At 68.4% G+C, this 83,090-nt stretch carries 70 protein-coding genes and 6 pseudogenes; 47 read left to right on the top strand and 29 right to left on the bottom strand.

The features are described from left to right. A pseudogene (locus ACFPIH_RS24295) lies at positions 1-408 on the top strand (transposase); the annotation flags it as partial. Here the strand turns inward: ACFPIH_RS24295 and ACFPIH_RS24290 are convergent. Both ACFPIH_RS24290 and ACFPIH_RS24285 read right to left on the bottom strand, forming a co-directional pair. Further along, entirely contained in the window at positions 380-667 is a 288-nt protein-coding gene (locus ACFPIH_RS24290; RefSeq protein WP_381174723.1) for an SRPBCC family protein, read from the bottom strand. The pseudogene ACFPIH_RS24295 and the gene ACFPIH_RS24290 sit on opposite strands and share 29 nt — an antisense overlap. Before the next feature lie 92 nt (positions 668-759). Beyond that, positions 760-1,257: a winged helix-turn-helix transcriptional regulator gene (locus ACFPIH_RS24285; RefSeq protein ID WP_381174725.1), complete on the bottom strand. Its 498-nt coding sequence runs from the start codon at positions 1,255-1,257 to the stop codon at positions 760-762. 106 nt (positions 1,258-1,363) lie between these two features. On the opposite strand from ACFPIH_RS24285, the gene ACFPIH_RS24280 reads away from it, so the two are divergent. Continuing rightward, positions 1,364-2,260, top strand: coding sequence for a short-chain dehydrogenase/reductase (locus ACFPIH_RS24280; protein WP_381174727.1), 897 nt, complete (start codon positions 1,364-1,366; stop codon positions 2,258-2,260). Between the two features lie 34 nt (positions 2,261-2,294). On the opposite strand, the gene ACFPIH_RS24275 is transcribed toward ACFPIH_RS24280, so the two are convergent. Then, a complete protein-coding gene (locus ACFPIH_RS24275) occupies positions 2,295-2,978 on the bottom strand; it encodes a TetR/AcrR family transcriptional regulator (RefSeq protein ID WP_381174729.1) in 684 nt (227 codons plus the stop codon). 261 nt (positions 2,979-3,239) lie between these two features. Here ACFPIH_RS24275 and ACFPIH_RS24270 point away from each other — a divergent pair, with 261 nt between their 5' ends. From ACFPIH_RS24270 to ACFPIH_RS24245, 6 genes and pseudogenes are all read left to right on the top strand, one after another. Then, entirely contained in the window at positions 3,240-4,208 is a 969-nt protein-coding gene (locus tag ACFPIH_RS24270) for an enoyl-CoA hydratase/isomerase family protein (RefSeq protein ID WP_381174731.1), read from the top strand. A gap of 7 nt (positions 4,209-4,215) precedes the next feature. Beyond that, positions 4,216-5,139: an alpha/beta hydrolase gene (locus tag ACFPIH_RS24265; RefSeq protein WP_381174733.1), complete on the top strand. Its 924-nt coding sequence runs from the start codon at positions 4,216-4,218 to the stop codon at positions 5,137-5,139. Positions 5,140-5,175: 36 nt separating this feature from the next. Next, the gene (locus tag ACFPIH_RS24260) at positions 5,176-6,651 is read left to right on the top strand and encodes a class I adenylate-forming enzyme family protein (protein ID WP_381174735.1); all 1,476 of its coding nucleotides are present in this window, start codon (positions 5,176-5,178) and stop codon (positions 6,649-6,651) included. Between the two features lie 170 nt (positions 6,652-6,821). Further along, positions 6,822-7,733 carry a DUF6192 family protein gene (locus ACFPIH_RS24255; protein WP_381174737.1) on the top strand — a complete coding sequence of 304 codons (912 nt, stop codon included), beginning with the start codon at positions 6,822-6,824 and terminating at the stop codon, positions 7,731-7,733. 60 nt (positions 7,734-7,793) lie between these two features. Next, positions 7,794-8,144 (top strand): RacP protein, encoded by a 351-nt coding sequence (locus ACFPIH_RS24250; RefSeq protein ID WP_381174739.1) that lies wholly within the window; start codon positions 7,794-7,796, stop codon positions 8,142-8,144. 41 nt (positions 8,145-8,185) lie between these two features. After that, positions 8,186-9,022, top strand: a pseudogene (locus ACFPIH_RS24245) (IS5 family transposase); the annotation flags it as partial. A gap of 31 nt (positions 9,023-9,053) precedes the next feature. Here the strand turns inward: ACFPIH_RS24245 and ACFPIH_RS24240 are convergent. The 8 genes and pseudogenes from ACFPIH_RS24240 to ACFPIH_RS24205 form a co-directional block, all read right to left on the bottom strand. Beyond that, a pseudogene (locus ACFPIH_RS24240) lies at positions 9,054-9,239 on the bottom strand (transposase); the annotation flags it as partial. A 117-nt stretch (positions 9,240-9,356) separates the two neighbouring features. Continuing rightward, on the bottom strand, positions 9,357-10,358 hold the full coding sequence (locus ACFPIH_RS24235) for a helix-turn-helix transcriptional regulator (RefSeq protein ID WP_381174741.1): 1,002 nt from the start codon (positions 10,356-10,358) through the stop codon (positions 9,357-9,359). Between the two features lie 58 nt (positions 10,359-10,416). After that, a complete protein-coding gene (locus tag ACFPIH_RS24230) occupies positions 10,417-14,085 on the bottom strand; it encodes a S8 family serine peptidase (protein ID WP_381174743.1) in 3,669 nt (1,222 codons plus the stop codon). 227 nt (positions 14,086-14,312) lie between these two features. Further along, positions 14,313-15,251: an RNA-guided endonuclease InsQ/TnpB family protein gene (locus tag ACFPIH_RS24225; RefSeq protein ID WP_381174745.1), complete on the bottom strand. Its 939-nt coding sequence runs from the start codon at positions 15,249-15,251 to the stop codon at positions 14,313-14,315. After that, the gene (locus tag ACFPIH_RS24220; RefSeq protein WP_381174747.1) at positions 15,248-15,589 is read right to left on the bottom strand and encodes a helix-turn-helix domain-containing protein; all 342 of its coding nucleotides are present in this window, start codon (positions 15,587-15,589) and stop codon (positions 15,248-15,250) included. The genes ACFPIH_RS24225 and ACFPIH_RS24220 overlap by 4 nt, the downstream gene beginning before the upstream one ends. A 408-nt stretch (positions 15,590-15,997) precedes the next feature. Next, positions 15,998-17,059 carry an alpha/beta fold hydrolase gene (locus ACFPIH_RS24215; RefSeq protein ID WP_381174749.1) on the bottom strand — a complete coding sequence of 354 codons (1,062 nt, stop codon included), beginning with the start codon at positions 17,057-17,059 and terminating at the stop codon, positions 15,998-16,000. Between the two features lie 135 nt (positions 17,060-17,194). Beyond that, complete coding sequence (locus ACFPIH_RS24210; RefSeq protein ID WP_381174751.1) at positions 17,195-17,725, bottom strand: 2,4'-dihydroxyacetophenone dioxygenase family protein; 531 nt, start codon at positions 17,723-17,725, stop codon at positions 17,195-17,197. A 97-nt stretch (positions 17,726-17,822) separates the two neighbouring features. After that, complete coding sequence (locus tag ACFPIH_RS24205; protein ID WP_381174753.1) at positions 17,823-18,905, bottom strand: zinc-binding dehydrogenase; 1,083 nt, start codon at positions 18,903-18,905, stop codon at positions 17,823-17,825. A gap of 199 nt (positions 18,906-19,104) precedes the next feature. Between ACFPIH_RS24205 and ACFPIH_RS24200 the strand changes: the two genes are divergently transcribed. The 8 genes and pseudogenes from ACFPIH_RS24200 (at position 19,105) to ACFPIH_RS24165 (ending at position 26,511) form a co-directional block, all read left to right on the top strand. Continuing rightward, positions 19,105-20,127, top strand: coding sequence for an AraC family transcriptional regulator (locus tag ACFPIH_RS24200; protein ID WP_381174755.1), 1,023 nt, complete (start codon positions 19,105-19,107; stop codon positions 20,125-20,127). A 101-nt stretch (positions 20,128-20,228) separates the two neighbouring features. Then, on the top strand, positions 20,229-20,723 hold the full coding sequence (locus tag ACFPIH_RS24195) for a winged helix-turn-helix transcriptional regulator (RefSeq protein WP_381174757.1): 495 nt from the start codon (positions 20,229-20,231) through the stop codon (positions 20,721-20,723). Between the two features lie 681 nt (positions 20,724-21,404). Next, positions 21,405-22,190 carry an alpha/beta fold hydrolase gene (locus ACFPIH_RS24190; protein ID WP_381174759.1) on the top strand — a complete coding sequence of 262 codons (786 nt, stop codon included), beginning with the start codon at positions 21,405-21,407 and terminating at the stop codon, positions 22,188-22,190. Positions 22,191-22,415: 225 nt separating this feature from the next. Next, on the top strand, positions 22,416-23,951 hold the full coding sequence (locus tag ACFPIH_RS24185) for a flavin-containing monooxygenase (protein ID WP_381174761.1): 1,536 nt from the start codon (positions 22,416-22,418) through the stop codon (positions 23,949-23,951). Next, positions 23,948-24,619, top strand: coding sequence for an alpha/beta fold hydrolase (locus ACFPIH_RS24180; protein ID WP_381174763.1), 672 nt, complete (start codon positions 23,948-23,950; stop codon positions 24,617-24,619). Before ACFPIH_RS24185 ends, ACFPIH_RS24180 begins: the two co-directional genes overlap by 4 nt. After that, positions 24,568-24,678 (top strand): annotated as a pseudogene (locus ACFPIH_RS24175) (hypothetical protein); the annotation flags it as partial. The gene ACFPIH_RS24180 and the pseudogene ACFPIH_RS24175, both read left to right, overlap by 52 nt. A gap of 45 nt (positions 24,679-24,723) precedes the next feature. Beyond that, complete coding sequence (locus ACFPIH_RS24170) at positions 24,724-24,873, top strand: hypothetical protein (protein ID WP_381174765.1); 150 nt, start codon at positions 24,724-24,726, stop codon at positions 24,871-24,873. Positions 24,874-24,900: 27 nt separating this feature from the next. Further along, positions 24,901-26,511, top strand: coding sequence for a 4-coumarate--CoA ligase family protein (locus ACFPIH_RS24165; protein WP_381174767.1), 1,611 nt, complete (start codon positions 24,901-24,903; stop codon positions 26,509-26,511). Positions 26,512-26,604: 93 nt separating this feature from the next. On the opposite strand, the gene ACFPIH_RS24160 is transcribed toward ACFPIH_RS24165, so the two are convergent. After that, positions 26,605-27,501: a TIGR03620 family F420-dependent LLM class oxidoreductase gene (locus tag ACFPIH_RS24160; protein WP_381174769.1), complete on the bottom strand. Its 897-nt coding sequence runs from the start codon at positions 27,499-27,501 to the stop codon at positions 26,605-26,607. Between the two features lie 90 nt (positions 27,502-27,591). On the opposite strand from ACFPIH_RS24160, the gene ACFPIH_RS24155 reads away from it, so the two are divergent. From ACFPIH_RS24155 to ACFPIH_RS24135, 5 genes are all read left to right on the top strand, one after another. Next, complete coding sequence (locus ACFPIH_RS24155; RefSeq protein ID WP_381174771.1) at positions 27,592-28,173, top strand: TetR/AcrR family transcriptional regulator; 582 nt, start codon at positions 27,592-27,594, stop codon at positions 28,171-28,173. Between the two features lie 109 nt (positions 28,174-28,282). After that, on the top strand, positions 28,283-29,299 hold the full coding sequence (locus tag ACFPIH_RS24150) for an NADP-dependent oxidoreductase (RefSeq protein WP_381174773.1): 1,017 nt from the start codon (positions 28,283-28,285) through the stop codon (positions 29,297-29,299). A gap of 189 nt (positions 29,300-29,488) precedes the next feature. Continuing rightward, positions 29,489-30,187, top strand: coding sequence for an SDR family oxidoreductase (locus tag ACFPIH_RS24145; RefSeq protein WP_381174775.1), 699 nt, complete (start codon positions 29,489-29,491; stop codon positions 30,185-30,187). A gap of 132 nt (positions 30,188-30,319) precedes the next feature. Beyond that, on the top strand, positions 30,320-31,753 hold the full coding sequence (locus ACFPIH_RS24140; RefSeq protein ID WP_381174777.1) for a DHA2 family efflux MFS transporter permease subunit: 1,434 nt from the start codon (positions 30,320-30,322) through the stop codon (positions 31,751-31,753). A gap of 157 nt (positions 31,754-31,910) precedes the next feature. Further along, entirely contained in the window at positions 31,911-32,687 is a 777-nt protein-coding gene (locus tag ACFPIH_RS24135) for an MBL fold metallo-hydrolase (RefSeq protein WP_381174779.1), read from the top strand. Between the two features lie 135 nt (positions 32,688-32,822). Here the strand turns inward: ACFPIH_RS24135 and ACFPIH_RS24130 are convergent, their stop codons facing one another. Beyond that, positions 32,823-33,695, bottom strand: coding sequence for an alpha/beta fold hydrolase (locus ACFPIH_RS24130; RefSeq protein ID WP_381174781.1), 873 nt, complete (start codon positions 33,693-33,695; stop codon positions 32,823-32,825). Positions 33,696-33,759: 64 nt separating this feature from the next. Between ACFPIH_RS24130 and ACFPIH_RS24125 the strand changes: the two genes are divergently transcribed. Further along, on the top strand, positions 33,760-34,365 hold the full coding sequence (locus tag ACFPIH_RS24125; protein WP_381174783.1) for a CGNR zinc finger domain-containing protein: 606 nt from the start codon (positions 33,760-33,762) through the stop codon (positions 34,363-34,365). A 35-nt stretch (positions 34,366-34,400) separates the two neighbouring features. Here ACFPIH_RS24125 and ACFPIH_RS24120 read toward each other — a convergent pair whose 3' ends face one another. Further along, on the bottom strand, positions 34,401-34,874 hold the full coding sequence (locus tag ACFPIH_RS24120; RefSeq protein WP_381175148.1) for a winged helix-turn-helix transcriptional regulator: 474 nt from the start codon (positions 34,872-34,874) through the stop codon (positions 34,401-34,403). A 196-nt stretch (positions 34,875-35,070) separates the two neighbouring features. Here ACFPIH_RS24120 and ACFPIH_RS24115 point away from each other — a divergent pair, with 196 nt between their 5' ends. Further along, complete coding sequence (locus tag ACFPIH_RS24115) at positions 35,071-36,084, top strand: NADP-dependent oxidoreductase (RefSeq protein ID WP_381174785.1); 1,014 nt, start codon at positions 35,071-35,073, stop codon at positions 36,082-36,084. Between the two features lie 84 nt (positions 36,085-36,168). Here ACFPIH_RS24115 and ACFPIH_RS24110 read toward each other — a convergent pair whose 3' ends face one another. Next, on the bottom strand, positions 36,169-37,179 hold the full coding sequence (locus ACFPIH_RS24110; RefSeq protein ID WP_381174787.1) for an enoyl-CoA hydratase/isomerase family protein: 1,011 nt from the start codon (positions 37,177-37,179) through the stop codon (positions 36,169-36,171). Between the two features lie 60 nt (positions 37,180-37,239). Then, positions 37,240-38,400: an iron-containing alcohol dehydrogenase gene (locus ACFPIH_RS24105; protein ID WP_381174789.1), complete on the bottom strand. Its 1,161-nt coding sequence runs from the start codon at positions 38,398-38,400 to the stop codon at positions 37,240-37,242. 127 nt (positions 38,401-38,527) lie between these two features. On the opposite strand from ACFPIH_RS24105, the gene ACFPIH_RS24100 reads away from it, so the two are divergent. The 5 genes from ACFPIH_RS24100 (at position 38,528) to ACFPIH_RS24080 (ending at position 47,148) form a co-directional block, all read left to right on the top strand. After that, the gene (locus tag ACFPIH_RS24100) at positions 38,528-39,490 is read left to right on the top strand and encodes a LysR family transcriptional regulator (protein ID WP_381174792.1); all 963 of its coding nucleotides are present in this window, start codon (positions 38,528-38,530) and stop codon (positions 39,488-39,490) included. A gap of 1,080 nt (positions 39,491-40,570) precedes the next feature. Beyond that, positions 40,571-41,482 (top strand): alpha/beta hydrolase, encoded by a 912-nt coding sequence (locus tag ACFPIH_RS24095; RefSeq protein ID WP_381174794.1) that lies wholly within the window; start codon positions 40,571-40,573, stop codon positions 41,480-41,482. A 183-nt stretch (positions 41,483-41,665) separates the two neighbouring features. Further along, positions 41,666-43,555, top strand: coding sequence for a propionyl-CoA synthetase (locus tag ACFPIH_RS24090; RefSeq protein ID WP_381174796.1), 1,890 nt, complete (start codon positions 41,666-41,668; stop codon positions 43,553-43,555). Positions 43,556-43,649: 94 nt separating this feature from the next. Next, positions 43,650-45,842: an ATP-binding SpoIIE family protein phosphatase gene (locus tag ACFPIH_RS24085; protein WP_381174798.1), complete on the top strand. Its 2,193-nt coding sequence runs from the start codon at positions 43,650-43,652 to the stop codon at positions 45,840-45,842. 238 nt (positions 45,843-46,080) lie between these two features. Next, the gene (locus tag ACFPIH_RS24080) at positions 46,081-47,148 is read left to right on the top strand and encodes an alkene reductase (protein ID WP_381174800.1); all 1,068 of its coding nucleotides are present in this window, start codon (positions 46,081-46,083) and stop codon (positions 47,146-47,148) included. A gap of 201 nt (positions 47,149-47,349) precedes the next feature. Here the strand turns inward: ACFPIH_RS24080 and ACFPIH_RS24075 are convergent, their stop codons facing one another. Next, positions 47,350-47,850 carry a PaaI family thioesterase gene (locus ACFPIH_RS24075; protein WP_381174802.1) on the bottom strand — a complete coding sequence of 167 codons (501 nt, stop codon included), beginning with the start codon at positions 47,848-47,850 and terminating at the stop codon, positions 47,350-47,352. 92 nt (positions 47,851-47,942) lie between these two features. Between ACFPIH_RS24075 and ACFPIH_RS24070 the strand changes: the two genes are divergently transcribed. Together ACFPIH_RS24070 and ACFPIH_RS24065 are read left to right on the top strand one after the other, a co-directional pair. Next, a complete protein-coding gene (locus ACFPIH_RS24070) occupies positions 47,943-48,410 on the top strand; it encodes a winged helix-turn-helix transcriptional regulator (protein ID WP_381174804.1) in 468 nt (155 codons plus the stop codon). Positions 48,411-48,543: 133 nt separating this feature from the next. Beyond that, complete coding sequence (locus ACFPIH_RS24065; RefSeq protein WP_381174806.1) at positions 48,544-49,116, top strand: TetR/AcrR family transcriptional regulator; 573 nt, start codon at positions 48,544-48,546, stop codon at positions 49,114-49,116. A 191-nt stretch (positions 49,117-49,307) separates the two neighbouring features. Here the strand turns inward: ACFPIH_RS24065 and ACFPIH_RS24060 are convergent, their stop codons facing one another. From ACFPIH_RS24060 to ACFPIH_RS24050, 3 genes are all read right to left on the bottom strand, one after another. After that, positions 49,308-50,180 carry an alpha/beta fold hydrolase gene (locus tag ACFPIH_RS24060; RefSeq protein ID WP_381174808.1) on the bottom strand — a complete coding sequence of 291 codons (873 nt, stop codon included), beginning with the start codon at positions 50,178-50,180 and terminating at the stop codon, positions 49,308-49,310. 312 nt (positions 50,181-50,492) lie between these two features. Beyond that, positions 50,493-51,923 (bottom strand): family 43 glycosylhydrolase, encoded by a 1,431-nt coding sequence (locus tag ACFPIH_RS24055; RefSeq protein WP_381174810.1) that lies wholly within the window; start codon positions 51,921-51,923, stop codon positions 50,493-50,495. A 269-nt stretch (positions 51,924-52,192) separates the two neighbouring features. Continuing rightward, positions 52,193-54,193 (bottom strand): RICIN domain-containing protein, encoded by a 2,001-nt coding sequence (locus ACFPIH_RS24050; RefSeq protein ID WP_381174812.1) that lies wholly within the window; start codon positions 54,191-54,193, stop codon positions 52,193-52,195. A 561-nt stretch (positions 54,194-54,754) separates the two neighbouring features. Between ACFPIH_RS24050 and ACFPIH_RS24045 the strand changes: the two genes are divergently transcribed. The 5 genes from ACFPIH_RS24045 to ACFPIH_RS24025 all read left to right on the top strand — a co-directional run bounded on the left by ACFPIH_RS24045 (position 54,755) and on the right by ACFPIH_RS24025 (position 61,696). Further along, positions 54,755-55,753, top strand: coding sequence for a LacI family DNA-binding transcriptional regulator (locus tag ACFPIH_RS24045; RefSeq protein WP_381174814.1), 999 nt, complete (start codon positions 54,755-54,757; stop codon positions 55,751-55,753). 188 nt (positions 55,754-55,941) lie between these two features. Next, positions 55,942-57,240, top strand: coding sequence for an ABC transporter substrate-binding protein (locus ACFPIH_RS24040; RefSeq protein ID WP_381174816.1), 1,299 nt, complete (start codon positions 55,942-55,944; stop codon positions 57,238-57,240). A 53-nt stretch (positions 57,241-57,293) separates the two neighbouring features. Beyond that, positions 57,294-58,178 carry a carbohydrate ABC transporter permease gene (locus ACFPIH_RS24035; protein ID WP_381174818.1) on the top strand — a complete coding sequence of 295 codons (885 nt, stop codon included), beginning with the start codon at positions 57,294-57,296 and terminating at the stop codon, positions 58,176-58,178. Between the two features lie 6 nt (positions 58,179-58,184). Then, positions 58,185-59,081, top strand: a complete 897-nt coding sequence (locus tag ACFPIH_RS24030) for a carbohydrate ABC transporter permease (protein WP_381174820.1) — start codon at positions 58,185-58,187, stop codon at positions 59,079-59,081. After that, positions 59,078-61,696: a family 78 glycoside hydrolase catalytic domain gene (locus ACFPIH_RS24025; protein ID WP_381174822.1), complete on the top strand. Its 2,619-nt coding sequence runs from the start codon at positions 59,078-59,080 to the stop codon at positions 61,694-61,696. Before ACFPIH_RS24030 ends, ACFPIH_RS24025 begins: the two co-directional genes overlap by 4 nt. A gap of 275 nt (positions 61,697-61,971) precedes the next feature. On the opposite strand, the gene ACFPIH_RS24020 is transcribed toward ACFPIH_RS24025, so the two are convergent. Continuing rightward, the gene (locus tag ACFPIH_RS24020; protein ID WP_381174824.1) at positions 61,972-62,823 is read right to left on the bottom strand and encodes an alpha/beta fold hydrolase; all 852 of its coding nucleotides are present in this window, start codon (positions 62,821-62,823) and stop codon (positions 61,972-61,974) included. Positions 62,824-63,414: 591 nt separating this feature from the next. Here ACFPIH_RS24020 and ACFPIH_RS24015 point away from each other — a divergent pair. From ACFPIH_RS24015 to ACFPIH_RS24005, 3 genes are all read left to right on the top strand, one after another. Further along, positions 63,415-64,017, top strand: a complete 603-nt coding sequence (locus ACFPIH_RS24015) for a TetR family transcriptional regulator (RefSeq protein ID WP_381174826.1) — start codon at positions 63,415-63,417, stop codon at positions 64,015-64,017. 233 nt (positions 64,018-64,250) lie between these two features. Beyond that, entirely contained in the window at positions 64,251-65,255 is a 1,005-nt protein-coding gene (locus tag ACFPIH_RS24010; RefSeq protein WP_381174828.1) for an NADP-dependent oxidoreductase, read from the top strand. A gap of 103 nt (positions 65,256-65,358) precedes the next feature. Next, complete coding sequence (locus ACFPIH_RS24005; RefSeq protein WP_381174830.1) at positions 65,359-66,228, top strand: alpha/beta fold hydrolase; 870 nt, start codon at positions 65,359-65,361, stop codon at positions 66,226-66,228. Between the two features lie 828 nt (positions 66,229-67,056). Here ACFPIH_RS24005 and ACFPIH_RS24000 read toward each other — a convergent pair. Further along, on the bottom strand, positions 67,057-67,896 hold the full coding sequence (locus ACFPIH_RS24000) for an alpha/beta fold hydrolase (protein WP_381174834.1): 840 nt from the start codon (positions 67,894-67,896) through the stop codon (positions 67,057-67,059). A 130-nt stretch (positions 67,897-68,026) separates the two neighbouring features. Between ACFPIH_RS24000 and ACFPIH_RS23995 the strand changes: the two genes are divergently transcribed. Then, on the top strand, positions 68,027-68,635 hold the full coding sequence (locus ACFPIH_RS23995) for a TetR/AcrR family transcriptional regulator (protein ID WP_381174837.1): 609 nt from the start codon (positions 68,027-68,029) through the stop codon (positions 68,633-68,635). Between the two features lie 117 nt (positions 68,636-68,752). On the opposite strand, the pseudogene ACFPIH_RS23990 reads toward ACFPIH_RS23995, so the two are convergent. Further along, positions 68,753-68,920: pseudogene (locus ACFPIH_RS23990) on the bottom strand (IS5/IS1182 family transposase); the annotation flags it as partial. 144 nt (positions 68,921-69,064) lie between these two features. Here ACFPIH_RS23990 and ACFPIH_RS23985 point away from each other — a divergent pair. Beyond that, a complete protein-coding gene (locus ACFPIH_RS23985) occupies positions 69,065-69,760 on the top strand; it encodes a haloacid dehalogenase type II (protein ID WP_381174839.1) in 696 nt (231 codons plus the stop codon). 688 nt (positions 69,761-70,448) lie between these two features. Here the strand turns inward: ACFPIH_RS23985 and ACFPIH_RS23980 are convergent. Further along, complete coding sequence (locus ACFPIH_RS23980) at positions 70,449-71,978, bottom strand: glycosyltransferase family 39 protein (protein WP_381174841.1); 1,530 nt, start codon at positions 71,976-71,978, stop codon at positions 70,449-70,451. Between the two features lie 128 nt (positions 71,979-72,106). On the opposite strand from ACFPIH_RS23980, the gene ACFPIH_RS23975 reads away from it, so the two are divergent. Together ACFPIH_RS23975 and ACFPIH_RS23970 are read left to right on the top strand one after the other, a co-directional pair. Continuing rightward, positions 72,107-72,787: a response regulator transcription factor gene (locus tag ACFPIH_RS23975; RefSeq protein WP_381174843.1), complete on the top strand. Its 681-nt coding sequence runs from the start codon at positions 72,107-72,109 to the stop codon at positions 72,785-72,787. Beyond that, complete coding sequence (locus ACFPIH_RS23970) at positions 72,774-74,243, top strand: sensor histidine kinase (RefSeq protein ID WP_381174845.1); 1,470 nt, start codon at positions 72,774-72,776, stop codon at positions 74,241-74,243. Before ACFPIH_RS23975 ends, ACFPIH_RS23970 begins: the two co-directional genes overlap by 14 nt. Before the next feature lie 1,236 nt (positions 74,244-75,479). On the opposite strand, the gene ACFPIH_RS23965 is transcribed toward ACFPIH_RS23970, so the two are convergent. Further along, complete coding sequence (locus ACFPIH_RS23965) at positions 75,480-75,998, bottom strand: hypothetical protein (RefSeq protein WP_381174847.1); 519 nt, start codon at positions 75,996-75,998, stop codon at positions 75,480-75,482. Positions 75,999-76,211: 213 nt separating this feature from the next. Here ACFPIH_RS23965 and ACFPIH_RS23960 point away from each other — a divergent pair, with 213 nt between their 5' ends. After that, positions 76,212-76,343, top strand: a complete 132-nt coding sequence (locus ACFPIH_RS23960; RefSeq protein ID WP_381174849.1) for a DUF6193 family natural product biosynthesis protein — start codon at positions 76,212-76,214, stop codon at positions 76,341-76,343. Positions 76,344-76,634: 291 nt separating this feature from the next. Here the strand turns inward: ACFPIH_RS23960 and ACFPIH_RS23955 are convergent. Next, a pseudogene (locus tag ACFPIH_RS23955) lies at positions 76,635-76,928 on the bottom strand (PAS domain-containing protein); the annotation flags it as partial. 259 nt (positions 76,929-77,187) lie between these two features. Between ACFPIH_RS23955 and ACFPIH_RS23950 the strand changes: the two are divergent. Further along, positions 77,188-78,027 (top strand): class I SAM-dependent methyltransferase, encoded by an 840-nt coding sequence (locus tag ACFPIH_RS23950; RefSeq protein WP_381175150.1) that lies wholly within the window; start codon positions 77,188-77,190, stop codon positions 78,025-78,027. Between the two features lie 143 nt (positions 78,028-78,170). Then, complete coding sequence (locus ACFPIH_RS23945) at positions 78,171-78,884, top strand: transposase family protein (RefSeq protein ID WP_381174851.1); 714 nt, start codon at positions 78,171-78,173, stop codon at positions 78,882-78,884. 47 nt (positions 78,885-78,931) lie between these two features. Here the strand turns inward: ACFPIH_RS23945 and ACFPIH_RS23940 are convergent, their stop codons facing one another. Beyond that, positions 78,932-79,285 carry an antibiotic biosynthesis monooxygenase family protein gene (locus tag ACFPIH_RS23940; protein ID WP_381174853.1) on the bottom strand — a complete coding sequence of 118 codons (354 nt, stop codon included), beginning with the start codon at positions 79,283-79,285 and terminating at the stop codon, positions 78,932-78,934. A gap of 266 nt (positions 79,286-79,551) precedes the next feature. After that, on the bottom strand, positions 79,552-79,941 hold the full coding sequence (locus tag ACFPIH_RS23935) for a RidA family protein (protein ID WP_381174855.1): 390 nt from the start codon (positions 79,939-79,941) through the stop codon (positions 79,552-79,554). Positions 79,942-80,013: 72 nt separating this feature from the next. On the opposite strand from ACFPIH_RS23935, the gene ACFPIH_RS23930 reads away from it, so the two are divergent. Continuing rightward, a complete protein-coding gene (locus ACFPIH_RS23930) occupies positions 80,014-80,922 on the top strand; it encodes a LysR family transcriptional regulator (RefSeq protein ID WP_381174857.1) in 909 nt (302 codons plus the stop codon). Between the two features lie 247 nt (positions 80,923-81,169). Here the strand turns inward: ACFPIH_RS23930 and ACFPIH_RS23925 are convergent, their stop codons facing one another. Beyond that, positions 81,170-82,078: a LysR family transcriptional regulator gene (locus tag ACFPIH_RS23925; RefSeq protein ID WP_381174859.1), complete on the bottom strand. Its 909-nt coding sequence runs from the start codon at positions 82,076-82,078 to the stop codon at positions 81,170-81,172. 241 nt (positions 82,079-82,319) lie between these two features. On the opposite strand from ACFPIH_RS23925, the gene ACFPIH_RS23920 reads away from it, so the two are divergent. Beyond that, positions 82,320-83,069, top strand: coding sequence for an SDR family NAD(P)-dependent oxidoreductase (locus ACFPIH_RS23920; protein WP_381174862.1), 750 nt, complete (start codon positions 82,320-82,322; stop codon positions 83,067-83,069). The last annotated feature ends 21 nt before the right edge of the window (positions 83,070-83,090 follow it).

The raw sequence follows: 83,090 nt of genomic DNA, 5'->3' as shown, positions 1-83,090 counted from the left end.
CTCGACGACCGCGCCGAGATCATCGAGTCCCTTCCCGGCATGGGCCCGATCCTGGGCGCCGAGTTCGTCGCCGTTGTCGGAGACCTTTCTGGATACCGGGACGCCGGCCGCCTGGCCTCGCACGCGGACCTGGCCCCGGTACCCCGCGACTCCGGCCGCCGCACCGGCAACAACCACCGGCCCAAACGCTACAACCGCCGCCTGCGCTGACTGTTCTACATGTCCGCGCAGTCCGCGATGATGCGACCAGGACCGTCCCGGGACTACTACCTCAAGAAGCGAGCCGAGGGGCTGCTCCATACCCAGGCGCTACTCGCGCTGGCCCGCCGCCGGGTCGATGTGCTCTGGGCGATGCCGCGCGACAAGAGGCTGTTCACCTCTACCCCGCCGGTCCCGCAGACGGCTTGACACGCTCATTGAGATTCCACTCCCCCAAGGACTCACGCCTGCTCCGACTGACGAATCGGGCTCCCACAGCAGGGCCGCTCCTGCCATCCAGCCATTCGACCGAGTCCAGCTCGGGACTCAGGCGCGGCATCAGCTCGGTGTCGGACACCACCGTCCACACCTGTGCCGGTGGGGCGGCGATCCAGGTGTGAACCTCGACCGTCGACTTGTCCGCATAGCGCGCCCGTCCACTCCATGATCCGGTGGCGTCCCTGCCCATACCGAAAACCCATATACGAGCAACTGACCAGTAAAGTTGCGTAGAGAGACTTACTCGTCAAGGGCGAGCGCGGGTACCGCCGAACTACTGAGTCAGCCCGCGAAACGCTCCCGCGCATCCGGCCGTTCGGCCAGCTGCGGTGGATAGCCGGGGCCCATCCGGGGACGGGCGTTGCCCGCGGTCATGGGCTCACCGCAGGTGGCGCACACCACCTCGGCACGGGTCTCCTGACCACACACATCGTGGTGCATGGCCACCGGCGGGCCCGCTTCACCGGCCAGCCAACGGTCCCTCCAGCGATTCATCACCAGCAGCACGCCCTGGAAGTCGCGGCCCTTCTCGGTGAGCACGCAGTCGTACCGAACCGGCTCCGTCTGGTACGGCCGCCTCTCCAGCAGCCCCTCCTCCATCAGCCGACGCAGCCGGTCCGTGAGCGTATTGCGGGCGACCCCCAGCGACTCCTGGAACGCGTCGAATCGCCGGATCCCGTAGAACGCCTCGCGCAGCACCAAGGGCGTCCACCAGTCCCCCAGCAGGTCCATGGTCCGTGCGATCGAGCAGGGCCACTGCGCAAGGGATGTCCGCCTCATGACAGCCAGCATCGGTTCGTCCGGTCGTGAGACCCAGCAGGTGAACTGAGCAGCGGCCGGTGCGCGGTCTCTTGTGCTCCATCAATAACGAAGTTATGTTGCCGCCATGAAACGTGACCTGCTGGGCAGAAAACTGGTTGTCACCGGAGCGGCACGCGGCATCGGCGAGCAGGTGGCCCGCCTGGCCGCCGCCCGAGGGGCTCGTGTGACCGTGATCGGGCTGGAGCCCGATCGCTTGCGCGCCCTCGCCGATGACCTGGGTCCCGCCGCTTCGTGGCGTGAGGCCGATGTGCGCGACGGCGCCGCCCTACGGTCGGCGATCGACGAGGCCGCCGAGGTCATGGGCGGCATCGACCTCGTCGTCGCCAATGCCGGGGTCGTGGCGTACGGGACGGTGCGGCAGACGGACGAGGCGTCGTTCGAGCGGGTCCTGGACATCAACCTGAACGGCGTGTTCCGCACCCTCAAGTACGCGACACCCCATCTGGAGCGCAGCCGGGGTCACGTGCTGGTCGTGGCCTCGGCGCTGTCGTTCATGCCGCTGGCCGCGATGGCCTCGTACGGCGCGAGCAAGGCGGCGGCCGAGCTGCTCGCCCTGACCTACCGCCAGGAGGTGGCACACCTCGGGGTCACGGTCGGCCTTGTACACCCCTCCTGGATCGACACGGACCTCGTCCGGGGCGCCGAGGCGGATCTCCCCTCGTTCCAGGGCCTGCGCGGGCGGCTGCCCTATCCGGGCAATGTCACCACGAGCGCCGACCGGGCGGCTGCCGCGATCGTCGACGGGCTCGTGCGCCGACGCAGCCGCGTGTACGTGCCGCGCGCGGTCGTCGTGGCCAACTGGGCCAAGGCGGCGCTGAATTCACCGCTGGCCTGGCCGTGGGCGAGGCGTTTCGCGGCCCGGGCGGTTCCGTCCCTCGAACGGGAGGTCGCAGCGCTGGGGAGGCATGACCAACTCACGCCGGGTACCGATGCCCCTGCTGCGGGGACCAGGTCGTCCTAGCCGCACACGTTGCAGCGCCCGACCGCCCGACTTCTCACTGACCTTGGACGATCGAGTCGTACAGGCGCGCGCCGGCTTCGTGCGAGGCCTCGGCACGTTCCCGCTTGTCACCCAGCCCGACAGAGAAGTTCACGCCCATCGGCAGGAGCACCTGCACCACGGCGTCGTCGAACTCGACGAAATGCTCGGCCAGTTCAAGGGTGATGTAACCGTGCACGAGACTCCACAACTGGGCGGCAATCACTTCGGGTTCCTGCCGCTCGACCCTGCCGGAGTGCACGAGCCGCTCGCACGCTGCAGTGACATGAGCGTGGGCTTCCCGGAAGGCCGGGGAATGCCCGCTCAGGCGAAGGTCCGCATCCGACAGAGGCCGGTACGTCGCCCGAGTGGACAGTCCGAACATCAGGTCGTAGAGGTGAGGGTTCTCGCGGGCCAGCCGACGGCAGGTCAAGGCCATGGCAAAGAGGTCCGCGATCGGGTCCTCCGTCACCGGTACCCGGGCGAACGCTCTGCCGAGTTCCTTGAACCCATGGTCGGCAACAGCGCTCATCAGCTCGGGGATCCCACCGAAGTGGCTGTAGACCACCATCGTCGACAGGCGGCTCGCGGAGGCCACCGTGCGCGCCTTCACAGCCGACGGCCCCTGCTCGGCCAGCAGACCGATGGCCGCCCGCACAAGCCGTTCCGGTACGTCGTCAAGCCTCGCCCGCCCTGCCATGTCTCGCACGCCTCCACCGTTGACACACCTGAAATAACTTGGTTATGTAATTCTTCACGGCAATAGTACACATCGCACGTGACGTGCCGTCTCGGATTCACGCGTCCGTCCTTGAACACGTCATCACGCGCCGGTCCAGTCTCCTGCCGCCAGTGCGGACACAGCCCGCTGGGGCGAACCCGACCCCATCGCCGTGACACGCATCCGCCACTGTCCCCACGCACTTTCCACCCCCATGAACCCAGCACGGGAGCAGAATTCATGCCGTACAAAGACAAGGGCCATCTGGAGATCGAGGATCTCGGAGCCGTCCTGGTCGTCCGGGTCGACGGCGGCCCGCACCAGGTGTTCGGCCTCGATATCGCCGATCAACTGGACAGGCTGGTGGCCCGAGTCGACCGCGATCCGAGTATCCGTGCCGTCGTCTTCACCGGGGCGCATCCCGAGCGGTTCGTCAGCCATGCGGCGGTCGGGTGGCTGCAGGAAGAGGGCGCCGCGAGCCCGACGGTCGGCCGACGTGGTGCTGCCGCCGTCGTACGCATGGCGAAGCACGTGGACCGGTTGCGCTTTCTCGGGCGCGTGATGCGCAGGACCCCGATGCGGGGAGCCCTCCAGCTGGAGCGGCTGCACACAACCTTCCTGCGGATGAACGCCAGCGGTGTCCTCTTCGTCGCCGCCCTCAACGGTTCGGCTCTCGGCCTCGGCGCCGAGTTCGCCTGGGCGTGCGATCTCCGGGTCATGGCCGATGGGGACCACTTCATCGGTCAGCCGGAAATCCTCCTCGGCATCATCCCGGGTGGCGGCGGCACCCAGCGACTGACCCGCCTGATCGGCACCCACCGGTCCCTGGCCGCGATCCTCGAAGGCAAGCCGTTCACACCTGCGGAGGCGCTCGCCAACGGGGCGGTCGACAAGGTCGTACCGCAGCACAAGGTGCTCGATCAGGCGATCGAACTCGCGGCGCACTTCGGCAAGCGGTCGAAGGGGTCGGTCGCAGCCGCCAAGCGGTCGGTGTACTTCGGCGGCTCGATGTCCCTGGAAGACGGCCTGCACGTCGAACGCGCCGAGTTCTTCACCAGAGTCATGTCGAAGGAGGGCCAGGAACTGATGCTCGACTACATGGCGGCGACAGACGCCACCGGCGAGCTCCCGCTCTACAGGCTGCACACGTACGCGCAAGCGCTCGTATTGGGCAGCGTGCCCGGCCGCCGCTCGACGAACGGACGGTGAGACGACGATGACCACTCCACAGCCCTTCGTCCGTCGTGACATCACCTTCCCCTCCGGCGACAGCAGATGTGCCGGATGGCTCTACCTCCCCACGGGTGTCACCTCCCCGCCCGTCGTCGTCCTCGGGCACGGGCTGGGCGCCACCCGAGAGATGCGCCTGGACGCCTTCGCCGAGCGTTTCGCACAGGCCGGCATAGCCGCCCTGGCCTTCACGTACCGGCACTTCGGCGACAGCGGCGGCCACCCTCGCCAGCTTCTGTCGATCAAGCGTCAGCTCGCCGACTGGGACGCCGCCCTCGCCCACGTCAAGGCCCGCCATGACGTCGACCGCTCCCGTGTCGCGGTGTGGGGCAGCTCCTTCGGCGGCGGTCACGCCATCACCGTCGCCTCGCGCCATCCCGAACTGCGCGCGGCCGTGGCCCAGTGCCCGTTCACCGACGGTCTGGCCTCCGCGCTTGCGCTCGGCCCGCTCGCCTCACTCAGGATGACTCCCGTGCTCGCCCGGGACCTGGCGGCCAGAGTGCGCGGCAGGGCGCCCGTGATGGTTCCCATCGCCGCCGCCCCCGGTTCGCCGGCCCTCATGAACGCTCCGGACGCCCTGCCCGGTTACCAGGCACTGCAGCCGGCCGGGACGACGTTCCGCAACGAGGTGGCGGCACGGGTGATCCCGACCATCGCCGGCTACCGACCCGGGCGCGCGGCGAAGAAGGTCACCATGCCGATCCTCTTCTGCGTCAGCGAAACCGACTCGGTCACGCCTCCCGCCCAGACCCTCCGGTACGCGAGCACCGCGCCCCGGGGAGAGACCAAGAGGTACGACGCCGGTCACTTCGACTTCTACACCGGCGAGACCTTCGAGGAACTGGTACGTGACCAGACCGAGTTCCTCGTCCGCCAGCTGGACCCGGCGCCCGCCGCGTCGACTCCCTGACCGGATCGCATCACACCGAGACAGGTACGCCTCACCATGAATTTCGCTTCTCTGCCCGACCGCCGCGCCGAGCTCGACCCCCATGGGGCCGCGGTCTTTGACGGGCACCAGTCCCTCACCAACGTGCAGTTGCTGAGCCGGGTCCGCATGGCAGCGCGTCAGCTGCACGACCTCGGGATCGGCACCGGTGACGTCGTCGCCCTCAAGCTGACGAACCGCGTCGAGTTCGTACTCCTGCTGTTCGCCGCCTGGCGGCTCGGCGCCACCATCACACCGGTCAACCCGAGCATGACCGACGTCGAAGTGGTCCGACAGCTCCAGGACTCCGGTGCGCGCCTGCTGGTGGTCGAGGACGGTGCGGCCGTCGTGGCGCACGGTGTTGCCGTACTCGGCGTCGGCGAACTGTACGAAGGAGATGTGGAGCCGGATCAGGCACCGCTGTTGGACCCGTCCGCGCTGGCCCTGCTCATCTACACCAGCGGTACGACCGGGGTGCCCAAGGGGGTGATGCTCGACCACGCCAACATCGACGCCATGGTGGAGATGGGGCGCCAGGCGTTGGAGGTCGGGCCTGCCGACCGGTGCCTGCTGATCCTGCCACTCTTCCACGTCAACGGAATCGTGGTCAGCGTGCTCATGCCGCTGCTCGTGGGCGCGAGCGTCGTGATCGCGGGCCGGTTCGACCCCCGCACCTTCTTCGACCTCGTCGAGCAGGAGCGCCCCACCTTCTTCAGCGCGGTGCCGACGATCTACAGCATGCTCGCGGCACTCCCGGACCACGTCCGGCCCGACACATCATCGCTGCGGTTCGGAGTCTGCGGAGCCGCGCCCGCCTCCGCGGAGCTGCTGACCCGGTTCGAGGCCCGGTACGGGTTCCCGCTCATCGAGGGGTACGGCCTGTCCGAAGGGACCTGCGGCTCCACCATCAACCCCGTCGCAGGCCCTCGACGCGCCGGAACCGTGGGGCTTCCCTTCCCCGGCCAGGAGATCCGGATCGTCGACGCCGACGGCGGCGAGGTGGCACTGGGCAGCGACGGTGAGGTCGTCGTACGGGGGGCCAATGTCATGCGGGGCTATCTGGGCCGTCCGGACGAAACGGCCAAGGTCATCGTCAACGGCGGCTGGTTGCGCACGGGCGACGTGGGCCACCTCGACGCCGACGGCTATCTGACCCTGGTCGGGCGCTCGAAAGACATGATCATCCGTGGCGGGGAGAACATCTACCCCAAGGAGATCGAGGACGTGCTCGCAGGCGACCCGTCGGTGCTCGAAGCCGCGGTGATCGGCGTAGCCGACGAGAAGTGGGGAGAGGTGGTGGTCGCCTACGTCCAGCCTCGGCCGGGGTCGACCGTCGATTCCGAGGCGCTGAAAGCCCTCTGCGCGCGCAGCCTCACCGGCTACAAGCGCCCGACCGCGTTCTTCGTGGTGGAAGCCATCCCGAAGAACGCGGTCGGCAAGATCGACAAAACCTCGTTGCGTGCCGGCTACGCCGCCCACTCGGCCCGGTCCTGATCAACTTGACATCCTCCTCCTCTTAAGAACCCGTCTTTGAACATGCTTGTACGCAACAGTGTTGGCTGTGGGTTGCCATGGGTCGTGCGGCAGGATGCTGCGGGCAGAGGCCGGGGCTTGTCACCGGCGGAGGGAGTGCCGGCGTCCCGTGCTGAGGGGTGGTGGGCGCCATGCCCACGAGCACGAAGGTCGGGAGCGTTTCCCGGGCGCGGTACGAGGAGATCATCGCCGAGGACCGGAAGCTCGTCGAGGTCGATACGAAGATCCAGTTCAGAATCGGTGACCATGCTTTGGAGATCGAGCCGATGCGGCCGCACGGCGGCTCATCACCGGCGACCGGTGAAGAACTGCTCGGGGTGCAGGAGACCTTGGAGTTGTACGCCGAGGACATCGGCGTCCCCTACAACCAGGTCCGCCTCAACCGGCAGACGGCCAGCAAGTGGCCCGCCGAGTACCGGATCGCTGGCGTCTCCTTCGAGATCCACCGGATCCTGGAGAAGCTCGACGATCGCTTCGACCGGATCCAGAACCCGCCGCAGCATCCGCGGGACGGAGTGCCACGGTGGACGCAGGACGCCGCGAAGCGCCAGGTCGGGTGGCGGGTCGACAATCCGCAGACCCCGCAGGAAAAGGTCGAGGCGATCCACGACCTCGCGGTTGACGACCAGGTCGCCGCACGCGTGGCCACCGACTGCCTGCGTCACCCCAGCGTCGCCTTCCAAGCCGCCGGAGATGACACCGCCAGGCATCTGTTCAACAAGGCACAGACAGACCGGTGGCACCAGGCCGACGAGGCCGAACCGGTTCCCGAGCGGCCGGAGAACCGGGTCGCGCCGTTGGTCCGGCAGCTCGACCGGACGATCGACTTCCTGGACCTGATCGGTGCCTGCCACAAGTTCGTGGCCGCGACCGGCCGCCTGGTGCCGCAGATGCGCGGACGCCGCTTGTCCGAGGACGAGCGGGAGGTGATCCACAGGAACGTCGACCGTGTCCGGGCGACCTGCGAGTGGATTGTGACCGCTGTCGACAGCGGGCATCTGGACATGGATGAGGAGCTGGCCAAGCTGCTGCGGGGCGAGTAGCCGTGCCGATCGCGGCGCAAGGGTGATGCCGCCCGCGAGTACGCCGAGGCCCTCTGGCGGGTGCTGTTGTCGGCCCGTCCCGCGGGCCTGCACATGCCGCAGCTGATGCGGGCCACCGAACTGACCCGCAGCCAGGTCCGCTCCGGGCTCGCGATGCTGCGCGACGTCATCGCCAAGAAGGGCTGGCCGCCCCTCATCTACACGCGCGCCGACGGCTACCAGTTCACCGCCGACGGTGACGTCCTGCAGGCCTACGAGGTGGGAGTGATCCGCGAAAAGCTGACCGAGATCCGCAGGCTGATCACGGGCACGGTCACCCCGCACGCCGCACTCGCCCCCGAGGACAAGTGGGTCCGCCACATGGCTGCCCAACTCAACTCTGTCGAGTCCACCCTCGACCTGATCGCCTGATCCCCGCCTCCGTGGGGGATCAGGCACCAAGGGAGCACGGGATGCGCCGACGTCCCTCGGACACCAGCATCGAGGAGTGGGCCTTGCTGGAGCCTCTACTGCCCGCGCCCGCATGCCAGTTGTCCTCGGGAGGCCACCCGGAGAAGTGGCCTCGCCGCGCGATCGTGGACGCCGTTCGGTATGTGGTGGATACGGGCTGCAAGTGGCGGGCCCTGCCCGCAGACTTCCCGCCCTTCCAGACGGTCTTCGGGTTCTTCAGCCGGTGGCGGGCGGCCGGCATCTTCAACCTCATCCGTGACCAGCTCCGGCGCCGGGTCCGCCGCGCCATGGGGACCTCCCCGCATCCCGTGGCCGCGGTGATCGATTCGCAGTCCGTCAAGGTCGCCGCCACCGTCCCGAGAACCACTTCCGGATACGACGCGGGCAAAAAGCTTCCGGGCCGCAAGAGACACATCGTCGTCGGCACGAAAGGGCTGCTGCTGTTCGTCATGGTGACGCCGGCCAGCACACACGACGCAGTCGCGGCCAAGGAAGTCCTCCTCCGGCTGCGTCTCATGCACCCGCAGATCGCCGTCGTCTGGGCCGATTCCATCTATGCGGGAACGCTGGTCGACTGGGCCAAGTCCTTCCTCAACCTGACAATCAAGACCGTGAGCAGGCCCAAAGGGGCGAAAGGCTTCGTTCTTCTGCCGCGAAGGTGGGTAGTCGAGCGGAGCCTGGCGTGGTGGCTTCACGCCCGCAGGAATGTACGCGACTACGAAACCCTCCCCGAGCACTCCGAAGCAATGCTCGCCCTCGCGGCAATCACGCTCATGACCCGCCGACTCACCCGGCAGCCCATCCACCCCAGCGCCGCAGCACCCCGGCCGGCAGCAACCGTCCTGGCCGCGTGACCTTCAAGACCGTGTCCTATGTGGTGAGGCGGACGAGGCGCTTGTAGCAGCAGATAGCCGCGGCGAGCCCGAGAAATGCCCGGTAGTTGCGGGGATGACGCTCGTAGCGGGGGCTGAGTCTGCGGTAGCCGGACAGCCACGACATCGTCTTCTCAATCACCCACCTGCGACGGCCCAATCGTTCGCTGGACTCGATGCCCTTTGCGGGGGAATCCTGTGGCCGGGGCGTGCCAATGCACCCTTCGGCCACGCAGTTCATGGAGTGGGGGCCGCGCTCCCGGCCAGGGCGCGGCCCGTCGCCTCAAAGGGTCCGCAACGGCTACACCCAGCCGCGTTGAGAAGCCCGCATCCCCAGCTGGAACCGGCTCGCCGCCCCCAGCCGCTCCTGCAGCTCGCTCACCCGCCGCCGCAGGGTCCGCAGACTCACCCCCAGATGGCGAGCCACCGCCTCGTCTCTCATTCCGGCCGCCAGCAGCCGGGTCAACGTCTTCTCGCTTTCGGAGAGTTCACTGTCGTCGGCCGCTTGGCCCAGTGGAGTCGCCTGCTGCCAGGCCAGCTCGAAGAGCTTCTGCAGGGCCTCGGTCACCGCCGAGTGCCACACGACGACGGCAGAGTAGCCGCCGGCCGAGGAGGCGGTCAGCGGCAGCAGCGCCCGGCATCCGTCGACCACCAGCAGCTTGAGCGGAACGGTCGGCAACACCCGGGCCTGCTCGCCGAGTTCGACCATTCTCAAGGCGCGGGACAGGACCTTCGGATCCTCCAGGCCGGTCGCCGCGTAGATCCCGCGAGAGACGATCCCGCGGCTGAGCAGATCGGCCTGGAGATCCACCTGTGGAGCAGGCGGGGCGAGATACAGCGGTGTGTCGAAAAGGCACACCTCGTGCTCCGCGCGCCCGTACATCTCCTCCAGGCATGCTGCGATGGCGCCCTCGCCGGAGGCCACCTCGACCAGCTGGGACGGCTCCTCGCGCAGCAGCCCCGCCTCGTACGCGGTCGCCATCTCCTCGGCGGTGGTGGCCAGCAGTTCGGACTCCGTCTCGCGTCGCCGGATCAGCGCGCGGATCGCCACCCGGGGGTCGACCGCCCGTAATCCGCCCATGGAGTCCGATGGTTGCAGGAGCCCGAGCGCGAGCAGTCGGTTGCAGGACTCGAGGACCCGGGCCGGGGAGGCACCGGTCAGCAGCGCCCAGCCGGACGCGCCGGCGTCGGGCTGGTTGAGGATGGCCTGGTACAGCAGCTCGTCGAACGCGGAGACCCCCACCGCGGCCCAGGGGCTCGCGGCAGGGGTCTCCCTTGCCGTGTCGTATGCCGTGTTCACCATGGACCGGCACGGTAGACGATCTTTGTTAAGAATTTTCGCAATGTTTGGCGGCGGTCGTCTACTTCAGGCCGAACGCCCGTACGACCGTCTGGTCGACCGTGTTGCCGTCCCGGTCGGAGGCCCGTACGCGCAGCGACCCGAACCCGGCGCCCTTCTTCGGGTGCTTGAGCTCCGCCTTGCCGTTCTTGACCTTCACTTCCTTCCAGGAGGTGCCGTCGTCGTACGAGACCCAGGCCTTCAGGGAACTGGCGGTGACGCCGCCCGACTGGTTCCGGAGGGAGAGGCCGAGTTTCGACGTGTGCCCGGCCTCAGCACTGTTGAGGAGGTTGAGCCCGGCCACGTCGTAGTCGACCGAGAGCAGCCCGAGCGCCGTCTGCTGGTCCGTGTGCGCCGAGGCGAAGGACCACTCGGTGTGGGTGCCGGTGGAGTACGACGCCCAGTCGGCCGTGCGCTGTGCGTCGACCACGAGGCGGTACGAGGACTTCGCCGCCGGGACGGTGAAGGTGCCGTAGCCGCCGAGCGCGGTGTCGCCGACCAACTGCCCGTCCGCGTACAACTTGCCCTTCGCGGTGTCCAGGACGTTGTCCACCGATCCGTAGTGGCCCGGTGCGGAATCGCTCAACTCCGGGATCCGGAAGGAGAGTTTGTCACCGGTGCGCTGGGAGAGGCCGTACTGCTGAGCGGTCGCCGGGCGGACGACCTGGCCCAGCCAGTCCTCGGCGGGCTGTTTGCCCGCCTTGTCGAAGGTCCGCACGACACCCCACTGGGGCTGGGTCGCCTTCCAGTTGGGATAGACGGCGTGCCAGATCCGGGTGTCGGAGACGTTGTAGTACTCGGTGCGCTCCGTGCCGAGCTGCACGTTGTTGGTGGTCGCGATGTCGGCCCCCTGCCAGGGGCGGTACCGGTACACGGCGTCCTTGCCGACATCACCGACCCGGGCCCCGTGGTAACGAACCGTCTGCTTCACCGTGTTGGAGCTGTTCAGGTTGTACGTCTGGTTGGCCGAGACTGCCCCCACCTGCGGGAACATCACGCTGTACACGTACGGACTGACCGGAGTGCCGGTCAGCTTCAGCTTGACCTTCTTCCCGCTCTTCAGCAGGGCGCCGAGCTTCGCGCCGTCCTCGCCGGTGGCGAGCATCAGCGGGATGGTCATGCTCTGCACGGAGCCGAGCCAGTACCCGGGCGTCTCCTGGTAGGCGAGGACGTAACCGGCCCCGGCCGCCGTCGCGTTGGTCAGTGCCTCGTCCGCCCTCTTACCGGCGCCCACGTGGACGACCGCCACCTTGCCCTTGACGTCGAGTCCCTCGAAGTCGGCCGCGGTTCCGGCGCCCGCGTCCACCGCCCGCACCGTGTGATCACCGCTGACCTTCACGGGGAGGCCGCTGTACGTCTGCGCGTAGTCGAGGGGCAGAGCGTACTTCTCCGGGCCGGTGACGCTCGCCGTCAGCTCCTTGGCGTACAGCCGGAACTTCGAGGAGAACTCGAACACGCCCTGGGTGACCTTCTCGGTGGGCGCCACATAGACGTGGTCGGTCCACCAGCCCTGGCTGTAGGTCACCCCCAGGCCAGTGCCCGGGCCTTCCCGGTGCCAGGTGGTGGTGAAGCCCCGGAACTCGGAGTCCTCCTTGGTCTTCGGCTTGATCTCGACCGCCTTGCGGGCGTCGAGGACGACCTCGGTGTCCTTGTCGACCTCGATCTCCGGATCACCGACGATCGAGGTGTCGACCTCCAGTCCGGCCGCGTCCCGCTTGGAGATCCAGGACGCCGTGGAATACGTACCGGCCGGCACCTTGAAGGTGTAGCCGCTGCCGATGAACCCGTAGGTGTCCGCGTACGCGCCGTTCAGCTCCTGCAGCATGAAGAGCGACGCGGACGTGGACGGCTTGCCGTCGCGGCCCAGCAGCGACACCTTCAGGTCGTAGGTCTTCGGCAGCTTCTCGAAGCCGATGGCGGTGGTGACGAGGACACCGTCGGCGCTCGCGGTGATGTGGCCCGTGTACCGGCCCGTCGCCTCCTTGGCCGGGTCGACCGTGACCGCGACGGTGGCGGTGCCCTTCGCCGGGACGGTGACCGCGTCCGCGTTCAGTGCGGCGTCGCGAAGTGACGAGGACACCTTCAACTCCACCGCTTTGTCCGTGGTGTTGGTGTACGTGATGTCCTTGGTGGCGACCTCGGTGTCGGCCTCCTCGTACTTGCCGAAGCTCAGTGCCGGGGTCGCGAAGACGCCCTGATTGACGGCCCGTACGGCGTCGACGCGGCCGTCGCCCTGCTGGAAGACGTCGGCGTCCGGCATGGTCTTCGCCGTGGTCGCCAGCGCCTGCTTGATCTGCTGGCCCGTCCAGTCGGGGTGGGCCTGGGCGACCAGCGCCGCGGCGCCCGCGACATGCGGGGTCGCCATCGACGTACCGCTCGCCGTCGAGTAGTAGTCGTCGACCGGCGTACTGCCGGCCATGGTGGTGCCGGCGGCGCGGGCCGCGGTGATGGCCACCCCCGGCGCAGTGATCTCCGGCTTGACCGCGGAGTCGCCGACGCGTGGACCCCGGCTGGAGAACGAGGCCAGTTTGTCGGACTTGTCGACGGCGCCGACCGTCAGCGCCGAGTCGGCGATGCCCGGGGTGCCCACGGTCTGCTCGGCCGGACCGGAGTTGCCCGCCGCGATCACGAAGAGAGTGCCGGTGGACTCGGACAGCTCGTCGACGGTCTCGCTCAGGATGTCGGAGGGCCCGGTCGCCGTACCGCCCAGCGACATCGACACGATCTTCGCCCCGGAGTGGGCCGCCCAGTCCATGCCCGCGATGATCCACGAGTCCTGGCCGTGGCCGGTGTTGTCGAGCACCTTGCCGACGAACAGATCAGCGCCCGGCGCGACGCCCTTGCGCTTGCCGTCCGAGGCCGCGCCGGAGCCGACGATCGTGGACGCTACATGGGTGCCGTGGCCGTGACCGTCCTGCACCGTCTCGCCCGGCACGAAGCTCTGCGTCTCGGCGAGCTTCCCCGCCAGATCCGGGTGCCCGGTGTCCACGCCGGTGTCCAGGACCGCGACGTCGACGCCCTGGCCGTCGTAGCCCGACTTCCACACCTCGGGTGCGCCGATCTGCGGCACGCTGACGTCGAGGGACGCCTGCACCTTGCCGTCGAGCCAGATCTTGTCGATGCCCTCGCCGAGCTGCTTCGCGGCCTTCGTGGTGGGTGCGGTGCCGAGCGCGGGAGCGATGTCGGCCCAGAACGAGGTCGACTTCTTCGCGCTCAGCGCGGCCCCGTCGATCGCGGGCAGCTTGAGCGTCCGGCGTGCGCCCTCGGGGGTCGCGCTGCCGCTCTTGTACGTCGCGATCACCGGGGTGGTGCCGGTCTTCGAGTCCGCGTACCCCTGCTTCACCAGCTGGGTGACGTTGAACAGGGCCGGGTCGAGACGGCCCGCCTTCACCAGCGGGATCGCGTCCGAGGGTAAGACGCTGACCTCGCCGTCGCGCTCGGTGGACAGGAAGGTGGCGGTCTCACGGCCCTTGCCGCGCTCGATGTCGACGGCGGACTTGCCGTCGGGCCCGGTGGTGACCGAAACCGTGTCGCCCGTGATGAGGGTGACGGTCTGGGTGTCGGTGTGTGGTGCCCGCGTGGTGCCCGGCTGGGTGAGCGGGGACGCGGGACCGGCCGCCGCGGGCGTGACCGCCCCGGCGAGCAGCCCGGCCGCTCCTGCCACGGCCCAAAGGGCGTGGAGTCTTCGCATGTGTGGAGGTCCTCCCCTGAACGCTGAAACGCCTCCGCCCTCGTGGAGCGGAAGCCAGTACTCAGAGTGAGTGCCGCGCGCAAAGCGACTCAAGGGATTGCTGTGGCCAGGGAGTGCCAATGCCTTTCTCGGCCACGAGGGTTGACGGGCGGACAGGGCCTCGTGGCGAGCAGCCGCACCCCAAAGTCACTCGCCTGACAGTGCGATCGGGGGTTCAAAGACGGGTTCTAAAAGAGAAGGATTCCAACCCGGGTGGGTTGGGGTTCACGGGTGCTCGAACGGCTGGTGGCCGTTGTCACCCCTCCGGCACCGGCTGTTCGCCGGGGGCGGGGGATCCCGCCCTGTCCTGCCGCGACGTTGGATGCTGCGTTGGTGTCCGCGTTGCAGGTGAAGCCACAGGAGGAGCACACGAACTCGGCTTGGCTCTTGCGCGAGTTCTTGTCGATCCATCCGCAGGCACTGCACCGCAGAGACGTGTACGGGGCCGGGACGTCCTCGACTCGGCCAGGGGCTTTGTGTTCGGTGCGTTGCCGGAGCAGGCCCCAGCCCTGGGCGAGGATGCCCCGGTTCAGCCCCGCCTTCTGCGCCACGTTCCGGCCGGGCTGCTCCACGGTTCCCTTCGCGGAGCGGGTCATGTTCCTGATGTTCAGCTTCTCGAACCGGATCAGGTCGTAGGTGCGGGCGAGCAGGGTGCTGGTCTTCTCGCACCAGTCCTTGCGGCGATTAGCCTCGCGGGCCCTGAGCCGGGCGACGGCCGCGTACCCGGCCGCCTTCTGCTCGCTGCCCTTGGGGGCGCGGGCGGCGCGCCGCTGGTGTTTGCGGACCTGGGCGCGTTCCCGGACGGTGAGCTGCGGGCAGTTCAGTTTCCGCCCGTCGGAGAGGGCGGCGGTGATGGTGACGCCCCGGTCGATGCCGATGACCTCACCCGTGCCGGGCGCGGGGACCGGCCCGGGGACGACGGCGAACGCGGCATGCCACTGCCCGTTGCGGAAGGTGACGCGGAACGTCTTCGCGTCGGGCAGCTTCGCGCCCTTGCCGCCGGTGCTGAGGCGGAAGCGGACCCAGCCGCAGCCGGGCACCTTCACCTGCGCCCACCGCCGGTTGAGCTTGCGCACCACGACCGAGCGGCCCATGACCTGTCTGCCGGTCTTCGCGTTCAGCTTCACCGAGCCGTCGCCGTGGTACTCGGGGAGGCGGTCGGTACGAACTTCCTGCGCCAGGTCGGCTCACCGAACCCGGACGTGAAACGTGCCTGCTTGGCCTTCGCGAAGTCCTTGAGGGCCTGCTGCTGCACGTCCGCGTTCCCGGCCGCCAGCCACTCATTGGCGCGCCGGGCCTCGGTGAGCTGACGGCACTGCTCGACAAACCCCGGCGCGGACCTGCGGCCCTTCCGCCAGTGCGCGTGCTGCTCGACGGCGAGGTTCCAGACGTACCTCGCGTGCGCGCAGTGCAGCAGCATCTGCCGCACCTGCCCGCCCGTCGGATACAACCGAAACCGCGCCATACCGCGAACGTAGACCACACGTTCCACGGCCGCGCACAACATCGATCACCATCACCCATGCGAGTGACCACCCCGCTGACCGCCGACCGCCAGCCACCGGTCCGAGGACCCTCGACTCCCCGTCACCACCACCCATCCGTGGCCACCCTCCGCGTCCCGGACGAGAACGCCGGATCGCCCTAACTGCGATCCGGTTACCCCTGCCCTGAAGGACCGGGCACCCTGCCGGAAGCCAGGTGGACGTCGGTTCCCGCAACTCAAGAGGTACGGGCAAAGGTATGTGTGAGCACCTCCCCGTTTGCCGAGGGGGGTTGTACGTCTGAGGGTTGGGCGGCAACGACCCTCACCGCCGCCGCCCAGCCCGGTCAGTGTGCTCGTTCCCGGGTCAGAGACCGTCGTGGTAGCGCATCAGAGACCGCTGAGGAAGCCGAGGAGCTCCCTGTTGACCGCCTCGGGCTGCTCCTGCTGGATCCAGTGCCCGCAGTTGGCCAGGATCACCGATCCTCGCAGGTCGTGTACCTTCTCCCCTATCCGGGCGATCGCCTCCTGGCTCCAGATCGTCGTCACGTCCCGGTCGCCCCCGATGAAGAGTGCGGGCACGGTCACCGGACTGTCCTGGTATTCCCCGAGGACCTCCCAGTTCAGATCGAGGGTCCGGTAGTAGTTCAGCGGGCCGGTCAGTCCGGTGTGCTCCAGCTCGGCGACGAGGAAGTCGACCTCGTCCTGGTCGATCCAGTGGGGCAGTTTCTCCGGCAGTTCCAGTCTCGCGCCGAACTTCTCCGTCCGCGGCACGCACATGGCGCCCCGGACGAACTCCCGGAGAAAGTCCGGCGGGAGTGACGTGAGGTCGGCACCGGCGAGCTCGGGCGGCAGGGGACGGTCCGCGGACAGACTGTAGAGGCCGCTGATGACCCACGACCGCACGTCCTCTTCGATCTCCTGTTCCGCAACGCCGCCGGGGAGTGCGAAGTACTCCTGGTAGAACAGCATGTCGGGGCCCGCCAGCTCGCGGTAGACCTCGCTCGGCCGCCGCTCGCCGAAGGGGTTGCCCGGCAGCCCCGACTGGCCTCGGCCGCCGAACGGCACGCTCAGCGCCACGACCCCGCGGAAGACGTCGGGCCGGGTCCACGCCGAGGCCCACGCCACCGGAGCCCCGTAGTCATGGCCGACGATCACGGCGCTCGACTCGCCCAGTGCCTCGACCACGCCGACGCAGTCCGCGACCGACTCGGTGATCCGGTACGCGGCCACGTCGGCGGGCTTGGACGAGCGGCCGTATCCCCGCACGTCCATCGCCACGGCGCGATAGCCGGCGTCGGACAGCGCGTCCATCTGGTGCCGCCACGAGTGCCAGGACTCGGGGAAACCATGGACCATCAGGACGATCGGGCCGGACGTACCGGCGATCCGCAGGTGGATGCGCTGTCCGTTGACCCGGACGGTGCGCTCTTCCCATTCGGAGAGGGGCATTGGCGGCCTCCATGTCGCTCTTGTGTACAGAAACGTTTCTTCGGGGCGGCGCGGTCCCGTCGCGCCGCCCCGAACGAGGGCGGTGCGGACATCGGTTCGCCGCTTCGGCCCGATGCCCGCACCGCCGGTCCTTGGTTACGCGTCGCTGAACTTCGCCGTGCCACCCGTCAGGTACCTGATGGCACCGAGACCCTGCGCCCGTGCACAGTCCTCGGTCAGCTTCTGGACGGTGACGGCGTCGAGGACCGAGTGGAACTGACCCTCGTCGGTGAAGCCGACATTGGCGCCGTACACGATGAACAGCACGACCGTGGGCTCGGTGGTCGTCTCCGGGACGGCGAAGGTGTGGACCGAGGAGGCCGGCTCGTAGAGGTACGACCCGGCGGTCTGCGGCTGGTCCGGGTACTCCTTGTAGATCCACTCCCCCTTCAGGGTGTAACCGTGCACCGGACCGGTGTGGAGGTGGATGGGCAGCTCCACACCCGGGGCGAAGGTGCCGATGATCACCCAGACCCCGACCTCGGGGTCGAGGAACAGCGGCTGGAAGTCGATCCCGGGGCCCAGGGAGTCCTTCAGGACGGGGATCTCGTTCACGTGGACCGTGAGCAGCTCGGTCTGCGGGAGCGAGACGACAGGGACCTTGTTCGCGGTCAGTTCGGCGGTCATGACGGGTGCCTGCTTTCTCATGATTGCCGCGGCCCGCCGAGGCGGGTCCCGTCGCGTGCAGCGGGCGGGAAGGCGGCTCGACTCGGATCGGATCAGGTCACGGAAGGACGATGATCTTGGCGTCCTTCTCGGGGTCGGCCAGCCTCGCGAAGGCCTCGGGCACGTCGTCGAGTGCGACGCGGCTGGTGATGAACGCCTCGACCTGCAGCTCCCCGGAGGCGATGTGGCCCAGGGCCTGGGCGAACTCCTCGGGCGTGTAGGAGATGCAGAAGGCCAGGTCGATCTCCTTCATGATCGCGAAGCTCGGGTAGAAGGAGTCCTGCACCATGCACAGGCCCGCGACGACGACCTTCGAGCAGGGCGCGGCCCCGGCCAGGATCTGCTGGATGATGCCGGGGACACCGACGCACTCGAAGACGACGGAGGGTCGGAGGCCCGCGCCGGGGAACATCGGGGTCTGCCGGCCCCACTTCGTCGCGTCGGAGGAGGCGGCGACCTCCTGCCAGGACTCGTAGGGCGACGTCTCGCGCGGGTCGACCACGACGTCGGCGCCGAGGGCGGTGGCCATCGCCCTGCGCGAGGGCGAGAAGTCCGACGCGACGATCGGGCCGATGCCCCGCATCTTCAGAACCGCGATCACCGCGAGCCCGATGGGGCCGCAGCCGATCACGAGCGGCACGTCGTCGGGCCCCAGACCGCCGCGGTTGACGGCGTGCAGGGCGACCGCGAGCGGTTCCGCGAGCGTCGCGATGTCGTCGGGGACGTGGTCGGGCACCGGCACGAGCAGGTCCTCCGACAGCAGCATGTACTCGGCGTACGCACCCGGGGTGCCTGGTCCCCCGAAGCCGAGGGTGACGGGTTCCGGCCTCAGGAGGAACGGCACCGAGACGACGCGGCTGCCGGGGGCGAGCGTCTCGCGGCAGCCGGGACCGTACTCGACGATCTCGGCGCAGAACTCGTGGCCGAGGACGACCGGTTCGTCCAGCTTGAACAGCTCTACTCCCGCTGCCTCCTTGGCGCTGTCCAGCAGCTGGGCGCCATGGGTGACACAGTGCAGGTCACTGCCGCAGATTCCCGCCGCGAGGACCTTGACGAGGGCCTCTCCGGGGCCGGGCTGCGGGAGCGGCGCCTCGACCACCTCGAGTCCGCTGTTGATCATGACGACTGCCTTCATCGACATGAGATGCTCCTCGCGCCGGCGTCGCAGCGACCGCTGGCGACGAGGGTTTGTCCTGCATGAACGTGGTTTTGCATGGCTCTGTCTGCTTCCTCGAAGACGGAGATCGTCACGCTGGCGAGGTGACGCCGATGAGGATGCTGGCACCGAGCGAGGTTCCGGAACTTGTCCTGATGCGACTATTAGTTGACACTTGGCGACTGTGACCGACCTGATCCGTGGTCTCGCGCTCCTCAATGTCGCCGAGCTGGTGTCCGGTCTCGGCGGCGATCCCGACGCCCTCATGCGCTCCCACGGCGTCGATCCTGGGGCCGCCGGTGACTACGACACGTTTCTCCCCTACTCCTCCGTGGCCGCCGTGATCGGGGACGCGGCCCAGGAGCTCGACTGCCCCGATTTCGGGATGCGGCTGGCCCGCAGGCAGGGCATCCAGATGCTGGGTCCCGTCGCGGTCATCATCCGCAACGCGGAAACCGTGGCGGCGGCGATCGACGGGGTCTCCCGGTGCCTGCACCACCTGGCGCCCCCCGACTCCACCGAGTTGATCCGCGAGCCGCACGCGGCGATTTTCACGTTCTCGACGAACCTGCGACGACTCGCTCATCGCGACCAGATGGTCGAGAAGGGCCTCGGCATCGCGATGGACGCCTTCCGGCTGATGCTCGGGGAGAGCTTCGTTCCGCTCCGGGTCGAACTGCAGCACCGCCGCATAGCGCCCATGGCGAGCTATCGCGAGATGTTCGGGTGCCCCATCGAGTTCGAGCGGGAGGTGAACTCCATACACCTGCCCCCTCACTCGTTGAACCAGTCGATCCGCGGCCGGGACGCGGCGGCACTGGCCCTGGCCGAGAACTACCTCGCCGGCCTGCGGCCCGACCTGGCGGTCGCCGATCACGTGCGCGGCATGACCCAGCGGCTTCTGGTCGTCAACCACGCCGACCTGGTCGCGGTCGCGAGGGCGATGTCCCTGCACCCGCGGGTGCTCCAGCGCAAGCTCGCCGAGTCGGGCACGTCCTTCGAGGAGATCCTCGACGACGTGCGGCGCGACATGGCATGGGACCTCTCCGCCACCGGCATACAGATCTCCCAGATCGCGACCATGCTCGGCTACTCCGAGACCAGCAGCTACACGCGAGCCTGCCGGCGGTGGTACGGAGAATCGCCCAGACAACTGCGCGCACGCCGGCGAGGCGTGCCGGGGTCCGCGCACGCCCGGCCGTCTTGAGTGCCGGGCGGCTGATCGCCCTGCTGCGGGCTGCGGAGACGATCAGCTCGGCCGGTGACTCACAGCGTCGGGTGCCGATGCCTCATCCGTAGACTTCCATCATGGAACGGAAGAGCTTTCAGGACATGAGCTGCCCGGTCGCGCTGGCGCTGGAACGGGTCGGCGAGTGGTGGAGCATCCTCATCCTGCGCGACGCGACACATGGCATCACCCGGTTCGACGGGTTCCAGAAGAGCCTGGGCATCTCACCGAACTCCCTGACCCGCCGACTCGGCGCGCTCGTCGAGGCCGGCCTCCTCGAGCGCCGCCGCTACAGCGAACGCCCTCCGCGGGACGAGTACGTCCTGACCGAGGCGGGACACGCATTCCAGCCGGTGCTCACCGCCCTGTACGTCTTCGGCACCAAGCACTTCCCGCCAAAGGCGCCGAACGTTCGCCTGGTGGACAAGGAGTCAGGCGCCGATGTCGATCCGCTGCTGATCGACCGGACGACCGGTCACCCCATCGATGAGGAGCACACCACGTTCCTGCCGGGTCCGTCCGCGGACGAACGGCTCCGTGCCGTACTCGAGCGGAGGAACGAGCAGGTCTCGTGAGCCCACGGTGACCACCATCACGACAACCAGTTACTTGCATGATGGTAGTGACTCTCCTAGTGTGAGCCCCCGAGCCCGCAAACGAGCGTGAGCACGTGGGCGGCCCGCTCGGATCAGATGGCCGAGCACCGCTCCACTCGCCGCCGCCAAGGCGGGGGCAGTCACACGACGAGGTGTGCCATGAGCGCTTCAGCAAGCGGCCGAGCCGTCCGACAACACCGCGCAGCGATCACGGCGAGCCGCCGGAGTGATCGATTACGGCTCGACCGGAGGCTCTCGGTGATCAGCGCCATGCGCCGACTCGGAACCACTCGGGCAGCCGTATGCCCGCGCCCCTCCTCCCGGGCACGCCGGACAACGCGCCGATCCCGATCGAGCGGGCGGGCGTGAGACACCTCGCTCTCCCGCAGTAGCCGGCGGGACCGATACCGGTGCTGCTGCGGCGCCTTGCCTCTGAGCATTCAACTACTCGACAACAGACAGTCGTTGAACGCCTCCGGCGAGAACACCATCTGCCTTTCGCCCGGACCACCGGTCGTGGAGTTCCCCCGCTCTCCTGACATGGCAGGTCAGCCTCGTGGACTGCCGTGCCCGTCAGCGGTCCCCCTGTCCTGGGCTTCCGCGCCACCAAGTCCGATCCGCAACACCTCCTGGGAATCATCAGCCGACCGGAGAGATCCTGTGCCTGCCGTATTCGTTCACGGCGTCCCGGACACCTACCACGTATGGGACGACGTCCTTGCCCACCTGACGCGAACCGATGTCCGCGCACTCGCACTGCCCGGCTTCGGGTGCCCCGTGCCGGAAGGCTTCACCTCCACCAAGGAGGAGTACGTCGACTGGATCATCGCCCGGCTGGAGGGACTCGGCAGCCCGGTCGACCTCGTGGGCCATGACTGGGGCTGCGCCCTCACCGCCCGCGTCGCCTCGCTGCGTCCCGACCTGGTGAGGACCTGGGCCGGCGGCGACGCATCGGTCAGCGGTGCGGTCGAGTGGCACGACCTCGGGAAGATCTGGCAGACCCCCGAGGTCGGAGAGCAGTGGATGGCCGAGTTCGACGCGTCGGAGTTGAGCAGGCTGCTGCAGGCCAGCGGCGTGCCCGCCCATCGCGCCGACCAGACCGCGAGCCGGCTGGACGCCACGATGAAGGAGAGCATCCTTCGCCTCTACCGCTCTGCTGCCCACGTCGGGGCGGAGTGGGAGATCGGTCTGGCGGACCTCACGAGCCCTTCCCTCGTGTTCTGGGGCACCGCCGACCAGTTCGAGCCGGTGGAGCGCGCCGACATTCTCGCAAAGAGCGTCAGGGCCACGAACGTTGTCCGGCTGGACAGCGGTCACTGGGGACCGGTCCAACGCCCGCGAGAACTCGCCGACGCCCTGACACAGCACTGGGAAAGCGTCCGGGCCCAGCCATCACGTACGACGCCCTCTCCCACTGGGCGAGGGAGAACGACGACGTGCAGGTGAGCGCCAACGCCGGCTGCATCAGGAAGAACTTCCTCGACCGCGGACGGCTGGAACTGGGAGACCGGCAAGGGTTACTACGACTACCCCGACCCGGCCTACCGGCATCCCGGCTTCCTCGACGTCCCGACATCTCGCTCGACCCGGACCTCGTGTCCTGATCTCGCCTCGGTGACCACGGCCCTTCCCGGCTCGTCACGAACACCCCACGAAACGAAGGGAACTGACATGAGCGCAGCCGCCGAGGTGGCACGGAGACTCGACTACGTCGACGTGCTGATCGTCGGAGCCGGCATCTCCGGCATCGACCTGGGTCATCACCTGAAGACGAAGCAGCCCGGCCGGACCTTCGCCATCGTCGACGGACGCGACGCGATCGGCGGGACCTGGGACCTGTTCCGCTACCCCGGCATCCGGTCCGACGCCGACATGCAGAGCTTCGGCTTCGGGTTCAAGCCGTGGACCAAGGACAACGCCATCGCCGACGCCCACGAGATCCTCGACTACCTGCACGAGGCGATCTCCGACGACGGCCTCGACCGGCACCTGCACCTCGGGCACAAGGTGCTCCGCGCGGACTTCTCGTCCGACAAGGCGCGCTGGACCGTCACACTCGAGCGCACCGGCGACGGCGAGCAGTTCGACGTCACCTGCGGCGTGCTGTTCTCCGCTGCGGGCTACTACGACTACGCCGGCGGATACACCCCCCATTTCGAGGGGCGCGAGGACTTCCGCGGCCCGATCGTCCACCCGCAGCAGTGGCCGGAGGATCTCGACTACGCCGGCAAGAAGGTCGTCGTCATCGGCAGCGGCGCGACCGCCGTGACGCTCCTGCCGTCGATGGCCGGGAAGGCGGGTCACGTCACGATGCTGCAGCGCTCACCGTCGTACGTGCTGCCGGTCCCGCGCCAGGACCCGATCGCCAACACCCTGCGCCGGCTGCTGCCGGAGACGGTCGCGTGGCGGGTCTCACGACGGATCAACATCAACCGCCAGCGCCTGATCCTGGCTCTCAGCCGACGTTACCCGAAGCAGATGCGCCGTCTGATCCGCAAGTTCAACGCCGGTGCGCTTCCCGCGGGTTACGCGGTCGACACCCACTTCAACCCCCGCTACAACCCATGGGACCAGCGGTTGTGCGTGGTCCCGGACTCCGACCTGTTCAAGGCCATCTCCAGCGGTGCGGCATCCGTGGTCACCGATCGCATCGTGCGGTTCACCGGACACGGGATCCTGCTCGAGTCGGGTACCGAACTCGACGCCGACATCATCGTCACGGCCACCGGACTGAACATGCTGCCCTTCGGCGGGATCGCGCTGCACGTCGACGGGCAGGCCGTCGATCTCCACGACCATTTCATCTACAAGTCCATGATGGTCAGCGGCGTGCCCAACTTCGCGTTCGCGCTCGGTTACACCACCAACGCGTGGACGCTCAAGGTCGATCTGGTCTCCGATCACCTGTGCCGGCTGCTCGCCCACATGGACCGCCACGGCTACGCCACCGTCACCCCGGTCGCCGACGACCCGTCGCTCACCGGACGACCGTTCCTCGACATGGACACGGCATACGTCAACCGTGCCATGCACCTGTTCCCGCAGCAGGGCTCCCACGGCCCGTGGACGGTGAGCCAGAACTACGCGCTCGATCGTGCCCGCCTGGGCGGCCCGGTGGAGGACCCCGCTCTGAAGTTCACCGCCACCGTGGTGGGCCCGGCCACGGCACCGGGCGCGACGGCGACGCCTGAGGAAGCGGCTGCATGAGCACGCCCGCCCTCATCTCCGTCAACGGTCGACGCACCCGAGTCCGTATCGAGGGGGACCCGGCCGACCCGCCCCTGCTGCTGTTGCACGGCATCGGCCGCAGTCTCGAGGACTGGGCCCCGCAGTACCCACGCCTTGCCCAGGGACACCGGTTGATCGCCCTCGACCTCCCGGGCTTCGGGTTCTCCGCCCGCTCCCCCGAGCCCACCACACTGGAGGTGCTGGCACGTGGGGTGATCGAGACTCTCGACGCCCTCGGCGAGCAGCGGCCGCTGCATGTCCTCGGCAACTCGCTCGGTAGCGCGGTCGCGCAGCAGTTGCTCGTCCTCGACCCGGAACGGGTGGCCGGCCTGGTGCTGGTCAACAGTGCCGGCTTCGGCTCCGAGGTCGCGCTCCCGCTGCGGCTGCTTGCCGCCCCCGTTCTCGGCCGTCTGGTCACTCGTCGCACCACCCGCGCCGGCGCGAGGATGGCCGAACGCCTGTCCTTCGCCGACCCGGGACTGGCCACCACGGTGCGGATCGACCACGCCCTGGCCGTCGCCCGCCAACCCGACCCGCGCGCCGTACTGCTCGAGGCCGTCCGTGAACTCGCCACCCCACGCGGCACCAAGCCCCGCTGGCGCGCCGAGTTGACCGCGGCGGTCGCGAAGGACCCCGTCCCACCCTGATCATCTGGGGCGACCGTGACCGTGTCCTGCCCGCTCGTCACCTCGAATCCGCCCGTCGGCTCCTCCCCCACGCCGAGACCCATCTGTTCACCGGGATCGGTCACATGCCGCAGATCGAATGCCCCGACGAGTTCGCCACCCGCGTCCTGGCGTTTCTCGCCGACGCGCAAGGCGCCGACCAACCCGGCCCGGCACATCCCTCGTCGGCGCCGGCTCATCGCACCGTCACGCACGACGCGGCGACCACCCTCTGATCGCTGCACCAGTAATGGAGACCCTTCATGTTCGCCAGCCCGTTCCCCGACGTTGACATCCCCGAAGCTAGCGTCTTCGACTTCCTCTTCACAGACGTCGATCAGGCGGATCTGGATCATGTCGCGCTCATCGACACCGCCGGTGGCGCGCACACCACGTACCGGGAACTGATCGAGCGGGTGAACGCGACGGCCGGCGCGCTGGCCGCTCGCGGGATCGGCGTCGGCGACGTGGTGGGCCTCCTGGCGCCGAACTCGTCCCTGTTCGCCGTGGCCTTCCACGGCATTCTGCGGTCCGGTGCCACCGCGACCACCATCAACGCGTTGTTCACCGCCCATGACATCGCCAAGCAGCTCACCGACGCGAACGCGACGATGCTGATCACTGTCAGCGCGTTGCTGCCGCAGGCGCAGGAGGCGGCCCGGACGGTCGGGATCACGGCGGAGAACCTGATCGTCCTGGATGGCGACGGCGTTGCCGCCACCGGACACCCGAACGCCGACGACCTGCTCGCCCAGGGCGCCCCGGCACCGCAGGTCGACTTCGATCCCGCCACCCACCTGGCGGTGCTGCCCTACAGCTCCGGAACCACCGGCAACCCCAAGGGCGTCATGCTCACCCACCGGAACCTGGTGGCCAACATGGCGCAGATCCGGCCGCTGCTCGCGATGAGATCCGACGACAAGATCCTCGCGGTACTGCCCTTCTTCCACATCTACGGCATGACCGTGCTGCTCAACGCCGCGTTGCAGGCGCGGGCGACACTGGTCGTCATGCCCCGCTTCGATCTGACCGACTTCCTGGGCACCATCCAGAACCACCGGATCACCTACGGCTTCATCGCGCCTCCGGTCGCGGTGGCGCTGGCCAAGCATCCACTGGTCGACCAGTACGACATGTCATCGCTGCGTGTCATCCTGTCCGGCGCCGCACCGTTGGACGCCGAACTCGGAATCGCCGTGGCCAAGCGGTTGACCGTGCGGGTGCTCCAGGGCTTCGGCATGAGCGAACTGAGCCCGGTCAGCCACTGCATGCCCGCGGACGGCGGTCAGGAACACTTCGGTGAGGCCGCGCCGCTCAGCTCCTGCGGATGGCCCGTCCCCAACACCACGAACAAGATCGTCGATCCCGCCACGGGCAAGGAGATCGCCTACCCCACACAAGGTCTGAGCGAGCCGGGCGAGTTGTGGGTCAAGGGACCGAACGTGATGACCGGCTATCTCGGCAACGAGGAGGCGACCACGGCCACGATCGACTCCGACGGGTTCCTGCACACCGGCGACCTCGCCCAGGTCGACGACGCCGGCCGGGTGTTCATCGTCGACCGGCTCAAGGAACTGATCAAGTACAAGGGCTACCAGGTCCCGCCCGCCGAACTCGAGGCCCTGCTGCTGACCCACCCGGCCGTCACCGACACCGCGGTCATCGGGGTCACCGACGACGACGGTGAGGAGATCCCCAAGGCCTTCGTCGTGCGCCGGCCCGGCACCGACCTCACCGCGGACGAGGTCATCGAGTTCGTCGCGCGTCAGGTCGCCCCGTACAAGAAGGTCCGGCGCGTCGAGTTCATCGATGTCATCCCCAAGTCCGCATCGGGCAAGATCCTCCGCAAGGACCTCCGCTCCCCGACCGCGTGACACACGCTGTGCGGCTTGGCTTCATCGGCAGGCCACCCCGGTCACGGGCGCCGCGACCCTTCATGGGCGCGGCGCCCTGCACAAACTACGAGGTCAGGCGTTGCCGCCCGGAGGCAGGAGTGCCTCGCCGAGCATGCGCCAGTACGGCATTGCGGACTCGCCCGGCTCGATCCCGATCACCTGCACCGCGACATGATCGGCTCCGGCCGCGACATGAGCATGGAGCTTCTCGACGATGGTGTCCAGGTCGCCCCAGAACACCAGGTCGTCGACGATGCGGTCGCTGCCGGCGGCGATCTCCTCCTCCGAGTAGCCGAGGCGACGGAACTTCGCAACGTTGTAAGGGGAGTTCAGGTAGATGTGCAGATGTTCGCGCGCGATCGCGCGGGCCTTGTCGGGGTCGGACTCGAACAGCACCGCGTGCTCGACGCCCAGGAACGCGTCCGGCCCGAGGATCTCGCGTGCCTGCGCTGTGTGCGCCACGTTGACGTGATAAGTCTGCGCGCCGGCCGTGCGTTCGCCGGCCAGCTCAAGCATTTTGGGCCCGTACGCGGCCATGATGCGGCGCATCGGAGCCTTCGGCAGGGGGTTGGGCGTCTGCGTCTGGAGTGCGTCCATCTCGTCGAGGTAGGCGGTCATGGCCGCCAGGGGCTTGGTGCCCGGCCCCTGCCCGCCGCCGAATCCCAGACCGAGCACGTGCCGGTCGGGGTAGGCGTCGGCCAGCAGGAGGCCGGCGCCGTACGCCCACCGGGCTCCACGTGACCAGATCTGTGCGATGCCGTTGATGACGCGCATCTGCTCGGTACAGGAGAGCAGATAGCCGGCGTGCGTGAACGCGTCGCGCCCGAGGAGCTCGGGAATCCACAACGCCCGCCAGCCCTGCTCCTCGAGCTCCCGAACCGACTCGCGTATCCGCGCCGCCGGCTGGACCTCGAAGTCGAAGGTGTAGACCCCGAACGTCCCGAGATCCAGGCCATCAATGCTTCCCATCGAACATCTCCTCGTAGTCAGCCGCTGGATAGACAGACAAGTCTGTCCATAATCTTGCAGTAGACAGACCTGTCTGTTAACTTACACCTCATGACCACCTCGCCCAAGCGACTCCCGGCCCGGGACCGCATTCTCGACACCGCCTGCGAGCTGTTCTACGCCCACGGCATCCACGCCGTCGGGGTGGACCGGCTGATCGCCGAGTCGGGAGTCGCCAAGGCCACGCTGTACAAGCAGTTCCCCAGCAAGGACGACGTGGTCGCCGCCTACCTGCGGCGGATGGACGACAGCTGGCGGCGCCAGCTGCGATCAGCGGCACTCGCGGCCGGGGACGACCCACGCGAGCAGCTCTTCGGCCTCTTCGTCGCACTGGAGTACGCGGCGCGAGAGGGCACGCTGGGCTGTGCGTTCATCAACGCGGTGGCGGAGTACGCCCCCGGCAGCAGCGCGCACACCATCACCGCCGAGCACAAGCGCGCCGTCCGCGAATGGGTGCGCGACCTGGCCGCCGCAGCCGGCGCGGCAGACCCGGAGACGCTCGCATTCCAGCTCACGCTTCTCATCGACGGCACGCTGGCGGCGACACGCGTCGAACGGGCCGACGCCGCCGCCGAGGCCGCCAAGCGGGCAGCACGCGACCTCCTCGACGCGGCCTGCCCGGAGTCCGGCTGAGCCCACATCGCGACCGCGGCGAACAGACTCTTCCGTTCAGTCCAGTAGACAGACCTTTCTGTTCACCAGAAATCCGAGCACACCTCCCCACCGAAGGGACTTGATCAACATGTCCGAGCAGAACCTGCCCACCACGGCACACGCATGGCACCTGGACTCGCGCCCGGCAGGCCGGCCGGCGACGTCCGACCTCTCGCTGCGCGAGGTGGAACTCCCCACGCCCGGCCCGGGGCAGCTCCTGGTCACCAACGAGTACCTCTCGGTCGACCCCTACATGCGCGGCCGGATGAGCGACAAGAAGTCCTACATCGAGCCCTACGAGGTGGGCGCACCGCTGGACGGCCCCGCGGTCGGCCGCGTCCTGGCGTCCAACGCCGAGGGCTTCGCGCCCGGCGACCACGTGGTGCACTTCCTCGGCTGGCGCGACCACGCGGTCCTCGACGCGGCGACCGCCCAGAAGGTGGACCCGAATCTCGCGCCGCTCCCCGCCTACCTGGGCGTGCTCGGCGTCACCGGCCTCACCGCGTACATCGGCCTTGAGCGGTTCGCGAAGATCAAGGAGGGCGACACGGTCTTCGTCTCCGGCGCAGCGGGCGCGGTTGGCAGCATCGCCGGCCAGATCGCCAAGCTGAAGGGTGCCGGTCTGGTGATCGGCAGCGCGGGCTCGGCCGAGAAGGTCAAGCTGCTGGTCGAGGAGTACGGCTACGACGCGGCGTTCAACTACAAGAACGGGCCGGTTGCCGAGCAGCTGGCCAAGGCGGCGCCGGAAGGCATCGACGTCTTCTTCGACAACGTCGGGGGCGAGCACCTGGAGGCGGCGATCGGCGCACTCAAGCTGCACGCGCGGATCGTCCTGTGCGGGATGGTCTCCCAGTACAACGGCGAGGAGGTCGTGGGGCCGCGCAACCTGTGGAACCTGTCCGTGACACGTTCGGACATCCTGTCGTTCATGGTGAGCGAGGAGCTGGACCTCCAGCCCGACTTCGTCCGCGAGGTCGGCGGCTGGCTCGCCACGGGCAAGCTCCACTACCGCGAGACCGTACGGGAGGGCCTCGACAACACCTTCGACGCCTTCCTGGCGATGATGCGGGGCGAGAACGTCGGAAAGATGATCGTCAAGCTCTGAGTCCAGCCTTCGACGGACCGCGACAGGGGCCTGCCGCGTGCGCAGCAGGCCCTTGTCGTGTTGGCGGGCACGGTCGGCGCGCCAGGGGCGCGGGGGCACACCCTCTCCACGCAGAGCGCTTGCGATCACCGACTCCACCTATTTAGAATTACGGTCATACTCCAATGACCCACTTCACCGGGAACATCCATGGACCTCTCCACCAGCACCGTCCTTGTCACCGGAGCCAACCGGGGCTTCGGCCGGGCCCTCGCCGCCGAACTGCTCGGCCGCGGCGCCACCGTCTACGCCGGCGCCCGCAACCCCGACCACGTCGACCTGCCGGGCGTCAAGCCGATCGCGCTCGACATCACCGACCCCGCCTCCGTGGCAGCCGCCGCCGAGGCCACCGGCGATGTGACGGTCCTGGTCAACAACGCGGGGTCCTCCAGCGGCGCCGACCTGCTCAATGCCGACCTGGACGACATCCGCCTGGAGATGGACACCCACTACTTCGGCACCCTCTCGGTGGCCCGCGCCTTCGCACCCCAGATCGCAGCCAACGGCGGCGGGACGATCCTGAACATCCTGTCCGGCCTGTCCTGGGTCAGCTTCCCGGAGCTCGGCGCCTACTGCGCCGCCAAGTCCGCGGAATGGTCGCTCACCAACACCCTGCGCGTGCAGCTCGCCGACCAGGGCATCCGGGTGGCCGGGCTGCACGTCGGCTACATGGACACCGACATGGTCCGGGACGTCGACGCGGCCAAGTCCGACCCGGCCGACATCGCCCGGATCGCCGTGGACGGCATCGCCGCCGGCGCCTACGAGATCCTCGCCGACAACGCCGCCCGCCAGGCACAGGCCGCGCTGTCCGGCGGTGTCTCCGTGCTCTACCCGCAGCTCCCCTGAGGCTCAGCCGCCCAGGAATCCGTGCCGGGCCCGTGGAGAGCGGTCCGGTCCTCGGTAGCGCAGGCCGCATCGTCGCGCCCCGGCCTCCACATCCACTGATCAATCGCCCAGTACGTCTGCCAAGGGAACGTCATGAAAGAGCACCGCAAGCAAGCGGCCCGGGGCGGCAGCGCCGTCTGGGCCGTGGTCATCACCAGCATGGCCGGGTTCATCACCGCGCTCGACAACCTGATCGTCACCACCGCCCTCCCCTCCATCCGCGAGGACCTCGGCGGCGGCCTCGAAGACCTCGAATGGACGGTGAGCGCCTACACCCTCACCTTCGCGGTCCTGCTCATGTTCGGCGCCTCCCTCGGCGACCGCTTCGGCCGCCGGAGACTCTTCGCCATCGGGCTCGCGCTCTTCACCGCCGCCTCGGCCGCGGCCGCGCTCGCCCCCGGCATGGGTGAACTGATCGCCGCCCGCGCCGCGCAGGGCGTCGGCGCCGCGATCGTCACGCCGCTGACCCTCACCCTGCTGGCCGCGGCCGTGCCCGCCGAACGGCGCGGCGTGGCCTTCGGCATCTGGGGCGCGGCCAGCGGCATAGCCGTCGCCACTGGACCGCTCATCGGCGGCACACTCACCGAGCACCTCTCCTGGCAGTGGATCTTCTGGGTGAACGTCCCGATCGGCCTGGCACTGATCCCCCTCGCCCTGCTGCGGCTGGACGAAAGTCACGGCCCGAACCCGAGCCTCGACCTGGTCGGAACAGTCCTGGCCAGCGGCGGCCTCTTCGGCATCGTCTACGCCCTGGTGCGCGGCAACGCCGACGGCTGGACCAGCACCCCGGTCCTGACCGGCTTCATCGCGGGCGCCGTCCTCCTCGTCGGGTTCGTCCTCTACGAACTGCGCGCCAAACACCCGATGCTGCCGATGCGCCTCTTCCGCCACCGCTCCTTCAGCGCCATCAACGCCGCCAGTCTGCTGATGTTCCTGGGGATGTTCGGGGCGATCTTCCTGCTCAGCCAGTACCTCCAGACCGTCGGCGGCTACTCACCCATGGAAGCCGGCGTGCGGATGCTGCCCTGGACCGCTATGCCCATGATCGCCGGACCGCTGGCCGGGGCACTGTCCGACCGCATCGGCGGCGCTCCCGTCGTCACCGTGGGCATGGCCCTCAACGCCGTCGGCCTCGGCCTGTGGGCACTGGCCGTCGAGCCGCAGGTGTCGTACACCGCTCTGCTGCCGGCGCTGATCGTCTGCGGAATCGGCATGGGCATGTTCTTCGCCCCCAGCGCCAACCTCGTCATGAGCACCGTCCGCCCACAGGAGCAGGGCATCGCCTCCGGCGCCAACAACGCCATCCGTGAGGTCGGCGGCGCCGTCGGTGTCGCGTCGCTGGCGGCGGTCTTCTCCGCCCAGGGCGGCTACGGTTCCGCCTCGCTGTTCGTGGACGGGCTGAGGCCCGCGCTCTGGGTCGGAGCCGGTGCGGTCGCCCTGGCCGCGGCCCTGGCGTTGCTGATGCCCCGGCAGCGCAAGGCCGATGAATCGGCCGACCTCGCCGGCGAAATCCCGGCCGCCGTCTGATCCCCGCGCCAGATTTCGAGGTTCGGAGCGGCTTATCGGTGGCGGTCCTACCAATCCCGCCCACTGAGTCCCGGACATCGCCAACGCCGCAGCGGTGATCGGCATGCCTCGGCCTACCGCACCCATTCACCGACGGACGACCAGAAGGAGTAGAGCGATGAGAGGCACAGTCACCATCATCGACAAGGGCAACGTGCGGGTGCACAGCTACACGGCTCCCGACACCGCTCTGAACGTAACCACCCAGCTGATCGAGACCCCGAGCCGGCTCATCGCGGTGGACGGCCAGGTCACGGTCGCGGACGCCGACGAGGTCGTCGAATACGCCAAGGGGCTCGGCAAGCCGCTGGACCGGCTCATCATCACCCACGCGCACCCGGACCACTACCAGGGCGCGCACCGCTTCGACGCACCCATTCACGCGTTGGCGGTCACGCGTGACGAGATGGCGGCGCGGGGCGACCTCAAGGACCCGACCGGCATCCCGGTCCCGGCAGCTGAGACGGCCCCCACCGATCTGATCACCCCGGGCACCGAGGTCATCGACGGTGTTCCTTTCGTCTTCGAAGCCGTCTCCGGCGGTGAGACCACCGAACAGCTGCTGATCCGGCTGCCCGAGCACGGCGTGCTGGTGGCGCAGGACCTCGTCTACCACCACACTCATGTGTTCGTCGGGAACAACGACGTCGCCCGCTGGCTGGACATCCTCCAGGCGCTCAGCGACCCGGCTTACGACACGGTCCTGCCCGGACACGGGCTGCCCGCGGGACCGGACGTTTTCGCCGAGATGGCCGAGTACCTGCAGGCCGCGCAAGAGCTCCTCGGCGACGACGGCCAGGCCTACAAGCAGGCCATCATCGAGCGCTTCCCCTCCTACGGAAGTCCTTTCGTGATCGACATCGGCAACTACTACCTGTTCGGCACCCCCTTCTAGACCGGCGCAGATCGCGGGCCGTGGGCGGGTTGCCGAGGAGTGCCGCAGCGCGGCAGTCCTCGGCAACCCGCCGTCCTCCCTGACGGCAGCTCGGCCGGTGGCACTCGTGATGGACGAGCCGAGCCGGCCGCACTGTCACCGGTTCGTCGCGGCGGCCAGGAAGTCGCGCAGATGCGCCAGCATCACCTCTGGGCGCTCCTCCGGGATGAAGTGGCCGCATTCCGGGATCTCGGCACCGGTGACGTCATCCGCGTACTCGCGCCAGATCTCCAGCGACGGTAGGCGGGAGGGCAGCCCCACGGAACCCCACAGCGCCAGTACCGGCATGCTGAGGCGGCGGCCTTCGGCGGCGTCCAGATCGTCAAGGGCGACGTCCTGCTCCATGGCCCGGTAGTCGTCGAAACTCGCACGCAACGCGCCTGGGCGGGAGAACGCGCGGACGTAGGTGTCGACCGCTTCGGGGGTCAGTCCGTGGCGGTTGTAGGTCCACCGCTCGAAGAAGTACTCGAGATACCCGCGGATGTCGGGTCCCACGAGGCGTTCGGGCAGATCGGGCTGCATCTGGAACAGCCAGTGCCAGTACCCGGAGGCGAGTGAGGCGTCCAGGCGGCGGAACATCTCCCGGGTGGGCACGATGTCGAGTACGGCCAGCCGCTCCACCTGCTCCGGGCGGTCCAGCGCCCAGCGGTGCCCCACCCGGGCGCCGCGGTCGTGACCCACGACCGCGGCCTTCTCGAAGCCGAGCGCCTCGACGAGGCCGGCCATGTCGGCGGCCATCCGCCGCTTGTCGTACCCGGTCGTGGGCTTGTCGCTCAGGCCGTACCCGCGCAGGTCGGGAGCTACGACGGTGAAGTCTGCGGCGAGATCCGCCAGCACCGGCCGCCAGCAGTCGGAGGTCTGCGGCCAGCCGTGGAGGAGGACCAGCAGGGGGCCGGATCCCGCTCGGACGTAGTGCAGACGGACCCCGTCCACCGCCGTCACTCCGGTCGTCACTGTCGGCTGTCCCATGGATGCGCCTCCTCGGCATGAACTAACCGCCTTAGACGGTTAAGCTAACGTGCAGAATGGAGGCGTGGCAACGGACGACATGTGGATCTGGGATGGCGGGCGGGCGTGCCTGGACTTCACCAACACCCTCCGCGACCGGTGGCGGCCCACGCCGGAGGAGACTCTCCGTAATTCGGGCGACCTGGTCCGCTGGCTTCGCGAGGCCGGCCTGCTCGCGCCGGATACCTCGAAGCCCGCCGATACCGCCGTCCTGACGTCGGGCCGAAGACTGCGCGAGACGGTCGACCGGGCCATACTCGCAGTCGCCGACGGCCGACTGCCCTCATCCGGAGACATCACGCTGCTCAACCAATCGGCAGCGGAGGCCCCCCGACCGGCCCCGCAGATCGCCATCACGGACGGATACCTGGGGGCCGCCGGCACCACGAGCCTCGCCACCGATCCCACAGCCGCGCTCGCACTCGTCGCCCAGGACGCCATCGAGCTGCTCCTGTCCGCCGAGATCCGGCGCGTACGCGTCTGCGGCTCGGACACCTGCGCCCTGCGCTTCCTGGACCGCTCCCCCGCCCACAACCGCCGCTGGTGCTCCATGTCCCGCTGCGGCAACCGCACCAAGGTCCGCCTCCACCAGGCCCGCACCCGACGGAGTGAGCACACCCCGGCAGACTGAGCCCACCACGAAGTCCTGGCGCAACAGCGCTCAGCTCACTCGGCGGGCCTCATACGAAAGGCGGGGCCGGGGATGCTCTCGATGTCTTCCGTCTGCACGGCGTGGCCCTGTTCACAGCGGATCTGGGCGTCGACGTGCGCGCCGCATCCACGGTGCCGCGTGAGCATGGCCGGGCCCTCGGGGTCGGCGCGGTAGCGGTCACCCCACTGCAGGAGTCCCATCACGGCAGGGACCAGATCCATGCCCATGGGCGTGATCACGTACTTCGGCCGACTCCGCGAGCCAGGCTCCTTGTAGGTCTCGGTGGCCAGGATCCCCTCCTCGACGAGCATCTTCAGCCGCGCCGCGAGAAGGTTGCGAGGACAGCCGAGGACGCGTTCGAAGTCGCTGAAACGGGACGAGCCGTACCAGACCTCGCGCAGGATCAGGATCGTCCACTTCTCACCCACGACCTCAAGAGTCCGGGCGATCGAGCAGTTCGACGTGTCCCGGTCGAGACGGGCGTCCATACCGGCGGCCTGAAGAGTTTCGGTCCTCGCATCCATGAGGGTGATTCTAACCTCTCCTGAGTTTACTTTCCTATACTCAGACAGTAGCGTCGTGGCCAGCAGATCCACCCGGCCGCACACGAGAAACGGGCGTGCAGGGGCCTGCCCCAGGAATCACATCGACCACCGAGACACCCACGCAGAAAGGGCGGCCGGCATGAAGGCATTCGTCGTCGAGAAGTACGGCAAGGACGGCGTGCGCGCCGCAGAGGTACCCGAGCCCACCGTCGGGGACCGTGACGTCCTGGTCAAAGTGAGCGCCGCCAGCATCAACCCGCTGGACAAGATGGTCCGCAACGGGGAGTTCAAGCAGCTCCTGAAGTACAAGGCTCCGTTCGTGCTGGGCCACGACGTGGCCGGCGTCGTGACCCGGGTCGGCTCCGCCGTACGCGGCATCGAAGTCGGCGACGAGGTCTACGCCCGTCCGCGCGACCTGCGGGTGGGAGGCTTCGCGGAGTTCATCGCGATCGACGTGGACGATGTCGCGCCCAAGCCCGCCTCACTCACCCTCCAAGAGGCAGCCGCGGTCCCGCTGGTGGCCCTGGCCGCCTGGCAGATTCTCGTCGACCGCGCCCGCGTGAAGCCGGGGCAGAAGGTGCTCATCCACGCCGGTGCCGGTGGCCTCGGATCGACGGTCATCCAGCTCGCCAAGCACCTCGGCGCCACCGTGGCGACGACCACGGACACCAAGACCGAGGAGCTGGTCAGGAGCCTCGGCGCCGACGTCGTCGTCGACTACACCAAGGAGGACTTCTCCACGGTGCTGTCCGGCTACGACCTGGTGCTGGACTCCCTGGGCGGGGCGAATCTCGAGAAGTCGCTGACCGTGCTGAAGCCCGGCGGCCTGGCCATCAGTGTCGTCGGCCCGCCGGACGCCGGCTTCGCCAAGCAGCTCGGCGCCCCCTCCTTCCTGGGCCTGGTCATGAACACGCTCAGCCGCAAGATCCGCAGGCAGGCCAAGGCGCTGGGCGTGCGCTACCAGTTCTTCTTCATGCAGGCCAACGGCTCCCAACTGCGCAAGCTCGGCGCCCTCTACGACAGCGGGAAGCTCCGCCCTGTCATCGACAGCACCTTCCCGTTCGACCGGACACTCGAGGCGATGGCACACGTCGAGCAGGGCCGCACCAAGGCCGGCAAGGTCGTGGTCTCGATGGTGCCCGACAACGGCTGAACCTGTGCCGGTCACAGACCCTTGCGTCCGGCACGGTCACCAGCCCCTTGCGTGAGGCGATGTCCTGCTCACCGGCGGACATGCTCAGGCCGGCGGTGTCCGTCCGTCGAGCGACGCACGTTGCCAGTGGGGAGTGCGGTCCTTGTCGACCAGGGCCGCACGGACGCCCTCCAGGAAGTCCGGCGTGCGGATGGTCGTGCGTGTGAGGGCGAGTTCGGCGGCCAGGCACTCGCGCAACGTGCGCTGCCTGCCCTGGGCCAGCAGGGCATGAGTGATCTCCAGGCTCTGCGGCGAGGCGGACTCCAGGGCGGCCGACGCGGCTTGCGCCCAGGGGGTGCCGAGGTGGCGCAGGCGTTTGTCGATCTCGCCGAGGCTCGGCGCGCCGAACGCCCGGTCCACGTCTGCGCGTACCTCCGCCAGCGTGCTCTCCGCCACCGGGGAACGGCCGGCGAGGCGGTTCAGGACGACGTCCACCGGGTCATCGGGGTTGTCGGCCAGGGCGTCCCCGACCGCGTCGAGCCCGTCCGCGGGGACGAAGTGCGTGGCCAGCCCCGTGTACAGGGCGTCGGCCGCGTCGAGCCGGTGCCCCGTCAGTCCCAGGTACATGCCGATCGCGCCGGGCAGCCTCGGCAGGAAGTAGCTGGCTCCGACGTCCGGGAAGAATCCGATCCCGGTCTCGGGCATCGCCAGCACCGCGCGTTCGGTGACGACGCGGAAGCTGCCGTGAATGGACAGACCGAGACCGCCGCCCATGCACACGCCGTCGATGAGCGACACGACTGGCACGGGATACTCGGCGATCCGGGCGTTGAGCCGGTACTCGGAGGCGAAGAACCGCTCACTGGCCTCGGCATCCCCGGCGAGGCTGTGTTCGCGGATCGTGCGGATGTCTCCGCCGGCGCAGAACGCCTTCGTGCTGGTGCTGGCGAGCACCACCGCGGACAGCGGTGTGTGCTCCCACGCGGCGAGCACACGGTCGATGGCGGCGACCATGCCTGTCGTCAGGGCGTTGAGCGCCTTGGGCCGGTTCAGCAGGATACGGCCGACGCCGCGGTGCACGTCGGCGAGAACCTCGATCGCAGCGGTATCAGTCATGGGCCGTCATCTCGTGCTCCGCGCCTTTCGTGGCCATCACGGTTGCTCACTCGCAGGATGTCAGGCGTAGATCCGCGCGTAGAGATCCTGGATCTCGTCCACGGTGGGTACGACGGGGTTGTTGGCGGGCGATCCGGACGCGAGCGCCTGCTCGGCCATGAGGGGTGACAGGCGGAACCACTCGTCCTTGTCGATGCCGTGGGCTCGGGGGGTGGGCACCTCAAGATCCTGGCACAGGGCGCGGAGCGCCTCCACGAACCTACCGGCGGCCACGGCGTCGCTGTCGCCGTCGGTGGCGGCTCCGAGGGCGCGGGCGCAGTCGGCGTACCGGCTCTCGGCGGCGGGCACGGAGAACGCTGTCACCGCGGGGAAGAGCATCGCGTTCGACAGACCGTGGGCGACGTGGAAGTGAGCGCCGATCGGGCGGCTCATGCCGTGCACGAGCGCCACGCTGGAGTTGGAGAAGGCGATGCCGGCCTGGGTCGCGGCGAGCATCATCGCCTCGCGGGCCTCGAGGTCTGCCCCGTCGGCGTAGACGCGGCGGAGGTGGTGGCCGATGGTCCGGATCGCGTTCAGGGCGAGGCCGTCGCAGAACGGATTGGCCTTGCGGCTCACGTAGGCCTCGACGGCATGGGTGAGCGCGTCGACGCCGGTGTCGGCGGTCAGCCGGGCCGGCATCGACAGCGTCAGTTCGAAGTCGACGACGGCGGCGACCGGCAGGAACGCCGGCCCCGAGCAGAGCATCTTCTCGTCGGTGGCGCTGTCGGTGATGATGGTGAACTGGGTGGCCTCCGAGCCGCTGCCCGCGGTCGTCGGGACCGCGATCACCGGAAGCGCGGGGCCGAGGTTGGTGTGCGGGGCCTTGTAGTCCCGCATCCGGCCGCCCTGGACGCCCAGCAGGCCGAGGGCCTTGGCGGTGTCCACCGGGCTGCCGCCGCCGAACCCGATCACCGAGTCCGCCCCGTGTTCCCGCAGCGCGGTCAGTCCCGCGCCGAGCGAGTCGGTCGTCGGGTCCGGAACGGTGCCGGCGAACAGCTGCGGCTGCAGTCCGGCGTTCCTCAGCGTCGCCATCAGGCGTTCCGCCGCACCGGTCCCGGCGAGGAACGCGTCCGTCACCAGCAGGGGGCGGCGCAGGCCCAGCCCTGCGACGACGTCGCCCAGTTCGCCGACGGCACCGCCGCCGACACGCAGGATCCGCGGGAGGGAAAGGCTGGCAACCATGGCGGCCCTTTCAGCAAGAACGGCGGGGCATCTCGCGCCCACTGCCCCGACTGTGCGGCCCGCACCGTGTGCAGACAACCACCAATGACGCACACCCGCTGTGCACAAATGCAGATACGGTCGGGCCGTGCACCCCCGCTCCCCGGACGAGAGCCCCGCCCCGCAGCCGGCCGGCTCCCCTCGCCCCGTCGATCCGCGCAAACTCCGCGCGGACGATCTGCGCTACCTGCTCGCGGTGTCCCGCACCGGGCGTCTGGTGACAGCAGCCGACGCACTGGGCGTGGACCACACCACCGTGTCACGCCGAATCGCCGCGCTGGAAAAGCGCCTCGGCCTGCGCCTCATCGAGCGCGGCACGGAAGGGTGGACACTGACGGACATCGGACGAGCCGTCTCGGAGAACGCCCGCGCCATCGAGGAGGCCATCGACCGCGTCGTCGACACCGTGGAGGGCCAGGACTCGCCGTCCCTGCACGGTACGGTGCGCGTCAGCGCGCCCGACGGCTTCGGCACCGCCTTCGCCACCCCCGCCCTCGTACGGGTGCGCCGCCGGCACCCCCGGCTCCAGGTCGAACTCATCACCGCGACACGGCAGCTCGCCCTGCGCCCGTCCGGTTTCGATCTCGCTCTCGTCATCGGCACTCCCGCCAGCAGCCGTCTGGTGACCGAGCACCTCACCGACTACTCGCTGGGGCTCTACGCCTGTGACGACTACCTCACCCGGTACGGCCGGCCGGAGACGGTGGCCGAGCTGCGCGAGCACCCGCTCATCTTCTACATCGAGTCGTTGCTGCAGGTCGGCGACCTCGACATCGAACGCCACCTTCCCGGCATGACCCCGGCCTTCTCCTCGACGAACATCTTCGCCCAGCTCGAAGCCACCCAGCAGGGAGCAGGCATCGGCGTCCTGCCTGCCTTCCTGACCCAGCGGACACAACTGCGCCGACTACTCGCCGACGAGATCGACATCCGGCTCCCCATCACCCTGGCCGTCCGCCGCGAGGCCGTGGCGCACCCCGCCGTAGGCGCCGTCTGGACCGCTCTGCGGCATGAGGTCGCCGAACGGGCCGCCGAGCTGCTCCCGGAATGAACTCCAAGGAGTTTCCGGTGCCGTGAATGCCCGCCGATCTCACGCTCCTGTCCGGCGGGTCGAGACCCGCGCGCACCAGTTGGCCCTCCTCTGGACGCAAGGCGTAGCGTCCGTCAGCCTTCTGCGCTCACAGATTGTTGACAGGCCATCACAGAGTCCGTGATCCTCTTGGTCGCAATACGGCGCATCACGGCGACGGCGGATTGAGCATGCGCGCTCTCGCGAGGTCCAGTTGAGGCTTCGGGGGCTGCGCCCAGCCTTTCGTCCGCGTTCATTCGCCAGGCCCCCGACACAGCACCCGCTCTGCATCATCCTCACGGTCTTCTCGCCCATCGTCTCGGGAACCGAGTTCGCACTGTGGCCGGAAGCGAGTTTCAACTGGTATCCGTTCCAGACTCCAGGACTGGTTTCCGTGCCTGCGGCATTCGTCCTCGGGTGGCTCGGCAGCATCAGCTCGCCCGAAGGTTCCGAGCTCGAGTTCCGTCACATGCAATACCGGATCCTGACGGGAAGGACAGCCGAACCTCAGGCCGCTGATCCCCGACGGTAGGCGTCCTGAGCCACCGGCCGCTTTGCGAGTGGACCGGCGGGGCCTGGTGTCGCCGTCGGCACGGGAGGCGATGCCCTCCCCCGTCTCCTCTCGCCGGCGCGTACCGCCGGGGGCGGCCTGCGGCGTCGAAAGGCGCAAGTGCACCCGCGGCAGCCGATGCCGCGTTCGACCATCCGGAGGGGGATGGCCGAGCTTGCGGGCGGACCGGCCGGCGAGGCGGCCGGTGCGGCCCCTTCGATGCAGACCCACCAGATGCAGCCCCCGCAAGCGCTCCACAACGCGCCGTACCAGACCTCGCGAGGATCCGGGGCCTCCACCGAGGGCCCGGGCGATCGGGCGGTTCGACGTGCCCGGATCGGGACTGGGTCCATGCCGATGCCCTCCCAAGGGCCTCCTCACATCCATGGGGGTGATTCCAACCTCACCTGAGTTTACTTTCTTATACTCAGCCGGTAGCGTCATGACCAGCACATCGACCCGGCTGCCGCGGGGGAACCCCGCACGGCACCCGTCTGAGAAGGAGCGCCATCATGGGAGTCAGCAAGGAAGCACACGAGTTCGCGGAGTTCCTCGCGAGCGTGAGCGCGAAGTCGTCGACGCCCGGCCTCGACCTGGCCGTCATCCGCGACATCGTCGACTCCAACCACAAGGCGTCGACCGAGCCGGAAGGCGTCACCTACGCCGAAGTCGACGCGAACGGCGTCCCCGCCCTATGGGCCATCCCCGAGGGCGCCGACCCCGACCGGGCGCTGCTCCACTTCCACTTCGGCGGATCGGTCACCGCCTCGATGCACTCCGACCGCAAGGCCGCGGGCCACATCGCGAAGGCGGCCGGAGCCCGCTCCCTCGTCGTGGACTTCCGCCTGGCGCCCGAACACCCCTACCCCGCCCAGCTCGACGACGCCGAGACCGCCTACCGCTGGCTGCTCTCGCAGGGCTACCAGCCCCAGAACATCGGCAGCACCGGCCACTCGATCGGCGGCACCCTCGCGGTGATGCTGCCGCTGCGTCTCCTCGCCAAGGGCGAGGCCACCCCGGGTGCCATCGTCAGCGTCTCCCCGTGGACCGACCTCACTCTCCAGAACCCGGCGGTCGACGAGAACGAAGAGAACGACAAGATGCTCAGCCGGGGCACACTGGAGCTCTTCCGGGGAGCCTGGCTGCAGGACCCCGCCGTGGACTTCACCGCCCCCGAGATCAGCATCGCGAACGCCGACCTGACCGGCCTGCCGCCCACGACCGTCCACTACGGCGAGTACGAGACCCTCGCCGACGACGGCGCTCAGCTCGGACGGCGCCTCGCGGACTTCAAGGTCACCACCGAGGTCCACCCGCTGCCCGAGGGGCAGCACTCGTTCGTCCTGGGCGCGGGGCGGGTACCCGAGGTGGACCGGGCGATCCAGCAGATGGGTCAGTGGCTCCGCAAGCACCTCGGCGCGTGAACAGAGGCTGCGCCTGACAGCCGGGCCTGTCGGCCGGACGGCCCCACCACCGCGATGCCGGTGACTGGACCACCGGTCTCCGGCATCCCGCTCGACCAGGGCGGGCGACATGCGGTACTTGTGTCCGGCACCGTTCCGTACGCCGCAACACCCCCGTCCCTCGATGCCACAAAGGAGTGCGCGATGGGAATCTACGAGGATGTCTTCCGCGCCAGTACCGAAGACCCGGAGAGCTTCTGGCTGAAGGCGGCGGAGGCCATCGACTGGGATGTCCCTCCGCGACGCGCCCTGGACTCCTCGGGCGCGCCCTTCTACCGCTGGTTCCCCGACGGGCGGCTCAACGTCTGTTTCAACGCGCTCGACCGGCACGTCGAAGCCGGCCGCGGCGAACAGCATGCGCTCGTCTACGACTCACCCGTGACCGACACCCGGCGCACCTACACCTACACGCAGTTGAGGGACGAGGTGGCGGCCTTCGCCGGAGCGCTCGCTCAGCTCGGCGTGGGGCATGGCGACCGTGTGGTGATCTACATGCCGATGGTTCCCGAGGCCGCGATCGCGATGCTGGCCTGTGCGCGCATCGGCGCGGTCCACTCGGTCGTCTTCGGCGGGTTCGCCCCGCGCGAACTCGCCCTCCGCATCGATGACGCGGCACCCAAGGTGGTCGTCTCCGCCTCCTGCGGCATCGAGGGCAAGCGGGTCATCGCGTACAAGCCGCTGCTGGACCGGGCGATCGAACTCGCCGTCCACAAGCCGGAGAAGAGCGTGATCCTGCAACGTCCTCAGGAACGTGCGGAGTTGGGGCCCGACGATCTCGACTGGGGCGACCTGGTCGCCGCCGCGCCCGCGGCCGAGTGCGTTCCCGTCCCCGCCACCGATCCCCTCTACATCCTCTACACGTCCGGAACGACCGGAAAGCCCAAGGGAGTCGTGCGTGACTGCGGCGGCTACGCGGTCGCCCTGCACTGGTCGATGGACGCCGTCTACGACGTGGGTCCGGGCGAGACGATGTTCACCGGCTCGGACGTCGGCTGGGTCGTAGGGCACTCGTACATCGTCTACGCACCCCTGCTGGCCGGCGCCACGACGGTCCTGTACGAGGGCAAGCCGGTCGGCACCCCCGACGCGGGCCAGTTCTGGCGCGTCGCCGCCGAGTACCGGGCCAAGACCATGTTCACGGCACCCACCGCCTTCCGGGCCATCCGCAAGGAGGACCCGAAGGGAACGCTCACCGCGGACTACGACCTGACCGGCCTGCGCCATCTCTTCCTGGCCGGTGAGCGCCTCGACCCCGAGACCTATCACTGGGCGAGTGCCCTGCTGGGCATCCCGGTGATCGACCACTGGTGGCAGACCGAGACCGGCTGGCCCATCGTCGCCAACCCCGTGGGCATCGAGGCCGCCCCCCTCAAGCCCGGGTCCCCCACCCGCCCGCTGCCCGGCTGGGACGTCCGTGTCCTCGACGCCTCGGGCGAGCCGGTGCCCGCGGGCGAAGACGGTGCGATCGTCGTGAAGCTCCCCCTGCCGCCCGGCGCACTCCCCACCCTCTGGCAGGACGACGACCGCTACGTCGCCTCCTACCTCTCCGCCTACGACGGCTACTACCTCACCGGTGACAGCGGCCACATCGACGACGACGGCTATGTCTTCGTCATGGGCCGCACCGACGACGTCATCAACGTCGCCGGACACCGGCTGTCCACCGGCAGCATGGAAGAGGCCCTGGCCGCCCACCCCGACGTCGCCGAGTGCGCCGTCATCGGCGTCGCCGACGCCCTGAAGGGACAGGTGCCGCGCGGCTTCGTCGTCCTGAAAGCCGGCACCGACCGCGAACCCAAAGAGGTCGAGGCCGAACTCGTCCAGCTCGTACGCGAGCGTATCGGCGCCGTCGCCTCCCTCAAGGACGTCACGGTCGTGGCTGCCCTGCCCAAGACCCGCTCGGGAAAGATCCTGCGCAAGACGATGCGCGGCATCGCCGACGGACACGACGAACCCATCCCCTCCACGGTGGACGACCCCGGCGTCATCGAATCTCTGCGCCCCGTCCTCCGCCGCGCCGGTCACACCCCGTGATCGGCTGCCGCACCCCTGGCCGACGGTGGGTGAGCGCGGCCACCGGACTCCGCGCGGCACGGTCCGCCGGCCGGGGTGGGCGTACCTTGTGATTATGGGTACCGACACCCATGTCTTCCTCAGCGATCTCGCTCGGGGCCTCGCACCCCGAGCGGATCAATTGGCCGACGTGGTGCTGCAACACCTGCTCGGCGAGCTTCCCGAGGTGTGGAAGTACGAGGACATCGCCGCCCAGGCGCCAGTAGGGTTGTCCGAACACGTCGCCGCCAGTCTGGATTTCCTCGAGCGCGGCCTTGATATGACCGAGGCCAGGACGCCACCTGGCGCCATTGAGTTCGCTTGCCTACTCGCTGAGCACGGGGTGCCGATCAGTCAGCTCCTCCGCGTCAATCGGCTCGTCCACGCGAGTCTGCTTGATCAGTTCTATGCGGAAATAGCCCGGACCGCCGGGTCCCAGGAGCTGATCAACGCGGCGACGGTCACGCTGAGCGGGATGGCCTTCGAGTACGTCGATCGCACGTCGGAACAGACTGTCGCTGCTTACCAGAGGGCACGCGACCGCTGGCTGCAGCGGCGGCTGCTCGTGATCAACGAGGCCGGGACACGGATCGGGACCACCTTGGACACCACCCGCACCGCGCAGGAACTGGCGGACGTCGGTGCCGACCACCTCGCCGACCTCGTCACCGTCGACCTCCTGTCCTCCGCCCTCCAGGAGGAGGGGACGTACCCGGTGGACGGTCCTGCGACGCTCCGCCGCATCGCCCAGGCGGTCTCGGACGGCTGTCCGGACCCGGCAGTCGGCACAGGGCAGACACATACCTACCCGGACGGCTCGGAGCCGGCTCATGTACTGGCCACCGGACAGCCCCTCCGGCTCCGTATCACCGCCGATGACATCCCCACTTGGCTGGCGATGTCGGCGGACCACGAGCTCGCCCTACGCACCATGGGGCTCCGCTCCATGCTCCTGGTCCCGCTGTGGGCCCGCGGGAGCCCGCTGGGAATCGCACAGTTCGCTCGTGGTCACACGGCGGATCCCTTCGACGACGACGAACTGCTGCTGGCCCAGGAGATCGCGTCCCGAGCAGCGGTGAACATCGACAACGCCCGGCGCTACACCCAGGAGCGTTCCACCGCGCTCGCCCTCCAGCGCAGCCTGCTGCCACAAGCCGTGCCGGAGGAGTCCGCCGTCGAGACGGCATCGCGCTACCTGCCCAGCGGATCGCGAGCGGGTGTGGGAGGCGACTGGTTCGACGTGATACCGCTCTCCGGAGCCCGCGTAGCTCTCGTCGTGGGCGACGTGATCGGGCACGGCCTCCATGCCGCGGCCACCATGGGCCGGCTGCGGACGGCCGTGCGCACACTGGCGGACATCGACCTGACACCCGACGAACTGCTGACCCACCTTGACGACGTGGTCATCCGCCTGCAGCGCGAGGAGGAACGGGCCACGGACGAGATCAGCGCCACCTGCCTGTACGCGGTCTACGACCCTGTCTCCCGCACGTGCTCCCTGGCCAGCGCCGGGCACCTTCCGCCGGCCGTCGTGACTCCCCCGACCGCTGACGACGATGCCTCCGCATCCGGCGCGGTCGACTTTCCGGAGCTGCCGACCGGCCCGCCCCTGGGCCTGGGCGGACTCCCTTTCGAAACCGCCCAGGTCGAACTGCCACCGGGCAGTCGGCTGGTGCTGTTCACCGACGGCCTCGTCCAAAGCCGCTCTCGTGACGTGGAGACGGCCCTCGCACTGCTGCGCGACGTCCTCGCCCGAGCACCGGCGTCGCTCGAGGAGACCTGCGACGAACTGCTCTCCACACTGCTGCCCAGCCGCCCCGCAGACGACGTCGCCCTCTTGGTGGCACAAACCGGAGCTCTTGACGCCGATCACGTCGCCACCTGGGACCTCCCCAGCGACCCGGCAGTCGTTTCCAAGGCCCGCGTCCACGCATCCGATCAGCTGGCCGCCTGGGGTCTGGAAGAACTGGCCTTCACCACCGAACTCGTGGTCAGCGAACTGGTGACGAACGCCATCCGCTACGGCAAGAGCCCCATCCAACTGCGGATGATCCTTCAATCCGCCCTGACGTGCGAAGTGTCCGACGCCAGCAGCACCGCCCCGCACCTGCGCCGCGCCCGGGTCTTCGACGAGGGCGGCCGCGGCCTGCTCCTCGTCGCCCAGCTCACCGAACACTGGGGCACTCGGCACAACCGTGAGGGCAAGGTCATCTGGGCGGAGCAGGCGCTCCCAGCCTGCCTCGCCGACGTCTCATCCGCTGTGGCCTGAGGTTCAAGCGGGAGATACGCCGCAGAACTCCCCACCCCCCGGGGACCGCACTTGCGCCGGCCCTCCAAGCCACATAATATTATGGTCGTAATTCTATTGGGCGCGCCGACGACAGCTCAGCCTGCAGGGGCACGGGCTGCGCCATCGGGCCCGAAGCAGAAGAGCCCGGTGACCCCGTTCACCTGGTGTCCGCCCCCGCGCCTCTGCGATCCACCACCCACCATCCGAGGAATCACCCATGCTCAACGCCCTGTGGAACCCGACCGCCGCCGGAGAGATCCCCCTGCCCCACCGGCTGGCCATGGCCCCCCTGACCCGCAGCCGGGCCACCCCGGACGGCGTACCGACCGAGCTGAACGCCGAGTACTACGCCCAGCGCGCCTCGCACGCGCTCATCATCACCGAGGGCACCCAGCCCTCCGCCGACGGCCAGGGCTACCCGGTGACCCCGGGCATCTACACCGAGGAACACATCGCGGGCTGGCGCCAGGTCACCGACGCCGTACACAAGGCCGACGGGCGCATCGTCATCCAGCTGATGCACGTCGGGCGGATCTCCCACCCGGACAACACCCCCCACCACCGGCAGCCGGTGGCTCCCTCCGCGATCAAGCCGGCCGGCCAGACGTTCACCGCGTCCGGGCTCCAGGAGATGCCGGTGCCGCGCGAGCTTTCCACGGAAGAGGTCGCCGCGACGGTCGACGACTTCCGGCGCGCCGCCGCGGCCGCCATCGCGGCCGGCGCCGACGGCGTCGAGATACACGGGGCCAACGGGTACCTGGTCAACCAGTTCCTCTTCCCCAGCACCAACCAGCGCACGGATCAGTACGGGGGCTCCCTCGACAACCGCATCCGTTTCGCGGTCGAGGTCGCCACGGCCGTGGCCGACGAGATCGGCGCCGGCCGGACCGGCATCCGGATCTCTCCCGGCAACCCCTTCCAGATCAACGACCTCGCGGAGAGCGACCCGCACGAGCTCTACCCGCACCTCCTGCGCGCCCTCGCCCCCCTCGACCTCGCCTACCTGCACATCGGCCACGGCGGCGACGAGGAACTCCTCTTCACCCTCCGCAAGCTGTGGCCGACCACGCTGATCCTCAACCGGGGCGGCGCCGACATCGCCACCCGCGCCAAGGACGTCGAAGACGGCCTGGCCGACGTCGTCACCGTCGGCACCATGGCCCTCGCCAACCCCGACCTCGTCGAGCGCGTACGCTCCGGCGCCCCCCTGAACACCCCCGACCCCGCCACCTTCTACGGCGGCGGCGCGGCCGGCTACACCGACTACCCCACCCACGCCGCCTGACGAAGAGCGGCCCGGTGCCCGAGGGAACCACCACCCTCGGGCGCCTCGACACAGCTGCGGCGCACGACGGCCGGCGACCCGAGGAGTATCGGGCCGCCACCGACATGCGCCGCAGCTGTTTCACCCCGCGTCCCGGCGTTCTGCGCCGAGGTCGAGGGAGTCCGGCATCGCCGCACCGACATCACCGGTCCCCGCCGATGCTCACCTTTGAGCGGGAGGCACCGGGAAGAGCATGCAGCTACTGGTGGCGTGGGCGAGCAGGCGGTCCGTCGCGTCGACCAACTGAGCCTGGGCCAGGGCGGTTTGACGGCCCTTGCTGACCACCGTGCCGATGGCGCGCACCGTACCCGTGTCCACGGTGATCCGCCGCAGGAACTTCACCGTCAGGTCGAGCGAGGTGTAGGCCGTGCCCTGCGGGAGGGTGGACTGGACGGCGCACCCCGCCGCCGAGTCGAGCAGGGTGGCGAAGATGCCGCCGTGCACGCTGCCGATCGGGTTGTAGTGCTCCTCACCCGGCGTCAGGGAGAAGACCGCTCTGCCGGGCTCCACCTCGTCCAGGGTGAAGTCGACGGTGTAGTTGATGGGCGGTCCCGGCAGTCGCCCCGCCTGCAGCTCGCGCAGGAAGTCGATGCCGGCCATGCGTCGGGCGGCTTCCGCCAGGAGCGCGGGATCTTCCCATTGATACGTACGTGTTCGTCCCACGACCGGCGCCTTCCCATCTGACTTTTGCAAGTGAAGCTAGCTGCGGGCTCACCTGACTGTCAATGACGAAGCCAGACCCTTACGATGGCGGAATGGAGTGGCTTGAGGCGAGCACGGAGAACTGCCCCGTCCAGCGCACGCTCGACGTGGTCGGAGAGAAATGGACCTTGCTGATCCTGCGTGACGCCGTCAACGGAGTCCGCCGCTTCGACGACTTCCACCGCCACATCGGCCTGTCGGAAGCCGTCCTCAGCGACCGCCTGCGCAAGCTGACCGCGGCCGGCATCCTGAAGACCGTCCCGTACCAGGAACCCGGCAGCCGACCCCGCAACGAGTACCGCCTTACCCGCAAGGGCTGGGACCTGTGGCCCGTCCTGATGGCGCTCAGCCAGTGGGGCGAGACGTACACCCTCGGCACCGAGGGTCCCGTACTGGACATCCGCCACACCGACTGCGACGCCCCGGTCCGCGTCGTCGTCGAGTGCTCCGCGGACCACTCCCCCCTCACCCCCGGCAACGTCACCGCCCGACTTGGACCTGGGGCTCGCCTCCGGACCTGAGCCATCGCTCCCGGCCCGTACGATCACCGACCAGCGGCCGAATTCACCTGCCGATCGTAATATTACATATGTCAGGTCATGGATTAGTCTTGAGTGCGAGGCAACTGCCTTACGGAGCGAATGGAGGAAGCTCGTGGTGCGCTACGCCAAGGAGCACAAGCAGGTGACGCGGCAACGCATCATCGAGAAGGCCGGCCACCGGTTCAAGCAGGACGGCATCGACGGCTCGGGCATCTCCACGCTGATGTCGGACGCAGGGCTCACCAACGGAGCCTTCTACGCCCACTTCGCCTCCAAGGACGACCTCGTCGCCCATGTCGTGGCCGAAGAACTGCACACGCAGGTCGCGGCGTACGACACTCTGCGGTCCGGCCGCCCGGGACTCGAGGACCTCATCCGCGAATACCTGTCCCCCGAGCACCGGGACCACCCCGGCCTCGGATGCCCCTCCGCCGCCCTGCTCGACGAGATCGGCCGCTGCGAGGACGGGACCAAGCAGGCCTACACCGACGGCGCGCGGGCCATCCTGGACGAGATCGCCGCCCGCCTGACACCCGAGGATCCGAAGTCCGCCCGCAGCAAGGCCATCGGGCTCTTCACCATGATGGTGGGGACGCTGCAACTGTCCCGCGCCCTGTCCGACCGCAAGTTCGCCGACGAGGTCCTTGAGCAGGGAATCGGAAACGCCCTCGCATTCATGAGGTGAGGGGAAGGCCTACGGCCGCCCACGGACTCGCAGGAAGGCTTCTCTGCGAAACCCGTTCTTGCGTCGAGCAGGCCTTCACCGGACTCAAGGACTCAGAAACTCCGAACGGGCACCTCGCGCCGCTCGCCCAAAGGGCGTCACGGCTCTGAGGCAACGCCCTCGGCCCAGGCGACGACTGCACTTCACGCCTACTACCGCTCGAGGAACTCGAGAGCCGTCTCCACGAACTGCCGGTGGAACTGGAAGACGCCACCGTGGCCGGCGTCGGGGTAGATCACCAACTCGGCGTTCGGCAGTCGCCGCGCCAGGTCGGCCGAGTTCTTCGACGGAACCATCCTGTCGCTGTCACCGTTCGCGACGAGCACGGGCTGCTGAATGACGGAGAGATCGTGGGGCTTCTCGAGGCCCCAGCGGTGAATGGCCTTGAGCTGGTTGCTGTACGCGATGGGGGACATGGTCTTGTCCCGGTCGGCGGTGCGCTCCTTCAGGCGGGCCAGGAACTCCTTGCCGGCCCGACGCCCATTGGCGGTGCGGGTGAAGAAGAGGAACTGCTTCGGGTCCTGGAAGGTGAGCAGGGCCCGGGCGGTGTCGAGATGGGACAACACCGTCACGTTCTTGATGCCCTCGCCACCCGCGGGACCGGTACCGCTGAGGATCAGCTTGCGCACGAGCTGCGGATCGGTCTGCACGATCACCTGGGCGACCATGCCGCCCATCGAGAAGCCGTGGATGTCGACGCGCTCCAGTCCCAGCGCCCGGATGAACGTGACGGCGTCCTTCGCCATCTCCTGGATGGTGCGCGGGGTCGAACCGGTGGAAGCGCCCACACCCCTGTTGTCGAACGTGATGACCCGGCGCTTGGCGGCGATGCCGTCGACGACCCGGGGGTCCCAGTTGTCGAGGACCCCGTAGAGGTGGTTGAGAAAGACCACCGGGACGCCGGAGCGGGGACCCAGCTCGCGGTAGGCGAACGTCACTCCCCCGGCGGTGATGGTGCGGGTCGGCGCGTTCTTGTACGACGTCACCACGTCGCCTCGTACTTCCTGCGAGTCACTCACGGTCATGCCTTTCGGAATGGGGTTTCCGCGCCGACGCCGCCCCCTCCTCTTCGGTTGGGGAGGGCACAGAGCAGTTACCCGCGTCTCCCGACTGCGGCTGCAGCTGCGGGGTCGACGTCAAAGGCGTGGGCATCGGAACCCTGAGCGGTCGAGCCCCTCAGCATCACGTCGACGATTAAAGTATGACCGTAATTCCATGGAGTGGCAAGCCGCCGGCTCGACCGTCTGGACCGTCATACCCGCCTGTCCAGCGCCTGCGGCCCTGAACAGGCGGGTACGGTAGCGGTCTCCTGTCACAGGAACACGCTGCCCGGCATGTCAGACGACAAGCCACTGCTGGTTGTACCCGGTGTTGCAGGTCGACTGGTCCAAGGCCGCCCCGTTGGCGGTCGACCCCCCGGCGACCTCGAGGCACTTGCCGCTGTTGACGTTGGTGAAGGTCACGTAGCCGCCGATCACCGCCGTCTTCGTCCACAGTTGCTGTGCGGCTCCGGTGCACGTCGACTGGACGGCTACCGCGCCGTCGGCGGTGGAGGCGCCGGAGATCTGGAGGCACTTGCCGCTGTTGACGTTGACCAGCTCGTAGTTGGAGCCGACGGCCGTCGACACCCACTGCTGGTTGGCCCCGGAGTTGCAGTTCCCCGCGTTCACGGCCGCGCCGTCCGCCGTGCTCAGGAACCAGACGTCCGCGCACTTGGCGCTGTTGCGGTTCAGCAGGTGGTTGTTCGCAGCCCCCAGGGGGCCGGCGAGGACGGGCCAGCCGCCGGAGAAGGTGACCTGGCGGATGTCGAGGGTCTCCTGCCCGGAGTTGTTCCCGTCGTAGTAGTGGTAGGCGAGGAACTTCGACGAGCCGTCGTCGTAGGCGTCCGCACCGCCCGCGGCCACCCTCGGGTAGGCACCGGTGAGGACGCTGGTCCCGCCGCCGGAGGCCATGTCGGTGCCGTTCTGGTCGAGGTACGGTCCCGTGATGCTGGTGGACCGGCCGACCACGGTGTAGTAGGTGCTGTTGACCCCGTTGCAGCAGTTCCCCTTGGAGCCGAAGAGGTAGTAGTAGCCGCCGTTGAGGATGATCGTCGGGTTCTCGATGCCGACGGCGATGTGCCAGAGGTTGTTGTCGGTGGTGGACAGCTTGCCCGTGGCCTGGTCCAGGACGTGCATGTAGGTGCCGCTGCCGGTCCAGGAACCCCAGGAGATGTACAGCCGGCCGTCCGGACCCCAGTCGACGTTGGGGTCGATCGGGTAGTTGACGTCCGTGACCAGGCCCTGGTCGGTCCACGGGCCTTCGATGTTCGTGGCCGTGGCCAGACCCATCACCGCGTAGTTCGTGCCCCAGAGCGAGCCGGCGTAGTACAGGTGGTACGTACCGTTGAAGTACTTGATGTCGGGGGCCCAGATGTTCGGCGGGGTCGAGCCGAGCTTGGTGGTGATCCAGGACGGTGTCGAATCCCAGACGTTGCCGATCTTGGTCCAGCCGGTGGCCGCGGTGCTGTCGCACGTCCTGCGCTCGGTGATGGAACCGCTCGGGTTGAGCGAGTCGTGCTCGAACCCGGTGGAGAACCCGTAGTAGCAGTTGCCGACCTTGATGACCGAGGGGTCGTGCATACGGATGTCACCGCCGAGAGCCTGCGCCGGACCGGCAGCGGCCAGACCGAGGAAGACCATGAGGGCGGCCACGATCGCGGCGAGGGCGGGAGGGACACGCCGTCTGCGGATTCCGGCGCGTGGACCTCCGGTGCGATGGCTGGTCATGCGAACTCCTTTGTGTCGCTGATGTGCGGGTGCGACCGAGTGGCCGACGGTCGGCAGTCGGTCGGCTACTCGGGGGTCCGCCGCCCGGTACGGTCCCGCCTACGGCCCAGTCCTCGGGAGACGGGCCGAGAACGGAGGCGGCTGGTACGGAGACCGCAAACGGGACCGGAGGATGTGTGCCTGCCGGCTCGCGTGAGCAGCGGAGATCATCGGTGGGCGGCTCCGCCCCGGGACGCCGTGGCCGACTGCCCGCCTGTGGAACGGCGAGGCTAGTTGATCTTGGTGATCGTCCAGCGCTGTGCGGATGCGGTCGAGACGGACTCCTGGTCCAGCAGGGCTCCGTCGCCGGTCGACGCGCCGACCACCGACAGGGCCAGTCCGCCGGCACGGTTGACCACCTGGTACTTACCGTCGCCGGTGTCGGTAAGAGACCACTGCTGGGACGTTCCGCCGGATGCCGGCTTCTGGACGACCGCGCTGCCGCTGGCGGTGGCTCCCGCCGAGTCGAGGAGGTCGCCCGAGAACGTGTTCGTGATCGTGTAGTAGGAGCCGGTCCGTGTGAAGGTCCAGTACTGATCCGGATGGTTCACATCGCGGTACTGGTCGGCCTGCGTTCCGTCACCGCTTCCGATCACCTCCGCGTACTTTCCGCTGCTGGCGTTGGCCATCACGAACTGACCGCTGGTGAAGTCGGGCGCCGCCGTCTGGATGAGGTTCCACCGCTGGTTCGCCGAGGACGCGAGCGGGGCCTGCGTGGCCTGCTCCAGCAGCTGCGTCTGGCCGTTCGCGTCGGTGGCCATGGTCAGGGCCAGGTCACTGCGCCGGTTGACGAAGGTGTATCCGCCGGCCGGTGCCGGCTGGACCGACCAGTCCTGCTCCGCACCGCCCGTCGACGTCCACTGGATGGCACCCGTTCCGGAGGACAGCGAGCCGCCCGGGATGGCGAGGTACTTCTGGCTGAAGGTGTTGTAGATGCGGTAGTACCCGTTGCTCTGCAGCTGGAACTGCCAGTTGTGGTCGGCGGTCCCGTTGTCGGCGGCCTGGACGACCTGGGATCCGGAGTTGGAGTTGGGGACGCCCAGGACGTCGTTGCTGAGCTCGTTCTGGATCTTGTACCCGGCCCCCGTCGAAATACCGCCGCCGTAGTCGTCGACGCCGTAGGTGACCTTGTTGGTGCCGTTGGTGGTCAGTACGCCGCCGCGGGTGACCAGAAGGCTCTTGCCGTCGGCGAGCGGGAGCAGGCCGCGGCTGTAGCCCGAGACGGTGTTGGAGAACATGCGCACCCAGGTCGCGCCGTTGTCCGTGCTCTTGTACAGCTGCTGGTCGCTGTACGCCTGCACGACGATCGTGCCGTTGGGGCCGCCGGTCGGCAGCCAGGTGACATACGGATTGGCCTTGGGCTGGATACCGTCCGTGGTGACGAGCTGTACGCCGGTGACCGAGCCGAAGTTCTCGGGGTTGTCTGCGATCTTGTAGTAGATCGGGCAGCCCGAGATCGGCGCGTTGCAGTACTCGTAGGTGAGGATGTACTTCCCGTTGCCGAGGCGGGCGACGATCGCCATACCGGGTCGGGCGTTGTAGTCCGAGTAGGTGACGTCGTCGACCTCGGAGGACCAGTTGACGCCGTCGGTCGTGGTGAAGTGGGCGAGCTTCTGTCCGTGCGCGGGGTCCCGCTGGTCCGAGATCCAGGCGATCAGCTTGTTGTTCGCCACCATGAAGTACGGCTCCCACACGGGGGTGTGGCCGTTGGAGGCCACGGCGTCTCCGCCGGTGGCGATGGAGCTGACGAAGGACCAGGTGACGCCGTGGTCGGTGCTGGCGTACATGTCGATCTTGGTCTTGGAGTTGTCGGTGGGGATGGAGTCGCCCGCCGCGATGATCGTCCCTGCCGGGAACGAGCCGATGGCCTGTGGCAGTTCGTAGAGCACGGGTTCGAGCTGGATGCTGTTCCAGGAGTTGGCCTGGTCGTTGATCGTGGAGATCTGTGTCCAGGTGTGCCCCGAGTCGGTGCTGCGGTACACCGGCATGCCGCTGCCCGAGTACTGCTCGAAGGACGCAAGGAGCGTGCCGTTGGCGTCGGTGCTGTGCTCCAGCCGGATGGCGTGCGCGTAGAGCGACCCGTAGGAGGGTGCTCCGCTCGGCGGCTGCCACATGACGCCGCCGGTGTAGGTGACGGCACGGGCGGACACAACCGGTGCCGTGAAGGGCACCAGGGCGGCCACCGCGCCGATGGCGGCGGCCTTCGCCCATGATCGTCTGTTCCTGTGCATGGATTCGTGACTCCCTCGACAGTGAGAGAAGGGCAGGGAACACAGCGCGGGCATGAGCTCGCTACGTGCTCCGACGCAGAAGGGCAGCACCGATCCGGTCGGGCCACGGCCTGGCGGCGCGACACCGGAAACGTCATCGCTGGGTGGGGGCGCAAGTGATGGAGGACGAGATTGATGCGCTTCAATCTTTTGGCGATGCGAGGCTGACACCCTCCGCGCCGCCCGTCAAGAGTCCGCGCACTCATCGCGCAGGCCGAGCCCTCGCACCGGGTCACGCCCCCTTGGAGGGCCAGCCGGACGGTGGATGGCCTCGGGAGCGTGCGGCGACTCGCGTGCGCTCCGGAGGTGAAGCACCGTGACCTCGGCATCTGCGCCACCAACAGTTACCTGGAAGAGCGGGGCCCCAAGTAGATGTTGGAGCGCTTCAAAGGAAGCGTGTACTCTACGCCTGTCCACACCGGCCTGGCCCCGTCGATTCGTGTCCAGGCCGATCGAGACCGGAAGTCGAGGAGCGTCGTGGCAGCCGCAGGTCCACGGGCAAACGGGCACGCCGGTCCGAGCATGCAGGACGTCGCGAAGGCGGCGGGCGTCTCGCTCGGCACGGTGTCCAACGTCCTGAACCATCCGGCCAAGGTCAGCCCGGTGACGGCGCAGCGCGTGCGCGAAGCCATCGCCCGGCTGGGTTTCGTGCGCAACGACGCGGCCCGGTCGCTGGCGTCCGGCTCGAACGACAGCGTCGGGATGGTCCTCGCGGACATCGAGAACTCGCTGTTCATCGACATGGCCCACGGCGCACAGGAGGCGGCCCGCGCGGCCGGCCTCAACCTGCTGCTCGCGAACACGACGTGTGACATGGGGCTCCAGGACGACTACCTGGACGTCTTCGACCAGGCCAGGGTGACCGGCATGCTGCTGGCCCCGATGGAGGACTCCAGCGCCGGCATCGCCAGGATGCGCTCGCACGGACGCCAGATCGTGCTCCTGAACTTCTCACCGAAACCGGGCACGTGCTGCTCGGTGCTGGTCAACAACGAGCACGTGGGGTATCTCGCGGCACGCCACCTCATCGACACCGGACGCACCAGGCTGGCGTACGTGGTCGCGCACGACGACTACCAGCCCGTGCGTGAACGGCGCAGGGGGGTACGCGCGGCGGTCGAGGAGGCCGGCGCCCGCGTGACGCTGGAGGAGATCGACAGCGTCGGCCTGACCACGGCGCACGGCCACCTGGTCGGGAGGGATCTCGCCGGGCGGAAGCCCGGTGACCTGCCCGACGGCCTCGTCGTCGTCGCCGACGAACTGGCCAACGGCATCATCCACGAACTGCACACCGTGGCCGGCATCGGTGTACCCGACCAGGTCGCGGTCGTCGGGTGCGAGAACAACCGTACGGCCGGTTCCGCGGCGGTGCCCCTGACCGCGGTGGACCTGCCCGGGCGGGCCATGGGACGGGAAGCGATGCGGCTACTGATGGACGAGGTGGCCTCGGGCGAGCGGCATCGCCATGCCACCGTCGTGCTCGAGCCGGAGCTGATCATCCGCTCCAGCGCGCCGCGTTGAGCACGGAGCCCGCACGCGTCTCCCCCTGACGGGCTCTGCTCTCCTGGCGTACCCGATTCCTCTTGCTGTGCACACATTGCGGTTCAGAAATATCGACGAATCATCCTTGACATGGCCGTGTAGCGGCGCATAGGTTCCGGGCAACATTGAAGCGCTTCAATGCGCTGTGCACCGCGAGGAGCAACCCCGTGCACCACACCCCCAAGCCCCGCAGCCTCGTCATCCTGGCGACCGCCACCACCGCCGGCCTTCTGCTGAGCGGATGCGGCGGCACGAACGCGGCGAGCGGCGGCGCCAAGGACTACTCCCTCACCATCAACGACGACAACCACATCGTGCAGCAGGAGCTCAAGACCCTGAGCACCGGCGCGTGCAAGACGCAGAACGCAGCGCTGCCGCTGAAGATCCAGACGCTGCCGATCAGCAACGTCGACCAGAAGGTGCAGCTGCTCGCCGGGCAGGACGCGCTGCCCGTGCAGTTCGCGGCGGGAGGCACTCCGGAGCTGACCAAGACGCTCGACAAGGCCGGCAAGGTCCTCGACCTCGAGAAGACGCTCAAGGACCTCGGGGTGTGGGACGACATCCAGCCGGCCGCGGTCAAGACGGTGCAGAACCTGTACGGCAAGTTCAACGTGATGCCCTACCAGTTCAACATCGAGGGCATCTGGTACAACAAGCAGCTTCTCGCCGCCCACCACATCGCCGTCCCGACGACGTACGACGAACTGGTCGCGGCCGCGGCGAAGCTGAAGGGCGCGGGGGTGACCCCCTTCTCCGCGGCGGGCAAGGAGGGCTGGCCCCTCACCCGTCTCGTCAGCGGCTACCTCTACCGGGAGCTGGGCCCGGACGCCCTGCAGGCCGTCGCGGACGGCAAGGCGAAGCTGACCGACCCCGCGTACGTCAAGGCCGCGCAGGCCATCGCCGACCTGGGCAAGGCCGGCTACTTCGGCAAGGGCGTCGGATCGATCGACTACGACACCGGGGTACAGCAGTTCCTCACCGGCAAGGCCGCGATGTTCTACATGGGCAGCTGGGCGCTGGGCGACTTCAACGACAAGACCAAGAACAAGGTCGGCGCGGACAACATCGGTTTCATGCCGTTCCCGACCGTGTCCGGAGGCAAGGGGTCCGCGGACCAGATCCCGGCCAACGTCGGCCTCCCGGTCGCCGTCTCCGCGAAGTCGTACGACTCCAAGGTCGGCGACTGGCTCTCCTGCACCGCGAAGAACTACGGCGCCGCCTCGCTGAAGGACCAGGGCACGATCTCCGGGTTCAAGCCCAAGGGCGACACCGGCACGCTGCCGCCGCTCACGCAGCAGGTGCAGGACACCATCTCCAAGACCACGACCAGCACCCTGTGGTTCGAGGCGCTGTTCAACACGAAGGCGACCGAGACCAGCCAGACGAACGCCGCGCCGCTGGTCACCGGGTCCCTCTCCGCGCAGGACTTCATGAAGAAGATCCAGGCGGATCTGGACAACGGCTGACCCGTCCGCCGCCACCCGCGAACCGTTCCCAACCCCTTCTCGAAAGAGCCGACATGCGTTCAGTTCTGGGCGACCGCCGCGCCCTCGCCATCCTGTTGGGGCCGGCGCTCCTCGTGTACACACTGGTGATGCTGGTGCCGATGGGCTGGTCCCTGGGGTACACCTTCTTCAAGGGCAACGTCATCGAGGGCTTCTCCTTCGACGGGTTCGGCAACTTCGAGAAGCTGTGGCACGATCCGCAGGCGCATTCGGCGCTGTGGTTCACCTTCAAGTACGGGGTCGTCGTCAGCGTCGGGCAGGTGCTCTGCGGGTACCTGCTCGCCCTGCTCTACGTGTTCGTGCTGCGCAAGTCGTCCGCGCTCATCCGCACGCTGGTGTTCTTCCCGGTGATCCTTCCGACGGTTGCCGTGGCCCTGATGTTCCAGAAGCTCTTCGCTGTCGCGCCGCAGAACGGCCTGGCCAACACCGCCATCGAAGCGCTGGGCATCCACCACAGCGACTGGTTCGCCAGCGGCGGCGGAGCCTTCCTCGTCCTGGTCGTGATGGACGTGTGGCGCTCGATGGGCTTCTACGGCGTGCTCATCTACGCGGGGCTGCTCGACATCCCCGAGGAGACGATCGAGTCGGCGCGGATGGACGGCGCCACGGGATGGCGGCTGATCCGGCACATCGTCCTGCCGCTGTCCTGGCCGGTGGTGTTGTCGTCGGCCGTGTTCAGCATCAACGGCACGCTCAAGGTGTTCGACTCGGTCCTGGCCCTGACCAACGGCGGGCCGGGCAGCGACACCACGCCCCTGACGCTGTACATGTTCCGCACCGCGTTCTCCTACGGCGACTACGGCTACGGCAGCACCATCGCGTCGCTGCTCACCGTCGTCTGCCTGGGCGTCTCCCTCATCATCTTCCGTTTCTCGCGACGCGACCCGACCAAGGGCTGACCTCCCATGACCGACACCCTGACGGCACCGCCGCGGAAACTCCTCACCCACCCACCGACGGCCGCACTCCGGACGAGCCGGCAAGCCCGGCGTCTGGTACGGAACGCACTCGTCGCCCTGCTGCTGGTGATCGAGGTGGCGCCGCTGCTGTGGCTGCTGCTGAGCTCCTTCAAGACCCAGTCCGAGTTCGTCAACGACCCCGCCTGGTCGCTTCCCAAGAGCTGGGGCTTGCACAACTACGCCGAGGCGTGGACGACCGGGCACGTCGCCCTGTACATCCGCAACAGCCTCCTGGCCACCGTGCCCTCGCTCGCCCTCATCATCCTGCTCGGCGTCGCGGCGGGCTTCGCCCTCGAGGTGATGGTCTGGCGCGGACGCCACCAGGTCCTGCTCGTCTTCCTCGTCGGCATCATGGTGCCCAGCCAGATGATCCTGCTGCCGCTGTTCCGGGTGTACTTCCAGACCGGGCTCTCCGGAACCCTGGCACCGCTGATCATCACCTACACCGCCGCCGGTCTCCCGCTGACCGTCTTCATGATGGCCACTTTCTTCCGCTCGATCCCGCGCGAGGTGTTCGAGGCGGCCACGCTCGACGGGGCAAGCATCCTCACGGCTTTCTGGCGGATCGCCTTCCCCATGGTCCGCAACGCCGTCTTCACCGTGGGGCTGGTGCAGTTCTTCTTCATCTGGAACGACCTGCTCATCTCACTGACTTTCACCACGAACGACGACCTGCGCACCATCCAAGTGGGGCTGCTCAACTTCACCGGCCAGTACGGGGAGACGGCCTATGGACCGCTGTTCGCCGCGATCAGCATCAACGTGGTCGGCGCCCTGGTGCTGTACCTGCTGATCAACCAGCGCATCATCAAGGGCCTGACCGCCGGGGCGGTGAAGGGATGAGCCACCAGCCGATACCAGTGGTGGCCGCGCCGACCGCGGAACATCACCGGGAGCCGTTCGGCATCGGTGAGCCGGCGCCCCGGATCTCCTGGAAGACGACCGCACCGCCCGGCTGGACGCAGCAGGCGTACCAGATCGAGATCACGCGGGCCGACGGGACGCACCGCACCGACTGGGTGGCCTCCGCGGACTCCGTGCTCGTCGACTGGCCGCTCACCAGGCCACTTGAATCGCGGGAACACGCCGGGATACGCGTCCGGGTCCGCGGCGCCGACAGCACGGCCGGCGACTGGAGCCCGGCCCTGCGCCTGGAAACGGGACTGCTCGAGCCGGCGGACTGGACATCGCACGCGATCTCGCCGCAGTGGCCGGACACCGACCGGCGCCCACCGTTGCTGCGCAGGGAGTTCCCCGTCGGCGCGGAAGTGGAGCGCGCACGCCTGTACGTCACCGCCCACGGGCTGTACGAGATCGAGATCAACGGCCGGCGGGTCGGCGACCACGCCCTCGCGCCCGGCTGGACCAGCTACGACCACCGGCTGCGCTACCAGACCCACGACGTCACGGAACACCTGCGCGCCGGCGACAACACCATCGGTGCATGGCTGGCGGACGGCTGGTACCGCGGACGTCTGGGCTTCAACGGCGGCCACTCCGACCTCTACGGCGACCGCCTCGCCCTCATCGCCCAACTCGAGATCGTCCACCGCGACGGAAAGCGCACCACCATCGGCACCGACACCTCCTGGCGAGCCGCCCACGGGCCGATCGTCTCCTCCGGCCTGCTCGACGGCGAGACCCACGACGCCCGTGACGAACGGCCAGGCTGGTCCACTCCCGGATTCGACGACAGCGACTGGTCACCGGTCGACATCGTCACACGCGATCCGGCGACGCTGGTCGCCCCCACCGGGCCACCGGTGCGCTGCACCGAGGAGATCACCCCAGTCCGGGTGACCGCCCTCGACGCCGACCGTCTTCTGGTGGACTTGGGACAGAACCTCGTCGGCAGAATCCGGATCACCGTGACCGGCCCGGCCGGACACACGGTCGTCATCCGGCACGCCGAGGTGCTCCAGGACGGAGAGCTGTGCGTCCGCCCCCTGCGCGACGCCATCTCCACCGACCGGTACGTCCTGCGCGGCGAGGGCCGCGAGACCTGGGAACCGCGCTTCACCCTCCACGGCTTCCGCTACGCCGAGATCACCGGCTGGCGCGGCGGCGACCCCCACCGCGACATCACCGCCCGCGTCCACCACACCGACATGGCCAGGACCGGCTGGTTCGAGTGCTCCAACGAGCAGGTGAACCGGCTGCACGAGAACGTGGTGTGGAGCCTGCGCGGCAACTTCGTCGACCTGCCCACCGACTGCCCGCAGCGAGACGAGCGGCTCGGCTGGACCGGCGACATCCAGGTCTTCGCGCCCACCGCCGCCTTCCTCTACGACTGCCACGGCATGCTCGCGTCCTGGCTGCGCGACGTCGCCGTCGAGCAGCACGACGACGGCACCGTGCCCTGGTACGTCCCCGCCATCCCCGGCGGCCCGCAGTGGACGCCGGCCCGACCCGGCGCCGGCTGGGGCGACGTCGTGACGCTGACCCCGTGGGCGCTCTACCAGGGCTCCGGCGACACCGGACTGCTGGCCGCCCAGTACGACAGCGCACGCCGCTGGGTCGACCTCATCACCGAACTCGCGGACCCCTCGGGTTTGTGGAACCACGGCTACCAGCTCGGGGACTGGCTCGACCCGTCTGCACCCCCGGAGGATCCGGGAGCAGGCCGCACCGACCGCCACCTCATCGCCACCGCCTACTACGCCTGGTCGGCACGGCACACGGCGTTGATCGCGGGCGTCCTCGGGCTCGACGAGGACCGTCGCCACTACGAGAAGCTCGCACACCGGGTGCGCCAGGCTTTTCTCGACGCCTACGTGCTGCCTTCCGGCCTGATGACCAGCGACACCCAGACCGCCTACGCCGTCGCCCTCCAGTTCGACCTGCTTCCCGACCCGACTGCCCGGACCATCGCGGGAGACCGCCTGGCCGAACTGGTCGCCGCAGGCGGGCACACCATCCAGACCGGCTTCATCGGCACACCGCTCCTGGCACCCGCGCTGAGCGCCACCCACCACGTCGACACCGCCTACACCCTGCTCCTCCAACAGGAGTGCCCCTCCTGGCTGTACGCCCTGAAGCACGACGCCACCACCATCTGGGAACGCTGGGACAGCATGCTGCCCGACGGCACCGTCAACCCGGGCGAGATGACCTCCTTCAACCACTACGCCCTCGGCGCTATCGCCCAGTGGCTGCACACCACGGTCGCCGGACTGACCTCTGTCTCACCCGGTTACCGCGACATCGTCTTCCGCCCACGACCGGGCGGCGGCATCAGCTGGGCGGGCGCGGCCCACGAGTCGCCGTACGGTCGCGTGGCGATCCGCTGGGAGCTGCACGCCTCGGGAATCGAGGTGCACACGACGGTGCCCACCGGGGCAACAGCGCGGATCGAGTGGCCCGATGGCGGCGTGACCACCCTCGCGACCGGCACGACGACGACATGGCGACCAGAGCGCCCCACCGGACAGCCGACATCGCCCAACGGTCATCACTGAACGGGGCAGCGCACGGCCGCAGCATCTGTGCTCGCGGACCTGGTGATCGCCGCTCTCGGGGCTGCCGTCGACCCGAGCAGGCCGTCCACTCCTCATAGTGCCTTCGACCAGCACGTATCAATCAGAAGAGGGGCTTGATCTCAGACAGCACAGCGTCGCACGACTGCGTGGCACGGGAGCTGACGCGGGTGAACTGGGTGCTGGTGGACCGCCTGGCCAAGCCGGCCCCACCGCCGCCCCCGCATGGTTCGGGGCCGGTGGTGGGGCCGGTGCGGTCAGGCGGCGAGGAAGTCGGTCACCTGCTTGGTGAAGGCCCTGGCGTGCTGGAAAAGGAAGGCGTGGCCGGCACCGGTGTAAAGGACGAGGGTGGCGTCGGCGAGGTGCTGGACCGCGACGTAGGAGTTGTGGGCGGGGATCATCACGTCGTGCAGGCCGTTGGCGTAGAGCACGGGCTGCTTGATGGCCTCCAGTTCCGCCACCACCTCGTCGAAGGGTGCCGCCAGCAGGGTGGCCGCCGCGGTGAGCATGCCCTGGGCGGCCGTCTCGGAGACCGCGGGGCCGCCGGCGGCGAGCCGGGTGGAGACGTGGTCGAAGTGCTCGCGGCCGGCGGCGCGGGCACTCTCCGTCTCGGGGTAGAAGAGGTAGAGCATGTCCTCCAGGTCGGCATCGGGCTTGGCCATGATGCCCAGGACCTTCTCGCTGAAGGGCGGTGCGTCGGGCACCCAGCCGGCCGGTCCGCTGCCCGCCACGACGAGCTTGCGCACCAGCTCGGGGCGGCGCACGGCCACCCGCTGGGCGACGATCCCGCCGAGGGACCAGCCGAGGAGGTCGGCCTGTGCGAGGCCGAGGGCGTCGATGAACTCGACGGCGCCCTGGGCGAATCCTTCGAGGGAGTCGCGCGGCTCGCCGTCGGTGTAGCCGACGCCGACGTTGTCGAACACGATCACGTCGTGGTCGGCGGCCAGGTAGTCCAGGAACTCCGGGTCCCACCAGTCGATGGTCCCGCGGAAGCGGTTCAGCAGGACCAGCGGGACGCCGCCCTGCCGACCCATCCGCCGGTAGGTGAACGTCGCGGAGGGGCCCTCCACGGTGAGGTTCTCGGCCTTGTCTGCCAGATACGTGCTCATGATGCCCTTCTCCTGTTGACGGGTGTGCGCGACATCTCACGGGTCCGCCCGCGCGGCACACCGAAAACGTGCTGGATGGCGGGACGGAGTTCCCTTCGCCGGCACCCGATGTACTGAGCCGGCTTGTCGACCAGGCCATGGATCCGCCCGAACGGGTCGATCACCCGCTCGACCACGTCGGTGACCTAGGCGCCCCCGGTTGCATAGAGCTCGCCCGAGGTGGATCAGCCGCCGCGACGGGTGACATCCAGGTCTTCCGGCCCATTTCGATCACCCCGGATCCGCCTCGCCAAGCGCAAGGGGGTACCTCCGGAGCAGAGATCAGATTACGCTCATAATACTATGAACAGGAGGCGGTGGGCTGCAAGCAGGCCCTCGCGGCCGACCACACTCCGCGGCACACCCCGACCGACCCCGAGCCGACAGCGAGACGCCCCGTGACGAGGGGGCGCGAGGCCGCCCGACACGACGCCTCGCCGCGGGCCGGACAGGCACCGACATCCCGGGATCATTAAATTACGTTCACCATACAATGCAATGAGGGAGACCGTCGAGAACGAGCGACCCCTCCGAGGAACGAAGGAGCGTGCGGTGCGATACGGGACAGAGCACAAGCAGGCGACCAGGCAGCGGATCATCGAGGCGGCCGGGCGCCGGTTCAAGCGGGACGGCATCGACGGCTCGGGCATCTCGGCGCTCATGAAGGACGCAGGGCTGACCAACGGCGCCTTCTACACCCACTTCACATCGAAGGACGACCTCGTGGCCACCGCGGTCGCCGACCAGCTACAGGCACAGAACGCGAACATCGTCGCCCAGGCGGCACCCGGCCGCGCCGGACTCGAGCAGATCGTGCGGTGGTACCTGTCCGCCCAGCACCGCGACAGCTCCGACGACGGCTGCCCCTCCGCCGCCCTGCTCGACGAAATCCGGCGCTGCAAAGACCCCACCAAGCAGGCATACACCGACGGCGTACTCGTCGTCATCGACGGCATCGCCGCCCGCCTGGCACCCGACGATCCGCCCTCCGTCCGCACCAAGGCACTCAGCGCCTACGCCATGATGGCCGGGACCCTGCAACTCTCCCGAGCCCTCGCCGACAGCCGTCTCGCCGACGAACTCCTCGAACAGGGCATCCACAACGCCCTCGCACTGCTGGGCATCGAGCACGAGCGCGCCAGGACCTCCGCCTGAGGCACCCGCAGCACGCGCGCGTCCGCACCGCAGGCCGCCCGGCTGCACCTGGGCGTCACGCCGCGGCAGCCCCGGGAGCAGCGGACCCACTTGCGGTCCGTCGACCCACCACATAACATTACGATCATAATTTAAAAAACCCGGCATATCGGCACGAGTCTCTGCCCAATAGCCGGGGAAGCCCGGGATCAACAGCACCCCCGTCCGCCTGCGGACGAGACATGGAGACGACGATGAGGGCCTTCACGGTCGAGCGCTACGGCGACAAGACCGGCGTGCACGCCGGCGAGGTGCCGGACCCGGAGGTGGGCGCGGACGACGTGCTCGTCCTGATCCAGGCCGCGAGCATCAACCCGCTCGACCGCATGATCCGGGACGGGGAAATGAAGGCGATCCTGCCGTACCGGGTCCCGTTCGTCCTGGGCAACGACCTGGCCGGAATCGTGGTCGAAGTGGGCGCGGCGGTCACACGCTTCGCGGTGGGCGACGAGGTCTTCGCGCGGCCCGACAAGAACCGGATCGGCACGTTCGCAGAACTCATCGCGGTGCACCAGGACGACGTGGCGCTCAAGCCGGCCGCGCTGACCATGGAGGAGGCGGCGTCCCTGCCCCTGGTCGCCCTGACCTCATGGCAGGTGCTGGTCGAGCGGGCGCGCATTCAGCCGGGCCAGAAGGTCCTCGTCCACGCGGGCTCCGGCGGCCTGGGCACCATCGCCATCCAGTTGGCGAAGCAGTTGGGCGCACACGTGGCGACCACCACGAGCACGGCCAACGTCGACCTGGTGAAGCGCCTGGGCGCGGACGTCGTCGTCGACTACAAGAAGCAGGCGTTCGAGACGGTCCTGCACGACTACGACGTCGTCCTGGACTCGCTCGGCGGCAAGACGCTCCAGAAGTCCCTGGACGTACTCAAGCCCGGCGGACAGGTCATCAGCGTCGCGGGCCCGCCCGACGCCGCTTTCGCCAGGGAGCTGGGAGCGAATCCGGTCATCCGGCTGGCGATGTCCGCGCTGAGTTTCCGGATCCGACGTAGCGCCCGGCGCCGCAACGTGTCGTACTCGTTCCTGTTCATGAAGGCCAGTGGCGACCAACTGCGCGAGCTCACCCCGCTCATCGAGGCAGGCAAGATCCGCCCCGTCGTCGACACCGTGTTCCCGTTCGAGTCGGCCCGAGAAGCACTGGCGTACGCCGAAGCAGGGCGCGCGAAGGCCGGCAAGGTCGTCGTCAAGATGACGTGAGGAAACAGTCCTGCCGACCGATGAAGGTCCCCCACGAGCGCCCAAACGACGCCGCCTGCCGCGGCGAGAAGTGCCCTCAAACCCGCTGCAGAAGGACCCGTCCATGAACGCCCCGCGGAATTCCCCCTCCCCCTCGACCTCGTCGTACCAGAACGCGCCCACCCGCTCCGTGTCCGTTCACGGCGAGAACTTCGCCTACCGGGAGCTCGGACCCGAGGACGGCGTGCCGCTGATCCTCCTGGTTCACCTGGCCGGGGTCCTGGACAACTGGGACCCGCGCGTCGTCGACGGACTCGCCGCGCGACGCCGGGTCATCGCCTTCGACAACCGCGGGGTCGGCGGATCGAGCGGCTCCACGCCGGACACGATCGAGGCGATGGCCCGCGACGCGGTGCTGTTCATCCGGGCCCTCGGGTTCGACCAGGTCGATCTGCTCGGTCTGTCGATGGGCGGCTTCGTCGCGCAGGTCGTCGCAGCAGAAGAGCCGCGTCTCGTCCGCAAGGTCATCCTCGCGGGCACGGGCCCCGCCGGGGGCCCCGGCATCGACAAGGTCCCGGCGCTCACCATCCAGGCCACCCTCAAGGGCACCCTGACCCGCCAGGATCCCAAGCTCTCCCTCTTCTTCACCGACACCGCAGGCGGCCGACAAGCCGGACGTGCCCTCCTGGAACGGCTGAAGGAGCGCACCCACGACCGGGACAAGGACATCTCGCTGCCGGCGTTCCGCGCCCAGCTGAAGGCCATCAAACGATGGGGCCGCCAGGCGCCGTCGGACCTGTCGGAGATTCGCCAGCCGGTCCTGGTGGCAAACGGTGAGAACGACCGGATGGTGCCCAGCCCCAACACACTCGACCTGGCCGCCCGCCTGCCCCGGAGTGAACTCGTCCCCCTCTACCCGGACGCCGGACACGGCGGAATCTTCCAGTACCACGAAGAATTCGTGACCAGGGCGCTCGGGTTCCTCGAGTCCTGAACCAGACAGTGCGGGTACGGAGCAGAACAGCGGTGTGGCCTTGGACGTCTCCGGGCAGCTCCTGACGCCGCCGGAAATACGCACTGGCATCTCCACGTCCATGGCGCATAGTGAACCGGGCTTCTGTCCAGCGCCGCGCTGCTCGCGCGCATCGCCCAGTCTCCTCGTGGAGAGGCGATGCATGCCCTGCGAGGAACCTCAGTCCCACTACAGCAGGCTGCCTCGCTCCCCCGGCCAAGCGCTGGCCAACCGCCCGGCGGAGTCCACGCTCAGCGAGGCTGTCGCCGCGCCGGGGTCGGCACGAACTCCGTGAGCCGACTACGCGTTGCAGTTGTTGATCAGGGCACCGGCCGGACACGTTCCGATCGCGGAAGCCGCAACCGCGACACTCGAGTGGGCGGGGGCCGAGGACCGCATCCGGGCCGCCACGCCATGGGCCCGCGCGGCCCTCGCCGCGGCCGCCCTGCTGGCCGCCGTCGCGCCCGCCGTGCTGCGCGATCTGTCTCCGCACGGCGCCGCACGGAACGAGATCTGGACGGTGACCGTCCAGATCGTCCTGGGTCTTGCTCGCCTGGATGCCGATACCCGCCTCACCAGCATTGCCCGGCTGCGGAAGCCGTGTATCCGCGGCCGGCCCCTCCGGCCGGCCGACGGCCTCCTGTACCCGCGAACCACACCATCACGACAAAAGCCGTGGAGCGCGGCACCCATCCGGTGCGACGGCGAAGCCGGAGCCCTGCCCTGGATCAGCCCGGACAGCCGTGACGGTTCGCCAGGTCGGGTGGCGAACCGTCACGGCATGCAGGAGTGGCACGTGTGCCGTCGAGGTTACTCGTCGAGGAACTGAAGGGCGTGCTTCAGGAACCGCTCGGGGTACTGGAACTGTGCTCCATGCCCGGCGTCGGGGTAGATCAGCAGCTGCGCGTTGGGGATGTTCTGGGCGAGGTGCCAGGAGTTGATCGAGGCGATCATCACGTCGTTCTCGCCGTTGAGGACCAGCGTCGGCTGGGTGATCGCGTTCAGGTAGGCGTAGGGATTCTCGCCCGGCAGCGGTTCCGCATAGGCAATGGCCGCTTCGAACTGCGCCTGTGCGACTGCGGGCGAGCTCGGCGTGTCCTGGTCGGCCCGCTGGTGACGTCGCTCCCAGAAGGCCCGGCCCGCTTCGACCGCGGCTTCCGAGCGGCCGAAGAACAGGAAGAGGAAGTCCTCCAGGGTGGGGACGGGATTCAGAGCGTAGTCAGGCACCTTGGGGTCACTCGTCGGGTCCCCGCCCCGGAGGCCGGTGCCGAGCAGGAGGAGCTTGCGCACCAGCTGGGGGTGGCGCAGCGTGACCTCCTCCACCTGGTAACCGCCGATCGAGAAGCCGAGCAGATCGACCTGCTCCAGCCCCAGCGCCCGGATGACCGCGGCGATGTCGTCGGCCATGTCCTCCATCCGGTTGCGCGGCGTGCCGGATGACGAGGCGATGCCGCGCCCGTTGAACAGGATGACCTCACGGCCTTCGGCCAGGCCGTCGGTGAGCAGGGGGTCCCAGTTGTCCATTCCCCCGCGGAAGTGCTGGACCAGGAAGATCGGGACGCCGGAGGGCTTGCCCCAGCGTCGGTAGGCGAATCGGTCGCCGTCGACCTCGATGTACTGAGTCGGTGCGGTCACATGCGTGTCACTCATGGCCTGAGCCTTTCTGGAGGGGTGAGCAATACGATGACGATCGTCATCTAAAAAGTCAACCGCTTTGATGTCGGTCAACATCTATGTATGCTGAACAGAGCCGGACGTCGATGGAAAGGGCGGGCTGGACATGCGGGTCACCAAGGCGCAGGCAGAGCAGAACCGTGCCCACATCGTTGCGACAGCCTCCAGACTGTTCCGTGAGCGCGGCTACGACGGAGTCGGCGTGGCGGACTTGATGGCGGAGGCCGGGTTCACCCACGGCGGGTTCTACAAGCACTTCCGCTCCAAGGCCGACCTGATGGCCGAGGCATCCGCGAACGGGCTTTCACGGACTGCGTCACTGACAGAAGCCCTGGACATCGCCGAGTTCGTCGAGCACTACGTCTCCCGGGAACATCGCGACGGGCGCGGTGAGGGCTGCACCATCGCGGCCCTCAGCGGCGACGCCGCGCGTCAACCCGAGGACATCAAGACGGAGTTCGCAGTCGGCATAGAGAGCCTGACGACCGCCCTTCAGGCCGGAGGGGACGCGTCGCCGGACGCGGACCGGCGCACAGCCCGCGCCACGGTGATCGACGTGCTGGCCCACTCGGTCGGCGCGATCATGCTGTCGCGGGCATGCCCGGACGGCTCTCCGCTGGCGGACGAGATCCTCAACGTCTGCCGCAAGGAAATCCTCGCGTCGCTGGCACACGAAGACGGCAGCCAGTCAGCGGCAGAGGGCCCAGCGAGTTGATCTTGAGGCCTCGCTTCGCCACATGAGGTGCGTTCTGTTGCACATCACGACCGTGCCATTCTTCTTCGGCGGGCCGCTTCACCAGTCACCTCACGGACATCGCTCGACAGGCCGGCAGCCGACGGCGAACTGGGCGAAGGCGTCGTACCGGCGCAGGTACACCAGGCCGACGAGCGCACACTGGTGCGGCGGGAGTTTGCACCGTCGGCCACCCTCACGGTGACGATGAGCAGGACCCACGCGACCCGAGTGAGGCAGGTCGAGTGCGGCAGGACAGGGAACCAACGCGACTCCTGCGCCAGTGGGTTGAGTTTCGAATACCTCCCCCGACGGCACGGGAGCCTCGTGCGTTGCGCGTCCTGACCCCGTCATCCGATCAGTGGCCACACTGGAAAGACTCAACGCCCCGCAAGGCATTACGATCGCCATATGATGATTCGAGCGCTTGTATTTGATGTGTTCGGGACGGTCGTGGACTGGCGCTCCGGCGTCGCACGTGACATCCGTCGGGTGATACCCGACGTGGACGCCGAGGTGTTCGCCGACGCATGGCGCAGCCAGTACATCCCCGCACTGGACCAGGTGCGGCGTGGCGAGCTGCCCTGGACGAACCTGGACGAGTTGCACCGGGCGTCGCTGGACGAGTTGCTCGCCGAGTACGGGGTGCCGGATACGCCCGAGAGTGTGCGCGCCGAGCTCGTGCTGGCCTGGCACCGGCTGGACCCCTGGCCCGACTCAGTGCCCGGGCTGGAGCGGCTGAAGAAGCGGTTCGTCATTGCGTCCCTGTCCAACGGCCACGTCGCACTGCTCGTGAACACGGCCAAGCACGGCGGACTGCCCTGGGACACCGTGCTGTCCGCAGAGCTCTTCGGACACTACAAGGGCGACCCTGAGGCCTACCTGGGCGCCGCGCGACTGCTCGGACTCCCGCCGGAACAGGTCATGATGGTCGCCGCGCACGTCGACGACCTCGCCGCGGCCCGGGCGTGCGGTCTGCGCACCGCCTACGTACACCGTCCGCAGGAGTACGGCTCGCAGCCGGCTGTCCCGCCACCGTGCAGCGACCCGGAGGCCGACGTGTCGGTGGCCTCGTTGACGGAGCTGGCCGAACGCCTGAACGCCTGAGACTCCAGGGCCCGTTGGGAATGTGCCGGCCACAACCACTTGCTGGAATCTGCGATCATCCAGGTTCCGCACACCCACTGACGTCATCGCGCTCCTCGCGAACAGCAACCCCGCCTCCACCAGACACCGCTGTCCCGCCCCCTCACGAGCAATGCCGTCGCGACCACCACGGTCCAGGCCGCCAGCCACCCACGTTGCCGAGCTCCGGAGCAGCCAGGTTGCAACGCACGGTTCCTTCACCGCCATCGCAACACGAGTACGCCGCCCCGCTGACCAGGACAAATTCAGGCTGTACAGGTCTCAATGCGATATAGCCAGACGTGGTTTGGTGGCCCGTTGCCTAGCCGCGCCACGGTCGGCGTCACTGACCTGGCCCTGGACGCAGCAGTGGAAATCGACGTGATCGCCACGATCCCCGAGAGCACCAGCATGGCTGGCACTGCCCAAATCGCTACCTGACCTTCGCTCTGCCCTCGGCCTTTCGTGTTCGGTCGTCAGCTTCGATTGCCGTCCAGGCCAGTGGCGGGCACATCGCAGGCGCCGTTGGCATGCGGTTGCGATGAGTTGGGCAGCGGCACAGAACAGCCGCAGCCGCCCGCGGCAGCAGCGACCGGCAAGCCGAGGTCCGTGGCTTCCGGGGCGAGACAGCATGACGGCGGTGGTGCCGGCCGGGCCGGCACCACCGCCGTCACCTCATCACCCCACCGCTCGCACCCGGGCTGTTGGATCCAGGACCGGCCTTCGGAGACGGGTCGTGGTCTCGGACATAGACGGTGACTCGCGCCCCGTTGACGTGGGTTGTTCCGTACTCGCGGAAGTAGCGCCGCAGGGTGCTTGTTTTCGCTTCCTCCTGCGGGTTGGTCGACGAGTGCACACCCACCGCGCGGACCACGACGATCCGGTCGAATTCCAGCATGCGTACCGCAATTTCCTGGGCGGGAAGCTCGGTACCTGCAAGTGTGTTCGATGAAACGGGGTCCTGTGCCAGGGCGAGATCTGTCAGGAAACGGGTGTCCTCGGGGTTGGCCGCAGTCAAGATCCGGTGCTGGCCGGAGAGATAGAGCAGCCCGTCACCGGGACGGCCTTCCTTGCGTACGGCGGCGCCGATGGCGGTGACGTCATTGCTCCGGCTCTGGGGCGTCCTCAGTGAAAGGCTCGGCTGGACGAGCGCGGCCACTACGGCAACCGCCGCGATCCACGCGTAGCGGGAAAACCGCTGCCGCCGGAGGAAGTAATCCATCCAGGCGCCCAGCAGCAAGGCGATTCCGATATTGCTGTAGACCACATACCGGTCGACGAAAAGGGGCTTGACCAGTGAGGCGATCAGCAGCAGAAGGCCCGGAAGCACAAGAATCGGCACAGCCAGCACGGAGAGCCGCACGGGCCCCCTCACCCTCAGAGGTGCTAGGGCACACACCACGCCCACGACCGCCACCACCAGGAAATAACCAGGCCGCACCGGTCCGCCGATCCAGGACACCTGCTCCGACTGCCCCGCACTGCAGATCGCCAGCGGCAACAACCCGGCCACAACGGCCGTGGCAGCCACACTCCACGCCCTCAGCACCGGTCGTGGAGCACGGGAGACGATCAGTGTGACGCCGTGTGCAACCAGGACGAGGACCGCGAACTCATGGAGCAGACAGGCCAGCAGCATGGTGGAGCCATAGACCGCCCACCGCCACCGGGCGCGATGCGGGACGCTGACCACGAGCGCATAGGTGGCCCAGGTGACCAGGGCACAGACCATGGCATACGAGCGGCCTTCCTGCGCGAACTTCTGTACCTGGGGAAGGAGCGGAAACACCAGCCCGGCCAGCAGCCCGGCACGGGGTCCCGCCAGGCGTAGTGCCAGAAGCCCGACTCCGCTCGCCGCCACGGACATTGCCAGCACGGACGGCAGCCGCAACGTCAGCAGCCCTCCGCCGAAGAGACCGAAGATCTCGTGCATCACGGCGTAGTGGAGGGCATGGACCAGATCAATATGCTGGACGGTGAGCCATATCTGCGAAAGATCGCGGTGCGCGAGCTGATAGGTGACGGACTCGTCCCCCCACATGGTGTTCTTCCTGCGGATACCCCAGAGCCCCAGAGCGATGGTCAGCGCCAAGGGCGCGATGACGACAAGGGCCTTGGCCGGGCCCGGTGATCGTCGGTGGGCGGGCTCGGGAGGGGAAACCGTCTGGGCCGCGACGGGGGCACGTTCATCAACGGACATCGGCGACAGGGCCTTTCAGCAGTGGCGAAGAAGCTCCGCCAGCGTGCCCGGACCTCGTTGACCGGATGCTGACCCAACCTGACCGGCCGATCAGGAAGGCGGGCCGGCGCTGTGCGAGGCTGCACCCCATGCGCATCCTGGTGGTCGAAGACGAGGTGGACCTTGCCCACACCCTGCACACCGGTCTGACCGCCGAGGGCTACAGCGTCGACCTCGCCCATGACGGCCGGCAGGGACTGTGGATGGCCCGGACCGGCGAATACGCCCTTGTCGTACTGGACTTGATGCTGCCCGGGCTCAACGGCTACAAGGTCTGCGCCCAGCTGCGCCGGGAGGGCAACGCGACCCCCGTCCTGGTACTCACCGCCAAGGACGGGGAGTGGGATCAGGCGGAGGCCCTGGACACGGGCGCCGACGACTACCTGGCCAAACCCTTCTCCTACGTGGTGCTCGTCGCACGGCTGCGGGCCCTGGCCAGACGGGCCGCCACGGTCGCCCCGCCCGTCCTTGCCGTGGGCGACCTCTCGTTGGATGTCGCCGGCCGGGTCTGCCGCCGGGCCGGAGCCCGGGTGGAACTCACGCCCAGGGAGTTCGCGGTGCTGGAGCTGCTGGCCCGCCGGGCGGGCCAGGCGGTCTCCAAATCGGATCTGCTCTATCACGCGTGGCCCGACGAAGCCCTGGACCCCAACCTGGTGGAGGCGCGCGTCAGCGCACTGCGCAAGAAGGTGGACTCCGCGTTCGGCCGACGGTCCCTGCAGACCGTACGGGGTACCGGCTACCGGCTGGTGGACGACCGTGAACGCGACTGAGCCGCGACGCCGCTGGTGGCCGCGTTCGGTACGGGCCGTCGCGGCCCTGGCCGCTGCCTCGACCGCCGCCGTCATCCTGGCCGGCATCGGCTGGTGGGTCCACCATGACGTCTACCACCAGAGCACGCAGATCGCCGAAGATCAAGCCAAGGAACAACTCTGGTCTCTCTGCGACAAGTTGGAACAGGGTGTCATTCCCGACTCCACAAGCACTGTGCCGTACGAGGTCGTCGCGACCGGCCGGCGCACCGCTGTCGCCTACGGCGGAGGTATGGACGACTTCGCTCCCGGCACCCACCACGTGATGCCCGCCCCGCCGAAAGCCTTGAGGGTCGAGCTCATTACTACCGTCCGCCTACCTGAGAACCCCGACTACGACCCTAGTGACAAATTCTCTGTAGCCGGCGGGACCAATCAGGTCATAACATCCGATATCCGGGCCGATCAACTGAGCAATGACAAAGTCGCCGCTCTGGGCGTCGCCTCCGACGCCAACCTGCGGGTCTATGTGGTGGTGCTTCCGCACACAGCCGAGGCAATCACCGAGACCACCGACCGCCTGCTGCTGCGGGCCGGGCTCGTCGGCCTCGTACTGATCGCCGCCGCCGTCTACTTCGCCGTCCGCATCGCGTTGCGGCCGGTCGAAGCCATCCGTGTCCTCACCGCCTCGGTCACCGCGAGCGACCCTCGCGAACGCGTCACCGTCCCCGCCGCGGGACACGAGGTCACCGCCCTGGCCACCACCATCAACAGCACCCTCCAGCGCCTCGACGACGCCGCAGCCCAGCAACGCCGCTTCGTCGCCGACGCCGCCCACGAACTACGCAGCCCCCTCACCACACTGCTGGCCAGCCTGGAAGTCGCGCTCGCCTACCCGGAACGCACCGACTGGCCCGCCGCGGCCACCACCGCCGCACGACAGACCCGCCGCCTCCAGGCCCTCGCCGAAGACCTGCTGCTCCTCGCCCGCCTCGACACCCGCGCCCCCACAGCCGGCCCCGACACCGTCGACCTGACAGCCATCGCCTGCCGGCTGACCGAGCAATACCCCCTCACCGAAAGGCCGTTGACCCTCACCTGCGACAGCACCGCCCCCGCGCACGCACGCGGAAACCCCGACGAATACGAACGACTGCTGCGCAACCTCATCGACAACGCTGCCCGCCACGCCGCACACCGCATCCAGATCACCATCCGAAACCAGGACGACTGGATCGTCCTCACCGTGCACGACGACGGCCCAGGCGTGCCCACCGACGACGCCGAGCGCATCTTCGAACGCTTCGTCCGGCTCGACGACGCCCGCTCCCGGGACCACGGCGGCACCGGCCTGGGCCTCGCCATCGCCCGCGACCTGGCCCACCGCCACCGAGGCACCCTCACCCTCACCCCCCGGACCCTCGGAGCATGCTTCCAGCTACGCCTTCCCCGAGCCCCCACCGCGGCCGAGAAATGACGCGCTTCACCGCGGCAGCCCTTCAGAACCGGAAGACCACCAGATGACCGCGCCCACCGCCACTGCCAGAAACGATCATCCACTTCACCCGCCGCCTGGCTGAGCCCAGCTGCTGTGGACCTCCATCGCCCGACCCGCGCGCGGGTCGGAGATCACCGCCTGCAAGAAGCCCGAGGGCAAGAAGCTCCCGCCCGCGAAGAAGCAGGTCAACCAGCTGATCGCCGCAGAACGAGCCGTCTGCGGTCCGGGCGAAGATCCCCAGTACCTCTTGGCGCCGGACGGCCCTCTCACTGCTGCATCTGAACCGCACGAGGTGCGACTGGCCGAGGCATCTTGCACCGAAGCCTGCCGCGGCGCTCTCTACGTGACCTTGCAGCCCGACGGCGACTATGTGCTCTGGGACGAGTGGCGCAATCCCGACGAGGACGATATGGCCGGCGCGGACCGTTGCACGGCTGCTGGAGAAAGGCCTCCGAAAGAGGAGTGACTGGCTCGCACGGTGGGATTGCGAACTCGGCGCCGTGTCCGTCTGACCCTGGGAACCGGACCAGGTCAACATCTTCCTCTTCCATCCGGGCTGCTCTGCTATCAGGGAAGACCGTCCATGGCTGCAGTTCCGGATGATCCTCGCCGTCTCCAGGCAACTTGGTTACCCCTGGCCGCGGCGCCGCAGAGCCCTGAGCGCAGGGGATACCGCACGTGAGGAACAAGTGGTCTCCGCCAGTACGGACCACCGCCTTGCGTTCGCGGCTGAGGATCGCGACCTTGGCCACGAGCCCGGTCCGGGTGAGGACCTCCACCAGTAATGGTGGAGTCGAGTATGGGAACTCTCCGAATACCCGGTCGCCACCTGCGGCACCAGGCCGTGGGTCGGGTGAGCGGCGTGCCGCCACCGTGCGCGCCCATGTTCTATCGGCGAGGGCCGGCTCCTCGCTCGAGGAGCCGGATTCGGCTCACGGCCTGGAGTCCGCCCAGGGCCTTGCCGGCGTCCGTCCCCGCCCTGAGCTCGGGCACCCGAGCCTCCCCCGTCGTTCGGTTGACCGGGTCCCTGCAGACGACCACGCCGACGTGTCCTTACGAAGCGATCTCTGTTCGCTCATCCCAATGAGTGGCCGTGTCGTCGCGGGGCGCTGGGCGGCCTATCAGTCAAAGCCACACGTACGGCATGAGCGCTTTGGTTGGCCCATCCGGCCAGGCAGGCGCTCGACCGGAGCCGACCCCGCGCCGCCCAGAACCTTAACGGCCTACGGTGCTCCAGTCGGCGGGGGCGGGCGGCACCGAGCGGCCGGCGGCGTGATCGCGAAGGCGCTGGGTCAGTTCCGGCAGGTCGTAGGCCGGGAAGCTCACCTGGAGCAGTTGCGGACGGAACCTCGACGGGAGGTCCTCCTTGAACATCGCTGTGTCCATCGGCTTGATCGTCACGTCCCACGCGTCCGGGGCCGCCCAGTGCGTCATCCGCACGTAGAACGCGTCCCGAGGGCCGGCATTCGCAACGGCCGAGAGGAAGGCGAGTCCGCTGTCGACCGGGAAGTCGATGAGCATCCAGCCACGTCGGGACTTCACCCACTCCGCCATGTGCGGCAGCTTCTCCGGCCAGTCCGCGTTGCTCTCTGCGAGGTCCTGACAGCAGGTGAAGGTGTCGAACCCGCACTCCCAGATCGCCTGGATCGTGGGTGCGAGCTGGTCGTCGATCTGGGCGGAGCGGCTACCCACCCGGACGAGGACGGTGGGGTGCGTGCCTTCGTAAGACGTCATCGCAGGAGCATAGAAGGGGGGGTCGGACATCGAGGCATCGGCGACTCTGTGACGGGACGCGGCAGTTGGAACCCGGACCGGCTGGTGACCTGGTGGTTCGAGCCGCGCGGGACACGCTGGTTGGGACCACACGGTTACGCTTCCTGGAACCCGCGGCGCATTGCCATTCTTGGTGGAACCAGGTTCGGCCAACGACGGGGATGATGTGCCGCTATGGACACCACACCCCCGGGTCACGCCCTCGTCGAAGCAGGCTGGCAGAAGGTCCGCGCCGACGGGCAGGTCCGTCCGGAACTGCTCGAAGCGGCCTACGCCGAACCACGCCTGCGCCAATTGTTTCCATGAACAGGAATGGGAGAGCTGCACTTCAGCCGCTGCACAGAGCAGCGTTGGACATGGGACATTCCCTACATCCAGCCTTTCGTCGGCGCCCCAGAAGAACTCGCCGTCCACGACGCCGCAGCCCTGTCCGCCGCCCCCGAGCCTCCGGACACCGCGCGAAGGTTGAGCGTTTCTCATCGAAGGCTGAGCGGGGAAGGTCATTCATTCCCCTCACCCTGGCGAGCGGCGAGGATCGCGACGTCGTCCTCGTACGCACCGTTCGCCAGGCCAGCCAGGAACGTGTCGCTGGCAGACTCAGCGTCTCAAGCGCCTGCACCGAGATGTCGATGCCTGTGCCGCGTCGTTCCACCAGGCCGTCGGTGTAGAGCACACTCCTGTCGTTCCTGAGATGGTTGTCTCCCGAGGTTGCCCGTCCGTGAGCACCTCGCACAGGACGTCGTCCGGTCTCTGGAGGTCCGGCAGCACTTCCCCGAGCGTTCGTCCCAGGAACACGGAGGCGGGCAGGCCGCTGAGCTTGACCCATGCCGGATTGACGTACAGATGGCGCAGCTGCGCGTCCAGAACGACGATGGGGGCCAAGGTCCCCTCTACAAGCTGACGCGCCGGAAGACCACCACCCTCCGAAAGAGGCCACTACGGCATGGGGTCCTCACCGTTCGCAGGTTCCCTCTCGCTGTCCTCACTGGAGCCGATGCATACCCCGTCGAAGAAGTGACCTCTCGCGGTGAGGCTGGGCGCATGACTGGCAGGCCGCGCATGAGGCTGGCTCCCCTCATCAGACCCTTTGGAATCGATCTTCTAGGCTGGCGCGGTGACTGATGAGCAGGAGTGGGTGCAGCCGTCGGGAGTGTGGGCCACGGCGGTGGGGGTGGCCAGGGTGCGGGCGCTGGAGACCGAGCGGGAGAACGCGCTGTTCCGCGACCCACTGGCACAGGCCTTCGCCACCGCCGGCGGCCTGTGGCCCTCCTCGCCGCCGCTGCCCGATGACGCGGCCGCACGACGCCGCCGGCTGGCCGTGTCGTTCTCCATCGTCATCAGGACGAAGTTCCTCGACGACCTGTTGCAGCAGGCCTCCGCATCCGGGGTTCGGCAGGTCGTGCTGCTCGGCGCCGGCATGGACAGCCGGGCCTTCCGGATGGACTGGCCCGAGGGCACCCGGCTGTTCGAGGTCGACACCGCCGCGCCACTGGACTTCAAGGCTTCGGTGCTGCGCCAGGAGCGGGCCGTCGCACGCTGCGAGCGGATCACCGTCGCGGTGGATCTGCGTGAGGACTGGCCAGGCGCGCTGGCCGCCGCAGGGCACGACCCGGCCGAGCCGACCGCGTGGATCGCCGAAGGACTACTGATCTATCTGCCCGAGGACGCGGTGGAGCTACTGCTGGCCCGGATCAGCACGCGGTCGGCGGCAGGCAGTCGGATGGGGCTGACATTGGGCTCGCGCGGCGTGATCGAGCGCTTCGGCGCGGACGCCGCGCCGGGATCGGCGGCGTCCATGTGGGTCTCGGAGATGCCCGACGACCCGGTGGGCTGGCTGGCCGGGCACGGCTGGGAGGCCGACAGCCACACCCTGCGCGAGCGCGCTGCCGCCTACGGCCGCCCGATCAGCACCCCGCCGCAGCGCGAGGAGCGGCCCGGCGGACTGATCTCGGCGGTCCGCCGGCAGAGCGCCTCCCGGTTCCCCGGATGATCGTTTCCAAGGGGGCCTGATGAGTGGAGCCAGGTTCCTTCGCGGCCAGCCAATCATGCGCGCACCGACCGCCTACGACCGACCACTGAGGTCCGCCCGAAAGTCGCCTGGCTGGACGGTGGTGTGGTCGACAGTCCTTCGCCGTGAACGAAGTGCTGCCGCAGTTGAACGAGCTGCTGTTTTCCTCGGTCGAGGGCGTGTTGGTGCAATCGGTCGAGGTGATCGACACGGTCGTCCGGGTCGAGGCCCGTACGACCGCGGGGCGGGCGGCCGGTCCGGGATGCGGGTACTGGTCGGGGCGAATACACGGCTCCTACCTGCGACTTCCTCGTGATCTACCGACGGCGGGCAAGTTCGTCGTGGTGTCGTTGCGGGTGCGGAGGTTCGTCTGCGAGGAGGAATCCTGCGAGCGGATGACCCTCGCCGAGCAAGTACCCGGTCTCACCCGCAGGTTCGGGCGACGGACAGAGCGGTTGCGGTCGACGCTGGTGTCGGTCGGTCTTGCGTTCGCGGGCCGGGCCGGCGCCCGGATGACGGACGCCTTCAAGGTTCCGGTCAGCCGGAACACCCTGCTGAGGCTGATCGCCTCGCTTCCGGACCCCGCCACCGCAGTACCCCGCGTGGTCGGCGTGGACGAGTACGCCCAGCGCAAGGGCCGTGTCTACGGAACCGTGCTCGTCGACATCGCAACACGTCGCCCGGTCGGCCTCCTTCCCGCAAAGCCGTGCGACCAGGCTCGATGGCTACAAACCCTATCTCGATCAGCGTTGTCAGGCTGGTTCGAAGCGGCGCCCTGTTATCTGTGGCAAGGGGGGAAGGGTGTCCACCGTCGTGCGGCTGCGCTGGCCGCGTACTGATGCGCCCGCGCGACCTTCGGTTGGTCAGCCTGCCGGCTCTACGGGACCTACGCGCGCGTGAACCCGTGACTCCGCTCCACTTTCGCGACATGCAGCGTGTAGCACTGGTACCACTCGGCTCGCCCGCGCTCCTGCGCTGAGCGGTGCTCGACGTTGGTCCGCCACTCCGTGAGGGCGTCGGCGTCGCGGAAGTAGCTGACGGTGATACCCAGCCCGCCGGGAGTCTGTGCGTGGTCCATCCCCAGGTACCCGGGGAGGTCCTTCACCAGGTCTTCCAGGCGTGCGTTGGTCACGCTGAAGTCGTTCTGGTTCTGGGTTCGCACCGTGGTGAAAACAGCCACGTAGTAGGGGGGTTCAAATGCTGCGACGGGCGTGACAGGTGCTTCGGAGTGACTGCTCACGGCACCACTGTAAGGAGGGATGTGCAACGATCCGGTGTCCTTTCCTGAACGGGATACGTAGGGGATACGGCTCTTGGTCAAGCTGTCCGAGCCGGCGTTCTCCGGGCCACCTGAGGGCTGGCTTGGCCTCGCGCCCCAGGTCAGCCGGCCTGTTCGGCTTTGGCTCGGGTATGGGCGAGCCGGTAGGTCCGGTGCCCTTTCGGCTGATCGCCCCACCCGCCCGCAAGCACAACGCCCCGTTCGCCCAGCGCCGATTGAGCGGACGGTCACGCAGTGGGCCGCCGTGCGTACACCTCGATCTCGATCTTCATGCGGGAATCGGCGAGGCCGCACACGAGCATCGTGGCGGCCGGTCGGACCTGGCTGAAGGCGCGACGCAGTACTGGCCAGCAGGGCTCGAAGTCGGCCCGGTCGGGCAGCAGATAGCGCACCCGCACCACGTCGGCGAAGGTGCACTTCGCCTCGGCCAGCGCGGCCTCGATGTTGCGCAGGCACTGCTCGGCCTGTTCCACCACATCGTCGGAGATCGTCATGGTGGCGTAGTCGAACCCGGTCGTCCCGGACACATGAACCCAGTCGCCGTCGACGACGGCGCGGGCATAGCCGATCCGTTCTTCGAACGTCGAGCCGCTGAGGATGGAACGTCGCTCCGTCATGCGCCGAACGCTAAGCGAGCAGCACAGATACGTCTAATACAGCTTTGGGTATGGGGTGATATCTCTGAGCGTATGGAACGCCCTGAACTTCCCCTTCAGCAGCTGCACGCCTTCGTCATGCTCGCCGAGGAACTCCACTTCGGCCGCGCTGCCACCCGCCTGGGCATCGCCCAGCCGCCGCTGAGCCAGCAGATCCGGCGCCTGGAGGGCAAGGTCGGCCACGCGCTGTTCAGCCGTGAACCCGGACGTATCGCCCTCACCCCGGCGGGCCGAGAACTCCTTCCTGCCGCTCGGCACGCCCTCAACGGCCTCGCGGACGGCCTGGCCGCAGCACGGGACGTCGGCAGCGGCAGGGTCGGCCGGCTGCGGATCGGCTTCGCCGCCTCCCTCGCCCTGACCGTCCTGCCCGGCCTGCTGCGAACCTTCCGGGAACGGTTTCCCGCCGTGGAGCTGGACATCCAGGAAATGACCACCACGCCGCAACTGGCTGCTCTACGCGAGAGGACGATCGACATCGGCCTGCTGCGCGAACCGCCGGCCGACGACGCGGAACTCGGATTCGCGATCGTGCTGACCGAGCCGTTTGTGGCTGTCCTGCCGTCCGCGCACCCCTTCGCAGCGCAACGCGCCGTCCGCGTCGAGCAGTTGGCGGACTGCCCCTTTGTGCTTCTGCCTCGCGCCGTAGGCCCGCCGCTGTACGACCAGATCACCAGCCTGTGCATCGCGGCAGGCTTCACGCCCCGGGTGGCGCAGCACGCCGTGGAATGGCAGACCGTCTGCGCCCTGGTGGAAACTGGGCTTGGCGTGTCACTGGCCCCGGAGAGCATCCGCCGCATTCGCCTCAAGGGCGTTGCCTTCCGCAGGATCGAGCCCAACACCACTCTCACACGAGTCGCCGTCGCCTGGCGTAAGAACGACTCAAATCCCCTGGTCCCACGCCTTCTAGCCGCTCTCGACCAAGATCCGCCGGACAGGTCGTAGGCCCACGTCACCGGGGGCGTCGGGCACGGCCGTTTTCCGTGACGGCAGGCGCTCAGTTCCGCCATCGGCTCTTCGAGCGGCGGCTGAGTTCGGAGGCGTACTGCGCGGGGGCTGCCAGAGGCGGCGGCCCATCCGGTGGCCACTCCGACGGAGATGCCGAGGACCTCGCTGAGGACGGTGGGTGGCAGCTGTGCTGCGAGGCCCATCAGTGCGCGTTCCATATTGGTGCAACGTGGAAAGTGAACGCTCAAACAGTTGCGGGCTGACGGAGGAGGCCTGTACCGCACCAGTTCTGCTGGTTGAGATGGTCGAGCATGGCCGTCTCTGCCGAACCCGGATTGCGCCGCACGCCGACGAGGACTGGCTCGGTCAGGGAGGGCAGTAGCGGGCAGGCCAGTTCTTCGAAGCCTTCGGGGATGGCCGAGGCCGGGACCACAGTGACGCCCAAGCCCTGCGCCACGAGCCGCACCGCAGTGGAGATCTGTGACGCCCGGGCCACCGTGTGCGGGCTGAGGCCCGCGTTGGCGAGCAGGCGGGCGAGGTAGTCGTCCAGCAGGCTGGCGCGCCGGAACCGGATCCACCCCTCTGACGCCAGGTCTTCCAGGCGCAGGGCGGCGCCGTCCGAGAGAAGCGGGTGCCCCTTCGGCAAGACGGCGACGTAGGCTTCCTCGCCCAGAGGGTGAATGTCGAAGGTGCACCCGGCGGGGATGCGGTGCACGAGGACCATGTCGAGGGTTCCCTGGCGGACCAGTCGTTCCATGTCCGCGGGATCGGGCTCCTCGTGGAGAGTCACCTGCAGCTTCGGGTGGCGATTGCGCAGCTGCCCCAATGCCTGGGGCAGCTGGCGTGCTCCCAGGCCCATGTGGACAGCCATGATGAGTTCGCCTGCCAGTTCCCCGTTGGCGGCGCGGGCGGCCGTGATGGCACGCCGGGATGCGGCCGTCGCGATCTTCGCCTCCGCGAGGAAAGCCCGCCCTGCCACCGTCACCGTCACCCCGCTCGGGGTGCGGGTGAACAGCTGCACCCCGAGATGCTTCTCCAAGCTGCCGATCTGCTGCGACAGAGAGGGCTGAGTGACCCGCAGACGTTCTGCTGCCGCTGTCATGGAGCCCTCGTCGGCGACGGCCAGGGCGTATTCGTATTGGCGCAGGTTCATTCGGCTCCACCTTCGACATGACATAGGAGATGTCAATGCAGAGTATACGTTGCCACTATTTGCCTCTATGCCGGGCCGCTCCTACCGTGGTACACGCCCAGCGCAGCCACCAGGGCCGGAAAAGCTGCGGAACGGCAGCCGCGTCCTGCAGGCACGGCAAGTCCTGCGACGCCGACTGTCAAAAGCAGGATGAGGCAAAGCAATGTGTCCGGTGCTCACAGTCTCGACTCAAGGAGAAAGCATGCGTCTCGCAAATAAGGTAGCCCTCGTCACTGGCGGGAGCGCGGGCCTTGGTCTGGCGATTGCCCAGAGGTTCGGAAGTGAAGGCGCCCACGTCTACATCACGGGGCGACGGAAGGATGCGCTCGAAGCCGCGAAGGCTTCCATTGAGGGACATGTCACGGCGGTCACCGCGGACGCCACAGTGTCGGGTGATCTCGACAATTTGGTCGAGGCTATCCGTCAGGAGAGCGGGCACCTCGATGTGATCGTCGCGAACGCTGGAAGCATTGAGCGGACGAACTTCGGGGACGTGACCGAGGAACACTTCGACCGCACATTCGACATCAATGCCCGCGGCACACTGTTCACCGTCCAGAAGGCGCTGCCGATTCTGCGAACGGGCGCCTCGATCGTTTTGCTGGGCTCGATCACGGCATTCAAGGGGGATCCCGGGGCAGGGGCTTACAGTGCGGCGAAGGCCGCCGTGCGCTCCTACGCGCGCACGTGGGCGGCGGAGTTCGGCGACCGGGGTCTTCGGGTCAACGTGCTGAGTCCGGGGCCGATCGACACGCTCATCATCGACGGACAGGCCGAGTACTTCGGTCAAGATCCAGTAGCTCTCCGAGCCCAGATGAGTACCCTTGTCCCGATGGGCCGCCTCGGGCTTCCCGAGGAGATCGCCAATGGTGCGCTGTTTCTCGCCTCGGACGAGAGCAGTTTCATGACAGGTGCAGAACTGTGCATCGACGGCGGTATGGCTCAGGTTTAGCCCGCTTCGGCCGGAGCAGAA

This window comes from Streptomyces vulcanius, assembly GCF_042653945.1.
Lineage (GTDB): Bacteria > Actinomycetota > Actinomycetes > Streptomycetales > Streptomycetaceae > Streptomyces > Streptomyces mangrovi.
Note: the sequence above shows the minus strand (reverse complement) of the source record. Positions and strands in the feature narration are given on the sequence as shown.

What these genes read in the sequence shown, in the direction of transcription:
- ACFPIH_RS24290 (WP_381174723.1), bottom strand. Translation starts at nt 667, where the DNA reads ATGGGCAGGGACGCCACCGGATCATGGAGTGGACGGGCGCGCTATGCG.
- ACFPIH_RS24285 (WP_381174725.1), bottom strand. Translation starts at nt 1,257, where the DNA reads ATGAGGCGGACATCCCTTGCGCAGTGGCCCTGCTCGATCGCACGGACC.
- ACFPIH_RS24280 (WP_381174727.1), top strand. Translation starts at nt 1,364, where the DNA reads ATGAAACGTGACCTGCTGGGCAGAAAACTGGTTGTCACCGGAGCGGCA.
- ACFPIH_RS24275 (WP_381174729.1), bottom strand. Translation starts at nt 2,978, where the DNA reads ATGGCAGGGCGGGCGAGGCTTGACGACGTACCGGAACGGCTTGTGCGG.
- ACFPIH_RS24270 (WP_381174731.1), top strand. Translation starts at nt 3,240, where the DNA reads ATGCCGTACAAAGACAAGGGCCATCTGGAGATCGAGGATCTCGGAGCC.
- ACFPIH_RS24265 (WP_381174733.1), top strand. Translation starts at nt 4,216, where the DNA reads ATGACCACTCCACAGCCCTTCGTCCGTCGTGACATCACCTTCCCCTCC.
- ACFPIH_RS24260 (WP_381174735.1), top strand. Translation starts at nt 5,176, where the DNA reads ATGAATTTCGCTTCTCTGCCCGACCGCCGCGCCGAGCTCGACCCCCAT.
- ACFPIH_RS24255 (WP_381174737.1), top strand. Translation starts at nt 6,822, where the DNA reads ATGCCCACGAGCACGAAGGTCGGGAGCGTTTCCCGGGCGCGGTACGAG.
- ACFPIH_RS24235 (WP_381174741.1), bottom strand. Translation starts at nt 10,358, where the DNA reads ATGGTGAACACGGCATACGACACGGCAAGGGAGACCCCTGCCGCGAGC.
- ACFPIH_RS24230 (WP_381174743.1), bottom strand. Translation starts at nt 14,085, where the DNA reads ATGCGAAGACTCCACGCCCTTTGGGCCGTGGCAGGAGCGGCCGGGCTG.
- ACFPIH_RS24220 (WP_381174747.1), bottom strand. Translation starts at nt 15,589, where the DNA reads ATGGCGCGGTTTCGGTTGTATCCGACGGGCGGGCAGGTGCGGCAGATG.
- ACFPIH_RS24215 (WP_381174749.1), bottom strand. Translation starts at nt 17,059, where the DNA reads ATGCCCCTCTCCGAATGGGAAGAGCGCACCGTCCGGGTCAACGGACAG.
- ACFPIH_RS24210 (WP_381174751.1), bottom strand. Translation starts at nt 17,725, where the DNA reads ATGACCGCCGAACTGACCGCGAACAAGGTCCCTGTCGTCTCGCTCCCG.
- ACFPIH_RS24205 (WP_381174753.1), bottom strand. Translation starts at nt 18,905, where the DNA reads ATGTCGATGAAGGCAGTCGTCATGATCAACAGCGGACTCGAGGTGGTC.
- ACFPIH_RS24195 (WP_381174757.1), top strand. Translation starts at nt 20,229, where the DNA reads ATGGAACGGAAGAGCTTTCAGGACATGAGCTGCCCGGTCGCGCTGGCG.
- ACFPIH_RS24185 (WP_381174761.1), top strand. Translation starts at nt 22,416, where the DNA reads ATGAGCGCAGCCGCCGAGGTGGCACGGAGACTCGACTACGTCGACGTG.
- ACFPIH_RS24180 (WP_381174763.1), top strand. Translation starts at nt 23,948, where the DNA reads ATGAGCACGCCCGCCCTCATCTCCGTCAACGGTCGACGCACCCGAGTC.
- ACFPIH_RS24170 (WP_381174765.1), top strand. Translation starts at nt 24,724, where the DNA reads ATGCCGCAGATCGAATGCCCCGACGAGTTCGCCACCCGCGTCCTGGCG.
- ACFPIH_RS24165 (WP_381174767.1), top strand. Translation starts at nt 24,901, where the DNA reads ATGTTCGCCAGCCCGTTCCCCGACGTTGACATCCCCGAAGCTAGCGTC.
- ACFPIH_RS24160 (WP_381174769.1), bottom strand. Translation starts at nt 27,501, where the DNA reads ATGGGAAGCATTGATGGCCTGGATCTCGGGACGTTCGGGGTCTACACC.
- ACFPIH_RS24155 (WP_381174771.1), top strand. Translation starts at nt 27,592, where the DNA reads ATGACCACCTCGCCCAAGCGACTCCCGGCCCGGGACCGCATTCTCGAC.
- ACFPIH_RS24150 (WP_381174773.1), top strand. Translation starts at nt 28,283, where the DNA reads ATGTCCGAGCAGAACCTGCCCACCACGGCACACGCATGGCACCTGGAC.
- ACFPIH_RS24145 (WP_381174775.1), top strand. Translation starts at nt 29,489, where the DNA reads ATGGACCTCTCCACCAGCACCGTCCTTGTCACCGGAGCCAACCGGGGC.
- ACFPIH_RS24140 (WP_381174777.1), top strand. Translation starts at nt 30,320, where the DNA reads ATGAAAGAGCACCGCAAGCAAGCGGCCCGGGGCGGCAGCGCCGTCTGG.
- ACFPIH_RS24135 (WP_381174779.1), top strand. Translation starts at nt 31,911, where the DNA reads ATGAGAGGCACAGTCACCATCATCGACAAGGGCAACGTGCGGGTGCAC.
- ACFPIH_RS24130 (WP_381174781.1), bottom strand. Translation starts at nt 33,695, where the DNA reads ATGGGACAGCCGACAGTGACGACCGGAGTGACGGCGGTGGACGGGGTC.
- ACFPIH_RS24120 (WP_381175148.1), bottom strand. Translation starts at nt 34,874, where the DNA reads ATGGACGCCCGTCTCGACCGGGACACGTCGAACTGCTCGATCGCCCGG.
- ACFPIH_RS24115 (WP_381174785.1), top strand. Translation starts at nt 35,071, where the DNA reads ATGAAGGCATTCGTCGTCGAGAAGTACGGCAAGGACGGCGTGCGCGCC.
- ACFPIH_RS24110 (WP_381174787.1), bottom strand. Translation starts at nt 37,179, where the DNA reads ATGACTGATACCGCTGCGATCGAGGTTCTCGCCGACGTGCACCGCGGC.
- ACFPIH_RS24105 (WP_381174789.1), bottom strand. Translation starts at nt 38,400, where the DNA reads ATGGTTGCCAGCCTTTCCCTCCCGCGGATCCTGCGTGTCGGCGGCGGT.
- ACFPIH_RS24095 (WP_381174794.1), top strand. Translation starts at nt 40,571, where the DNA reads ATGGGAGTCAGCAAGGAAGCACACGAGTTCGCGGAGTTCCTCGCGAGC.
- ACFPIH_RS24090 (WP_381174796.1), top strand. Translation starts at nt 41,666, where the DNA reads ATGGGAATCTACGAGGATGTCTTCCGCGCCAGTACCGAAGACCCGGAG.
- ACFPIH_RS24085 (WP_381174798.1), top strand. Translation starts at nt 43,650, where the DNA reads ATGGGTACCGACACCCATGTCTTCCTCAGCGATCTCGCTCGGGGCCTC.
- ACFPIH_RS24080 (WP_381174800.1), top strand. Translation starts at nt 46,081, where the DNA reads ATGCTCAACGCCCTGTGGAACCCGACCGCCGCCGGAGAGATCCCCCTG.
- ACFPIH_RS24070 (WP_381174804.1), top strand. Translation starts at nt 47,943, where the DNA reads ATGGAGTGGCTTGAGGCGAGCACGGAGAACTGCCCCGTCCAGCGCACG.
- ACFPIH_RS24060 (WP_381174808.1), bottom strand. Translation starts at nt 50,180, where the DNA reads ATGACCGTGAGTGACTCGCAGGAAGTACGAGGCGACGTGGTGACGTCG.
- ACFPIH_RS24055 (WP_381174810.1), bottom strand. Translation starts at nt 51,923, where the DNA reads ATGACCAGCCATCGCACCGGAGGTCCACGCGCCGGAATCCGCAGACGG.
- ACFPIH_RS24050 (WP_381174812.1), bottom strand. Translation starts at nt 54,193, where the DNA reads ATGCACAGGAACAGACGATCATGGGCGAAGGCCGCCGCCATCGGCGCG.
- ACFPIH_RS24045 (WP_381174814.1), top strand. Translation starts at nt 54,755, where the DNA reads ATGCAGGACGTCGCGAAGGCGGCGGGCGTCTCGCTCGGCACGGTGTCC.
- ACFPIH_RS24035 (WP_381174818.1), top strand. Translation starts at nt 57,294, where the DNA reads ATGCGTTCAGTTCTGGGCGACCGCCGCGCCCTCGCCATCCTGTTGGGG.
- ACFPIH_RS24030 (WP_381174820.1), top strand. Translation starts at nt 58,185, where the DNA reads ATGACCGACACCCTGACGGCACCGCCGCGGAAACTCCTCACCCACCCA.
- ACFPIH_RS24025 (WP_381174822.1), top strand. Translation starts at nt 59,078, where the DNA reads ATGAGCCACCAGCCGATACCAGTGGTGGCCGCGCCGACCGCGGAACAT.
- ACFPIH_RS24020 (WP_381174824.1), bottom strand. Translation starts at nt 62,823, where the DNA reads ATGAGCACGTATCTGGCAGACAAGGCCGAGAACCTCACCGTGGAGGGC.
- ACFPIH_RS24010 (WP_381174828.1), top strand. Translation starts at nt 64,251, where the DNA reads ATGAGGGCCTTCACGGTCGAGCGCTACGGCGACAAGACCGGCGTGCAC.
- ACFPIH_RS24005 (WP_381174830.1), top strand. Translation starts at nt 65,359, where the DNA reads ATGAACGCCCCGCGGAATTCCCCCTCCCCCTCGACCTCGTCGTACCAG.
- ACFPIH_RS24000 (WP_381174834.1), bottom strand. Translation starts at nt 67,896, where the DNA reads ATGAGTGACACGCATGTGACCGCACCGACTCAGTACATCGAGGTCGAC.
- ACFPIH_RS23995 (WP_381174837.1), top strand. Translation starts at nt 68,027, where the DNA reads ATGCGGGTCACCAAGGCGCAGGCAGAGCAGAACCGTGCCCACATCGTT.
- ACFPIH_RS23985 (WP_381174839.1), top strand. Translation starts at nt 69,065, where the DNA reads ATGATGATTCGAGCGCTTGTATTTGATGTGTTCGGGACGGTCGTGGAC.
- ACFPIH_RS23980 (WP_381174841.1), bottom strand. Translation starts at nt 71,978, where the DNA reads ATGTCCGTTGATGAACGTGCCCCCGTCGCGGCCCAGACGGTTTCCCCT.
- ACFPIH_RS23975 (WP_381174843.1), top strand. Translation starts at nt 72,107, where the DNA reads ATGCGCATCCTGGTGGTCGAAGACGAGGTGGACCTTGCCCACACCCTG.
- ACFPIH_RS23965 (WP_381174847.1), bottom strand. Translation starts at nt 75,998, where the DNA reads ATGACGTCTTACGAAGGCACGCACCCCACCGTCCTCGTCCGGGTGGGT.
- ACFPIH_RS23960 (WP_381174849.1), top strand. Translation starts at nt 76,212, where the DNA reads ATGGACACCACACCCCCGGGTCACGCCCTCGTCGAAGCAGGCTGGCAG.
- ACFPIH_RS23935 (WP_381174855.1), bottom strand. Translation starts at nt 79,941, where the DNA reads ATGACGGAGCGACGTTCCATCCTCAGCGGCTCGACGTTCGAAGAACGG.
- ACFPIH_RS23930 (WP_381174857.1), top strand. Translation starts at nt 80,014, where the DNA reads ATGGAACGCCCTGAACTTCCCCTTCAGCAGCTGCACGCCTTCGTCATG.
- ACFPIH_RS23925 (WP_381174859.1), bottom strand. Translation starts at nt 82,078, where the DNA reads ATGAACCTGCGCCAATACGAATACGCCCTGGCCGTCGCCGACGAGGGC.
- ACFPIH_RS23920 (WP_381174862.1), top strand. Translation starts at nt 82,320, where the DNA reads ATGCGTCTCGCAAATAAGGTAGCCCTCGTCACTGGCGGGAGCGCGGGC.